At 33.8% G+C, this 87,537-nt stretch carries 73 protein-coding genes and 3 pseudogenes (1 of these 76 cut by a window edge); 39 read left to right on the top strand and 37 right to left on the bottom strand.

Annotated features, from left to right (window positions below):
- On the top strand, positions 1–1,490 hold a 1,490-nt coding region (locus CLV33_RS14290), incomplete at its 5' end, for a T9SS type A sorting domain-containing protein (RefSeq protein WP_146109747.1).
- Between the two features lie 59 nt (positions 1,491–1,549).
- Here the strand turns inward: CLV33_RS14290 and CLV33_RS14285 are convergent.
- From CLV33_RS14285 to CLV33_RS14270, 4 genes are all read right to left on the bottom strand, one after another.
- Entirely contained in the window at positions 1,550–3,901 is a 2,352-nt protein-coding gene (locus CLV33_RS14285; RefSeq protein ID WP_105474478.1) for a TonB-dependent receptor plug domain-containing protein, read from the bottom strand.
- Positions 3,894–4,790, bottom strand: a complete 897-nt coding sequence (locus CLV33_RS14280) for a FecR family protein (protein ID WP_105474477.1) — start codon at positions 4,788–4,790, stop codon at positions 3,894–3,896. Before CLV33_RS14280 ends, CLV33_RS14285 begins: the two co-directional genes overlap by 8 nt.
- Positions 4,791–4,888: 98 nt before the next feature.
- A complete protein-coding gene (locus CLV33_RS14275) occupies positions 4,889–5,797 on the bottom strand; it encodes a DUF1963 domain-containing protein (protein WP_170064026.1) in 909 nt (302 codons plus the stop codon).
- 36 nt (positions 5,798–5,833) lie between these two features.
- A complete protein-coding gene (locus tag CLV33_RS14270) occupies positions 5,834–6,352 on the bottom strand; it encodes an RNA polymerase sigma factor (protein ID WP_105474482.1) in 519 nt (172 codons plus the stop codon).
- A gap of 159 nt (positions 6,353–6,511) precedes the next feature.
- Here CLV33_RS14270 and CLV33_RS14265 point away from each other — a divergent pair, with 159 nt between their 5' ends.
- The 3 genes from CLV33_RS14265 (at position 6,512) to folD (ending at position 11,230) form a co-directional block, all read left to right on the top strand.
- Positions 6,512–8,266, top strand: a complete 1,755-nt coding sequence (locus CLV33_RS14265; RefSeq protein WP_105474475.1) for a hypothetical protein — start codon at positions 6,512–6,514, stop codon at positions 8,264–8,266.
- A 651-nt stretch (positions 8,267–8,917) separates the two neighbouring features.
- Positions 8,918–10,246 carry a signal recognition particle protein gene (ffh, locus tag CLV33_RS14255; protein WP_045372707.1) on the top strand — a complete coding sequence of 443 codons (1,329 nt, stop codon included), beginning with the start codon at positions 8,918–8,920 and terminating at the stop codon, positions 10,244–10,246.
- A gap of 108 nt (positions 10,247–10,354) precedes the next feature.
- Positions 10,355–11,230 (top strand): bifunctional methylenetetrahydrofolate dehydrogenase/methenyltetrahydrofolate cyclohydrolase FolD, encoded by an 876-nt coding sequence (folD, locus tag CLV33_RS14250; protein ID WP_105474473.1) that lies wholly within the window; start codon positions 10,355–10,357, stop codon positions 11,228–11,230.
- A gap of 3 nt (positions 11,231–11,233) precedes the next feature.
- Here the strand turns inward: folD and CLV33_RS14245 are convergent, their stop codons facing one another.
- The 3 genes from CLV33_RS14245 to CLV33_RS14235 all read right to left on the bottom strand — a co-directional run bounded on the left by CLV33_RS14245 (position 11,234) and on the right by CLV33_RS14235 (position 15,912).
- The gene (locus CLV33_RS14245; protein ID WP_105474472.1) at positions 11,234–11,977 is read right to left on the bottom strand and encodes a LytR/AlgR family response regulator transcription factor; all 744 of its coding nucleotides are present in this window, start codon (positions 11,975–11,977) and stop codon (positions 11,234–11,236) included.
- Entirely contained in the window at positions 11,974–14,148 is a 2,175-nt protein-coding gene (locus tag CLV33_RS14240; RefSeq protein ID WP_105474471.1) for a tetratricopeptide repeat protein, read from the bottom strand. The genes CLV33_RS14245 and CLV33_RS14240 overlap by 4 nt, the downstream gene beginning before the upstream one ends.
- Before the next feature lie 126 nt (positions 14,149–14,274).
- Positions 14,275–15,912, bottom strand: coding sequence for a leucine-rich repeat domain-containing protein (locus tag CLV33_RS14235; protein ID WP_105474470.1), 1,638 nt, complete (start codon positions 15,910–15,912; stop codon positions 14,275–14,277).
- Between the two features lie 359 nt (positions 15,913–16,271).
- On the opposite strand from CLV33_RS14235, the pseudogene CLV33_RS17865 reads away from it, so the two are divergent.
- Positions 16,272–16,604 (top strand): annotated as a pseudogene (locus CLV33_RS17865) (TMEM164 family acyltransferase).
- A gap of 69 nt (positions 16,605–16,673) precedes the next feature.
- Here the strand turns inward: CLV33_RS17865 and CLV33_RS14230 are convergent.
- The 7 genes from CLV33_RS14230 to CLV33_RS14200 are packed head-to-tail and all read right to left on the bottom strand — an operon-like array spanning position 16,674 to position 22,238.
- On the bottom strand, positions 16,674–17,099 hold the full coding sequence (locus CLV33_RS14230; protein ID WP_105474469.1) for a VOC family protein: 426 nt from the start codon (positions 17,097–17,099) through the stop codon (positions 16,674–16,676).
- A gap of 1 nt (position 17,100) precedes the next feature.
- The gene (rluF, locus tag CLV33_RS14225) at positions 17,101–17,865 is read right to left on the bottom strand and encodes a 23S rRNA pseudouridine(2604) synthase RluF (RefSeq protein ID WP_042242752.1); all 765 of its coding nucleotides are present in this window, start codon (positions 17,863–17,865) and stop codon (positions 17,101–17,103) included.
- 15 nt (positions 17,866–17,880) lie between these two features.
- Positions 17,881–18,705, bottom strand: coding sequence for an alpha/beta hydrolase (locus tag CLV33_RS14220; RefSeq protein ID WP_105474468.1), 825 nt, complete (start codon positions 18,703–18,705; stop codon positions 17,881–17,883).
- Complete coding sequence (locus CLV33_RS14215; protein ID WP_105474467.1) at positions 18,706–19,074, bottom strand: cupin domain-containing protein; 369 nt, start codon at positions 19,072–19,074, stop codon at positions 18,706–18,708. It lies immediately after the preceding gene.
- Positions 19,075–19,101: 27 nt separating this feature from the next.
- Entirely contained in the window at positions 19,102–20,076 is a 975-nt protein-coding gene (locus CLV33_RS14210) for a YitT family protein (RefSeq protein WP_105474466.1), read from the bottom strand.
- Positions 20,077–20,086: 10 nt separating this feature from the next.
- On the bottom strand, positions 20,087–20,659 hold the full coding sequence (locus tag CLV33_RS14205) for a hypothetical protein (protein ID WP_244906439.1): 573 nt from the start codon (positions 20,657–20,659) through the stop codon (positions 20,087–20,089).
- Between the two features lie 37 nt (positions 20,660–20,696).
- On the bottom strand, positions 20,697–22,238 hold the full coding sequence (locus tag CLV33_RS14200; RefSeq protein ID WP_105474464.1) for a helicase HerA-like domain-containing protein: 1,542 nt from the start codon (positions 22,236–22,238) through the stop codon (positions 20,697–20,699).
- Positions 22,239–22,296: 58 nt separating this feature from the next.
- Between CLV33_RS14200 and CLV33_RS14195 the strand changes: the two genes are divergently transcribed.
- Complete coding sequence (locus CLV33_RS14195; RefSeq protein WP_105474463.1) at positions 22,297–22,755, top strand: RidA family protein; 459 nt, start codon at positions 22,297–22,299, stop codon at positions 22,753–22,755.
- A gap of 1 nt (position 22,756) precedes the next feature.
- On the opposite strand, the gene CLV33_RS14190 is transcribed toward CLV33_RS14195, so the two are convergent.
- Together CLV33_RS14190 and CLV33_RS14185 are read right to left on the bottom strand one after the other, a co-directional pair.
- Positions 22,757–23,533 (bottom strand): hypothetical protein, encoded by a 777-nt coding sequence (locus CLV33_RS14190; RefSeq protein WP_105474462.1) that lies wholly within the window; start codon positions 23,531–23,533, stop codon positions 22,757–22,759.
- A gap of 119 nt (positions 23,534–23,652) precedes the next feature.
- Positions 23,653–24,432, bottom strand: a complete 780-nt coding sequence (locus CLV33_RS14185) for a hypothetical protein (protein ID WP_105474461.1) — start codon at positions 24,430–24,432, stop codon at positions 23,653–23,655.
- 111 nt (positions 24,433–24,543) lie between these two features.
- Here CLV33_RS14185 and CLV33_RS14180 point away from each other — a divergent pair, with 111 nt between their 5' ends.
- Positions 24,544–25,173, top strand: coding sequence for a 7-carboxy-7-deazaguanine synthase QueE (locus CLV33_RS14180; protein WP_211297569.1), 630 nt, complete (start codon positions 24,544–24,546; stop codon positions 25,171–25,173).
- 96 nt (positions 25,174–25,269) lie between these two features.
- Here the strand turns inward: CLV33_RS14180 and CLV33_RS14175 are convergent, their stop codons facing one another.
- Positions 25,270–25,815, bottom strand: a complete 546-nt coding sequence (locus tag CLV33_RS14175) for a DUF2911 domain-containing protein (RefSeq protein ID WP_105474459.1) — start codon at positions 25,813–25,815, stop codon at positions 25,270–25,272.
- A 211-nt stretch (positions 25,816–26,026) separates the two neighbouring features.
- Between CLV33_RS14175 and CLV33_RS14170 the strand changes: the two genes are divergently transcribed.
- Positions 26,027–26,350, top strand: a complete 324-nt coding sequence (locus CLV33_RS14170) for a DUF202 domain-containing protein (protein ID WP_317045186.1) — start codon at positions 26,027–26,029, stop codon at positions 26,348–26,350.
- A 188-nt stretch (positions 26,351–26,538) separates the two neighbouring features.
- Here the strand turns inward: CLV33_RS14170 and CLV33_RS14165 are convergent, their stop codons facing one another.
- Together CLV33_RS14165 and htpG are read right to left on the bottom strand one after the other, a co-directional pair.
- Positions 26,539–27,693 (bottom strand): iron-containing alcohol dehydrogenase, encoded by a 1,155-nt coding sequence (locus CLV33_RS14165; RefSeq protein WP_105474458.1) that lies wholly within the window; start codon positions 27,691–27,693, stop codon positions 26,539–26,541.
- A gap of 299 nt (positions 27,694–27,992) precedes the next feature.
- Entirely contained in the window at positions 27,993–29,903 is a 1,911-nt protein-coding gene (gene htpG / locus CLV33_RS14160; protein WP_105474457.1) for a molecular chaperone HtpG, read from the bottom strand.
- A gap of 211 nt (positions 29,904–30,114) precedes the next feature.
- Here htpG and CLV33_RS14155 point away from each other — a divergent pair, with 211 nt between their 5' ends.
- Positions 30,115–31,119 (top strand): 3-oxoacyl-ACP synthase III family protein, encoded by a 1,005-nt coding sequence (locus CLV33_RS14155; protein WP_105474456.1) that lies wholly within the window; start codon positions 30,115–30,117, stop codon positions 31,117–31,119.
- Positions 31,120–31,846: 727 nt separating this feature from the next.
- Here CLV33_RS14155 and CLV33_RS14150 read toward each other — a convergent pair.
- Positions 31,847–34,330 carry a TonB-dependent receptor domain-containing protein gene (locus CLV33_RS14150; protein WP_105474455.1) on the bottom strand — a complete coding sequence of 828 codons (2,484 nt, stop codon included), beginning with the start codon at positions 34,328–34,330 and terminating at the stop codon, positions 31,847–31,849.
- Positions 34,331–34,434: 104 nt separating this feature from the next.
- Between CLV33_RS14150 and CLV33_RS14145 the strand changes: the two genes are divergently transcribed.
- Entirely contained in the window at positions 34,435–34,797 is a 363-nt protein-coding gene (locus CLV33_RS14145) for a CoA-binding protein (protein ID WP_042247842.1), read from the top strand.
- On the opposite strand, the gene CLV33_RS14140 is transcribed toward CLV33_RS14145, so the two are convergent.
- Positions 34,768–36,228: a sodium:solute symporter gene (locus CLV33_RS14140; protein WP_105474454.1), complete on the bottom strand. Its 1,461-nt coding sequence runs from the start codon at positions 36,226–36,228 to the stop codon at positions 34,768–34,770. The two genes, CLV33_RS14145 and CLV33_RS14140, sit on opposite strands and share 30 nt — an antisense overlap.
- A gap of 184 nt (positions 36,229–36,412) precedes the next feature.
- On the opposite strand from CLV33_RS14140, the gene recR reads away from it, so the two are divergent.
- The 11 genes from recR to ftsY all read left to right on the top strand — a co-directional run bounded on the left by recR (position 36,413) and on the right by ftsY (position 44,889).
- Positions 36,413–37,030, top strand: a complete 618-nt coding sequence (gene recR / locus CLV33_RS14135) for a recombination mediator RecR (protein ID WP_045372723.1) — start codon at positions 36,413–36,415, stop codon at positions 37,028–37,030.
- A gap of 8 nt (positions 37,031–37,038) precedes the next feature.
- Positions 37,039–38,133: a glycosyltransferase family 2 protein gene (locus tag CLV33_RS14130; RefSeq protein WP_105474453.1), complete on the top strand. Its 1,095-nt coding sequence runs from the start codon at positions 37,039–37,041 to the stop codon at positions 38,131–38,133.
- A gap of 89 nt (positions 38,134–38,222) precedes the next feature.
- Complete coding sequence (locus CLV33_RS14125; protein WP_105474452.1) at positions 38,223–39,563, top strand: dihydrolipoamide acetyltransferase family protein; 1,341 nt, start codon at positions 38,223–38,225, stop codon at positions 39,561–39,563.
- Between the two features lie 86 nt (positions 39,564–39,649).
- Entirely contained in the window at positions 39,650–40,423 is a 774-nt protein-coding gene (locus CLV33_RS14120; RefSeq protein WP_042242498.1) for a 3'-5' exonuclease, read from the top strand.
- A gap of 132 nt (positions 40,424–40,555) precedes the next feature.
- Complete coding sequence (locus CLV33_RS14115) at positions 40,556–41,167, top strand: fumarylacetoacetate hydrolase family protein (protein WP_105474451.1); 612 nt, start codon at positions 40,556–40,558, stop codon at positions 41,165–41,167.
- A 1-nt stretch (position 41,168) separates the two neighbouring features.
- Positions 41,169–41,510 carry an Hpt domain-containing protein gene (locus CLV33_RS14110; RefSeq protein WP_105474450.1) on the top strand — a complete coding sequence of 114 codons (342 nt, stop codon included), beginning with the start codon at positions 41,169–41,171 and terminating at the stop codon, positions 41,508–41,510.
- Positions 41,510–42,760 (top strand): competence/damage-inducible protein A, encoded by a 1,251-nt coding sequence (locus CLV33_RS14105; protein WP_105474449.1) that lies wholly within the window; start codon positions 41,510–41,512, stop codon positions 42,758–42,760. Before CLV33_RS14110 ends, CLV33_RS14105 begins: the two co-directional genes overlap by 1 nt.
- Before the next feature lie 82 nt (positions 42,761–42,842).
- The gene (gene rpmB, locus CLV33_RS14100; protein WP_042242507.1) at positions 42,843–43,079 is read left to right on the top strand and encodes a 50S ribosomal protein L28; all 237 of its coding nucleotides are present in this window, start codon (positions 42,843–42,845) and stop codon (positions 43,077–43,079) included.
- A 24-nt stretch (positions 43,080–43,103) separates the two neighbouring features.
- Positions 43,104–43,286 carry a 50S ribosomal protein L33 gene (gene rpmG / locus CLV33_RS14095; RefSeq protein WP_042242510.1) on the top strand — a complete coding sequence of 61 codons (183 nt, stop codon included), beginning with the start codon at positions 43,104–43,106 and terminating at the stop codon, positions 43,284–43,286.
- Between the two features lie 35 nt (positions 43,287–43,321).
- Positions 43,322–43,474, top strand: a complete 153-nt coding sequence (locus CLV33_RS14090) for a DUF4295 domain-containing protein (RefSeq protein ID WP_081956207.1) — start codon at positions 43,322–43,324, stop codon at positions 43,472–43,474.
- A 461-nt stretch (positions 43,475–43,935) separates the two neighbouring features.
- The gene (gene ftsY / locus CLV33_RS14085) at positions 43,936–44,889 is read left to right on the top strand and encodes a signal recognition particle-docking protein FtsY (protein ID WP_105474448.1); all 954 of its coding nucleotides are present in this window, start codon (positions 43,936–43,938) and stop codon (positions 44,887–44,889) included.
- A gap of 153 nt (positions 44,890–45,042) precedes the next feature.
- On the opposite strand, the gene CLV33_RS14080 is transcribed toward ftsY, so the two are convergent.
- Positions 45,043–45,729: an rRNA adenine N-6-methyltransferase family protein gene (locus CLV33_RS14080; RefSeq protein ID WP_105474447.1), complete on the bottom strand. Its 687-nt coding sequence runs from the start codon at positions 45,727–45,729 to the stop codon at positions 45,043–45,045.
- 203 nt (positions 45,730–45,932) lie between these two features.
- Between CLV33_RS14080 and CLV33_RS14075 the strand changes: the two genes are divergently transcribed.
- A complete protein-coding gene (locus tag CLV33_RS14075) occupies positions 45,933–47,591 on the top strand; it encodes an amidase family protein (protein ID WP_105474446.1) in 1,659 nt (552 codons plus the stop codon).
- Here CLV33_RS14075 and CLV33_RS14070 read toward each other — a convergent pair.
- Positions 47,588–48,661, bottom strand: a complete 1,074-nt coding sequence (locus CLV33_RS14070) for a serine hydrolase domain-containing protein (protein WP_105474445.1) — start codon at positions 48,659–48,661, stop codon at positions 47,588–47,590. The genes CLV33_RS14075 and CLV33_RS14070 overlap by 4 nt on opposite strands.
- Positions 48,662–48,868: 207 nt before the next feature.
- On the opposite strand from CLV33_RS14070, the gene rimO reads away from it, so the two are divergent.
- Positions 48,869–50,170 carry a 30S ribosomal protein S12 methylthiotransferase RimO gene (gene rimO, locus CLV33_RS14065; protein ID WP_042242528.1) on the top strand — a complete coding sequence of 434 codons (1,302 nt, stop codon included), beginning with the start codon at positions 48,869–48,871 and terminating at the stop codon, positions 50,168–50,170.
- Positions 50,171–50,251: 81 nt separating this feature from the next.
- Here rimO and CLV33_RS14060 read toward each other — a convergent pair whose 3' ends face one another.
- Positions 50,252–51,532 (bottom strand): carboxypeptidase-like regulatory domain-containing protein, encoded by a 1,281-nt coding sequence (locus tag CLV33_RS14060; RefSeq protein ID WP_105474444.1) that lies wholly within the window; start codon positions 51,530–51,532, stop codon positions 50,252–50,254.
- A 490-nt stretch (positions 51,533–52,022) separates the two neighbouring features.
- On the opposite strand from CLV33_RS14060, the gene CLV33_RS14055 reads away from it, so the two are divergent.
- The 14 genes and pseudogenes from CLV33_RS14055 to CLV33_RS13990 all read left to right on the top strand — a co-directional run bounded on the left by CLV33_RS14055 (position 52,023) and on the right by CLV33_RS13990 (position 72,502).
- Entirely contained in the window at positions 52,023–52,667 is a 645-nt protein-coding gene (locus tag CLV33_RS14055; protein ID WP_146109746.1) for a hypothetical protein, read from the top strand.
- 72 nt (positions 52,668–52,739) lie between these two features.
- A complete protein-coding gene (locus CLV33_RS14050; protein ID WP_105474442.1) occupies positions 52,740–53,273 on the top strand; it encodes a T9SS type A sorting domain-containing protein in 534 nt (177 codons plus the stop codon).
- Between the two features lie 23 nt (positions 53,274–53,296).
- Positions 53,297–55,528 (top strand): hypothetical protein, encoded by a 2,232-nt coding sequence (locus CLV33_RS14045; protein ID WP_105474441.1) that lies wholly within the window; start codon positions 53,297–53,299, stop codon positions 55,526–55,528.
- A 13-nt stretch (positions 55,529–55,541) separates the two neighbouring features.
- The gene (locus CLV33_RS14040) at positions 55,542–60,953 is read left to right on the top strand and encodes a T9SS type A sorting domain-containing protein (protein ID WP_105474440.1); all 5,412 of its coding nucleotides are present in this window, start codon (positions 55,542–55,544) and stop codon (positions 60,951–60,953) included.
- Positions 60,950–61,657, top strand: coding sequence for a hypothetical protein (locus tag CLV33_RS14035; RefSeq protein WP_105474439.1), 708 nt, complete (start codon positions 60,950–60,952; stop codon positions 61,655–61,657). The genes CLV33_RS14040 and CLV33_RS14035 overlap by 4 nt, the downstream gene beginning before the upstream one ends.
- A gap of 71 nt (positions 61,658–61,728) precedes the next feature.
- Positions 61,729–63,330 carry a bacillithiol biosynthesis cysteine-adding enzyme BshC gene (bshC, locus tag CLV33_RS14030; protein ID WP_105474438.1) on the top strand — a complete coding sequence of 534 codons (1,602 nt, stop codon included), beginning with the start codon at positions 61,729–61,731 and terminating at the stop codon, positions 63,328–63,330.
- Positions 63,331–63,525: 195 nt separating this feature from the next.
- A complete protein-coding gene (locus tag CLV33_RS14025) occupies positions 63,526–64,899 on the top strand; it encodes a pyridoxal phosphate-dependent decarboxylase family protein (RefSeq protein ID WP_105474437.1) in 1,374 nt (457 codons plus the stop codon).
- A gap of 100 nt (positions 64,900–64,999) precedes the next feature.
- The gene (gene guaA, locus CLV33_RS14020) at positions 65,000–66,535 is read left to right on the top strand and encodes a glutamine-hydrolyzing GMP synthase (protein ID WP_105474436.1); all 1,536 of its coding nucleotides are present in this window, start codon (positions 65,000–65,002) and stop codon (positions 66,533–66,535) included.
- Between the two features lie 283 nt (positions 66,536–66,818).
- Positions 66,819–68,753: a PBP1 and LysM peptidoglycan-binding domain-containing protein gene (locus CLV33_RS14015; protein ID WP_105474435.1), complete on the top strand. Its 1,935-nt coding sequence runs from the start codon at positions 66,819–66,821 to the stop codon at positions 68,751–68,753.
- A gap of 41 nt (positions 68,754–68,794) precedes the next feature.
- On the top strand, positions 68,795–69,337 hold the full coding sequence (locus CLV33_RS14010; RefSeq protein WP_105474434.1) for a DUF922 domain-containing protein: 543 nt from the start codon (positions 68,795–68,797) through the stop codon (positions 69,335–69,337).
- Positions 69,338–69,339: 2 nt separating this feature from the next.
- Complete coding sequence (locus tag CLV33_RS14005) at positions 69,340–69,567, top strand: DUF3820 family protein (protein ID WP_081956211.1); 228 nt, start codon at positions 69,340–69,342, stop codon at positions 69,565–69,567.
- A 325-nt stretch (positions 69,568–69,892) separates the two neighbouring features.
- Positions 69,893–70,168, top strand: a pseudogene (locus tag CLV33_RS17850) (DUF4331 family protein); the annotation flags it as partial.
- Between the two features lie 33 nt (positions 70,169–70,201).
- Positions 70,202–71,128 (top strand): annotated as a pseudogene (locus CLV33_RS17720) (DUF4331 family protein).
- Between the two features lie 78 nt (positions 71,129–71,206).
- Complete coding sequence (locus tag CLV33_RS13990; RefSeq protein ID WP_105474431.1) at positions 71,207–72,502, top strand: tetratricopeptide repeat protein; 1,296 nt, start codon at positions 71,207–71,209, stop codon at positions 72,500–72,502.
- A gap of 167 nt (positions 72,503–72,669) precedes the next feature.
- On the opposite strand, the gene CLV33_RS13985 is transcribed toward CLV33_RS13990, so the two are convergent.
- The 3 genes from CLV33_RS13985 to CLV33_RS13975 all read right to left on the bottom strand — a co-directional run bounded on the left by CLV33_RS13985 (position 72,670) and on the right by CLV33_RS13975 (position 74,749).
- The gene (locus CLV33_RS13985) at positions 72,670–73,473 is read right to left on the bottom strand and encodes an anti-sigma factor (protein WP_105474430.1); all 804 of its coding nucleotides are present in this window, start codon (positions 73,471–73,473) and stop codon (positions 72,670–72,672) included.
- A gap of 2 nt (positions 73,474–73,475) precedes the next feature.
- The gene (locus CLV33_RS13980; protein ID WP_105474429.1) at positions 73,476–74,006 is read right to left on the bottom strand and encodes an RNA polymerase sigma factor; all 531 of its coding nucleotides are present in this window, start codon (positions 74,004–74,006) and stop codon (positions 73,476–73,478) included.
- Between the two features lie 176 nt (positions 74,007–74,182).
- On the bottom strand, positions 74,183–74,749 hold the full coding sequence (locus tag CLV33_RS13975) for a superoxide dismutase family protein (protein ID WP_105474428.1): 567 nt from the start codon (positions 74,747–74,749) through the stop codon (positions 74,183–74,185).
- A 126-nt stretch (positions 74,750–74,875) separates the two neighbouring features.
- Between CLV33_RS13975 and hemN the strand changes: the two genes are divergently transcribed.
- Positions 74,876–76,240 (top strand): oxygen-independent coproporphyrinogen III oxidase, encoded by a 1,365-nt coding sequence (gene hemN, locus CLV33_RS13970; RefSeq protein WP_105474427.1) that lies wholly within the window; start codon positions 74,876–74,878, stop codon positions 76,238–76,240.
- 102 nt (positions 76,241–76,342) lie between these two features.
- Complete coding sequence (locus tag CLV33_RS13965) at positions 76,343–77,176, top strand: universal stress protein (RefSeq protein ID WP_042242558.1); 834 nt, start codon at positions 76,343–76,345, stop codon at positions 77,174–77,176.
- Here the strand turns inward: CLV33_RS13965 and CLV33_RS13960 are convergent, their stop codons facing one another.
- The 10 genes from CLV33_RS13960 to ccoN form a co-directional block, all read right to left on the bottom strand.
- On the bottom strand, positions 77,177–78,565 hold the full coding sequence (locus tag CLV33_RS13960; protein WP_105474426.1) for a TolC family protein: 1,389 nt from the start codon (positions 78,563–78,565) through the stop codon (positions 77,177–77,179).
- Positions 78,562–79,920 (bottom strand): HlyD family secretion protein, encoded by a 1,359-nt coding sequence (locus CLV33_RS13955; protein ID WP_105474425.1) that lies wholly within the window; start codon positions 79,918–79,920, stop codon positions 78,562–78,564. The genes CLV33_RS13960 and CLV33_RS13955 overlap by 4 nt, the downstream gene beginning before the upstream one ends.
- 11 nt (positions 79,921–79,931) lie before the next feature.
- Positions 79,932–81,590 carry a peptidase domain-containing ABC transporter gene (locus tag CLV33_RS13950; RefSeq protein WP_105474424.1) on the bottom strand — a complete coding sequence of 553 codons (1,659 nt, stop codon included), beginning with the start codon at positions 81,588–81,590 and terminating at the stop codon, positions 79,932–79,934.
- Positions 81,591–81,592: 2 nt separating this feature from the next.
- Positions 81,593–82,264, bottom strand: coding sequence for a TetR/AcrR family transcriptional regulator (locus tag CLV33_RS13945; RefSeq protein WP_105474423.1), 672 nt, complete (start codon positions 82,262–82,264; stop codon positions 81,593–81,595).
- Positions 82,265–82,458: 194 nt separating this feature from the next.
- Positions 82,459–83,160, bottom strand: a complete 702-nt coding sequence (locus CLV33_RS13940; protein ID WP_105474422.1) for a sulfite exporter TauE/SafE family protein — start codon at positions 83,158–83,160, stop codon at positions 82,459–82,461.
- A 1-nt stretch (position 83,161) separates the two neighbouring features.
- Positions 83,162–83,608 carry a FixH family protein gene (locus CLV33_RS13935; protein WP_105474421.1) on the bottom strand — a complete coding sequence of 149 codons (447 nt, stop codon included), beginning with the start codon at positions 83,606–83,608 and terminating at the stop codon, positions 83,162–83,164.
- A gap of 298 nt (positions 83,609–83,906) precedes the next feature.
- A complete protein-coding gene (ccoG, locus tag CLV33_RS13930; RefSeq protein ID WP_105474420.1) occupies positions 83,907–85,331 on the bottom strand; it encodes a cytochrome c oxidase accessory protein CcoG in 1,425 nt (474 codons plus the stop codon).
- Between the two features lie 115 nt (positions 85,332–85,446).
- Complete coding sequence (locus tag CLV33_RS13925; RefSeq protein ID WP_042242569.1) at positions 85,447–86,394, bottom strand: cbb3-type cytochrome c oxidase N-terminal domain-containing protein; 948 nt, start codon at positions 86,392–86,394, stop codon at positions 85,447–85,449.
- Entirely contained in the window at positions 86,391–86,576 is a 186-nt protein-coding gene (locus CLV33_RS13920; RefSeq protein WP_042242572.1) for a cytochrome c oxidase subunit IV, read from the bottom strand. Before CLV33_RS13920 ends, CLV33_RS13925 begins: the two co-directional genes overlap by 4 nt.
- An 18-nt stretch (positions 86,577–86,594) precedes the next feature.
- Positions 86,595–87,537: the 3' portion of a cytochrome-c oxidase, cbb3-type subunit I gene (ccoN, locus tag CLV33_RS13915; RefSeq protein ID WP_042242574.1), read on the bottom strand. The gene runs 1,247 nt beyond the window's last position; the window shows 943 of its 2,190 coding nt (coding positions 1,248–2,190); its start codon lies beyond the right edge, outside the window — the gene reads right to left on this strand; its stop codon occupies positions 86,595–86,597.

Raw genomic sequence — 87,537 nt, 5'->3', positions numbered from 1 at the left:
ATGCCGACACGGTAACCCTAACGGGCGACAGCGTAACGATCAGTGCCACGGCGGATGGTAACATCAACATTCCAGACGGCTACAGCAAGCTGTTTGTACTGACCTCGGGAGAAGGCCTGGTGATAGAGGCGGTAGGCGCAGAACCAAGCTTCGCGGTAGAAGCCGCAGGACGCTATACGATCCATACGTTGGTATACGACGGAAGGGCGGACAGTGCGAACTTCCTGGATCTAGGAGTAGTAGAGCTTGGAGCTACCACAGGGGTAGACGTACTGAACCTAGTAGCATCTGCAGGGATCTGTGCGTCCTTGGATGCAGCAGGCGCACCAATAATGGTAGAATCATGTACGGCCGATGCAGGCACGTTAACGGCGGATGCCGACACGGTAACCCTAACGGGCGACAGCGTAACGATCAGTGCCATGGCGGATGGTAACATCAACATTCCGGACGGCTACAGCAAGCTGTTTGTACTGACCTCGGGAGAGAACCTGGTGATAGAGCAAGTAGGCGCGGAACCAAGCTTCGCGGTAGAAGCCGCAGGACGCTATACGATCCATACGTTGGTATACGACGGAAGGACGGACAGTTCGAATTTCCTGGATTTAGGAGTAGTAGAGTTTGGAGCTACCACAGGGGTAGACGTACTGAACCTAGTAGCATCTGCAGGGATCTGTGCGTCCCTGGATGCAGCAGGCGCACCAATAATGGTAGAAGAGAATGAGGTAGTATGTGATGCTTCGTCAGGAAAGATGTATTCTCAAAAACCTGTACAATGTTTAAGCAGAGGGGAAGCAACTATTGCTGCTAAGTTCTACCAACAACCACATATTCCTGAAGGGTATCAGCAATTGTATGTTTTAACTGAGGCATATTCTCTAACAATATTGCAAGTTTCGGCTTCACCAGAATTTACAGTTAGCCATCAAGGTTTCTATCGTATTCATAGTTTAGTTTATAGCCCTGAAACACTAGATTTAAGTGTGGTTCAATTTGGAAAAACTACTGGATTTGATGTGTTGAATTTGATTGAAGCTAACAATATCTGTGCATCATTACACGTAAGAGGTGCTATAAATTTAGTAATAGGTTCTAAGTGGTTTTGTTACTTCTTTAATAAATATAGAGCACATCATTGGAATAAGAAAAGCGGAAAAGGACCAAACGATGATGATTTAGCCGGTTATATTGATGCTTACAGTAGTTATGATGAATTTGAAGCATCATTTATTAATCAAAATGACGAAGTGAGATTTTATCCAAATCCAGTTGTAGATAATTTGAATGTTGAAATTAGATTGTTTGACAATGAAGAAATGGATTATAATGTTATGGATGTGAGAGGAAGAATGATTATGAGTGGTTCTGCTGAAGCATTAAAATCTGGAAAGTTCACTTTAAATACAAACCAATTTGCAAAAGGAATGTATATAGTAAACTTCGTATCAGAGTTTAGAACAGTAACAAAAAAGATAATTATTGAAAAATAATTGTATGTCTGTTAATAGTTAACTAAAAGCCGCAATTTTACGTTGCGGCTTTTTTTATTTTAAAAAATCACCCTGAAACTTACATTTGGTGTTATTCCCAAAGATATGTTTTCAATTGGGGTAACGTTGTTTTCATCATTCAAAATATAATATCTATTAAGAATGTTTTTTTTGTTAAGGATATTCCAAAGTGAAGTTCCAATAACGGCTTTAGTACCTTCCGATAGGTTAAAATTATAAGTAGCAGAAACATCAGCGCGTATATAATCTTCTAAACGTGAAGTATTAGGACTTGAGTAAGTAATTCGCCTATTACCTTCATTTTGATTGAATATAGGTAAAGTAGTTGGTCTTCCAGAAAACCAGTTAAAACCAGCTGCTAGTTTGAAATCTCTGTAGGTATAAGTGCTAGCAAATGTAAGTGCATGACGAATATCAGCGTTGTTTGGAAAAGACTGTCCGTTGTTTAGTGTTGGAAAGGTATAATCATTAATACTATAAGAATACCCTAGCCATGTACTTACCACATCTTGAAATTGTTTATTTACAAGAACATCAATACCTTTGATTTTATAACTTCCAGTGGCATATGTAAACTGATATTGGTTTTGAAATCCCTGACTTCTGGTAGTAATACCATCTACTTTTTTGATAAATGCTTCAGCACTAATCAAAAATTTATTTTTATTAAAGTGAATTCCTGCCGAAGCTTGCTTGCTTTTTACTATAGGAACAGGAAATAGTGATTTTTCATTAATAACTTCTGTTTCGGTTCTTTCAGTTGCCAATACCCAACGCCGTTTTTCTATACCCAAAAAGTCATTTTGTAAATCGATAATTTGCGAAGCAGTTTGACTTTTCAATTCTCCTAAAAGTTCAAAACGAAACGCATTTAAAAATCGCTGACTAAAATTAAGTCGTGGCTCAATTAAAATATCATCAGATATATCTATATGATTGATACGAGCACCAATATTCAATCTGGTTTTGGCATTGGTTGATAAAAAAGCACTTTCAGCATAAACAGAATGACTTCTTACAACATCACGAACAAAACTTCTGAAATTAGGATTATTCACATCTTCTAAATTACTAATACCTATTTCAGAAAATTGATACCCTAAATTAAACTTGAAATTATGATTCGGGTTATAATCAAGATCTAATCTTCCAGATAATTCTAACACTTCATTTTCCTGAATTAAGCGCTGATTGTTTATAATATCAAAGTTTGTAGCATCCAAGTCATAGTTGGTGCCGTAAAATTGTGCTCTTGTTGAAAATGTATTACTCCAATCTCTACTATATGTCAATCCATAGGCGAAATTTTGTTGTGATAGGCTGCTGTTAAGTGCTTCGCTTCTATCGTTTATAGTGGAACGCTCTTCATAATTTAAAGCATTATTAATATTCATAAAATGAAGGCGGACTTTATCTTTTTTAGAAATATCGTATAAAAATTTTGCCGTAATATCATAAAATGAAAAATCTTCATTTTGAGAAATAATAGCATCACTTTTAGCATTATTTGATAAATCTGAATCTTGAAACACACGCTTAAAATACTGGTCATAAGTAGGAGTTACAATTAAATCAGTAATAGAACGTCGCGTTGATAATTGCAGTTCTGTATGATGCGTTAATGGAATTTTAGCATAGGCATGAGCATTAATTAGATTGAAGCCTGCACCCGCATTGAACTTGCCATCGACGTCATCGGATAATTGCATATCAATTACACTAGAAACACCATCACCAAATCTAGCGCGTGTACCGTTTTTAGACACATTTACTTTTTTTGTAGTATAAGGGTTAAAAGCAGAAATCAATCCGAAGAAATGTCCAGACTGATACATTTTTATACCATCCCAAAGTATGAGGTTTTGGTCGTGCGTGCCACCGCGAACGTTAATATTTGATACAGATTCTTCAACACTAAAAACACCAGGAAGCGCTTGAATGGTTTGTAATACATCAGGTTCAATAAGTCCTGGTAAAATACCAAATTGTTCAGGTTTCACAGTAAGCGAACCATCGTTTAGTTTTGTAATACCAGATGTTAAATAATTTTTCACTACAACTTCTTCAAGTTGCTCCCTAATAATAGTTTTATCGGTCGCTTTTCGTTTTATAATAGTGATAAATCTACTGTTAAGAATGCTGAACTTTAAGTTGGTAGACAATTCTAATTCATAAATAACATCGGCAAGTTCTAAATCTTCAGAAGGTAATGTGGCTTCAATATTTGTGATAGTTTCATCTACATAAGAAAAGCTAACGTTGTAACGTTCAGAAAGTGTCTTTAAAACTGCAATAAGCGGTTGTGTTTCTTGATTGGCTTGCGAGAAACCCTTTAAACCATTCAAAAAAAATAAGATACTTAAAAGAAAAAGCCCTCCTTTTCTATTCACGCTTTAAAATAATCGTATTGTTTTGTTTGCTATACGTTACTTGTAAAGGTAATGCAATAGATTTTAATGCTACATCAAGATTGTCGTGCGTAAATGAACCTGTAAACAGTTGTGTAGCATCTACGTTCATTAGTGTAACTTCAACATTATATTGTCTTTCAAACTCAGCAACAACTTGTTTAAACGGCACACTTTTAAAGTCACTTTCGTTATTTAACCACGAAGGTGTGGAGCGGTGTTCTTTTTCTTTAGCAATAATTTTCCCATCGATAACCAAAAAGCTGTCTCCAGGGGTTAATTTTGTTTCATTAGCGTTGTATGTTACCCCAACTAAACCTTCGTAGCAAATAACCTCAAAATAATTGTCCCGTTGTTTTACATTAAATTGAGTACCATAAACCGTAACGGTTCCTGATGTTGTTTTAACGTTGAATGAAGAGCCTTTGGCCACCTTAAAAAAGGCTTCACCTTGTAGGTTTACATCACGTTCTTTTTTCCAATCGTTTTTATTATAAGCTAACAACGATTTTGCGTTGAGGGAAACGGTAGATGCATCTGGCAACTCTACAGTGGTTTTTTGAGCCAACTGTGTAGTAACAGTTGTGTTTAGCGTAGTGGTGTAATAGTATACACTAAAACAAATAGCTAAAACTGCAGCAACTCGCAACAATGGTTTTAACCAATTGTTTTTTGGTGCGCCTGTACTTTTAATAGTAGATAACACGTTTTCTAATTCGGTAGAAGTATCGTAGTTATCTGCCTTAAAGTGTTGCAGATTGGTGTGTAACTTCACTAAATCGTCATAGTCTTCCAAAGCTTTAAACGCCTCGAATTCCTGATCGTTTAGATCGTTATTTAACCATTTTAATATGAGTGCTTCTCTATTCATCTTGTCGTTATTCAATTATATAACAGGTTACTTTTATTTTTTCCTACCCTTGATTAAAAAAATTTTAAAAAAAACAAAAACTAAATACCAAAAGTATTTTATGTTCCTTGAAAAGCCATAATAATACCATCAAAATTTTTGGTTTTCAGGTTGTTTGGTTCAATTCCAAAATAGATTACAGAATTTCCTCCAAACTTACTTAGATTAGAATTACTATCATTACAATCTAATTGAAGCAATATTTCATAATTCTTTTTGATTATTTCAATTTCTGTTTCTTTGGATTTGTAATCTTCAAGAGTTTTGATATTCAGTTGTTTAATTGCAAAATCAGAAACCACACTATTTTGTACTGACCTGTCTTCTCCCAAAATCTGATGAAAATTATCAGTCTCCTGATTACATATGTCATCTATAAATTTATAAGCGTCCTCATAAAAAAGGTGGAAATCCTTATATTTCTTTTGATATTTTTTAATCTTGAAATTAGTGTCATCTGGTAAAGTGAAATATTGGAAATAATCAATCTTGGCTGTAATGAAAACACTAGGTGTGAAATAATTTACTGGAAATTTAGTCCTTTCAACTTGACTTACATTCTCTATATAAATTACTTTAAAACTGTCTGGTTTATTTAAGAACCTTGGCCAATCTGGATCTAAATAAATAAAGATATAGATAATTCCTTTTTTCGGTAATTTGTTTTTCAAATCAAACCGATTAAGCTCACTAAGATTATACTGGGCACAGAATGATAATGGTTCATTTTTGTAAGTCGGCCAATTAAAATGTTTGGGTAAATCAGGTATGCCACCAATTTTTGAAGCTCCAAGAGGGATACTTTTTTCATTAGCTTTACTTGTTTTAATACCAATTGTAGGTTCCAACGAATTAATGACTTCCTTTAAATCCGATTTTTCAATGTTATATTCGGTTTCAAAAATCGAATTTTTGATAGCATTATATTTTCTTTGACCAAAATTTGTTAATGTAAATAAAAATGACATAAAGATTACACTTTCCTTAATTAGCCTATTCATTTTCTATAGCTCCTTAATCTCCTTCCTTAACTTCTCCAAAGCTCCATAAATACGTTTTTCAACAGCTTTGGTAGAAATATCTAATAACTCAGCTATTTCTTTAAAACGTTTGCCTTCCACACGGTTCATCATAAATGCCACCCGTTGCGCTTCGGTTAAATTTGCCAGCGCACGTTGCAGCTTATCATTATATTCAGATTCCTGCATTAAAAACTCAGGGCTCTCATTGGTGCTAAATTTAGGGTTAGAGGTTTGTTGATGTTTCAGTACCACTTTTTGGTGCGCCACTTCATTCAACATTAAATTATTGGCTGTAGTGAATACAAAACTCTTTGCTTTATCGGGAGACACCTTCGCACAATTTTGCCATAGCTTTACAAAAGCCTCCTGTACTTTATCTTTTGGGTTTAGTAATTCCCCAAACTTATAATAAAGAAAATCGTGTAAATTCTTGGAGTGTTTATTAAAAATAGATGAAAACAAGCGCTCTTCACAAATATTTTCATGTAATTTTTTTGCCATAAGTTTGGTTGTTGGTGCCCCTAAAATAAAGGTTTTTTGCAATTTCGATTTTGGAATTTAGAATTTATTTTTTGAAAATTTTAAAAAAAAGGGTAGGAATTTTTAAAGTTTGTTTGTTTTATAGTTGAAATAAGTTGTTTAACCCAAAAAACACATACCATGAAAACTAAACTTAAATTTCTAGTATTACTACCTTTTTTTGCCCTTTTAATGTTCACCTCATGTCAGGAGGAGACCGTTGATATTACTCCTCCAGATGAGGCGGAAGCACTAGTTGCAGATTCACAATTAACTAGCTTTTTAAGCGCCACGTCTAAAAACGATGGTTCTAAAGACAATATTATAGACCGTGCTAGTTGTATTTCAATTAAACTACCTGTTATTGTAAAAGTAAGAGGCATTGAAATTAAAATTAGTTCAGAGGCTGATTACGAATTAATTGAGAAACTATACGACCAGTTTGATGATGACGATGACCGTTGCGATATTATTTTTCCTATTACAATTATAAACGCAGAGCATGATGAGATTGTTATAAATAATGCCGATGAATTAGAAAGTTTTATTGAAGTATGTTCTGGTGAGAATGAAGAAGATGACGATATAGAATGTATAGATTTTCAATACCCAATTTCTTTTTCGGTGTACAATACAACTTTTGAAATAATAGACACTGTAACTATTGAAAACGATAGGCAATTACACAAATTTATAAAACGCGTTAAAAACGCCGAAGTATTTGCTAGCCTTAACTTTCCTGTAACTATGGTGTTAGCCGATGGAACTACCCTAGAGGCAAATAACAACGAAGAACTACAAAATATTATTGCAGATGCTAGAGACACCTGTGATGAAGATGATGATAACGACTATAACGACGACGATTTTACTAAAGAGCGCTTAGATGAGTACCTAAAAAAATGTCCTTGGGTGGTTTATGAATATAAACGATACAACCAAGATAACACACAACAATATGGCCAATACGCTATTAACTTTCAAGAAGAAGGTGTAGTAACCATGAAAGCCAGAAGTGGAGATGTGTTAACAGGAAGCTGGAGTACTACTGTTACTAACAGAGGTGCTTTGTTAAAAATGGAATTTGAATCGTTAGCAGACTTTACCTTAGAATGGTTTGTATACGATTTTGAAGACGGAAAAATTAAAATATACCAAGAAGGCGGTAATAGAATTGTTCTTAAGCGTAGCTGTAATGTAGTTGTAGATATTACAAAAGAACGTGTAGAAAACTTTTTAAAAGAATGTTTGTGGAGAGTTGCGGAATTAGAGGTAAACGATACCGATAAAGAAGAAGAGTACATAGGTACACCGCTTAAATTTTATGCTAATAACATAGTTAAAATTAGGGTTAACGGAGAGTTGGTTGAAGGTACTTATGAAGTTTTGGTTAGAAATACTGGAATTGGTTTAGAAATAAACCTAGAGGGAAGACCAGACTTAAAACTGCAATGGTTAATTACATTTTTAAGTGAGGATGAGATTGAGCTTAAAAACGCAGATAATGAAATGGAATTAAAAAGACATTGTCCTGATAATGATGGCGACTTAAACTTTATATTAGACGCCCTTGTAAGTAGTGAGTGGGAAGTTGCATCTTATATAGATGAGGGCGAGGACGAAACCCCAAATTACAAAGACTATGTAATTGGTTTTAACCAAAGTGGTATGCTGTTCGCCGAAGGTAACGGTAACGATTACCGAGGGTCTTGGTTAGCGTATAGGTACGATGGCTTAAATCTAGCATTAAACTTTAAAACCCAAGAAGCGCCATTTAACGAGCTAAGATACCGTTGGAAAATCAAGGAAATTACCATGGAAAGAATAGAGCTTAAAGATTACAGCGATAATGGCGAAATAGAACGCATATTGGTATTAGAAAGACGAGTTATATAAAATTGCTTTTGGTTTAATAAAGAGACATTTTATAAACACGGTTTGTAGGTTGGTTAACCCATAAAATGTCCTTTATAAAGGCTGCTAAATTAAATTTGGCAGCCTTTTTTTAGTGTAACCCGAACTTGAGAAGTTTTGTAAAAGCGTACTCAAGTTTGTTGGTTTAACTCTTGCCTGCTGGCAAGCAGGAATCCCGCTTATTAGCGGGATTTTTTTCATTTATTTTAATAATTTGGGCGCTACCCAAGGGTCGGGCTTTCGGCAGTCGCTTCCCGCAAAAGGCGGGAGAGCTTCAACAAATGCCTCAATCCCTAGCGCGTGTATTAGCTAATTTATGTTTTAATTCCAAAAGGTATTTTGTTTTTGAAAGGGTTCGTTTAACTCTAGCCGATATGCGTTGTTTTAATGACTTATATCCGTCGTTAAACGAAGTTATAATTTTTTTCTCACAAAATCAAATACCATCATCTTGAAATACTAACAATATCTTTAAGTGTTTAAAGTATTAAAAACATATAGTTTTTGTGGCAAAACTAAGTTTAAGTAAAAGCCTAATTCAAATCAGTAAAACCAAAATATTTCATTATTTTTGCACCTTAAATCCAATAAAACAGGCAGGTTTTTAAAATGCCAAAAGAATACTAAAAAATTATGTTTAATAATTTAAGTGATAAATTAGATAAAGCCTTACATGTATTAAAAGGGCACGGAAGCATTACCGAAGTAAATGTTGCAGAAACCTTAAAAGAGGTAAGACGTGCATTGTTGGATGCCGATGTTAACTTTAAAATAGCCAAGGAATTTACCAATCGAGTAAAGGAAAAAGCTCTAGGCCAAAACGTATTAACTACATTGCAGCCAGGGCAATTAATGGTTAAAATTGTTAAGGACGAACTTACCGAATTAATGGGTGGCGATGCCGAAGGTATAAACCTTTCTGGTACACCAAGTGTTATTTTAATGTCTGGTTTACAGGGTTCTGGTAAAACAACATTTTCAGGAAAGCTTGCCAATTATTTAAAAAATAAAAAAACTAAAAAACCTTTATTGGTTGCCTGTGATGTTTACCGTCCTGCAGCAATAGACCAATTACATATTGTTGGAGATCAAATAAATGTTGAGGTTTTTAGTGATAAGGGCAATAATAACCCTGTTGCAATTGCACAAGCAGGTATTGCACATGCAAAAGCAAACGGACATAACGTGGTAATTATAGATACCGCAGGTCGTTTAGCTGTAGATGAGGCGATGATGACCGAAATCTCGAACATTCACAAAGCTATTCAACCTCAGGAAACGTTGTTTGTAGTAGATTCCATGACGGGTCAGGATGCTGTAAATACAGCAAAGGCGTTCAATGATATTTTAAATTTTGATGGTGTTATCCTTACCAAATTAGATGGTGATACACGTGGTGGTGCAGCAATATCCATAAAATCGGTTGTTAATAAGCCAATAAAATTTATTGGTACTGGCGAGAAGATGGAAGCTATAGATGTGTTCTACCCATCGCGTATGGCAGATCGTATTTTGGGAATGGGTGATGTGGTATCGCTTGTAGAACGCGCCCAAGAGCAATTTGATGAGGAAGAAGCACGTAAATTGCAAAAGAAAATTGCGAAAAATCAGTTTGGTTTTGATGATTTCTTAAAGCAAATACAGCAAATCAAGAAAATGGGGAATATGAAAGACCTTGTTGGAATGATTCCAGGTGCAGGAAAGATGATGAAAGATATAGATATTGATGATGATGCCTTTAAGGGAATAGAAGCCATTATCCATTCCATGACGCCAAAAGAACGTTCAAACCCTTCAGTATTAAATGCCAGCAGAAAGAAGCGTGTTGCTAAAGGTTCAGGTACGTCTGTTCAAGAGGTAAATCAGTTATTAAAGCAATTTAACCAAATGAGCAAAATGATGAAGATGATGCAAGGTGGCGGGGGCAAAAAAATGATGCAGATGATGAAGAATATGCGTTAATCTAGTTAGAAGTTAGAAGTTAGAAGTGTCATGCTGAACTTGTTTCAGCATCTAAGAAAAATATAGATTTAAACTTGGCGTCTCTGCGCCTTTGCGAGAAATATAAATATGACAATTTTAGACGGTAAAAAAGTAAGTAACGACATAAAAAACGAAATTGCGGAGCATGTACAATCCATGATTTCTAAAGGAGAAAAAGTACCACACTTAGCTGCAATTTTGGTGGGGTCGGATGGTGCAAGCATGACTTACGTTGGCGCTAAAGTAAAAGCTTGCGAGCGTATTGGTTTTAAGTCTACACTTATTGAATTGCCAGAGTATACTACAGAAGAAGAACTGCTTGAAAAAATTCATCAGCTAAACACAGATGATGCTATAGATGGTTTTATTGTGCAGTTACCGTTACCAGAGCAAATTGATGAGCAAAAAGTACTGATGGCGATAGATCCAGACAAAGATGTAGATGGATTTCATCCTACAAACGTAGGTAGAATGGCGTTAGATTTACCAACGTTTTTACCAGCCACACCATATGGCATTATGGAACTTTTAGAACGTTACCAAATAGAAACTTCAGGAAAAAATGTAGTAGTTATGGGTAGAAGCCACATTGTTGGCCGCCCTATGAGTATTTTAATGAGCCAAAAACGACCCGCAGGCGATGCCACGGTTACAGTGGTTCATAGCCGTTCTAAAAATTTAAAGGAAATTACTAAAGGCGCTGATATAATTATAGCTGCTATTGGTATTTCAGAATTTTTAACGGGCGATATGGTAAAAGAAGATGTTGTAATTATAGATGTTGGTATCACACGCGTACCAGATGCTACGAAAAAGAACGGATATAGGCTTGCTGGTGATGTACATTTTGAAAGTGTAAGTAAAAAGGCAAGTTATATTACCCCGGTACCAGGTGGTGTTGGCCCTATGACGATTGCTATGTTGTTAAAAAACACCTTACTTGCTAGAGAACGCCACGCATAGGGTTTAAATTTTAGAATTATTCCAATTTAAAAGGGCACTTAAAAAGTGTTCTTTTTTTCTAGAAGATACAGGTATTTTCTTCCCATTTTTTAAATAAATCACACCAGATTTATCGTATTTATCTATAAATTTTAAATTCACAATAAACGACTGATGAGGACGTGTAAAGTTAGTTTGCGTAAGCCGTTCTTCAAACTCTTTTAGGGTTTTTGAAACTACATATTTTTTATTATCACTACAGTAAAATGTGGTATAACCTTTGTCTGATTCACAAAAAAGTAATTCATCTAAATCTATTATTTGAAAACTATCATGAAGCGATAATATAAGCTTAGAATCGTTGGGTTTCCAAACGTTTTTAGTAGCTTCTATACGTTGTTTTTGCTCTTCTACTGTAATATTTTCAACTTTCTGAATTGCACTTGTTAGTTCCTCAATATCCAATGGTTTTAGGATATAATCTATCGCTCCAGATTTTAAGGCTTTAAGCGCATATTCTTCGTAGGCTGTTATAAAAATGACTTTAAAACTTAGATGTTCGGTTTGCTCTAAAAAGTCAAAACCAGTACCATCCGTAAGGTTAATGTCCAAAAAAATTAATTCAGGCTTGCAGGCATTTGCAACAGTAACAGCATCTTTAACATTGCTACATTCACCCAAAACATCTATTTCTGCATCTATAAGTTGCAGTAGGCTAAGAAGCCCTTTTCTTATATATGCTTTATCTTCTACAATAAGTGCTTTCATTGCGCTTCAACTAATTTATACGGAATTACCAAAGTTACCAAGGTGCCTTGGGCTTCGTATTTTTGTCTATCTTCAATAGTTACCCAACCTTTTACGTTTAAGTCCTTAGATATTATTTTTAATCTTTCTGAAGTTATAGCCGTAGACAAAGATATTTTATTTCCATTTTTAACACCTTTTTGGGTATCTATGCCAATACCGTTATCAGTAATGGTGCAAATTAGGTTTTCGTTAGAATAATTTAAATTAATAGCGATACTTTTAGTCTCTTGTTGGTTCTTAAATGCGTGCTCTATCGCATTTTCAACAAAAGGTTGAATAAGCATGGGCGGCACTAGAAATGTATTACTATCAATACTATCATTAACTGTAATATTATATTGATAGGTTTCATTTTCCAAATTCTGAAGGGATAAATAATGTTCTACTGCAAATAGCTCATGAGATAGCAAAACTAGTTTATCTCTTGAGTTTTCTAAAGTAATTCGCATTAATTTCGAAAATTTTGATAAATAACTAACGGATTTCTTTTCTTCTTTATTCAAAATCATACCTTGTAGTACTGATAATGAATTAAAGATGAAGTGAGGTGTCATCTGAGAGCGTAGTAGTTTTTGTTCTGTAATTATACGTTGCGTTTTGGACTTGGCATGATTCAATTTTTGATAAAAAATAACCGAACCTAATACCATAGAAATTAAAAGTACCCCAATAACAGCCCATAAGTAATTGCGCTGTGTTTTTACCAAATTTTTATTGGTTTCACTTACGGTGTTCGTTAACTCTAGTTCTCTGATATTTGCAGAGTCTAGTGCTTGTTTGTATTTATAATCAGCCTCTAATTGGGCTAATTTTTCGATATTTTTTTTATTGAAAAGGCTGTCATTTAATATTTTGTATTGTTGATAACTTTCAAGGGCTTTTTTGTGTAATCCTTTTTTTTCATAAATTTTTGAAAGCAATTGTTGTCCATTTTTTTGTACGTCCACAAGTTCAAGTTTCTTCGAAAGATCTCTACTCTTTAAAGCATAACTAAGAGCTTTATCATACTTTTTTTTCAAAAAATAAACCTGGGCTATACCTAAAAATGAATCACATAAACCTCTTTGGTTTTCAACGCTTAAACATATTTGTTTTGCTTTTTCAAATTTTTGCAATGCAGTATCATATTCTTTTTCTGCTAAATAAACGTTTGCGATATTATTTAGACAGATACCCACATTTCCTTTCGTGGAAAATTTAGTTAAAGCTTCATTAAAAAGCGTATGGGCTTTTTTATAATTTTTCTTACTCATATAGATCTCGCCCAAATTATTTAGAATACTTGCAGTATTTTTATCATTGTTATTCTTTGAAATCTTTAAAGCTTCACTATGCAATTCTATTGCTTTATTAAAATTTTCAAGTCTTATATGAACATTGCCAATAGACATTAATGCATCACTTATACTTATATCATCTTTTTCTTTTTTTGCAATTGCCAGCGCTCTATTATGATACTCAAGCGCAAGAGGATAGTTTCCTTGATGGCTATAAACATTGCCTAAAGCTGTAAGACATTTGGAAGCTTGTTTTAAATTGTTATTGTCTTCACTTGCTTTAAGTCCTTTTTTAAAATTTTCAACAGCACCATGATAATCTCCCTTTTCACCATAAGCTAAACCGATATAAAATAAAGCTTTAATATAACCATTAGTTAATCCAATCTCCTCACGGAGCTTAGCTGCTTTCGAGTAATATTCAATTGCAAGGTTATAATCTCCATTATTAAAGTAGGCAATACCCAAATTATTATAACACAATGCTGAACCACGCTTGTAATTCAAAGTTTTATACAACTCAGCTGCTTTAAGATAATATGGTAAACCTTCGTTAAGACTTAAGTGTCTAGCTATAGCAATTCCTTTAATATGAAAACTTCGGGCTTTTTCTTTTAGTGCTCCTAATGAATCTGAAAGAATTATTGACTGTTCTGCATAATTTAGGGTGCTATTTAAATTTTTTTTAACGTGTAAATCAGCTAAGTTGATCAATAGTTTTAAATACGTAGTATCTTTTTCTTTACGATTCTGTAATTCTGCTTTTAGACTATCTATTTGAATATTTTGTGATAAACCAACCTTAGTACATATAAAAAAGAGAAAGATGATAGTTGTGTGAATGATTTTCATATTAGGCGAAATGAACAAAACGCTAATTAACAATATATTTAACAACTAACCGTAAGCCATTAGGTAAAATGCTTACGGTTAGTAAAAAAACAGATAACCCTAAAAAGGTTAAGAGTTCATACCCGTCTACTTTGTAAACTTTTTTACAACTCTACCTTCGTTAAATTTTAATTCTAAAATATAAATACCATTTGAAAGTGTAGCTGTTTCAATTGTGCTTTTATTCCCTTGCATAACTTTTGCACCAGTCATACTGTAGATAGCGAAGTTTTCTAGCGTTAAGTTGTTAGAATACTTTACTTGAATTTGATTAGACCTTGAAATGATTTTGATATCGTTTTCTATTTCAAAATTAGAAGTACTTAAAGTACTGCTCTCTACAACCGAATTAAAACCTGTCCATAAAGCTCCTGGATCTGTAGCATAGGCACCAACTGTACCATCAGGGACAATAAGAGTTATGTTGCCACGAAATGATACTGTACTTCCTTGCGTTGAGTTAATATGGTTGCCAAAGGTTTCATTAAATCCGCTACCAATAGTGGGTGGTGTCGTTGCTAAAGAATTTATGGTTTGTAGCGACGGATTATTAGAGAATGCCCATTCATCTATACTTTGAAGCCCAGTTCCTAATTCTAGGTCGGTCAATCCACAATCGGTGAAAGCTAAAGAACCTATATTAGTAACACTATTAGGAATAACTAGACTTCCAAGATTACTAGATCTAAAGGCAAATTCTCCAATAGTTTCTAGGTTGTTGCCCAGTGTAAGACTAGTCATTATTAAGTTATTGGCAAAAGCACCATTAGCAATGGTAACAACACTATCTGGAATTATAAGAGTTTCTATACTGTTATTAGGAAATGCAAAAGTCCCAATACTTGTTACAGTATTTGGTATTGTAAGTGCGGTAATATTGTTAGCAGTATTGACGGTATTTCCAATCGACACATTGTTTCCTATTTCTGTAACAGTATATGTTATCAAACCATTTGGTATGGTTGCGGGAATATTAAGTACTGATCCACCTGAGAAATTATAACCTATAACTTTAACAGTACTGTTTGCAACGGAAATCACTTCATAAGTAATAAAATTGTAAACATAAGTATCGCCAGTATTTAAATTTTCTGTAACGCTATTAAAACCTGTCCATAACGCTCCAGGATCTGTTGTATAGGCAGCGCTTGTTCCCGCGGGGATTATTAGATCTATATCGCCACGGTTTTGAGTTGCGGTATCATAAAAAGTATCATTTAGATTGTTTGCAGTTGTAATGGTAGGTGGTACGGTTGCTAGCACTGTAACGGAGGTTAAACCATTATTGTCCCTAAATGCTCCACTACCAATACTGGTAACATTACTAGGTATTGTAAGCCCTGTTAATTGGTTGCTACCAAAGGCAAAATCACCAATAGTTTGTAAGTTGCTAGGTAAAACTACAGAGGTTAAATTTGCATTGTTAAAAGCCCCTTGTTCAATACTTGTTACTGTATTTGGTATACTAACATTAGCTGTAGCCGTACCGCTAAGGGCGTTACTACCAAGACTGGTAACGCTATATGTTGTTCCACCATTTGTAACAGATGCATGTATTGCAACACTTGTATTATTAATTGTACTTCCTGTAATAAGAGATACCGTATTGCTTGATGTTACACTATACCTTAACATATTGCCATTTGTGTCCTGAACAAAAAACGTTTGAGAATACCCTATGACTGAAATAAATAGAGTAGTTAAAATAAGTAGTTGTTTTTTCATTTTTAATGTGTTTTTGGGTTAATAAAACGCCAAAATAGAAGTACTATTTAATTCATGGTATAGAGAATGTTTTTTCGGTGTGTTTGAAACAATATACGGTTGTAATGACTTTATATTTGATTAGGATGGGATTGAGTAAGGCATTAAAAAAGCAAAGATGTAAATGCAATATGCTTTTGAAGCAAAGGCGAAACTCTAAAAAGATAAAAGTAAATTTAATTAAATTGCAACAAGAGCCTTTTTGTTTTTAATACAACATTTTTAAAGGGTACTGTAACTATTGTTAATGCATCTCACGTACTTACAATTATGGTTGCGTTAATGTTTTCTGTGACTTTAATTAGGTGTTCTAAGTTTAAATTATCTGTAAATCAGCAATCATTGCAGCTATTGCAAAAGGTGTAATAACACCAGGTCTAGCCAAGGCATATTTAGGTTTTGAATTCCTAAGATATTGGATAATACATTTAGGCTTACTTCTTGTTATCTTTTATGTAGCAATTGTACTTAATATGCGGCCAAATTTTAAAAATGTGTTCAAATAGTTTTTGCCTTACAAGTTTACATTGTTTTTAGTAATAATTGTAAACTATATTCTAGATGCTAATTATTGCCATTTGAACGAAAAATCTAAATCCACATCTCTATTGGATTATTTTGGAGAAAGGCCATGGTATATTATAATTTGTTAAATCATAATAATCCATTATTTTTTATTGATTTATCTGCCTTTTTATCTTTCAGAGAAAAAACAAAAACAACTAATTAGCAAACAGTTGCGACATATCTTTAAAAGCCTTAAACTCTAAAGCATTTCCGGAAGGGTCATAAAAAAACATAGTAGCTTGTTCGCCAACCAAACCTTCAAATCTTACGTAAGGTTCAATAACAAATTCTATAGTCTTGCTTTTTAATTGCTCAGCAAAATTGTGAAATGTTTCCCAAGGTAAAACTACCCCAAAATGCGGTACAGGAACATCTTTTCCATCAACAGCATTAGTATGCAAGTTTTTAGTTTCTTCTTTTGGTTTATAATGAATTACTAATTGATGCCCGAAGAAATTAAAATCTACCCAATGGTCGCTACTTCGGCCTTCTTCACAACCTAAAATATCTCTGTAAAAGGCCCTACATTCAATAAGGTTATGAACGGGAATAGCTAAGTGAAAAGGTTGAATAGGTTTCATTTTAAAATGGTTTACGGTTACTTTTTTTAGGGATGTAAGTTTTTGTTGAATTACTTATAAGTTTGTTTAATTCCGCAAATTCATCTTTGGTTAACTCTCTATATTCACCAACGGGCATATCTAGTTTAATATTCATAATTCTAACTCGTTTTAAGGTTTGTACTTCGTAGTTTAAATAACTACACATACGACGAATTTGCCTGTTTAATCCTTGGGTTAAAATAATTTTGAATTTGTAAGTGCTTAATTTTTCAACCTTACATTTTTTTGTGGTTTTGTTTAAATCTGAAAGATAAATACCTCCAGACATACGGTTTACAAAAGTTTGCGAAATAGGTTTATCTACTGTAACCATATATTCTTTTTCGTGATTATTACTGGCCCGCAGAATTTTATTTACAATATCGCCATCATCGGTTAGCAGAATTAAGCCTTCACTAGGCTTGTCTAGTCTTCCAATAGGAAAAATACGTTTAGGGTACTTTATAAAATCGATAATATTGTCTTTTTCAACCGAAGTGTCTGTAGTACAAACAATGCCAACAGGTTTGTTAAAAGCTAAATAAACAAAGGTATCTTTACTGTTTTTTATTGTTTTACCATCTACAGCAACCACATCGTTTGGGGCAATTTTGGTACCCATTTCAGGTACAACACCATTTATGGTTACCCTGCCAGCATCAATTAATTTGTCTGCCTCCCTGCGGGAGCAATACCCAACTTCGCTTAAAAATTTGTTAATACGTTTTAACGGTGCTTCTGCCATACCCCAAAAATACAACTATGCATTTAAAAAGTTTAAAATATGATTGTAAACTTCTTTAGATTTTAATCCGTGGCCATACCCTTTAGTTTCTATAAGTTTGGCTTTTTTAAACTTATTGTGAATCTTTACTGCGTCATTAAAAGGTATAATTCTATCTTTTTTGTCATGGATAATAAGTCCTTCAATATTTAAATTTGAAGTAAAGTTTGAAGTTGAAAAATGTTCGGGCTGATGTTTGAATTTTTTAACGATAAGGTTTTTAATAGCGTTTGAAGTTCTTTTGCTGTATCCCATCATATTTTCGTAGTTAGTAAATATAGAGATAAAAGCATCGGGAGCACCAAGTAATATTATGCGTTCTACATTAATTGTAAAGCTGTTTAAAGCAAAGACTGTAGACATGCCGCCAACAGAATGCCCAATGATTACATTTGGTTTAAAATAGTTTGCAACCATATTAATACACTCTGAATAGAGTACGGCATTAAATTCTTTATTTCCAGAAGCACCGTGGGCAGGAGCATCTAAAGCTATTATGTTATAGTCTTTGGTACTTAATAATTCTATTAAATTCTTCCATCTAAACGCATTGCTTTCCCAACCATGTGCTAACAAAATGGTAGATCTTGTGCCGCTCCATTTGTATGTTTTTATAGTAAAGCCCGTATACTGAAAATCTTTGTGTTGCGCAGTTTTTAAAAAAACAGCTTCAGAGGCTTTAAGCTTTCCTTTTCTTGGAGTGGAAAACAGTTGTAAAGCCAATTTTGCAGCATATTTTGGGGAAAATAAGGCGATAAAATTTATAAAAGCGCCTATAATTTTAGGAATATTTTTTTCCATTTAATCTTCTCTGTTTACCAAATCCATAGAAAAAGCAGGAGTGCAAATAGCAATGTATTCGCAAACTTCGGTAAAGGGATTGGAGTATTGTACTCTTGTGTTTCTTTCAATTTTTATAGATTGACCAGCTTCTAAAATTACTGTTTCGTCTTCAATAATAAATTGTTTTTTTCCTTTAATGATAAAGGTATATTCATCAAATTCTGGGGTTTGAAAGGGTTCGCTCCAACCTGCAGGTGCAACCATATGTGCAATACTTATTTCTGAATTTTTATTGGTAGCATTACCAAAATGTTCTTTTATTACTTTTCCATCGGTAGTTGGAACTACAAAAGAGCTATTTTGAACGGTATATTTTTTTTTACTCATTTTTTTATTATTCAGACTTAAAAAACTTTAATCCTTAAAAGGTTTGCGTTTTATCATGCCGCCTTTTATATCCTTTACTATACCCATAATTAAAAATGCTCTTCGGTCTATTTTATCAATTTCAGTTTTTAGTTTAGGTAGTTCCAAGCGAGTTACTACGGTATAGATAATGTCTTTTTCAGCACTTTCTCCTTGATTTCCGTAGCCACCTTTACCTACGTAAACGGTACAGGCACGACCTAGTTTTTTGGTAAGCATGGATTTAATTTCATCATGTTTTTCAGAAATAATGGTAAGGCCTACGTATTCTTCCACACCATCAACTACAAAATCTACAGTTTTTGCAGCGGCTAAATATGTTAAAATGGCATATAATGCGGTTTCTATGGAAAGGATGTAAGCTCCAAAAGAAAAAATTATAATATTTATAATTAAAAGCACATCCCCAACAGTAACAGATAGTTTTCTGCTTAAATAAATGGCTAATACCTCGGTGCCATCAATAACACTTCTGCCTCTCATAGACATGCCAATACCTAGCCCTAAAAAGAAACCTCCAAAAATAGCAATAAGTAGTTTGTCTTCTGTAATTATAGGATATTCAACATAGTGTACTACAAAAGCTAAAAAGGCAATAGCAGCCACACTTCTAAGGGCAAATTTTACACTTACCGTTTTTGAGGCTAAAATGATAAATGGAATATTTACTAAAATTAAAAGAAAGCCTAGTTCTATTGAAGTAATGTTTTCTAGTAAAAGAGAAATACCAGTAGCGCCACCATCTATAAATTTGTTTGGAAGAAGAAAACCTTTTAGCCCAAAACCAGCTGAAAACACACCAATTATAATAAAAATATATTCGCTTACGGCGTGTGTTAACTCTACATATAATCGCCTTACAAGAGGAACAACTTCTTTTTTGCTTACGGGTGTATCAGTATGTTTTTTTTGTAGTCTTTTGCGAGCTACATCAATTAATATTTTAGATAGGAATGGATTCAAGTATTAAATTTTAGTGCCAGTTAATAAAAAAGTACTTAATTTTTGCGTTATCGGGTATGTGTGTAGCTTCAATTTGTAAATCCATGTCTAGGCGCAGGTTAGAGGGTAGTTCTTTTTTGTCTATCGTAAAACTTGCATTGAGACTTTTTACAGTTACTACAATGGAATTGATTAAATTATCAATTCGCGAAATTTTGTAATTATTATCAATATCCTTAAAGGTACTCAATTTTGAGATATTCTTATCGGTTTTGTAACGTTCATCTATAATTTGAACAGATTGTATTACCGAAGTAGAGTCTAAAGCTTCCGAAGGTTCTAGAACCAACAGTTTTTTTCCAGATTTATCTAGAATTTCAATATTATTTTTGTTTCCTGTAAACTCATCACCCCCAATATGTCTTACAATAGAATCGTTGCTAAAAATTAGTTTTAAATCTTTAACTTGGGTAGAATCGGTTAACAAGCCAACATGTTGTTTTGAAATTTCGAACGGATCTTGTGGTTTGCTGCAAGCCACACAAAAACATAACGTAGTTACTAACGAATATATAATAGTTTTATTCATGATTGTTTTACTCATGGTAATTATAATTAAGTTTGGGTATAAGTTTAAATTGTTATTTACGCATAACTTTGGTTAGAATGCCAAAAACACTTCTAATAAATGTAGCACTGGTTAGTACTTTTACCACAGGATGCATGCGTGTACTTTTGCGTCGTGTAGTTGTAGTTTTTCTTTTAGATTCTGCTTTTTTAAGCGCTTCCTTTTCTTGTCTTGCTTTTTCCTTAGCCTCTTCGGCCTCAGCTTTTTTAATTTTTTCGTTTAATAACTCATAAGCACTTTCCCTATCTATGGTTTCGTTGTACTTTTTAGCTAATTTAGATTTAGAAAGTAATGCTGCAAGTTCAATATCGGTTAATACATCCATTCTACTCATGGGTGCACGCATCATGGTTGCTGCCAAAGGTGTTGGGCGACCTTTTTCGTCTAGAGCAGAAACTAGGGCTTCCCCGATACCTAAGGAAGTTAAAACTTCTGTGGTGTCATAATATTCAGAATCTGGATAGTTCTGCGCAGTTAATTTAATAGCTTTTCTGTCTTTAGCAGTAAATACTCTTAAGGCGTGTTGTACTTTTAAGCCTAATTGCCCTAAAACTTCTTCGGGGACATCGGTTGGGTTTTGTGTAACAAAATACAAGCCTACACCTTTACTTCTTATGAGTTTAACAATACTTTCTATTTGATTTAAAAGTGCTTTTGATGCTTCGTTAAATATTAAATGTGCTTCATCTATAAACATTACCAATTCTGGTCTGCCACTATCGCCTTGTTCTGGAAATGTAGAATATATTTCAGCTAACAAACTCAACATAAAAGTTGAAAATAATTTTGGTTTATCTTGTATGTCGGTAAGCCTAATTATATTAATGTAGCCTCTGCCATTGTCATCAACACGTAATAAATCATCAACTTCAAAAGAGGTTTCTCCAAAAAATAAATCGGCACCTTGCTGTTCTAATTCTATTATTTTTCTAAGTATAGCACCAGTAGAAGCTGTTGAGATACGCCCGTAAGATTCTGTAAATTCATCTTTTCCTTCTTGGGTAGCGTATTGTAATATTTTTTTAAAATCTTTTAAATCTAGTAATGGTAATTTATTGTCATCGCAGTATTTAAAAATTACAGCAACGATACCAGATTGCGTTTCGGTTAAATCTAGAATTCTAGAAAGTAATACTGGTCCAAACTCGCTAACTGTTGCCCTTAGCCTAACACCATTTTGCTCAGACAATGTTAAAACTTCAACAGGAAATGAAGATGCATTAAAGGGTAAGCCAATTTTTTCATGTCGCTCATCAATCTTTGGGTGTCCAGGACTAGGTTGAGCTAACCCGCTTAAGTCTCCTTTTATGTCCATTAACAAAACAGGAATGCCTTTTTCGCTTAAATTTTCGGCCAATACTTGTAAAGACTTGGTTTTGCCTGTTCCCGTTGCTCCAGCAATTAAACCGTGGCGGTTCATGGTTTTTAAAGGAATTTTTACATGTGCTCCTGTAATAGTTTTGCCATCTAGCATAGCGGCACCTAGTGTTATGGCATCTCCTTTAAATGTATTACTCTCCGTTATAATTTTAGAAAAGTCTTCAGTTCTACTCATCATCAAAGTTTTGATAAAAATAGTGTAATTTTAATCAACTAGAAAATTGAATATTGATATGAAAAGCACAATATTATTCGCAATTATTATAACACTTTTATGCTCGTCTTGCGAAGAACATAAAAATACAGTTATATTTCATAAGTCTCATGAACCACAAAGGCAGAATATACCCTTTAGCGAGGTTGTTGAAACAAATAATTTACTCTTTTTATCAGGGCAGATTGGTAAAAATCATAATACTGGAATTTTAGTGGAGGGTGGTATTAAAGCAGAGACAAAACAAACAATTGAAAATATCCAGGCAATATTACAACATCATGATTCTGGGTTGGAAAACGTTGTGAAATGTACAGTTATATTAAATGATATAAATGAATTTGAGTCTTTTAATGAAGTTTATACTCAATACTTTACAAAAAAACCTGCAAGAACAACATTTGCAGCCGAAAAGTTAGCTGCGAATGCGAGTGTAGAAATCGATGTAATTGCTGTTAAGGGCACAGTTGCAAATTAAATTATCTATGCGCTTCAAAAATAACCACAATATTTTCTGTTCGGTTGGTTACATTTATAGTAAAGCCATCGGTATTAAAACTAGTTACTTCAGCAGCCGTTAACCCCAAATTGTCTCCATTTTGATTAGAATACCTAATACCTATAGCCCTAGCACTAGAGGCATATCTAGAAATGTCGTTAATAGAGTTACCGCTACCGCCTATATAAATAACTTGTTGATGTATGGTACCACCATAATTAGTGGCATACCCTTGCATAGAGCCAAAAGCGTTTTGAAATGTGTTGTTATTATTACCAACACCGTTGTCGGCATTTATATTGTAAGTTTCCACATTAGCATGTGCAGAAAATTTTATGGATGATGGTTGAAAAGGTAGTCCAGAGATGGTTTGACTACCTGTACCTGTAATAATAAATTTACCAATGTAGGTTGTAGATGCTAAAAATGCACCATTGTCTGTTCCAGAACTAATAATGTTATTAGCATCAGTACTTACGGTAGGATTATCGTTTATAGAATTCCATACAGGTGTGGTAGGATTATTCGAATTAAATTCAAACTGTTGGGTAGTAGTATTAAAAATAAGTAAACTAGTTGCGGGATTAACAATAGCATTTCGTTGTGCTGTGGTTAACCTAGGCACAAGAACACCTTTGTTTGTAGATTCCACATCTAGAATAGAAGAGTCATCTGGATTAGTTGTGCCAATACCAACTTGACAATAACAATTTATACTAATAAAAAACACCAACAGTGAGTAGGTTATTTTTTTCATTTTGAGAGGTTTGAGAGACGTTTATTAGTTTTGATTTATCGCAAACATATATAAAAATCGATGAAATACCAAAAAAATAGACGAAATACATAATATAAAAACTTATAAATGTATAGATATTATCTATGCGCTTCAAAAACTACCACAATATTTTCTGTTCGGTTGGTTACATTTATAGTAAAGCCATCGGCATTAAAACTAGTTACTTCAGCAGCTGTTAACCCTAAATTGTCTCCATTTTGGTTCGCATACCTAATACCAATGGCCCTAGCACTAGAGGCATATCTAGAAATATCGTTAATAGAATTACCATTACCGCCTATATAAATAACTTGTTGATGTATGGTACCGCCATAATTAGTGGCATACCCTTGCATAGAGCCAAAAGCATTTTGAAACGAACTATTGTTGTTTCCAACACCGTTGTCTGCATTTATATTGTAAGTTTCCACATTAGCATGTGCAGAAAATTTTATGGATGATGGTTGAAAAGGTAGTCCAGAGATGGTTTGGCTACCCGTACCAGTAATAATAAATTTACCAATATAGGTTGTAGGTGCTAAAAATGCACCATTGTCTGTTCCAGAGCTAATAATGTTATTAGCATCAGTGCTTACAGTAGCATTAGTATTTAAGGGCGTCCATAGTGGGGCAGCAGGTGTGTTGGAATTAAATTCAAATTGTTGGGTACTAGTGTTAAAAATAAGTAAACTAGTTGCGGGATCAACAATAGCATTTCGTTGTGCTGTGGTTAATCTAGGCACAAGAACACCTTTGTTTGTAGATTCCACATCTAGAATAGAAGAGTCGTCAGGATTAGTTGTACCAATGCCAACCTGTGCGTATAACAAAATGTTACTACCCAATAAAAGTAATAACACTAAGACGTTTTTTTTCATTTACAAGCAAGACTTGAGGAGGCTTACTTCAAGTACAGGGTTGCACAAAGCTAATAAATAATAGTATGAAACACAAAGTTAAAAAACCTAAATATGTATCTTTGCATGCTTATGAAAAAAGAGATACAGCAATTAGTTGATGCGGGTTTAATGTTGCCGCTTATGGAAGAATTTTACACGATACAGGGTGAAGGCTACCATAAGGGTACAGCTGCATATTTTGTACGAATAGGTGGGTGCGATGTAGGTTGCCATTGGTGTGATGTAAAAGAAAGTTGGAATGCCAATTTACACCCACCAACTGAAATCGCCAAAATTGTTGAAAATGCCAAAAAATACAGTGATACTATTGTTATTACTGGAGGGGAACCTTTAACTTGGGATATGACGGCGTTAACATCGCAACTTAAGGCCGAAGGCTTGCAAATACATATAGAAACTTCTGGGGCTTATAAATTAACGGGCATATGGGATTGGGTATGTTTATCTCCAAAAAAAATGAAACTGCCTACTAAAGAAGTTTACGATAAAGCTGATGAGCTAAAGGTTATTGTTTACAATAAAGACGATTTTCGTTTTGCAGAAGAACAAGCTTCTAAGGTTAACAAAAACTGTATTCTGTATTTACAACCAGAATGGAGTAAGCGCGATAAGGTAATCCCAGAGATTGTAGATTATGTGATGAAGCATCCTAAATGGAAAGTGTCTTTACAAACACATAAATATTTGAATATTCCTTAGTAGTAAGGTCTTTAAGATTAGAGGTGATTTAAAACTCTAAAAAGGCTGAATTATTTGCTTTTTAACTTAGAATTCAGCCTCTAGTTTTTCTTTTGTTTACTTTTTAAAAGGAACAGCAATTCTTGTGTTTCCCCATCCTAAGTGCATATGTACGCCACTTTCTGCTTCGCTAAATGTAATAGAAAACGCTTCTAAAAACTCTTCTCCAGATGTTACGGGAACAGATAAACGTGCCACATCATTTTGTTCATTGTAAAAATAAGATCCCCAAACATTTATATCGCTACTAACAATTGCAGTCCATTCTTTTTCTCCAGGAATTACGTAAAAGGTATAAGTACCAGGTTTAATATCGGTTTCGCCTAATTTCATATCGGTATAAAGCGTTAATTCTGCTGCCTCATTAGCGCCAGTTCTCCACACTTTACCGTTGGGGGCTAGTTTAGATAGTTCCCTGCCTTTTAGCATAGGTCTGCTGTATACTATTTTTATTAATTTATCAGAAACCTTATAGTCTCTTGGAAATGCTGCAGCATCCATGGGGCTTTTGTCTAATTCTGAAAATTTTTGAGCGTTCATGTTCATGCTTAGTAGCATTATTAAAGCAAGGGCAATAGTTGAATAGATTGATGATTTTTTCATAATTATTTTTTTATTTCGGTTAAAATTAAGGTAGAATATTCTTAAAGTTTTGGTAAAAGTCGTTTTTCTTTGTTAAAGTTTACAAATATTCAACACTTTTTAATAGATTTTTGGTTGTAACAAGTCAGTTTGTGTTTTTATATCTAAATTTATGTGCTGTATTGTTTTATACAAATGATGAGGTTGTTTAATGGGAATTATTAGGTAAGGTATGAAAAAACTGAAATTATTAAAATTTGGAAGGGACTTTAAACCAGATGATAAGGTTATTTTAAGGGATTATTTGGCTATAGAGCGTACACGTTTGGCAAACGAACGAACACTTTTATCATACATAAGATCCTCCTTATATTTGCTTCTAGGTAGTATCGCATTTTTTCAACTAAAAGACGTTCCTAATTTTCAATATTTAGCATTTGCTGCATTGCTATTTAGCGTTATATTTTTCTTAATAGGTATTTATCGATTTACGGTACTTAAGCGAAGTTTAAAACGGTTGTATTACATGTCTGAAGATATTGAAAATAGCCATTAAAACAGATTATTTTTATTGTAAAGCTGTTTTATTTTCATGTAGAATTTTATTGTTATTTCTAAGCCTGAAGCTAAATTAAACCATATCGTTTTTTTGAATTAAAAAACCACCTTGCTTTCACAAAGTGGTTTTTAAAAGTGCTATTAACATTCTTATTAAACCCAGTCTCAAATTGGTTTATAAGTGCGTTACATGGCGGCTTTATAAATTGCAATGGTGTCTTCTAGTGTAACTTCTCTTGGGTTTCCATCAGTACAAACATCTGCTAAAGCATTTTTTGCCATTTCTTCAAAATCTTCTTCTTTTACTCCAAGTTCTCTTAAACCTGAAGGAATGCCAACCGATTTGGATAGTGCTTTTATAGCTTCAATTGCAGCATTGGCACCTTGAGTATCGCTCATTTCTAAAACTCCAACTCCCATGGCTCTAGCCACTTTTTTAAGTTTGTGCGCACAAGCAGGAATATTAAATTGTTCAACATGAGGTAGTAAAATGGCGTTGGCCACACCGTGTGGTAGATCGTACATGCCTCCTAGTTGATGCGCCATAGAATGTACATAGCCCAAGCCAGCATTAGAGAATGCTTGTCCTGCTATAAATTGTCCCCAAGCCATTTTACTTCTGGCTTCTAGGTCTTGACCATCTACAACTGCCTTTTCTAAACTTTGCGAAATTAGCTTAATGGCTTCTAAAGCTAAAGCATCAGACCATCCAAAGGCGCCCTTTGTAACATAGGTTTCTATGGCATGCGTTAAGGCATCCATTCCTGTTGCAGCAGTAAGCGCGGGAGGCTTACCCAACATTAGTTTTGGATCGTTTACTGCAATTTGTACTAAACAGTTTTTGTCTACCATTACCATTTTTATGTGGCGTTCTTCATCTGTTATAACATAGTTAATGGTAACCTCACTAGCTGTTCCTGCTGTAGTATTTATGGCAATAATTGGTAATGAAGCATGTTTTGATAGATGGATGCCTTCGTAGTCTCCAATATCACCACCATTAGTAGCTAGAATACCTATGGCTTTTCCACAATCTTGTGGTGAACCGCCGCCAAGGGTTATAATAAAATCGCAATTATTTTCTTTTAATAATTCTAAACCATCGTTAACATTTTTAACCGTAGGGTTTGGGTGTACATCATCAAACACTACAGCTTCTATATTAGCAGATTTTATAACATCTAATACGGTTTGGGCAACGCCTATTTGCACTAAAACTTTATCTGTAACAAATAGTGCTTTTTTATAAGGGAGAGTTTTAAGTTCTTCTCCTAAATCATCTAATGCGCCTGGACCTATTAAGCTTAAAGGTGGTAAGTATATTCTTCTGTTTTGTAACATTTTGCAAGTATTAAAAGGTGGTTTAATATTTAATTTATATATGTACAAAACACTAAAAATTTTCCTTCTTTTTTTATGATTTTTATCACTTTACATAAAGTGCTACCCCTTTATAATTTTTAGAATGTGTAGAATATTTTTTTTAATGCGATGTTTTTTAAATTAATAGCGGGTTATTATTGGTAAGGGTGTGATAATTTTAAGTAATATGTTAAAAAAATGATATAATAAAAAAACCACCTTGTTTTCACAAAGTGGTTTTATATATAATAAATTGCTGAAACATAACAGCGTGTCAACTATTTTATCATATCATAGCTACGTTTAATAAAGTTTGTGAGTTCTTCGCCTTTAAGTAAACCTTGAGACAAACGGGCCAAATCTAAACTTTGGTTAATTAAGCGCTCTTGTTTCTTCTTGGTTTTTGTGTTTAAAATTTCACTTACTAAATCAGAATTGGTATTAACAACCAAGTTGTACATTTCTGGCATATTACCCATGCCAAACATACCGCCACCGCCAGTTTGCTGCATTTCTTTCATACGGCGCATAAACTCTGGTTGCGTGATAATAAACGGATTTGCGTTACTATCCATAGCTTCTAGTTGTACCATGAATTTTTCAGAAGGAATTACCTCTTTCAACAATTCATCTAAGGCTTTCTTTTGGTCGTCGTCTAACTTAGAAATTTTAGTGTCGTCTTTCTTAATTAAATTGTCAATATGATCACCATCTACACGAGCAAATGAAATATTTTCCTTAGTGGTTTCTAACTTCTGTATTAGGTGCGATACAATAGGAGAATCTAATAACAACACTTCGTAATCTTTAGCTTTTGCAGCTTCAATATAACTGTGTTGCGCATCCTTATCAGACGCATAAAGAATTACTAATTTATCATCTTTATCCGTTTGATTCGCTTTTATTTTATCGTATAGTTCTTGGTAGGTATAATACTTGCCGTCAACTGTTGGATATAAAGCAAAGGCATCAGCTTTTTCAAAGAATTTTTCTTCTGAAAGCATACCATATTCAATTACAATTTTAATGTCGTTCCATTTAGATTCAAAATCCTCACGGTTATTGTTAAATAAAGATTTTAGTTTATCGGCAACTTTTCTAGTAATATAAGATGAAATCTTTTTAACTGCACCATCGGCTTGTAAATACGAACGCGATACATTTAATGGAATGTCTGGTGAATCAATTACACCACGAAGCATTGTTAAAAACTCTGGAACAATACCTTCAACATTATCGGTTACAAAAACTTGGTTTTGATACAGTTGAATTTTGTCTTTCTGAATTTGCATATCGTTCGACATCTTAGGGAAATATAAAATCCCTGTTAAGTTGAACGGATAATCTACATTTAAGTGAATGTGGAATAATGGTTCTTCAAACTGCATTGGGTACAGTTCTCTGTAAAAATTACTGTAATCTTCATCCTTTAAATCTGTTGGTTGTTTGGTCCAAGCCGGATTTGGATTATTGATAATATCGTCTACGGTAATTTTACGATGAGGTTCTGTAGTTTCCTTACCGTCTTTATCTTTTGTGGTTTTTGGCTCGTGCTCTGGGTCGTTTATTTCCTTAGTTCCAAACTTAATTGGAATGGGCATAAACTTATTGTATTTAGTTAGTAGTTCTCGTATTCTAGCTTCTTCTAAAAACTCTTCTTCACCTTCGGAGATGTGTAGAATAATTTCTGTACCTCGTTCTTGCTTATCTGCTTTTTCTAGAGTGAACTCAGGCGAACCATCGCATATCCAATGTGCTGCAGGTTCATCTTTATAAGATTTGGTGATAATTTCAACTTTATCAGCTACCATAAATGCCGAATAGAAACCTAGACCAAAATGCCCAATAATACCAGCGTCTTTGGCGGAATCTTTATACTTATCTAAAAATTCCTCAGCACCAGAAAAAGCTACTTGGTTAATGTATTTTTCAACCTCTTCGGCTGTCATCCCTAAACCTTGGTCTATGATATGAAGTTTTTTGCCATCCTTGTCAATTTTAACTTCAATTAGAGGGTTGCCATACTCAACTTTTGCTTCGCCAACATTAGTTAAGTGTTTTAGCTTTAGTGTAGCATCAGTAGCATTACTAATTAGCTCGCGTAAAAAGATTTCGTGGTCGCTGTATAAGAATTTTTTAATTAACGGAAAGATATTTTCTACCGATACATTAATATTTCCTTTTGTCATGATATATCTGTTTTATTCAATGTATTATTTCGTTTCTGCATAAGACAAAAAAAGTACCAAGTGTTGAAATATGACAAACTGGCATTAAAGATTTGCAATTTTAGATTAACGATTCTCAATTTTTGAAATTGGTTTTTTGGAATTTAGTATTTTGGAATTTGATGTTTGATACTATTATTTTGTATTTTGGTTTACACAAAAACAAGTTTATATGTATAATTCTAGAATAATAGGTCTTGGAAAATACCTGCCAGATAACGTGGTAACGAACGACGACCTATCTAAAATGATGGATACCAATGATGAATGGATTCAAGAACGCACGGGTATAAAAGAACGCCGGTGGATTAAGGAAGGCTCTGAAGATACATCGGCAATTATGGGAGCAAAAGCTGCAAGAATTGCCATAGAGCGTTCTGGGTTAACAAAAGACGATATTGATTTTATTGTCTTTGCTACCTTAAGTCCAGATTATTATTTTCCTGGTTGTGGTGTGCAAATTCAAGATATGCTAGATATGCCAACTGTAGGTGCGCTAGATGTAAGAAACCAGTGTTCTGGCTTTGTATATGCAATTGCTGTTGCAGACCAATTTATAAAAACTGGGATGTATAAAAATATTTTGGTTATAGGCGCAGAATACCATAGTAACGGGCTAGATAAAACCACTAGAGGAAGAGGTGTTACTGTTATTTTTGGAGATGGTGCGGGTGCATGCGTACTATCTAGAGCGGAAGATAACTCTAAAGGAATTTTGTCTACACATTTACATAGTGAAGGTAAATATGCCGACAAATTAATTGTAAAAGGGCCAAGTATAGCACATTGGGTTCCAGAAATTTTGGCCTCTAAGGAAGAGGATCTATCATACTTTCCATATATGGATGGTACATTTGTTTTTAAGCATGCCGTGGTGCGTTTTAGTGAAGTTATTATGGAAGGATTGATGAAAAATGGCTTGCAGAAAGAGAATATAGATATGCTAATTCCGCATCAAGCTAATTTACGAATTGCCCAATTTATACAAAATAAGTTTGGGTTAAGAGACGACCAAGTGTTTAATAACATACAAAAATACGGCAATACCACTGCGGCTTCTGTAATTATAGCGTTAACAGAAGCATGGGAAGAAGATAAAATAAAGGAGGGCGATACCGTTGTGTTGGCTGCTTTTGGAAGTGGTTTTACATGGGGTAGCGTTATTATGAAATGGTAACTTATGCCTCTATTACTCGTTAATAGTTTTTAATGAGGTTTTCTGAAATTTGAGTAGATTTTGACGTTGAAACGGGTAATGCCTAAAATTAGAGAGCACTTATAAGCTATACCCAAAAGCAAATAGGAATTTAGTCTTTTCGTTTGTTTTCTATACGCTTTTTTTGAAAATTAATCGAACTTACTGTTGTTTTCTCTTATTAAAAAAGCATACAACAGGCTATAATTTTATAAAACATAAGTTTGAGAAATTCTTCCATGTAAAGGGTTTGAAAACAAAAATCCGAAACCAGTATTTAAATACAGTTTCGGATTTTTTTAATGCTATTAATCAACTAGTTTCAATTAACACAAATTTTGAAAAGAGAAGCTCTTATTACTCAGTTAGATGATAATAGCAAAATACATATGTTTAATTTCGGTATTTTCATCCAGTTCATACGAAAATAAAACTCGAAACTTTTTAATTCCGAGTTTTAATGTGCCTAGGCACATTAACCGTTTTAATCTATTGTTTTAAAAGCGACTAACTCAAATAATTGCTAAATACGGTTTTTGGTTATCACATAACGTTTTAGATGAAATTTTAGTATAATTAATTTCTAATTTTAACATTTTTAACAAATTAGCCAAAAAAGCAAACCCCAAAAGTTTAAGCTTTTGGGGTTCTATTTAATAATCTAAATATAACACTAACCATCAACTATTATCAGATTATTAAAATGGTTTTAAAAGAAGCCTCCGCTTCCTTCTTTAGTATTATCGTCTCTTTGTTTTCGTCTAAGCGCTCTATATTTTCCTCCGCCAAATCGGTATGATAATGCAATATTCCATGTGTTGCTTTCCCAGTTAAATTGTCCTACACTAGGAAAAGGTGTATCGCCTTCAAACTCAAATTGCATGGTGTTAAGTATGTCGCTGTAGTTAAAACTAAATGTTGCGCGTTGCTCTTCTAAAAACGAATAACGCATCCCAGTATTTAGCATAAACATTGGTTTTCTAATAAACTGAACCCCTTTTTCTTCACCACGATACATTGCAAATAACGAAAAACTTAATTTTTTAGTGGCTTTAAAATTGTTAAATAATCTTAAATTCCAAACTAGGTTGTCTACTTTAACAGTTTGTGCTATAATATCGTCTTCGGTAGCATTTGCTAAGTCGTTTGTTTCAATTGTTTCTGTAACGCCTTGTTGTTCTTGTGAATATAAATCAAAGCTACCATTTAGGCTCCACCATTTAGTGGGGCTGTAATTGCTGGATAGCTCAATGCCGTATGCAGTAGTATTATCAAAATTGTCGTATGTTAAAATGGTGTTTCCTGCAGGAATATTTGTTCTGTCTATACGTACAAATCTATTAATATTGTCTTCAATTAGCCTAAAGAATACTCCGCCAGTTATACTTCCCTTTTTTAATTTACGAGTATAATTTAGCTCTACCGAATTTGTAAATTGTGGCAATAGTTGAGGGTTTCCAAAGGAGGACACTCTTGGGGTGCTCCATTCCCTAATTGGGTTTACTTGCTGTAAACCTGGTCTGTCTACACGACGACTTGCACTAAATTGGTAGGTGTTTTTTTCTGTAGATTTATAGCTGATAAAAACAGAGGGGTATACTTGAAAATAATCGTTTTCAAACGGTATAAACTCTGAGGTGCCATTGGCAAAAAACTGTGTGGCATCGGCGTTTTCACTTACCTGTTCTAAACGTGCCCCAATTTGGTAGCTCCATTTTTCTAATGTTTTCCCTAAAGTAGCATAGGCTGAGTAAATATCTCTACTATATGTAAAATCTGTACTTGGTGTTGGTATTATGTTGCCTTGAGCATCAAAAGTTTGTCCGCTAGACGTGTAATCGATATCTGAATTAAACAAACGTGCCTCTATACCAACTTCAAGTTTTGTTTTTTCGTTAATGGGTTTTACATAATCTGCATTAACCGTGGTTTGGTCTCTTTGCGTGTTTACATTATCTACGTAGTTGGGTGGAAAGCTAAAGTTTACAAAATCAAAATTTGCAACCTCGTCATTTTTAAAATCATTAAAATCAAATTCTACATCTAATGTTTCGTCTTCATCTTCATTAAAAATATGTTTGTAGGCTATGTTATATTGGCTGGAAAGATTATCGGATATATTTTGGAACAGCTGGCTTTGGTTAAAGCCTGGAAACGTAATAAATGTATCGCCAAAACCTTTGCCGCTAAATGTATTTTGGTTTGTAAATGCTGAAATGGTGTTTTTATCATTTAAATAAAAATCTACACCAAATTTGTATAAATGCGAGTTGTTATTGTTGTTAAAAATAAAATCTTGACGCGAATCGTCATCTAGTCTATCTATATATCCAAAGTTGTCGTATTTTCCAATATTGTTACCATAATTGCCATAAAAATTCAATTTTCCGTTACGGTAATTCATGTCAACCGAACTATTAAATTTTGCAAAAATCTCTTTGGTAAGCCCAACGTTTAGATTACCATTAAACCCAAGCTTTGTGTTTTTGTGTAATTTAATATTAATAATACCACTCATGCCTTCGGGATTATATTTAGCCGAAGGATTGGTAATAAGCTCAATAGATTTTATGGCAGTAGATGGAATTTGTCTTAACAATTGCGCTACAGGTACGTTGCTTAATTTGCCATCTACCATTACACGCACATTTTCGTTGCCCCTTAAGCTAATATTGCCTGTTTGTTGGTCTACATTTACCGAGGGTAAATTATTCATAATATCGCTGGCAGTAGCGCCAGCTGTGGTAAGGTCTTTGCCTATGGTAATTACTTTTCTATCTACTTTTTGCTGTATTGTAGATACTTCGGCAACAACGGTAACAGCCTCTAAACTTTCGGCTTCTTCTTCTAGATAAATGTTACCTATATTTACGTTGTAATTGCCTTTTTTAAGCACTATAGTTTTGTTAAATGTTTTGTAGCCTATATATTGTATACTTACGGTAACACTGCCTTCTTCAATTTTTTCAATTTTAAAACTACCGTCGTCTAAGGTAATTCCGCCAGTTAGCGTTTTTCCTTTAGTATCTTTAATAATAACATTTACATAAGGTAAGGGTTGTTTAAGTTTAGCGTCTAAAACTTTTCCAAATACGGTGCCTTTTTTGGCATTGTTTGGTTCGGGCGTGTTGGCATAAGCAGAAAGCGAAAAAAAAGCAAACAAAAGAATGCTTAATGAAATAAAATGTTTCATTTGGATTGATTAGTTTTGATTGATGATTGTTTATAGTTATCATAGAGACGCCGCTTTCTAAATTATGTTACTGTTTTTAACAAAATTTTAATTTTTTTAACATTATGAATAAAAAAACTCTGGTGTTTGGTGCATCTTTAAAACCTAATAGATATTCTAACTACGCTATTAAACGTTTGGTAACAAGCCGTGTAGAAACAGTGGCTTTTGGATTAAAACAGGGTGAAGTTTCAGGTGTTTCTATCGATACTGAATTGATAGATTATAAAGCGATACATACTGTTACCCTATACCTTAACCCTAACCGACAAAAAGCGTATTATAACTACATCGTTTCATTACAACCCAAACGTGTTATTTTTAATCCAGGAACTGAAAATCCTGAATTTTATAATATTTTAAAGGAAAATAATATTGCTTTTGAAGCAGCCTGTACTTTAGTGCTGCTTTCTACGAATCAGTACTAAGCCCAAAAATGTAATTAGCCCATTTAAGGGGAGAATTTCCCAATGGAACTGATATTTTCCAATAACACTCTCGGGAAGTGAAGTAATGGCAAAACTTATAATTATAGAAAGTAGTGCCACTATCCACGCATAGTTGTCTTTAATTTGGTATTTTGTTAAAATACCAAAAGCGAACAACCCTAGTAATGGGCCGTAGGTAAAGGTTGCGAATTTAAAAAGATTGCTTACCACATTGCCTTCTAAGTAATTAAAAATAATAACCACAATTATAAGCAGTAGCGATACGCCTACGTGTACTTTTTTGCGCAAAGGTTTTTGGGCTTCCTTTGGTTTGTTGTGAATATTTAAAAAATCTACTGAAAACGATGTGGTTAGCGATGTTAAGGCGCTATCTGCGCTAGAATATGCCGCTGCAATTAGTCCAATTATAAATGTAATAGCCAGAGCATTACCAAACCCTTGGTTCATGGCAATTTCAGGGAATAATAAATCTGTTCTGGTTCTTCCATCTACAACAGGAATATCTAAACCAAATTTGTCGGCGTAAATAAATAGTAAAGCTCCAAGCGATAGAAAAATAAAGTTAACCACAACCAAAAGGCTGGCCATGGCAAACATGTTTTTTTGTGATTCTCTATTATTTTTACATGTTAAGTTTTTTTGCATCATATCTTGGTCCAGACCAGTCATGGCAATAGCAATAAAAATACCTCCAATAAAATACTTCCAAAAATAGGTGGCAGCATAAGGGTCATCAAAAAAGAAGATTTTACTTTTCTGTGAAAATGCTTCAGACTTTATAGCTTCAATAAAAGACCAATTTAATCTTTCGTTTATTAAGTAAATACCCACCAATACAGCGGTTAACATTGCTAAGGTTTGCAGAGTATCTGTCCAAATAATAGTTTTTATACCGCCTCGGTTGGTGTACAGCCATATAAGTAAAATAGAAATAACCACGGTTGTCCAAAACGGTACTCCAATGCGTTCAAAAACAATATATTGCATTGCTAGGGCAACCAAAAATAATCTAAACGAAGCGCCTGTAACTCTAGATAATAAAAAGAAAAACGCCCCTGTTTTATAGCTTACGGTACCAAAGCGCTGTTCTAAGTATTCATAAATAGAAGTTACATTCAATCTATAATACAATGGCAGTAAAATTGTTAAAATAAATATGTAGCCTACAAAAAAACCAAATACTCCTTGCATATAGGCAAATTGCTGCCCGCCAATCATTCCAGGGACCGAAATAAAAGTAACCCCAGAAAGTGATGCGCCTATCATTCCAAAAGCAACCAAATACCAAGGCGCCGATTTATTCGCTTTAAAAAAAGCTTCGTTAGAGTCTTCTTTTCCTGTGAAATAAGAAATTAAAATTAATATAACAAAGTAAGCTGCAACAAGCAGTAAGATTTGTGTGGCACTCATAAAAAGTTAAGTTTCAAGTTTTCAAAATACAACTATTAATTTAAAACAAGATTTTTTTGGTATCTCATAAGGTTGTTTTGCTTTGAAAATAGGTCCTCCAAAAAAAAACAAATGTAATACGCAGTTTTTTAATTGAGAAGTTTAAAATTAGTGAAATTGATGTGTAAATAGTATTTTCGCAGTTATGGAGTTTTCTTCGAAATTGTTAGAGAATGCAGTAAGCGAAATGTCGCAGTTGCCAGGAATTGGTAAACGCACAGCGTTGCGCTTGGTGTTGCATATGTTAAGGCAGCCAAAGGAGCAAACCAATACGTTGTCTCAAGCTTTAGTGCAAATGAGAACAAATATTAAATTTTGCAAATCTTGCAATAATATTAGCGATGTAGATATTTGCGAAATATGTGCGAACCCCAACAGGGATAAATCTATAATTTGTGTTGTAGAAGATGTAAGAGATGTTATGGCTATAGAAAACACAAGTTTTTTTAAAGGGCACTACCATGTTTTAGGTGGTAAAATATCGCCCATAGATGGCATAGGCCCCCACGACTTAAATATTAATAGCCTGGTAGAAAAAGTGAAATCTGGCGATGTGTCAGAAATCATATTTGCTTTAAGTTCTACTATGGAGGGCGATACTACAAATTTTTATATTTTTAAACAGATTCAAGACTATAATATTACAACATCTACTATAGCTCGGGGTATTTCAATTGGTGATGAACTCGAATACACAGATGAGGTTACTTTAGGCAGGAGCATAGTTAATCGTGTTCCGTTTGAATCTTCTCTCAAGCTCTAATTAATTATTTGAAACTCTCTATAGTCATACTAAATTATAATGTGCGTTACTTTTTAGAACTCTGTTTAAAAAGTGTACTTGCTGCTATTGAAGCTATTGAAGCCGAAATAATTGTTGTAGACAATAATTCTGAAGACGATAGCTGTAGTATGGTTAAACAGTTGTTTCCAGATGTAAAACTGATTGAAAACAAAGATAATTTTGGGTTTTCAAAAGGTAATAATATTGGTGTGGCTCATGCTAAAGGCGAGTACTTGTGCATCTTAAACCCAGATACCGTTGTAGCAGAAGATACATTTGCAAAACTTTTGGCTTTTTGTGAAGGTAAAAAAGGCATGGGAGCTGTTGGTTGTAAGCTTATTAATGGCATGGGGGAGTTTTTGCCCGAAAGCAAGCGAAATATACCTTATATAAAAGCAGCTTTTAAAAAGCTTTTTGGCGATCCATCACAATATTATTCGAATTTGCATGAGGATAATACTGGTGAAATAGATGTATTGGTTGGAGCCTTTATGTTTTTAAAAAAAGATGTCTACAACGCTGTGGGTGGGCTTGATGAAGATTATTTTATGTATGGTGAAGATATAGATTTATCATATAAAATTTTAAAAGCAGGTTATAAAAATTATTATTGTGGCGATGTGGTAGCAATTCATTACAAAGGTGAAAGCACGCTAAGGGATAAGCACTATGCACGCCGTTTTTACGGCGCAATGCAGATTTTTTATAAAAAGCATTTTAAAAGGAATTTGTTGTTTGATATGTTTGTTAGCTTTGGGATTAGAACAGTCTATTTCTTTAGAAAAGTACAACGAGAAAAAAAGAAATCTGTTTTTCAGTATGTGTTGATATCTAACGCGCATTATGAAAACTTAGATAAAGTATTGCCAAAAATACTGGTACAAAAGAATAAAATAGATAATTTTGAGGTAGAAACCGAGGTAATTTTAGATGCTAATTTTTTAAATCACAAAGAAATTATTAGTATCATGCATAAATACTCGGGCTCAAAAAAATGGACTTATAAAATATTACCAAAAAACGCTAACTTTATTTTAGGGAGCGATAACGCTATAAGTAGAGGTGAAGTGATGCGTTTTTAAGTTCTTTTGTTATTAATAATTTAACAAAACTGCATATTTTTAATTAATTTTGCAATTGAAATAAAAAATAAAGGCTTTAATTTAAAGAAATGGCAAAGTTTGAATTAACATTACCGAAAATGGGGGAGAGTGTTGCAGAAGCAACCATAACGTCTTGGTTAAAGGAAGTTGGAGATACTATTGAGTTAGATGAGGCAGTTCTGGAAATTGCTACTGATAAAGTAGATAGCGAAGTGCCAAGTGAGGTTGAGGGTGTTTTAGTGGAACGACGATTTGAAGTAGACGATGTGGTACAAGTAGGACAGGTATTGGCAGTTATTGAAACTGAAGGCGATGATATACCAGCTTCTGATACAACTGAAGCGCTTGTTGACGATGCCCCTGAAGAAGAAGTCGTTAACGAACTTACACAGCGTGTTGAAAAGGCACAAACTGAAGTTAGTGCAACTGCGCCAACCCTATCTAGCAACGAACGTTTTTATTCACCTTTGGTTAAAAATATAGCCAAACAGGAAGGGATTTCCCAACAGGAATTAGATGCTATTTCAGGAACAGGAAAAGAAGGAAGGGTAACCAAGAACGATATTTTAGCTTACATAGAAAATAAGGAAAAAGCTCAGGCTAAAGGGGCAGCGCCTAAAAAAGAAGTAGTGGCGCCTGTAGCAGCCAAAACAACTCCTAATACACCAAAAGTAGAACAAAAACCTGTTGTTACTAGTGGTGAGGATGAAATTATAGAGATGACTCGTATGGGGAAACTTATTTCCCAGCACATGATGGATTCTTTACAAACCTCTGCACATGTACAAAGTTTTATAGAGGCCGATGTTACAAAAATTTGGAATTGGCGTAAAAAAGTAAAAGATACTTTTGAAAAACGTGAAGGCGAAAAGCTAACATTTACGCCTATTTTTATGGAAGCTATCGCAAAGGCCTTACGCGATTACCCAATGTTAAATATTTCTGCTGATGGTGATAAAATCATTAAAAAGAAACATATAAATCTTGGTATGGCCACTGCATTACCTGATGGTAATTTAATAGTTCCAGTAATAAAAAATGCCGACCAATTAAATTTAGTAGGTATTACAAAGCAGGTAAATAATTTAGCAAATCGTGCCAGAACCAACCAATTAAAACCAGATGACATTAAAGACGGTACATACACAGTAACCAATGTAGGGTCTTTTGGAAGCATCATGGGGACGCCAATTATAAACCAGCCACAAGTTGGTATTTTAGCTTTGGGAGCCATACGTAAAGTACCAGCTGTTATAGAAACTGCAGAAGGCGATTTTATAGGTATTCGTTACCGTATGTTTTTGTCGCATTCTTACGATCATAGGGTTGTAAATGGTGCTCTTGGTGGCTTGTTTGTTAAGGCTGTTAAAGACTACCTAGAGGCTTGGGATAGTAATAGAGAAATATAAAAAAGATTAAAATAAATTGAAGCCCGACCTAAAACGGTTGGGTTTTTTTATTTTTGTAAAACAGAAAAAGAAATCAATCAAAAAAAATGCAATTAAATCTAACAAAACCAATTTGCTTCTTCGATTTAGAAACAACAGGCGTTAATATTACACACGATCGTATTGTCGAAATATCCATCCTAAAGGTATTTCCTAATGGTAGCGAAGAGCGCAAAACTTGGTTGGTTAATCCAGAAATGCCAATTCCAAAAGAAGTAACAGCCATTCATGGTATAGACGATGCTAAAGTAGCAAATGCGCCAACATTCAAGGAGCTGGCCAAAGAGATATACAACATAATTAAAGATTCAGATTTGGGCGGTTTTAATTCTAATAGGTTCGATATTCCACTTTTAGCAGAAGAAATGCTACGCGCAGAAGTTGATTTTGATATGAAAAATCGTCAGGCTATTGATGTGCAAACCATTTTCCATAAAATGGAACAGCGCACCTTAAGCGCTGCTTATAAGTTTTACTGCGATAAAAATTTAGATGATGCGCATAGTGCAGAGGCAGATACAAATGCCACTTTTGAAGTTCTTAAAGCACAAATAAAAAAGTACGACGAACTGGAAAATGACACCAAATTTTTAGCCGAATTTAGCTCTAGAAAAAAGTTTGCAGATTTTGCAGGATTTATAGTGTATAATAAAAAAGGAGAAGAATGTTTTTCCTTCGGAAAGCATAAGGGCAAATTGGTTACAGAAGTTCTAGAAAAGGAACCTGGATATTTTGGTTGGTTGTTAAACGCCGATTTTCCTTTGTATACCAAAAAGGTACTAACCGCAATAAAATTAAGAAGTTTTAATAATAAGCTTTAGCTGGGAGTTAGGAGCATGAAGCATGAGGCATGAAGTTAGAAGTTAGAAGTTATAAAGTAGAAATTTGTAAGTTGAAAATATTAACCACAAGAGTAAAATTTCCCCTCCTTAGTAGGGGCTAGGGCAGGACTTATGAAACTTATTTGTATAGGTAGAAATTATACCGAACATATTGAAGAGCTAGAGAATGAAAAACCGACTGATCCAGTTGTATTTTTAAAACCAGATACAGCCATTTTGTTAAAGAAACAGCCGTTTTTTATCCCAGATTTTTCAGATGAGGTACATCACGAAGTAGAGGTTTTGGTAAAAATTAACCGTGTAGGCAAGTATATAGACAAAAAATTTGCCCACAAATACTATGATGAAATTGGCTTAGGCATCGACTTCACAGCTCGCGATTTACAAAGTAAATTAAAAGCAAAAGGGCTACCTTGGGAAAAAGCAAAAGCTTTTGACGGAGCTGCCGTTGTGGGGCAATGGTTGCCTAAAAACGAGTTTAAAGATGTAAATACTATTGAGTTTTCCTTAAAAAAGAATGGTAATATTGTACAAAAAGGAAATACAAGCCATATGCTTTGGAAAATTGATGAATTGATAGAATATGTCTCTAAATATTTTACTTTAAAGATTGGAGATATTATATTTACAGGCACACCTGCTGGAGTAGGTAAAGTTGTTGCCAACGATAAATTAAAAGGATATATAGGCGATAAAGAATTATTTTCTATAATAGTAAAATAACATGGAACAGCATTATAAATTATTTAGAGTACGAGAACTAGCTGACAATGATGAAGATTTTGTTATGGCTTTGGCTGCAACTTTTTTAGAAGAAGTGCCTGAGGACGCAGAACGCTTAAAGAAGGCGGTTGCAGAAAAAGACTATCAAACCGCCTATCAAGCGGCACATAAAATGAAACCAACCATAGATTTGTTTGAGCTAGGTGTACTGCAAGATTTAATTGAAGTGCAAGATTGGGGTAAGTTTACTAAAACAGATATAGATATTACCGACAAATTAGAAATAGTAATCACAGCAGTTGAAAATACAGTTGCTGAGATTAAGGAAGACTTTGGAATATAATGCTTGCGGAAATAATAACCATTGGCGACGAACTTCTTATAGGTCAGGTTGTTGATACTAATTCTGCGTTTATAGCGCAAACCTTAAATAATATTGGAGTTTCCATATACCAAATTACTTCGGTACAAGACGATAAAGCACATATTCTTCAAGCTTTTAAAGATGCTGAGAGTCGTGTAGACATCATTATTATTACAGGAGGTTTAGGACCAACTAAAGACGATGTTACTAAAAAAACTATTGCAGAGTATTTTAATGATACTCTGGTTCGTGATGCCTCAGTTACCAAAAATATCGAGGATATCTGGAAAAAATATGTACGCCAAACCTTACTTCAGGTAAATAAAGATCAAGCACTAGTACCTTCTAAAGCAAAGGTGTTAATGAATGAATTGGGAACCGCACCGGGTATGTGGTTAGATAAAGGGCCAAAAACATTTGTTTCATTGCCAGGTGTTCCCTTTGAAATGAAAAAGTTATTGGTAAATAAAGTAGTTCCTAAACTTAAGGAAAAATATAAATTTCCCTTTATTCTACATAAAACTTTATTAACTTATGGATTAGGTGAAAGTACCTTGGCAAATCGTATCGAGGCTTGGGAAGAAGCATTGCCAAAAACTGTAAGGTTAGCTTATTTACCTAGATTGGGTAGTGTGCGCTTGCGTTTGTCTTCTAAAGGATTTAACGAAATTGAAGTACGAGAACGAATTGATACCGAAATAAAAAAAGTATTACCATTAATAGAAGATGCTTTTGTTGGTTTTGAAGATGAAGCCAAATCCTTAGAAGCCATAATAGCTAAACGATTAACAAACTCTGGAAAAACCCTAGCCGTTGCCGAGAGTTGTACGGGAGGTAACGTTGCAGAACAATTCACCCAAAACGCTGGTGCATCTGCTTATTTTAATGGCGGTGTTGTAACCTATGCTACCGAGTCTAAAATTAAAGTTCTGGGTGTGCCAAAAGCACTTATAAACGAACATTCTGTTGTTAGTGCCGCTGTTGCAGAGGCTATGGCCAAAAATGTACGCGACTTATTTAATGCAGATTATGGTGTGGCAACTACAGGAAATGCTGGCCCTTCAAAAGGCGACTCTGATGCCGATGTTGGTACCGTGTTTATTGCTATAGCTACAAAAAATAGGGTAGTTTCAGAGCGTTTTATGCTTGGTTTGGCTCGTAAACGTGTTATAAAAAAAGCAGTAAATAAAGCCCTTGAAATGCTAGAAAAAGAAATTTTAAAAAATTGATTTAATTTTAATTGTCATAATTTAAAGTTTTAGTATATTTGCACCTCGTTTTTAAGCAACAACAAATTTAAAGTTAAAAATAATGTCAAGAGTTTGTGAACTTACAGGAAAGAAGGCAATGGTTGGTAACAACGTGTCTCATGCAATGAATAAAACTAAACGCAGATTTAATGCGAATTTGGTTAAGAAACGTTTTTACATTCCAGAAGAAGACAAATGGGTAACTTTAAAGGTATCTACTTCTGCATTAAAAACTATCAACAAAATAGGGATTTCAGCTGCTTTAAAAGAAGCTAAGTCTAAAGGATTTTTAAAATAATTAGTCATAGTTAAGTAGCAAGAGATGGCAAAGAAAGGTAACAGAATACAGGTAATTTTAGAATGTACGGAGCATAAAGAGTCTGGAAAACCAGGAACTTCAAGGTACATTACAACCAAAAACAAAAAGAACACGCCAGATAGAATGGAGTTAAAGAAATTTAACCCAATACTAAAGCGTATGACAGTTCATAAAGAAATTAAGTAATAAGCTTTACATTGTAGAGTTAAAAAGTTTAAGCCATGGCAAAAAAAGCAGTAGCATCGTTACAAACAGGATCTAAAAGATTAACCAAAGCTATAAAAATGGTTAAGTCTCCCAAAACAGGAGCCTACATGTTTGTAGAATCAGTAATGAGCCCAGATTTAGTAAACGATTTCTTAGATAAGAAATAAATTTTACTAACACCATATACAAAGCTGCTTTCCGTAAAGAAAGCAGCTTTTTTAATGAGATAGCATCTTTCAAATTTATATTAAAGTTGTGTAATCGAATAAATCCCGCCAAAAAAGCGGGATTTCTTTTTTAGTACTATTAAAATTTTATCTGCTTTAAGTATCTTTACTGCAGAGATTTAATGACAATGTTTCATGTTTCAATTAAGGGCAGGAAAATTGTTATTGGGTAATTGGTTGCTTAACAGGTTATGGTTGGCAGGTAGTTTTTCCCTACGAGGTAGAGCTTTTGGTAGTCGCTCTCTCTTGCGTTGAGGAACTCGAATTCCGAAAGTGCAACACCTAACCCTAATGCAAAGCCTAATTTGTCTATAAATAGTATAGCTTAGGTTTTTATTAAAATATTAGCAAGAGTATGAACAGTTAAATGTTTAAACTCATAAACGAATAAATAATAACACATGAGTTTTTTTAAAAAAATATTCTCTTCAGAAAAAAAAGAAACCTTAGACAAAGGATTGGAAAAAACTAAAACTAGTTTTTTTGGAAAATTAAGTAAGGCAGTAGCAGGAAAATCTAAAGTAGATGATGAGGTTCTTGATAATCTAGAAGAAATTTTAGTAAGTAGTGATGTAGGCGTAAATACTACCCTAAAAGTAATAGAACGTATAGAAGCTCGTGTGGCTAAAGATAAATATTTGGGAACCGACGAGCTCAACCAAATTCTGCGCGAAGAAATAGCAGGCTTACTATCAGAAACCAATACAGGCGAAGATACAGAATTCACTATTCCAGAAGGTAAAAAACCATATGTAATGATGGTAGTTGGGGTTAACGGCGTTGGAAAAACTACAACCATTGGCAAATTAGCTAGCCAGTTTAAAAAGCAAGGACTCAATGTTGTTTTAGGTGCTGCAGATACTTTTAGAGCAGCAGCTATAGACCAATTACAGGTTTGGGCAGATAGAGTAGATGTGCCTATTGTAAAACAATCTATGGGCAGCGATCCAGCATCCGTAGCTTTTGATACTTTGAAAAGTGCTGTAAATCAAAATGCCGATGTTGTTGTAATTGATACCGCAGGACGATTACATAATAAAGTAAATTTAATGAACGAGCTCACTAAAGTAAAACGTGTAATGCAAAAAGTGGTAGACGACGCTCCCCATGATGTATTATTGGTTTTAGATGGTTCCACAGGGCAAAATGCCTTTGAGCAAGCTAAACAATTTACAGCAGCAACCGAGGTAACATCTTTAGCGGTTACCAAGCTAGATGGCACTGCCAAAGGTGGTGTGGTAATTGGTATATCAGATCAGTTTAAAATACCAGTTAAATACATTGGCGTAGGCGAAGGGGTAGACGATTTGCAAGTGTTTAATAAGTATGAGTTTGTGGATTCGTTTTTTAAGTAATCAATCTTCTAGCATTAAAATTCTCATGAGAAAAATTATTGTTATAATACTATTTGTTTTAATAGGATTGACAAATCTTGAAGCTGGGTACAGCTTAAACTTTTACTAAACGGTTTAGGCGAAGAGCATTAGTTATCTCTTTAGATATAAAAATTAAGAAAGGCTTTTTAAGTCTAAGCTGTTTTTATAAACATATACATCCCAATAGCTAAATATCTTTTTAAAATTACCAGACTTTAAAATTTCATTTTCATGATTGGGTACATAATAAATTATAGTGATTTCTCGAGGATACTTTTTATTGCTATCTTCAATATTGCCGATAACATCTGCCATAACATTTCCAGGAAAAGGATTGAAAAAGTAGAAGTAATTATAAAGATCAAGCTCCTTAAAATCACTAGCATCGCAGTTATAAATTTTAGATTTTTTAACACCTAATTTATGCAAGTTATTAGCTGCAATTTGAGATAAAGCATTAGTTATTTCAACACCATCAACCTGTTTAAAGGCGTATTTAGACATTATATAGAGCATTTTCCCTTTTCCGCAACCAAAATCTAAAATGGTATCGGTAGCTTTAATGTTGAGTTTGTTAAGAACATGTTTTACCCTGCCACTGCTTCCAGCCATATAAGAGTTTGAAGTAGTTTTAGATAAGCCAAGACTTTCTAAACTTTCTTGTTTTGTGAAGTCTAGCCCTTTAAATTGTTCATTAATTATAGATAGGTTTAGTTTTAAATCTAAATAATATTTATAAACAAATTTTGCAGGCTTTAATAAGAGTTGCAAATTATTACTCTTATCAATTTTAACGATTACATCAACAAACTTGCTCATTTATCTAAAAATTAAGGCGTATAATTGGTAGATTATGAGGGCGTTAGGATGATAATTTTAAACAAAATACAAAAAAAATATTTACAATATGTTTACCAAAAGTGATTTTTTAATTTTATTTTTCTGAAAATCAATACGTCATCTTTACAATGCATTGTTTTAATTTTCTAAATTGCCAGTGTATTTTATAAAAAATTCTAACTATGAGATTTTTTACTTTCCTTTTATTTCTTTCGCTATTCTTCAATTGTAAAAACGCACAATCAGAACAATTGGTGGCCGATGATACCTCAGATGTAAGTGCAATTTCAACCAAAGATTTTAGGGAGTTTAAAGTTTTAGACTCGAAGTATATTGATAATGAAGCCATGTGGCAACCTTTTGAAAAAGATCTAAAAAACTTTACAGAAGAAGTTTATAACAACCTTAAACCATTTATTTTAGAACAGGATATTCCCACTATTCAACAGCATATTTTAAATCAAAAATTATCTTATGAAGATTTAGTAAAGTTTTATTTATATAGAATTAGAAAGTATGACAGGGAAAATGAGTTGTCTTTAAATTCGGTTATTTCTTTAAATCCGAATGTTATCAAAGAAGCAAAAGGGTTTGATAAAGTGAAAAACATTTATGCTCAGTCAAATTCAAAAGAAAAATTTATGCGTTCATTATATGGCATGCCAATTCTTCTAAAAGATAATGTTAATGCAAAGGGAATGCCAACTACAGCAGGAGCGGTAGCATTGCAACACAATGCTACCGATGATGCTTTTATTGTAGAACGTTTAAAAGAAAAGGGTGCAATAATTTTAGGAAAGGCTAATTTAAGCGAATGGGCGTATTATTTTTGTGGCGATTGCCCAAGTGGTTATAGCGCTATTGGTGGCCAAACATTAAACCCATATGGCAGACGCATTATGGATACCGGTGGCTCCAGTTCTGGAAGTGGCGTAGCAGTAGCAGCTAATTTTGCGGTTGCAGCTATTGGTAGCGAAACTTCTGGTTCTATATTATCGCCTGCTAGTCAGAATTCTGTGGTAGGCTTAAAACCAACTATTGGTTTGGTAAGTAGAAGTGGTATTGTGCCTATTTCTTCAACTTTAGATACTGCTGGCCCTATGGCAAAAAATGTTACAGATACTGCTATATTATTGGATGCTATTTTTGGATACGATAAAACCGATTCAAAATCTATAAACCCTAAGCAGGATAGCTATTATTTTGCTAACAATTTGGGGGCTAGTACTTTAAAGGGAAAACGCTTTGGAGCTGTAAAACGTTTGTTAGAAGACTCGTTATATGTAAAGGCTATTGCAGATTTAAAGTCTAAAGGCGCCATAATTGTAGATATTGATGAAGAAAATGTTGAGTTACCAGATTTTTTAAGGTTATTAAATTTAGATATGAAGACTGATTTACCAAACTATTTAACAAGTTATGCAGGAAATGATGTGACTGTAAAAACGGTTGAAGATGTTATTAATTTTAATTTAAAAGATTCTTTGAACAGGATGCCTTACGGACAAAAATTATTTTACGGTATTGTGGCAGATATTGCTACAGATGATGAATTTTTAATTATAAAAAACACCCTAAAAACCAATGGGCGCCAGTATTTTAATGTACCATTTGCTAAATATAATTTAGATGCCTTTTTATCTATAAATAATTATCATGCAGGTTTTGCCGCGGTTGCCGAATATCCAGCTCTTACAGTACCAATGGGATATACTGTAGAAGGTAAACCTAAAGGCTTAACCTTTATTGGCAAACCTCTTATGGAAAAACAACTGCTAGACTGGGCTTATAATTACGAACAAGCATTTAAACGACGCAAAACACCTATAAATTACGATTAATTTATTAAGGCGTTAATTTTGCCCCATAATTCATTATCAAAATCAGAACGTGCAAAATTAACGTCGCTAGCTGAATCACCCATTCTTACAATAACTAACTTTTTACTAGGAACAACATATATTTTTTGATCATTTTTTCCTAAAGCAGCGTACATGTCGTTAGGTGCATTAGGTATTAAATTTCCATTAAATTCTAATTGGCTACTAGGTAAATAATAGCTTTCCTTACCATTAAGCCACCACAAATAGCCGTAAGATTTATTAATGTTTTGAGAAGTATTTACAGCTTCAGTTAAAAAACGTTCTGGAACAATTTGGGTGGTTTCCCACTTGCCCTTTGCATAAACCATAAGTCCAAAACGCGCCATACTTCTAGAATTGCTCCAGTACACATTAAAATCGCTGCTTAGCAGCCAAGTACCAGTCATTCCAATTTTATTTTTCAATTTGGTGTTAAAATAATTATTCCATGGCGTATTACTGGCTTTAGAAACCACATCTTGCATCTTTTTATAAACATTATGGTATGCCCAACGCGTTCCAGCATCAGCCTTATATTGTAAATTTTCTTTTGAAACGTTATCACCTAAGCTATCGTCTAAACCAGAATCCATAGATAATAAATTTTTACAGGTTATTAGGTTTTCCTTTTCTAAAGGAGCACTGGTCCACCCTTCACCTAAATAGTCAGACACTTTATTATTGATGTTAATAATACCTTCCTCTTGTGCAATTCCAGAAATGGCTGTAGTTAATGTTTTGCCTGCACTTGCCCAGTACCATAGTTTAGTTTCGTCGTGTCCGTTCATGTATGCTTCTAAAACAATTTTTCCATTGTGAAGTACTATGAAGCTTTTTGTATTTTTCTCTTCAAGAAAGTCTAAAAGTGGTTGCACTTCATTTTCATTCCAATTTAAATCTGAGATAGGTATTGTTTGCCATTCGTTTGAGTTTAACGGAGGAAAATAAATAGAATCATTAATAGTATCGGGGGCTGTAATTTCATCTTCAGAAGCACATCCAAAACAAATAAACAAAGCAAGTAATAGGCAGAAGGGTGTAGTTTTCATAACAATAGGTTTTCAATTTAGGACTTCCAAATATATAAAAGGTTTAATTGAAACGAAAAGTCTCGATGTAACGTATTGGGGTTTCGGTTGAAATTGTCGTTCCCATGAAAACGTAAATCTAATTTGTTTTAAAAAGAGATATCATTTTAAATTAGTGAGTAAAATCATAAATCATTCCTTAACTTTGCGCCCTGATTTACAAATACTATGCGCACAAAATCGCTTAAAAAAAATAGAATTAATGTAGTTACACTTGGATGCAGTAAAAATGTATATGATAGTGAAGTGCTAATGGGGCAACTTAAAGCTAGCGGAAAGGATGTAGTGCATGAGCAAGACGGTAACATTGTGGTTATTAACACCTGCGGATTTATTAATAATGCCAAAGAAGAAAGTGTAAATACTATTTTAGAATTTATGCAAAAAAAAGAGGATGGTGATGTGGATAAAGTGTTTGTAACCGGTTGTTTAAGTGAACGTTACAAGCCAGATTTGCAAAAAGAAATTCCAAATGTAGATGAGTATTTTGGCACAACAGAACTGCCAAGTTTATTAAAAGCGTTAGGTGCAGATTATAAGCATGAATTAATTGGGGAGCGCTTAACTACAACGCCAAAAAACTATGCTTATTTAAAAATAGCCGAAGGTTGTGATAGACCATGCTCCTTTTGTGCCATACCGTTAATGCGTGGTAAGCACAAATCTACGCCTATAGAAGATTTGGTTGTTGAAGCTAAGAAACTGGCAGCAAATGGTGTTAAGGAACTAATATTAATTGCTCAAGATTTAACCTATTACGGTTTAGATTTATATAAGAAAAGAAATTTAGCTGAATTGCTTGAAGCTTTGGTTAAAGTAGAAGGAATAGAATGGATTCGCTTACATTACGCCTTTCCTACTGGTTTTCCTATGGATGTTTTGGATGTTATGAAACGAGAGCCTAAAGTTTGTAACTATTTAGACATTCCGCTACAACACATTTCAGATTCAATTTTGAAAAGCATGCGACGTGGTACTACAAAGGCTAAAACTACAAAACTGTTAGAAGATTTTAGAACGAAAGTTCCAGAAATGACAATTAGAACCACATTAATTGTAGGATACCCTGGAGAGACCGAAGAAGATTTTGAAACTTTAAAACAATGGGTTAAAGCTATGCGTTTTGAGCGTTTAGGATGTTTTACCTATTCTCATGAAGAGAACACACATGCTTATAATTTAGAGGATGATGTGCCCGAAGCGGTTAAAATGGAAAGAGCAAACCAAATTATGGAAATACAATCCCAAATTTCTTGGGAATTGAACCAGCAAAAAATAGGACAGGAGTTTAAAGTAGTTATTGATAGAAAGGAGGGCAATTATTTTGTAGGACGTACTGAATATGATTCTCCCGATGTGGATAATGAAGTGCTGATAGACGCCACTAAAACCTATTTGAAAACAGGAGAATTTACTACTGTAAAAATTACAGAAGCAGAAGATTTTGATTTGTATGGTGAGGTTGTTTAAATAATAATTTAAAAAATTACAACTAAAAAAAGCCGATAAATTTTTAATGTTTATCGGCTTTAGTGTCTTAAGGAACTAACCTTAGGATTCATTCTTTTCAGAGCGTCTATCTAATTGTCTTTTTATTTTTTTAATAGCATTTTCAATAGATTTTTCTGGCTCAATAATATTGTAAGCACCCCAAAATTCAGGATCTGAAAATCCAGAAGTCTGTTCGGTTAATATAGAAGTAGGGCGTAGCATTTTACTTCTAGTTTTAGCAATTTTAGTATCAGGAATCTCCCAATCGGTAACAGCCATTTCGCTATTTAAAGTGTAAACACTATTAAATAATTTTCCTTCCCAGTTTACTTTAAATGTTAATCCTATGTTGCTGTATGCATAGTGCCATTTTCCGTTTTGTGTTCTATATTTAACTTTATACAGGGCTTCTGTAGGGTATACATCTACTCTTCTGGGTTTTTTTCTAACAAACATACGGCTAGATAATTCTTTGTTGCGAACATTTAAGCTGTATTCTGCACTAGTTAGAGCAAGGGTGTTGGCATCAATATAAAGCTTGCCGTAATACATAGGTGTGTCAATTCTAGGTTTTTGTTTAAAATTCACAACATATACTAGGTTTTTATTAATGTTTGTAGAGTTTTCGTAATTAAAATCGTAAAGTTCAATATCTTCTTCGGTAAATATAAATTCAGGGTATTTTACCAAATCTGTATATAAATTACTAAAAGGACCGCCTTGTAACTTTAAAGCTAAAGTGTCTAATCTACTGTAATCTGTGTTTTTTCTAGACTTAATTAATTCTATATGGTCGTTGCGAAGGCTACTGTAGGGTTGTTTATGAATTTTAACAACAGCCTCGGAAAGAGATGCATTTCTTCGTCTTTTTTTTATGGTTTCTCTGTAAAATGCAGTCATTAAAGCATTTTTATCGTTGTAAGCAGAACTTTTATTAGCCAATGTTTTTACAACCAAAGTTCTAGCATCGTATTGAGGGACAGCTATGTTTACAGTAGTTAGTTCTGTAACACTTGGTTTTAAAAGTATTTTTTCATCGGTACCTAAGTCTATAATGTTTAGTATTTTTCTTTCATATCCCAAATGCGTAATAATTAATTTTTCATCAAGGTATTTGTAAGGGATCTTTAAAAGAAATTCGCCGTCAGAATTGGTTACTGTACTTATATTGGTGCCATCTACAACAATATCTGTAAATATCAATTCATCTTTGTTATCTTCATCAATAACTTTTCCGCTTATTTCTTTAATGGCCTGTGTGTCTTGTGCGGTTAAAGTAAGTGAAACGCACATGAGCAATAGAATGCACAGTTTGATAGGTGTTAAGGCTGTAGTTTTCATTTTTCTGTTTTTACTTTCTAAGATACTAAAAAAAGAGTTTTTTATCTCTTGCTTACATAGTTTTTAACATAAAAATTAACTTTTTAATGCGCTGTTCTTGTGTTTGTTAAGGTTTTTGTTCGGGCCAATATGTTGGCCTTAACATTACTAGTGTTATTACATAATTAATACTTGTTATAAAACCTTTGTTTTTTGTTTATAGCTGTTTGTCCTCATTAAAAAAAATAATTTTAAATGGACAAAAGGTGGACAAATGCAGTTTTATTTTTTTTATCCTGTCTATATATCTACATTGGAATAGCCTAACTTAAAAATATGAAACCCCTTGATGGTATTGCTTTTGGTGCATGTTGATTGGATTTTAATTTTTATCTACGGTCTAGTCTTATCACTTTTAAGTATGGACAAGACAACTATAAAAATTACTAGCTGTAATTTTCTTTCGTATTGGTATAGCGCTCTTTCACAATTACAATTTTAAAAGTTAAATATGAAAAAGTTAATATTTACTCTACTTCTTTTTTATTCAACAGGCTCCATAAATAGTCAACAACTTTATATGGATTACGGACAAACCATTTCAGCATTTGACTATGAAAATTCTCAAGGACAGCGCTTAAACAATTTATTGTCACAGTCCAAATCTTATTTTGGTATGGGATACCGCCATACTTTAAATAAAGCAAACACCATATTTCTAAGAGGAGGGCTAACTTTTAATAATTACGGTGCCATAGGAAGCGAAAATAGTGTAGATAATTATTTTGAGTGGGATGTGAGTTATTTGGGTATAAAAGCAGGTACGGATATAAAACTATTTCAATGGAACGATTTAATGTTTTTTGCAAATGGGTCTATAGCTTCAGAATTTTTAATTAGAGGTACTCAAACCATAAACAATGATGTGTTTAATTTGGTTGGTGAAGAAGAGTTTAATAACAATATTTTGTTCTTAAGGGCAGGGGTGAGTATGCAATACCCTATTTCTACACGTGCTGCAATAGTTGCAGGCTATAACTACGGAAGTTCAATATTGATAAATAGTGGGATTAGCGCTGAAAAATTAACGTTGAATGCACACCAATTTGGTATTGGTTTCATCATTAATTTACCAACGTGCTATTGCGATTTTTAAGGTGGACAAACAATGGACATCCTAGTATATAAAGATTAATTAATCTAGTTTAGAGTAAACTTTGTTTGAAAAATGAAAGGAAAATTGATAAAAAATATCGGGCTTTTACTTTTGGCGATTTGGGTAATACCAACACTGCATGGGCAATCTGCGACAAAAAACAAAGGATATAAAATTATTCGCTCTAATGTTGGTGTAGGAGGTTCTTCCAAAACGTTTCAAACCACTAAAGGTACTTACACAGTAAGCCAAAGTATTGGACAATCTAGCGTTATAGGTACATCTGTTAATAATGGTTATTATTTACGCCAAGGGTTTCAGCAACCACACAAACCTATTACAGTTACTAAAAGTGCTTTCAGTAGTTTAAAGGCCATAGTATATCCTAATCCTTTCGATTATGATATTCAAATTTCATTTAGCGAAAGTGTTTCAAAAGATATAAAAATTGAAGTCTATGATGTTTTAGGAAAGCTAGTCTATGTTAAGAAATTTTCACCTTCAAAAAAACTACGAATAGACCTTACAAAATTATCCACGGGCGCATATACCTTAAAAGCCATTTCAAACGGAAAGTTGTTTAATTCAAAACTTATAAAAATATAGCACCTATTTAAAACCAAAATGTTATGAAACGCATAATTACCCTAATTTTATTTTTATTTATTTCTAATGGTGTCTTTGCACAAACTGATGGGATCTCTTATCAAGCTATTATTATAGGTCCTGATGCTTTAGAATTACCTGGTGTAGATTCTCAAGACAATTATTTGCCCACTACAGATATTGCAATTAAACTTTCGATTATAGCTCCTGGTAGTGGTGTTGTAGAATTTACAGAAATACAAAATACAACCACCGATGAGTTTGGTAGAATAAACTTAATTATAGGTGCTGAAAATCATGATGATTTTGAAAAGATTGATTGGAACGGCGACCCAAAATCCTTAAAAGTTGAAGTTGACTTTAAAAACGGTGATGGTTTTGTAGATATGAGTGTAGAAAAGTTAACCTATGTACCTTATGTGGCTCATAGGGATATTACAGCAACTGGTACTTTGGAGGTAGATGACGATACGTTTTTAAATAGAGAATTAACCGTTAATGGCCCAACAACCATTAATAGTACACTTAATATAGAGGATGGAAATCCTGCAAATTTTTCAGGAAATTTAAATGTGGATGGTGAAACGAATTTAAATAACACTTTAAATGTTACCGGGCAGAGTGCCACAAATTTATCTGGCGCTTTAAATGTAGGAGACCCATTGGTTGGGCCTCCAAACGGTGATGCTAATGCGCCAACGGTATTAAATGGCTCGTTAACTGTAGTTGGAGAATCAACCTTTACAAGTTTAGTTGCTGATAATTTGACGATTAATGAGTCAACAAATTTAAGTGGTAGTATTAGTATGACTCCAACATCACAAATTACGATAACATCAACTTTAGATGACGATGATGATACAGACATTAATAGTTATCCAGTAAAAATTGAGGGAAGCAAGCAAGGTTTAGCCATAGTGATTAATGAAGGTAGAACCAACGACAATAATTTTATATCCTTTTGGGACGAAACGGCTTCATCAAGTCCTGCAAACTCAGGAGCTAATGTTACTACTACAAACCCTACCATGTGGGGACGTATTGAAGGGGAAACACCAGGTGAATTTGGCAATAATGCAGATCATGTTTTTACTCAATTTCAATTAGCCTACGACACTGCTTCTTCTACATTCGATCTTTTTACGGCATTTAGTAGCTCAACCGTAGCTATTTCTAATAATGTAGCTGCTGCTACTTCTACCACAGCAGTTATTGGCCCTGTACCTGGGGTTACATTACCTATTCCATCTCTAAACGCAGGTGCCAAAGTGGAGTTAGTGTCTTCTATCGCAGAAAAAATAGCAGCAACCGTAGTTGAAATTGCCTCAATTGCAAATATTGTATGGTACAATGCAAATAAGAGCAAATTTCAAGGTGTAACCTACGCATCTGGTGCTGGCGATTATGCTGAATACTTATTGAGAAAAGATAATAATGAAGCTATGACCTATGGTGATATAGTTGGGGTTAATGGCGGAAAAATATCGAAGAATATTAGTAATGCAGAGCGTATATTGGTAATATCATATAAGCCTATTGTTTTAGGAAATATGCCACAGCCTGATCGTGAGGCTCAATACGAAAAAGTTGCTTTTATGGGGCAAGTGCCTACCAAAGTATTTGGAAGAGTTAATATTGGCGATTATATATTGCCTAGTGGCAAAAATGATGGTATTGGTATCGCTGTGGCTCCAAATAAAATAAAAATATCTCAAATTAAGGATATTGTAGGTACTGCATGGTCTGTAAATCTTTCTGGTTTTGGTTATGTAAACGTTGCAGTGGGTTTAAATAGAAACGATAGTAGTGCGCTTTTAGAGGAACTGGACAAAAAAGTTAATATTCAAGCAGAAGAAATTGGTTATTTAAAAAAACAAATAGACACTATTTTAGAGCGCATAACTAATATCCAAGAAGGGAATTTAACTGTTAATCAGCAAGCTCAAATTAATAATACTTCAAAAACACCTATAGCGCCAAAATATGAAGCTACAAATATATCTGATATAAAAAAGAAGGCACTAGAAGATATCAGTAAATTAGAAATTACCGAACAAGATGTTGAAGATGCTATGTTGCAAGCAGAAGCTATGCTTAAAAGGTTAGGGAAAAATGATATGGCAAAAGAGTTTTTTGATAAAGTACGAAGTGATAGTGCTTACAAGAAAACCTTTATGAGTAAAATCTACGAAGAAGCAAAAACCGAATTGCAATATCAAAAAGACTTACTCCTATCTGCTGAAAAAAAGAAATAGAATATTCTAATACATGAAAAAAAAGTATTTAATTTTTTTATTACTGACACCTTTTTGCGGTTATATTCTATATGCTCAAAAAACAGCTATACCTGATGCTAATTTTGAACATTATTTAGAAACCCATGATATTAATGGCAATGAAGTAGCTGTTGGCGACGATGCTAGTTTAGGTGATGGTGTAGATGCTAATGCATTGGTTTTTACAGATAGAGTTAACATTGTAGTTTCTCTTACAGTTAGTAGTCTTGGTATTAATACTTTATCTGGGATAGAAGATTTTAATAGCCTGGAAACGCTTATTTGTAACGGCAATAATTTATCTACACTTGATGTTTCTAATAATATTAATTTAAGAACCTTATTATGTGCATCTAATAAATTGACCGGTTTAAACATATCTTCTAATGCAAATTTAGAAGATATAGATTGTTCTAACAATCAAATCTCTATACTTAATGTTTCAAATAATCCGTTATTAATAGATTTAAGATGTGCTAATAACAGAATTTTAGATATTGATATTAGCCAAAATACTAATTTAACTTCCGCATCTATTTCAAATAATAGAATAAGTAGTTTAGATATTGGAAATAACACTAAGTTAGAAAGTCTGTTTTGCGCTTCAAACCAAATTACAGTTTTAGATACATCTGCAAATACGAATCTAAAAACATTAGATGCTTCAAATAATTCAATTTCTAACCTAGATTTAAGTACTATTAATACAGTTGCTTGTCCAGATCCACAAACCGATCCTGTAACGCTATGCCAAGGGCCATCTTCAATTAATGTATCAAACAATCAATTAACGTCTTTATATCTTTCCAATGGATTTAATGACTTGGTAACTTTATTCACCTCAGAAGGTAATCCAAATCTATTTTGTATTCAAGTTGATACGGGTTTTACACCAAATGCTGCTTGGATAAAAGACGATTGGACGTATTACACAGAAACCATGTGCGATGATATTTATACTTACGTTCCTGACGATAACTTTGAGCAAGCTTTAATTAATCAGGGCTTAGATGATGTATTAGATAACTTAGTGTTAACTGCAAATATTAATACAATTACAACATTAAATGTGTCAAATGCAAATATTAATAGTTTGATTGGTATCGAAGATTTCGTGGCGCTACAAACTTTCAACTTTAATATGAATACTGTTGAAAGTGTAGATGTTTCAAACCTTTTAGCGTTAACCAATCTTGATGCTTCAAACAATAACTTGAAACGTATAGATTTAAGTACAAATACAAATCTTGTTAACCTAAATATATCTTTTAATAATTTAAATGAATTGGATTTAAGCACTAACTTTTCTCTCGCAGGTTTAAACTGTTCAAACAATACTATTAAAACCTTAAATATAAGTAACAATACAGCTCTTATAAATTTAGATTGTACGGCTAATGCCTTAGAGGTTTTAAATTTGAAGAACGGACAGAATGGAAATCTTACCAATTTAAGTGCTACAAACAATCCAGCTTTATCTTGTATTGAAACTGATGCAGGTGTTGTTCCAGTTGGAGTAACTTGGGCTATAGATGCAATGGCTACTTATGCTATAAATTGCGGAACTTATGTGCCAGATGATGGTTTTGAGCAAGCTATTATTAATGCTGGTTTTGATGTAGGACTGCTTGATAATTATGTGCCAACGGGAAATATTACAGGGGAAACTATCCTTAACGTAAGCGGTTATAATATTACAGACTTAACGGGTATTCAAGATTTTCTAGCTTTAGAAACTTTTAATTGTTCTAACAATAGTATAGTTCATTTAGATTTAACTGCAAATGCAGCATTAACCAGCATTATTTGTAATAACAATGTACTAGAGTTTGTGGATATTAGAAATGGAAATAATACCAATACTACCAACTTTAACGCCACAAATAACCCCAATTTGTTTTGTATTAATGTTGATGTCGCTGTAATAGGAAATATTCCAGTAGGGTGGACTAAAGATGCAATAGCCAATTACAATACTAATTGTGAAAACAACAGATTTACATCTATTCCCGATGATAATTTTGAGCAAGCATTAATAGATTTAGGTATAGATACTGGAGTTCCAGACAATCAAGTGCTAACGGCTAATATCGAATATGTTACCTCCTTAAATGTTAGTGGTAAAAACATTGAAAGTTTAGAAGGTATCCAAGCATTTTTATCGTTAACCGAATTAGATTGCAGCAATAACTATCTAAATGATTTGGATGTGAGCGGAATGGTGAATTTAGAAGCACTATACTGTGGTTCAAATTATTTCTTAACCAACAATCCAGCTAATGTAAGCGGTGTTTTAAACACTATAGGAACACCAAGTTTAATAAAATTGTTCTGTGCAAACAATAGTTTAGCCGATTTAGATATATCCATTAATGCAAATTTAGAAGTATTAAATTGTTCTAATAATAGTTTGCTTACCTTAGATATAAGTAGTAACGCTAACTTAATTGAGGTTAACTGTGATAATAATCAAATTTCAAATTTCGTGAGTTATGCGGTTAATAATTCAACTCTAAATACGCTAAATTGTAATAACAATGCACTTTCTACTTTAGAAGTTAGCCAATGTTTGGCACTAACAACTTTAAACTGTAGAAGCAACGGTTTAAGTTTACTTGATATTAGTGCAAACGCTGCTTTAGAAGTTTTAGACTTTTCGGATAATGAGTTGGTTGATGTGAATTTATCTGCCAATACAAATTTAATTGCACTTTCTGGATCTCAAAATCAATTAACAGAAATAGACGATTTGGCATCTACGGTTCTAGAAAGTTTAATTTTAAATAACAACCAAATAAATCAACTCAATTCGGTATTAAACAATTTAGCCTCTGTTAAATATGTGTCAGTGAGTAGTAATGCACTCACAGCTATAAATGTTGGTGCCAATACTAATTTAATTGAATTGAATATTAGTAATAATGCTATTACAAGTTTGCAACTATCTAATAACCTAAATCAACTTAAAACATTTAACTGTAGTAATAATGAACTTACGGGAGCTTTAGATTTATCAAGTATTGGGTTGGGAGCATGCCCAACTCAAAATACCAATAACCCATTAGATTTTTGTCCAGATTCAATCACAATAAATGTGAGTGGTAATCAATTAGGCTTCATTAATATTCAAAATGGAATTAATACTGAAATATCTAGTTTTAGTGCAACTGAAAACCCAAATTTAACCTGTATTCAAGTTGATGATGTAAACAATATTGGAGCCAATTGGATAAAGGATGCAACTACAGCATACAGTTTAGATTGTAGATTTGGAGAAACCTATGTACCCGATGATAATTTTGAACAGGCCTTAATTAATTTAGGTTATGATGTAGGTGCTTTAGACGATTACGTACCAACGGCAAATATAGAAGTAGTAACAATTTTAGATGTTAGCGGAAATACTATTTCAGATTTAACAGGTATTGAAGATTTTACTGCTTTAGAAAATTTAAATTGTTCAAATAATGCGTTAAGTGAATTAAATATCACTAACAATGTAAACTTAACTGTAATTAATTGTTCTAATAACGTACTCGCAAATTTAGATGTAACTAAAACCCCAAATATTATTAGCCTAAATGTTGCCAATAATCAGTTTACTGAGTTTAATGCCAGTTTAATTCCAGCGCTTCAAAGTTTTAATTGTGATGGTAATGGTATTTTGGAATTAGATGTTACTACAAATACTGCACTCACAAATTTAAGTTGTGCTGTAAACGCTTTAGAAGTTTTAAACTTACAAAATGGGCAAAACCCTAACCTTTCAAATTTAAATGCGCAAAATAATCCAGATTTAACTTGTATACAAACCGATGCTGGTACAAGTCCTGCTGGTGTTACATGGTTAAAAGATACATCTACGCAATATGCTATAAATTGTCATTTTGGAGAAACTTATGTGCCCGATGATAATTTTGAGCAAGCATTAATTGATTTGGGCTATGATCTTGGGCCTTTAGATGATTATGTACCAACTGCAAGTATTGAAAACCTGTTTTCTCTTAGCGTTCCAGAAAAAGAAATTACTGATGCAACCGGTATTGAAGGTTTTGTATCTCTTACAAGTTTAAATATTAATGGTAATCTATTGTCAACAATTAATTTAAGTGAAAACATACTACTAAATAATTTAAATGCATCAAACAATCAACTCACAGCCATTGATATTTCTAATCTAATAGAATTACGTGTTATAGATCTCTCAAATAATAGCTTATTAGAAATAAATACAAGCTCAAATTTAAACCTTACAGTACTCAATATTTCAGAGAACCTATTTACAACGTTAGATGTAAGCTTACTGTTAGATTTACAAAGGCTTAATTGTTCTTCCAATCAAATAGAAGCTTTAGATGTTACGGTTAATAATAAATTAATAGAATTATTTTGTTCCTCCAATGCATTTACACAAGATAGGCTAAACATACAAAACGGCGCCAATGCCATGTTAGAGGTCTTTAATGCTTCAAATAATCCAGATTTAACATGCATTCTGGTTGACGACCCTATTGCAGTAATATCAAATGTTGATGGCACTTATGATGATTGGTTTAAAGATATCACAGCAAGCTATCAAACTGTTTGTGACGATGCAGATAATGATGGTGTTGCAAATGAAGACGATTTGTGCCCTGGCACACCATTTGGTGAGGCCGTAGATTTATTTGGGTGTCGTTTCTCTATACTGCCAGAAGATAATTTTACAATTTTGATTACAGATGAAACCTGTTTGAATAATAACGATGGAAAGATAACCATAACTACTAAAGAACTTTATGAATACAAAGCGCATTTGGTTGGTGATGATTTTGATAGAAATTACACGTTTACTAACGAAATAGATATTCTTAACCTGCTTGCAGGAACTTACAGATTGTGTATAACTTCAGAAGAATTACCAAATTTTGAACGTTGTTTTGATGTAGTAATCAACCACCCAGCAAATTTAGATGTTATTACAGCTAAACACAAAAACGGAAAAGAAGTTACGGTAAATATGTATGGGAGTTCTAGTTATTATGTAGACTTTAACGGCTTAAAGTTTACAACCAGAAAATCTCAATTAACGTTGCAACTGGAAAATGGAAAAAATACCATAAAAATTTCTACTGATTTACCTTGCCAGGGCGAGCATGAAGAACACATTTTGCTGTTAAACACTGTGCTTGTTCATCCTAACCCATTTCAAAACGAACTCAATATATATTTAGGTGAAATGGACAGCGATAATGTTAAGGTAAGTATATATTCTACCATAGGACAGATGGTATTTTTAAAAGAATTTGATGTAAAAGGTAGAGGAAGTATCAGTATAAATACAGCTTTTTTTAACACCGGTTTGTATACGGTATTTATACAGTCTAATAATTCTGTTTCTAACTTTAAAATTGTTAAGAAATGAAAAGAGTAATTTATATATTTAGTCTAAACCTTTTGTTGTTAGCTTGTAGCAGCCCTTCTACCATAGATCCAGACCCAGATACTCTAGATCCGGAAGCACCTAGCCAAATAGAAAGACTAACAGTAAATTTACAGTTTCCACACAAGGACGGTTTGTGTAATATAGGGGCAGATATAACACCAACACAGAGTACTGTGATTTTTGAATGGGAAGCAAGTGAGATAGCAGAATCTTACACAGTTTTTGTAACTAATTTAGTGGATGGTTCCTCCATTCAACAAGATTCAAACGAAGATAAAATTGGTATAGTACTCGACAGGGCAACACCTTATGCTTGGTATGTGGTTTCTAAACGTGGCACCGTAACTGCCGAAAGTGAAACCTGGAAATTCTACAACTCTGGTCCTGGAGTAGAAACCTATGCGCCATTTCCTGCTACAATTAATGCGCCAGCAATGGCAGCATCTGTAAACTCGGGTAATGTTACTTTAAGGTGGACGGGAAGTGATGTTGATAACGATATAGCTAGTTATGATGTTTATCTTGGTACTAATAACAATCCAGATATTCATGCAACCGATGTTACAGCTAGCGCTTTAAATGTATCTGTTACTAGTGGGGCAATTTATTACTGGAAAATCGTTACTAAAGACGCTGTAGGCAATACTTCAATGTCTGGTATTTTTCAGTTTAGGGTACTCTAGTTAAGTCTTAACTTAAATTTTAGATTTTAGAAAATGGAATAACTGTATATTTACATGTTTTTAATTGAAATATGCAGCAAGACTATCTTCCATTTAGAGAAACAGGTTATTTTTCGTCTTTAATTTGTGATTATTTAGACCAAAATTCAGAGCTACGTCCGTTTTACAATCGGTTTCCCGCACTAGAGCATTTTAAATCCCAAATTGAAGAAAAACAGGCATCCTTTTCAGCAGAGTCTAGAGCTGTTTTGGCAGATGTTTTAACACATCAATATCAAAACATTAAAGCCTCAGAAGCAACACTTCAAAATATCGAAGCTTTAACTTCTAAAAAAACGTTTACCATTACAACAGGGCATCAACTTAACTTATTTACGGGGCCACTGTATTTCTTATACAAAATAGTTTCAACAATTAATCTGTCGGTTACACTTAAAAAAACATATCCTAACTATAATTTTGTGCCTGTATATTGGATGGCAACGGAGGATCATGATTTTGATGAGATTAACTATTTTAATTTTAAAGGCAAGAAATTTCAATGGAACCGTAAAGCCAGTGGTGCTGTAGGAGAGCTGTCTACTAAAGGTTTAGATGAGGTTTTAGAACTGTTTTCTCAAGATTTAGGCGAAAGCACTAACGCCAAAACACTAAAAAAAATTTTTGAGGAAGCATATGTAAAACACGATAACCTTGCTAATGCAACACGTTTTTTAGCTAACAAATTATTTAAAGATTATGGGCTTGTTATCATAGATGCAAACAACGCAGACGTAAAACGTTTGTTTGTACCTTATATGGAAGAGGAACTTGTACACCAAACCTCATTTAAAGCGGTTACAAAAACTAATATGGCATTGGCTAATGTTACTAACGATTATTCTATTCAAGTAAATCCAAGAGAAATTAATCTGTTTTATGTCACCGAAAATTTACGGGAACGCATTGTTTTTGAAGATGAGGTTTACAAAGTTTTAAACACAAACATAATTTGGAACAAGAGCGAAATACTGAAACACTTGCACGAGGTGCCAGAGCGGTTCTCGCCAAATGTTATTATGCGTCCGTTATACCAAGAAGTAATTCTGCCAAATTTATGTTACATAGGCGGTGGAGGCGAATTGGCATATTGGTTGCAGTTAAAACACTACTTCAATACTGCAAATGTTACGTTTCCCATACTGCTGTTAAGAAATTCGGTATTAATTAAAACTGAAAAGCAAGCAGAAAAACTTCAAAGGTTAACTATTTCAAATCAAGATATTTTTTTAAAAAGAGATGCTTTAATTAACCGAAAAGTACGACAAATTTCAAATATTGATATAGATTTTTCTAAACAAGAAGCGGCTTTAACACAGCAATTTAAAGATTTGTATGTTTTAGCAGAACAAACCGATAAATCGTTTTTAGGAGCAGTAAAAGCTCAAGAAGTAAAGCAATTAAAAGGGTTGAAGACTTTAGAAAAACGATTGCTAAAAGCGCAAAAACGTAAATTATCTGATGAGGTCTCTCGCATGACCGAGATTAAAAATGAGTTATTTCCAAATGGAAATTTACAAGAACGTAACACCAATTTTTCTGAGTTTTACTTAGAATATGGAGACCAGCTTATTCCTAGCTTAATTGAAAGATTGCACCCTTTAAAAAACGAATTTTCTGTTTTAACACTTTAAATCTTAGAATTAACAACTAAATCTTGCCTTTAATACCTTCTGGTGAAATGTTATGGTTTTTATTTATGTAAGCGTTAATTAACTTAAAAGTAAAGATGGGTTCTTGTAATAAAAGTAAGGTTTAATATCACAACACAAATATGAAGTGTTCCTTAAGTTAGTTGTAAATTTGAATTTCAAAAAATAGAATACATAATGCACAAAATAGATATGGATTTGGTGGAGATGACTATGGATGTTATGAAATATGCCATCGATAGGTTGTCATCAACACAAAATAAAATAGGAAAACCACTAAAAGAAGAAGAGTTAAAGGCACTGGTAGGCGATACCATTACAAAAGATGGTATTGGTGGCGAAAAAGCATTTAACCTTTGGAAAAAACACTTAACAAAATCTAACGTACCAATAGACCATCCAAGGCATTTGGCTTTTGTGCCAGCATCGCCTACCAGAGCAGCGGTAATGTTCGATTTGGTAACGTCGGCATCTAGCATTCATGGAGCCTACTGGATGGAAGGCGCAGGTGGTATATTTTGTGAAAACGAAGCCATGCGTTGGATGGTATCTTTAACAGGATTACCAAAAGGTGCTTTTGGGGTATTTACCAGCGGCGGTACAGCGGCAAATCTTTCAGCTATTGTAACCGCTAGAGAATACTGGAGGAGTTTAAACGAACAAAACAAGTTTGAAAAAGGTTTAATTATAACATCAATTGGTGCGCACTCATCTGTAAAAGCCATGGCCAAAGTTGCAGATATTGATGTGCTTTTAGTAGATACTGAAGACAGGTTACAAGCAAGCGCACTTAAGGATAAAATAAGAGGTTTAACACCGCACCAACGCGAAAGGTTATTTGCGGTTGTAGCTACTGGAGGCACTACAAATGCGGGAATTATAGACGATCTAGAAGGTATAGCCAATTTGTGTGAGGCAGAACATTTATGGTTTCATGTAGATGCTGCTTATGGTGGTGGCGCGCTATTGGCAGATTCTGTACGGCATGAGTTTAAGGGCATTGAAAAGGCCGATAGCATTACTATAGATCCGCACAAATGGATGTTTTCGCCTTACGATTGTGGCGCGGTAATTTACAAAAACCCAGAATTAGCAAAACAAGCGCATGCGCAAGAAGGTTCTTATCTAGAAATTTTTAAGGATGAAGGTGCTCATGGTTTTAATCCAACAGACTACCAAATACAGTTAACGCGTCGTGTTAGAGGTTTACCTTTATGGTTTTCATTAGCAACCCATGGCACCGATAGGTATAAGGAAGCTATAGAGCGTGGTATAGAATTGGCACAAATTGCAGGGAGAATGATTGATGAAAAACCACATGTGGAGTTAGTAAGGGCACCTAGCTTATCCTGTGTGCTATACAGGCGTAAGGGGTGGCATGCCGAGGATTATAGGCATTGGACTTACGAAAATCATGAAAAAGGTTTTGCTTTAGTTACCCCAACAAAATGGAAAACAGGTGACACTTTTGAAACGGTTTCGCGTTTTTGTTTTATTAATCCCGATACCACAGAAGAAGATATTGAAGCTATTTTAGATTCAATGGTTTAAAATTATAACTGCGCTTGTCTAATTAATAAGTCGTTAATAACCTATTCAAAAAAAAGTAGAAACCTAAATAGTAATTCTAAAATCATTATTATTTTTGCGCATGCAACATGATAAGGTACTAATTTTAGACTTCGGTTCCCAATACACACAACTTATTGGGCGTAGAGTTAGGGAACTCAACATTTATTCCGAAATACATCCATTTAATAAAATTCCAAAAAATATAGACGACTACAAGGCGGTTATACTGTCTGGTAGTCCAAACTCGGTTAGGGGCGAATTAGCCTTACACCCCGATTTGTCTCAAATTAGAGGAAAAAAACCAATGCTAGCGGTGTGTTACGGTGCGCAATATTTGGCACACTTTTCTGGTGGAGAAGTGGCGCCCTCTAATACTAGGGAGTATGGTCGTGCTAATTTATCATTTATAAAAAGTAACGAACCTTTTTTTGCGCATATCCACACCGGAAGTCAAGTTTGGATGAGCCACAGCGATACCATAAAAGTGTTGCCAACTAATGCTGTTTTAATAGCTAGTACGCATGATGTAGAAAATGCAGCTTATAGAATAGATGGTGAAGAAACTTACGCCATACAATTTCACCCAGAGGTATATCATACAACAGATGGAAAACAGGTGTTAGAAAACTTTTTGGTAAGCATTGCAGGGTTACATCAAGATTGGACTCCACAATCTTTTGTAGAAGAAACAGTAGAGGCAATACAAGAAAAAGTTGGTAACGATAAGGTTGTTCTTGGGTTGTCTGGAGGTGTAGATTCAACCGTAGCAGCGGTTTTACTAAATAAAGCAATTGGTAAAAATTTATACTGCATTTTTGTAAATAATGGTTTGTTGCGTAAAAATGAATTTAAAAACGTACTAAACCAATATGAAGGCATGGGCCTAAATGTAAAAGGCGTTGATGCTTCCGATAGATTTTTAGAGGCCTTAAAAGGTATTGAAGATCCTGAGAAAAAGCGTAAAGCAATTGGTAATGCATTTATTGAGGTTTTTGATGACGAAGCGCATAAACTGGAAGACGTAAAATGGTTGGCCCAAGGTACAATTTATCCTGATGTTATAGAGAGTGTTTCTGCCACTGGCGGCCCTTCGGCTACTATAAAAAGTCACCACAATGTTGGTGGATTACCCGATTTTATGAAACTTAAAATAGTAGAGCCTTTACGTGCTATTTTTAAAGATGAAGTAAGGCGCGTAGGTGCAACGCTAGGAATAGACCCAGAATTATTAGGGCGACACCCGTTTCCCGGTCCTGGTTTAGGGATTAGAATTTTAGGCGATATTACTGCTGAAAAAGTACGTATGCTGCAAGAAGTAGATTATATTTTTATTAATGGATTAAAAGAATGGGGGCTTTACGATAAAGTTTGGCAAGCTGGCGCTATGTTGTTGCCAGTAAATAGCGTAGGTGTTATGGGCGACGAGCGTACTTACGAAAAATGTGTAGCCTTAAGAGCTGTAGAAAGTACAGATGGAATGACGGCCGATTGGGTTAACTTACCTTATGCTTTTCTTCAAAAAACATCAAACGAAATTATTAACAAAGTAAAAGGTGTTAATAGAGTGGTGTACGATATAAGTTCTAAACCACCAGCTACGATTGAATGGGAATAGTTTAATTAGTGACTTACCGCAGCAGGAAACCATTTTGTAAGACTAAGCACTGAAAATTGCAGGCTGGATTGCGTTAGGGATTGCAGAGGAAAGCCCACAGCCCGACGAAGGAGGTGCGAGGACTTGTAACGGAAAGCCCGACCCCGCAACAAGCGGAGGTAACGCCCAAATAAAATTTTGGCATGTTATATGTAATATTAATTCTAAACATTTTTAGTCTTTTTACACAATAAACACCGTATATAAACTATTTAGTATAAGTTAGCTATTAAACATTAACACTATGAATAGACTTTTTTTTCTTTTAATTATCTCGCTTCTTTTAGGGGTAATGACCGTAAACGCACAGAATTATAGCACACATCAGGTTAAAAAAGGCGAAACTATCGAGGAAATTGCAAAACGTTACTACGTAACACCTTTTGATATTTATGGTCTTAATCCAGATGCAAAAAAAGGACTAAAGCCAAATACTATCCTAATTATTCCAATTTCAAAAGCAAAAAAACCAAAGGTTACAGAGGTAAAGGAGTTACAAGGATTTAAAACACATAAGGCCAAACGTAAAGAAACGCTTTACAGTATATCTAAAAAATATGATGTTGAGATAGAAGATATAAAAAAGTACAATACCTTTTTGTATGCTAATAACTTGAGAAAAGGCGATAAACTAGAAATTCCGGTATTTAAAATAACTAAAGTAGAGGAAGAGGTTGAAACAAATAAAACCTACATTGTGCAGCCAAAAGAAGGTAAATGGCGTATTGCCTATAAGTTTGGAATTACGGTAGCAGAATTGGAAGCATTAAACCCTAAAATGGGAGATGTATTACAAGAAGGACAGCAAATTTATGTGCCTAATATTGCCGCTGAAGAAGAAAAGGAGATTGATGAAAAATATAGTTACTATAAAGTATTGCCAAAAGAAGGGTTTTACAGACTTAAAGTAAAACTTAATTTAGAGAAAGAAGAACTTGAGAAACTTAATCCTGGTTTAGATGAAAGCGGTTTAAAGGCAGGTATGATTCTTAAAATACCATTTTCTGAAGCAGCAGCTATTACTTCTGAAAATTTTGAGGCAACAAATCTTATAAGTAGAATTAATGATTATAGTACAAAGCATATAGCTTTAATGTTGCCTTTTCGGTTAAACCGCGTGGAGTTTGATTCTATTTCTGAAACTAAAAAAAGCATTGCAAATGACCCTTATTTAGATGCCTCTTTAGATTTTTATTCGGGTGTATTAGTAGCTGTAGATTCTTTAAAAAAATTAGGATTATCTATTAAATTAGATGTTTACGATACCAAATATCAGCCAAATACAGTTGCTAGGATTTTAACCGATAACGATTTTGAAAACGTAGATGCTGTAATAGGGCCTTTAACTACTAAGAATTTTAATGTTGTAGCAAACGAACTTAGAAAATACAACGTACCAGTAGTTTCGCCTATAGGAACAAGAATAAAGTTGCACGATAATGTTTTTCAAACCAGGCCATCAGATGATTTATTAAAAAGTAGAATTATTGATTTTGTAAAGAATGATACGCTGCCAAAAAATATAGTAATTTTGGCAGATACAAAAAATATGGCCATTGCAAACGAGTTAAAAAGAGAATTTAACGTTTCCACTATTGTGTTTTCACGAAAAAACAAGGAAGGTAAAGATGAATATTTTGTAACAAAAGAAGATATTGAAACTGCTTTAAAACCAGGTAGAAATATTGTATTCTTAGAAACGCAGAACGAAAGTTTTATTTCTGGTGCAACAAGTATTTTAGCAGCTTTAAATTTAAAAGAAAATCCTGAAGATCCAGAAATGGAAAAGGTTGAAGTGTTACTAACCACTACAAGATTTAATGGCGCTTTTGAAGGTGATGAGGTAGATAATACACATCTTTCAAAGTTACAATTTACTTTTGCTAGTTCTTCTAAGAGTTATAGTGAAGAAGATAACAACATGTTTGTAAAGCATTACCAAAAAGTTTACAACATTACGCCTAGTAGGAGAGCCGTAAAAGGATTTGATTTAACGATGGATGTGGTACTTCGTATGGCAACTTCCGAAGATTTATATATGTCGGTTAATAGTACACCGCTAACAGCTTATGTAGAAAATAAGTTTGCTTATAAGAAGCAATTGTTTGGTGGTTATTACAACGATGCCATTTATCTTGTAAAGTACGACGACTTAAATCTTGTTGAGGTTAAGCAATAAAAATATGCTATATGGCGTTTTGCTTAAAACTTTTTTAAAGGGTGTATAAAACCATATTAGTATTAGTTTTGTTGTTGTTTGTACAAAACAGCAATGAGCCAGTAATATCATGGAAAGATAACTACCGTTTAACTTGGAGCGATTTTAAAGCTAAACCAAAACACAGCGTAAGTTCCGTGGCCACAACAGCTTCGGGCATAACTTTTGGATTTTCTATAAGGGAAAGCGATAAACGTGTTATAAGTTTTAAAACAGAAGTACACGCGCATTTTTATCCAAAACAATCTTGGTACAAAACCAAACAAGCCAATAATTATGTTCTAGGACACGAGCAATTGCATTTTGATATTACCGAATTATTTGTGCGTAAATTTAGAAAGCGTATTTCCTTATTAAAAACTAACAATAATATTGCTAATGAATTGCGAGACTTACACAAACGTATTAATAAAGAACTTGCAGATTTTCAAAACCAATACGATACTGATACAGATTTTTCCAGAAATGTTAAGGCACAACTAACATGGGAGGCACTTATTGAAATAGAACTTAACAAGTTACATCACTTTAAATCTAAAAATTAAACGTGTTACCCGATAAACAATTTTTAATAGAGTTAGCACATGCTAAAATGCCTTATGGCAAATATAAAGATCGTTATTTAATTGATTTACCAGAATACTATGTGGTTTGGTATCACTCCAAAGGGTTTCCTAAAGGTAAACTAGGAGATATGTTAACACAAGTGTACGAACTAAAAGTAAATGGTTTGGAGGATTTAATACGCAATATTAAAAAGCAGTATCCTAAATAAGTTTTTTTTTCTTAGTTATAATAAACCATAGTGTTAGCTTTATTTTATAGAGATAAAAACACTATTGTATATATAAAGTTGAAGCATTTTAAATAGTTACTTTCGTTCAATTTTATCAATCTCTATAGGTGTCTTAGTCTATTGTTGTTTTTAAAACATATTACATTTCGTTAATATGTTGTCCTTTCATTTTTAAAACTAATAGACGTTCTACATAAGTGCAGCAAAACTCCATTTAACAAAATATTAACAAAACCGCTGTTTTCATTTTTCCGTAGGTATGTGTGAGAGTCAAAAAAAATAATAAAAACTAAAAAATCTCAACATGATGAAAAATTTAAAAACAATTTTAGGAGTTGGAGTTGTAGCGCTAGCTAGTTGCTTCATAATTGCAGCAGACCATATTGATGCGCCTGCTGTACAAGGTGGTACAAGTGATATCACCGATTTTTACGCTTTTCAAGGCGAAGACACCAATAATTTGGTATTTGTAGCAAACGTACAAGGTTTAATAAGTCCTGCAAATACTGAAAGTGCAACATTTGATGAAAATGTATTGATTGAGTTCAATATAGATAATACAGGTGATAATATTGAGGATTTAATAATTCAAGCCATTCCAAGAGACGGTAAAATGTACTTTTTTGGTCCTGTAACGCCATCCCAAACAGGCTTAAATAGTGTTATTGAAACCAATGCAACAGCTAATGGTGTTGTAGCAATTTCAAAATATGGAGATGCTCCTGTAATTGGTACAAATGCTGGTATGAGCTTTTTTGCTGGACCAAGAGACGATCCGTTTTTTATGGATTTTGCACAGTATTCTGCCATTATAGGAGGAACAGCTACAGGTTTCAACAACCCTGGAACCGATACTTTTGCAGGTTCAAATGTAATGTCTATTGTAGTTGAAGTACCAAAAGCTATGATTGGTGGATCTGGTACTATTAACACATGGGTAGAAAGTAAAACCAAGTAATAATTAACCAATTTAAAAATTTAAAAGATGAAAACTATAAAAATATTAACAGCAGTAATTACAGTTTCTTTAATTGTATTTAATTGCTCAAACAACGATGACAACTTAACAATAGCGCCCGGACCAGATTTTACTGGAACTTATGCACAAGCAGATCAAATGGGGAGACCAGCAGTAAATACTGTATTTGTGTCTTCTGCATCTAAAGATATGTTTAATGTTACAATTCCTTCACAACAAAATGCGGCATTTCAAAGTATGTTTCAAACTAATTTAACAAGCTTAAGTCCTGCATACGCAAATCCTGAAGATACAAATGCACTAGGATTGGATGCTGCTACATTTACAGGTTTATTAGCAACAGATGTTTTAAATGTTTCTTTAGATGGAAAAACTACATTTTTCGATGGCACCAATGTTTTAACAGGTCGTGCATTGGCAGATGATGTTATTACTGTTGAGCTTCTATTAATTTTTGGTGGTGAAGACTTTTCTGAAAATCCAACTCTATCAAACGATAATGTTGATGCTAACGATAAAGACTTCTTAACCTCATTTCCTTACTTAGCCTCTCCATGGTAATAGCCATAGTATTCGAGTGTGTTTACTAATACTAGCATACTCGAATTTTAAATATAATTCTAACAAAAACAAAATATTATGAAACCTATTCACCTTTTAGTTTGTAGCATTTTACTGTTTGTAGGATGTAAAAAAACATCCAATATTCCAGATTTAGTTACAAATTCAGAAGATTACAACCGTTATTTAAATATAGAAAAAAATGAGGTAGTAGATGCTGCAAAACAAGATTATAAGTTTTGGGAAGAAAAGCTAGAAAAAGAGCCAAACCAGTTTCCATATTTGGTAAAAGCCGCAGCATCTCAATCTCAGTTGTTTGCTCAAACAGGATCCATAGCGCACTTAAAATATTCAGAAAAAGGGTTAGTTGCAGCCAACAAAGCTACTCATTATAAAAACTCAGGTTATTTACGGGCTCTAGCTAGAAACTACGTATCGCAGCATAAGTTTAAATCAGCTTTGGAATTACTAAAAAAAGCAGAAATAAATGGCGATAAATTAAAATCTACCCAAAAAATGTTGTTTGATGTACATTTGGAATTGGGAGATGACGAAGCTGCAAAACAATACTTAAGTAGAATTGAAAACTATAAAGACTTTGATTTTTTAATAAGACTATCAAAATGGAACGATTATAAGGGTAATCTTGAGGATGCTATTCTGTATTTAAAAAAAGCAACTGAAATTGTTGAAACATCTAAAAATAAAGGTTTAATGCAATGGTCTTACACTAATTTAGCCGATTATTATGGGCATGCGGGTAAAATACAAACCGCTTACAAGTACTATTTAAAAGCTTTGGAGTTAGATCCTAATGATGCTTATGCAAAAAAAGGAATAGCTTGGATAGTGTATTCCCATGAAAAAAATCCAGATGAAGCTTTACGAATCTTAAATGCCATTACAGAAACTTACAACGCTCCAGATTATTATTTGTTAAAAGCAGAAATAGCTGATTTTAAGGGTGATATAAAACAAAAGGAGGTGCAGTTAAAACTATATAAAACTGCTGTAGCTAATGCAATGTATGGAGATATGTATAACCAATATAACATATTACTCTTTGCAGAAAGTGAAAAACAAACGGCTAAAGCTTTAGAAATAGCTCATAAGGAAACAGAAAATAGGCCAACAGCACAATCTTACAATTTGTTAGCATGGACTCATTACAAGCAAGGGGCTGTAAAAAAGGCATTAGAGATTATGGAAAATTATGTAGTAGGAAAAACTTTTGAGCCTGAGGCGTTATACCATTTAGCTAAAGTTTATAAAGCTAATGGTAAAACAGAGGCAGCAAAAAAATTAAAAAAGCAACTTTTAGAAAGCAGCTTTGAATTAGGCCCATTAATGACTGAAAGTATTAAAAGCATATAAGGGTCAGCAAATAATTTTGAGGGAATTTGTTTGTTGCTTAAAAACCTAATAATGGTTATGGGTTTTTAGGTTTTTGTTTGATGAAAGTCTTCCAGTGGTAGTATTACCATTGGAGACTTTTGTTTTTAAAGGCTTTTAGAGGAGCTTGTCTATAATTTTAAAGAAAATTACCCCGTAGTTACAACACCCAAAGTATACAAATATTCCATAGTTGGTGTTGCACTTCCACCTGCTGGTTCTAAGGTAATACCAAATGCTTCGCTATTATTAGTATTTTTAATTTCGAAAATTTTATTGGTGTCTGCTGTAAAATTATCGATAGTACCAAGGCTCGTTGGAGTAAGTGGGCTTAATTTTAGAGACCATACTTGGTACACTTTTCCTTCTGGCGGATTAGGTAGGCCTTGTGCATCTAAAAAAATACGTTGTTGCTCTTTATCCCAATATACTTTAGCATATGTGTTTACAAAATTACCCTGTCCTGCTAGTGGTATTCTAGAAATATTATCGTCGCGTAAAACAGTAATAAGTGTATTGGCCTCTGCAAGGCTTTTTTTAGAGTTTTCAATTTGTGTTTCTAGTAACGATTGTTGTGTTTCTGCAACTTTAATGTTAGATTGTAATTGTTTGTTTTGGTTTACAGTCCATAATAATCCAAATGCAAGTACCACAGAGGCAGCCCAACCAGTGTAGGTAATCCAGTTATACTTTGGTTTAACAAGAGACACAACATTGGTTGTATTAGTTTTAAAACCAAGTTCTTTTTTTACCTGTTTTAAAATATGAGCATTGTTACGTTGCGAAGTAGATGCGGTAAGTTTTACTACTGCTGCTTCAATTTCCAATACTTCCTGTAAAATTTCGGGGTGTTTTTGCATAAGCGCATACACCTCTTCATTTTCTTTTTCAGAAAGTGCACCAGCTACATATAGCTCTAAAATTCCAGATGTTATGTATGCGTTTATATCCATTTTTAGTTTAAAACTATATTTCTAAGTTCTTTAATACAATTTCTATTTCTTGTTTTAATAGTCCCTATTGGCATATCAAGAGCTTCAGATGCTTCGCTTTGGGTATAGCCTTTAAAGTATAAAAGCTCTATAACCTCTTTACATTTTTGTTTTAGCTTACTTACAAACTTTTTTACACCTATAGCATCTGTTTTGTGGTCTAAGTTATCATTGCTTTCAATAATATCTACGAAAAAATCAGAATTCAGGTTTTGTTTGGTTTTTTTAAATGCTTTAGAGCGTATTTTATCAATAGCAGCATTACGGGCAATGTTTAAAACCCATGTAAAAAAACGCCCTTTTTTAGAGGAATAACTATCGGATTTATGCCATATTTTCACAAAAACATCTTGCATAACTTCTTCAGCAATATCGTGGTCTCTTACAATATTATAAATAACACCAAGCATACTTTTACTATACATGTTGTATAATGTTTCAAAAGCTTTTTCGTCTTTTGCTTTAAATTTTTCAATAAGCGTATCTAATTCCATTCATGGCGTTTCAGTAGTCCGAAAATAGTAAATATAAAGTAAAGAGACTGCCTGAAAAAGTTTTTAATATCATCTAAAGCGATTGGGAAGAACCTTAAAACAAAGGTTCTTTATGCTCATATAGAATGATACTTTTCAGATAGTCTCTTAAAAACTAAATTTTAGTGATAGCTATTTTACTCAATAATTCCAGCACAACTTACTCTAGCGCCGGCGGCTCCAGAAGGTTGTGAGGTAAAATCGTCTGCTCCTGCATGTACAATTATACTCTTACCTAATATATCTTTAGTTTCGTCGCCACAGCCAATGCACCACTCGTCGGTAGTTATAGAAATGGTGCCATTTCCGTTTTCATCGGCTATAAAATTGCCAATATCTCCTTTGTGGAATCCTGTCTCATTGCCCCATTTACCGTGAGGTTGCCCCGTTGGGTTCCAGTGCCCGCCAGCCGACGTGCCGTCAGCAGATGAACAATCAGACTTTTCGTGAATGTGTATAGCATGCTCCCCTGGTTCTAATCCACTTATAATAGCAGTCATTGTTACGGTGCCATCTTCCTCCTTAAAAACAACATTGCCACTGGTATTGGTGTCGCTTTTTGCATTAAGGGCAATTTTTACCTTTTTAACTTTAGCAACTTCGGTGGTAACAGTTTCCTCTTCGACTTTTACCTCTTCCTTTTTCTTTTTACACGCACTAAGCGACAAGGTTAAGGCTAGTAATAGTATTGAAATTTTTTTCATGGTTCTTAGTATTTTATTATGAACTCGAAGTTAACGTTTAATTGCAAAAAATACAAGAAATAGATATGACTTATATCATATTATTTATAACTCATACAGTTTAATTTTGAATCACAATTTTCAGGTATGTCAAAATCATTAGTTAATAAGTATAACATAGCAGGACCCCGTTATACAAGTTATCCAACTGTTCCCTATTGGGATAGTAGTACATTTTCATTAGAAAAATGGAAAACCTCCTTACAGCGCTCGTTTAAGGAAAGTAATAAAAAAGAAGGTGTAAGTTTATACATTCATTTACCTTTTTGCGAAAGTTTGTGTACGTTTTGTGGTTGTAACAAACGTATTACAAAACAGCATAGTGTGGAGTTGCCCTATATAAATGCTGTATTAAAAGAATGGCGTTTGTATTTAGAGTTATTTAATGAAAAACCTCTAATAAAAGAGTTGCATCTTGGTGGTGGTACACCAACTTTTTTTAGTCCCGAAAATTTAAAGTATTTAATTTCTGAAATATTAGAATCATCAGCATTAGCTTTAAATTATGAATTTAGTTTTGAAGGGCATCCCAACAATACAACCCTCGAACATTTACAAGCACTATATGATGTTGGTTTTAGGCGTGTAAGTTATGGTGTGCAAGATTATAATGAGACAGTACAAAAAGCAATACACCGCATACAACCTTTTGAAAATGTAAAAAATGCTACAGAAATGGCTCGCGATATTGGGTATACATCTGTAGGACACGATATTATTTTCGGATTGCCTTTTCAAACTCTAGCACATGTAAAGGAAACCATCTTAAAAACAAAATCTCTTTTTCCAGATCGTTTAGCTTTTTATAGCTATGCACATGTGCCATGGATTAAAGGTAATGGACAACGCGGATTTAAAGATACCGATTTACCCAGTGCGCCTTTAAAGCGAGCACAATACGAAATGGGTAAACAGTTGTTAGCCGAAGTAGGTTACGAAGAAATAGGTATGGACCATTTTGCATTAAAAACAGATACGTTGTACCAATCTATGGAAAATGGAAAACTGCATAGAAATTTTATGGGTTATACAGCTTCTAAAACAAAGGCAATGATTGGTTTGGGTGTATCTTCTATAAGCGATAGTTGGTATGGTTTTGCCCAAAATGTTAAGGACGTAAAATCGTATTACGAACTGCTTAAGAAAAATACCATTCCAGTATATCGTGGTCATATTTTAAATAAGGAAGACCTTATAGTACGACAACATATTTTGAATTTAATGTGTCGTTTTAAAACCGCTTGGGATAAAGAAGATCTTTATTTTGAGGAATTACCAGATGCTTTAATTCAACTTAAAGAAATGGAAAGTGATGGTTTAATAAAAATAGGCACAAATAGTATTACCATTACCGAGAAAGGCAAACCTTTTGTACGAAATGTATGTATGGCTTTTGATGTGTTGTTAAAGCGAAAACAGCCTAATAACCAATTGTTTTCGATGACAGTTTAACGAATATCTCCCAAATTTGCCATTGTTTTTTAGTAGTTTAACTAAATTTAAACTATAACCTAAATTTAGTTTTTAAGAATTAATGACTTTAAAATTAGTATGATGAAAAAAATTATAGTACCCATAGATTTCTCTAACCACTCAGAATATGCTCTTAAAACAGCTGCTAAATTGGCTAAAAAATACAATGGTGAAGTATTGGCGTTACATATGTTAGAAATGTCCGATATTATGCTTTCTGCCTCTGATGGCCTACAAAACGAAAAGGCTGTTTACTTTTTTAAATTGGCAGAACAAAAGTTTGAGGAGTTTTTAAAGAAAAACTTTTTGGAAGATGTAAAAGTAACTCCTCTAGTAAAGCATTTTAAAGTATTTAGTGAGGTTAATGATGTTGCTCTAGAACACGATGCAGACCTAATAGTAATGGGCTCTCATGGTACCGCAGGTATTAAACAATATTTCGTAGGCTCTAATACCGAACGTGTAGTACGGCACGCAGAAGTACCTGTTTTGGTGGTTAAAAAGGAATTGCCCGATATTCGTTTTGATGTGGTTGCCTTTGCTTGCGATTTTTCAGAAGAGTGTATTGCGCCTTACCTTAAGGCAAGACAAATGTTCGATAAAATGGGGGCTAAGATGTACTTAGTTCATGTAAACCTTCCTAACGATCGTTTTAAAAGTACTTTAGAAACAGAGCGTAATGTGGTAAATTTCTTCACTAAAGCAGATAGAAATTTAGATAAAATGGAAGACGTTTGTTATGTAGCCGATTATACCGTTGAAGATGGTTTGTTAAATTGTGCTAATAAAATAGGGGCAGACCTTATTGCAATGCCTACTCATGGTAGAAAAGGGTTGTCTCATTTCTTTGAAGGTAGCATTGGCGAGGATGTAGCTAATCATGCTACGCTTCCTGTAATGACATTTAAAATTTAATTACTCTAAAGCCAGCACATTAAACAAGTTGGCTTTAGTTTTTAAAAAGTCGTTTTCTATTTCTATAGCTTTTAACTTAGCATCAATTAGTTTAGATTCTCTAGAATTTACAAGAAATAACGAGCTTTCGCCTAAGAAAAACTTGCGTTCTTCAGCAGATAGCATGGTGGCATAGTCGTTAACGATTACTTCGGTAAAATCGCTTTGAACGATGTATGAATCTAATTCCTGACTAATCGCATCAATTTTGTTTCTAAGGCTAACCCGAGTGTCTTGAACTTCAAACCTGGTATCCTGTAACTTTAATTTTGCCAGTTTTAAATCGCCACGTTCTTTTCTTAAGAATAATGGAAAATAAATATTTACGCCACTTTTGTATGCCGATGTACTGAAAGATCTTGCTACATCTGGTGTTTCAGACAAAAAATTATATTGCAAATCTATTTGCGGTAACAAATTGTTTGCTTTCAGCCGTTTTTCAATATCTAAACTTTTTATTTTGTAGTCTAACGATTGTAGTTTAGGGTGGTTTTCAAAATTAAAACTTTCTATATCTAGCCCAGAGGTGTTTAAAGTTTCATCAATAGATAGAAAAGTATCAACATCTGGAATTACATTATCCTTTAGTTCTACAGGCGTATTATCGTTCAACCACAAGAAGTTAGAGAGTTCTAACGATGCTTTTATAAACTTAATTCTAGATTTTTCTAAGTTTAACCTCCTATTATTTAATGTAATTCTAGCCTCTAGCGTATCAATTGCTGGCATATCACCAACTTCGTAGCTTTTTTTAATACCATTAAAACGTATTTCGGCATTGGTTAAAAAATCTTCGTAAACTCGTTTTTCGTTATAACGCCTTAACCAATTAAAATAGGTTATGGTAGCTTCGTACAAAATATTGTTTACCAATAACTGTCGGTCTGCTTGTGCTTGTTTTACATATAAGCGCGATTGCCTTAACATAGCCATGCGTTTATTGGTTAATAAACCACGGGCAACAGGTACGGAAACGCCAGCACTGTAGAGGCCATCTTCTGGGACAAAGGCTTGCGGATTTAAAAAATCTCCTGTGTTTTCTTCAAAGTTGCCCTTAAATTCAACACCAAACCAGGTTGGAATTTTAAATGTGGCGTTTAACCTATCAAAATATTCGGTGTTTTTAAACTTTTTTCTATCGTAATCTACTTCTAACTTAGGATCGAAAGCACCACGAGCCTTCATTAATTTGGCTTCACTTTCGTTAATAACCAAATTGGCTTGCTTTACAATAGGGTGGTACGATTTAACATATCCTAAATATTCTGCTAAGGAAATTACCGAAGTAGAGTCTTGGGCAGAAGCTAAACCGCTAAAGCATAAAATTATACATATGAGGGTTACTCTCATTTTTTATCTGTTTTTGAAGCTGATGTTTTAGATTGAGGCTGATAGTAATTGGGTGGGAAACTGTTTATTTGGCGCCATAATTCAAACCAAATAGGTACGTCTTCCAATAAGGCTATTGTTCTAGCACCCGAACCAACACGAATTGCTTCTGGCCACTGGTGATCGCTCTCATCTGGTGCAAGTAAAACTCTGTATTTTCCGTTGTCGCTAATAAAGTTTTCTATGGCTACAACTTTTGCACCATAGGTACCATACGATACATTTGGCCAACCGCTAAATACTATTGCAGGCCAACCATCGAACTGAACGCGTACTTTTTCGCCAATATGCATTAAAGGGAGATCTATAGGCCTTACAAAAGTTTCTACGGCCAAGTCGTATTGCGCGGGCATAATACCTACCAGTTTTTCCCCTTCTTTAAAGGTAACACCTATACCGCCTGTTAAAGCCTTATTAATATAACCGTTTTGGGGTGCCGTAACATATAAAAGGCTATTACGGCGTTCGTAATTTGTTTTGGCATTTTCTAGCTTGGTAACTTGTGCCTTAGTATCGAACTGGCTAGATTGGGCTGTGAACATATCACTCTGTGCCTTAGATATTTTATCGGCGTAGGATGCCATAATTCTAGATAACTCTAGTTGGGCATTAATTACCTCATTTTGGCTTGCTAGATACTTGTTTTCTTGCGATATGTATTTTGCTTGCGTTTCCTGAAGTTTTAAGCGTTTTTCTTCTACATCCTTAACCGCTTTTAAACCTTCTTCCTGTAGTGTTTTTATACGATTAAACTGTGTTTCTGCAATTTTTAAGTTTGTAGTGGCAGCTTCTAAATCTATACTGTCGCTTTTTACTTTTAATTTAGATTGTAGCAGTTTATTTCTGGTTTGTTCCATCTTTAATTTTTGCTCGTTTTTTAAAGCAGAAATTTGCCTGTTTAGCGCCTCTACTTTTCCACCATAAGCAGTAACTGATGATGATTTTGCCATAATTTGATCATTGGTACGCTCTACCAATCTATCGTCAAAATAGTCACTTTTAATTTCAGAAATTCTTAAGATGGTATCACCTTTTTCTACATAATCGCCTTCTTGTACAAACCATTCTTCTATTCGCCCTGGTATTTGAGATTGAATGGTTTGTGGACGATGGTTTGGTTTTAAGGTGGTAACCAGCCCATTGCCAGAAATATTCTGTGTCCATGGTAAGAACAGCACAATAAGAATAATTATGGCTGCCGTTAATAAAAACCTATTAAAGTACTTGTAATATCTTTTATGCATTACGTTCTTTCCAGATTTATAGCTACTTAAGTCTATTATTTTATTTAAGCGGTTATGTGTTATATTAAGCATAACTTATAGGTTTAGTTTTTTAGTTTTCCTTTTTCTAGCGTAATTATTTCATCGCATTTGTTTAACCAAGCATCGCTACTACTAACTACAATTAACGTCCATGGTCTGTCAGGGTGTGTTAAAAATTCAATAATAGCATCTGTTTCTACTTGGTTAAACCTATCTAAGGCATCTTCTAATATTAAAACTTTAGGCTGTTTAAGGATGGCGCGAGCCAAAACAATTTTTTTAGCTAATGTAAAAGACATTTGTTTACCATCAGGATAAAGTATGGTATTTAAACCATCAGGTTGTTCTTTTATAAACTTTTTAAGGCCAACTTTTTCTAGTATATCATAAATTTGTTCGTCCGTAATATCAGGATTGGTAAATGTTAAATTGTCTTTTATTGTACCTTCAAAGGGCGTTTCGTCTGAAAGTGATAGCCCTAACTGAGATCTGTAAAAGTTTAGGTGTAAGCTATTAATAGACATATCGTTTATGTACAAGTGCCCACCTGTTGGCTCAATTACTCCAGATATTAAACGTAGTAAAGTAGATTTTCCTGCACCACTTTCGCCCTTAACCAAAACATTGCTTTTGGGCTTTATTTTTAGCGAAATATCTCTTAAAATATGCCTGTCTCTATTGCCAACTTCATAAGTTATTTTGTCTAACTCTATAGTGATGCCTTTGCTAAATTGTGGGCGGTCTCCATCTTGACTTTCTAACTCCTTATCAACAATTTGTCCCAACTTTTCTAATGATGTTAAAGTATCATAAAACGACTCTAAACCTAAAATGAGTTTTTCTACTGAAGCAATAACTAATAAAATAATAATTTCTGCCGCAACAAATTGGCCTATATTCATTTCTTGGTTTAGTACCAAAGCACCACCTATTAACAATAAACTAGCGGTAACTATTACTTTAAAGCTTATCATTTGTATAAATTGTAGCATTAAAACTTTAAAGTGGTTTTCTCTAGCAAGTAAGTAACCGTTTACTAAATCGTCATTCTTTTTAAGTCCTAAACTTGTACCGCCAGATAGTTTAAAACTTATAACAGAGCGTGCAATTTCTTGTATCCAATGTGCCACCCTGTATTTTTTCTTAGACTCTACTAGGCTTGTTTCTAGTCCTTTAATTGCAGTAAATTTAAAAACCACAAATATTAAAACGAGTAGTAAAAGTCCAAAAATGATAAAAAATGGATGGTAGAATGATAATAGAATTAAGGCAAATAAAATTTGAAGTACTGCCGTAGGAACATCAATTAATATTTTTGATAAACTTTTCTGGATTGTTAATGTATCAAAGAATCTGTTAGCTAATTCTGGTGGATAATAATCACGTAGCTCCGACATTTTTATTTTAGGAAAACGATATGTTAGCTCGAAAGAAGAACGCGTAAATATACGTTGCTGTATGGTTTCTATAATTCTTAATTGCATTAATTGTAGAAGTCCCGAAAAGGCTACGCCCAAGGTAACCAAAATAACAAGCACTATCCAAGAGGTAGATATTTGTGCACCTTGAATAAGGTTAATAATTGCTTGTATTCCTAGAGGGAGCGATAAAGCTACAACACCTGCAAAAATAGCATAATAAAATATTTGTAAGATGTCCCTTTTTTCTAATTGAAGCAAGCCTAATAAACGTTGCCAAGGGGTCATTTTTGGTTGTTCCATAGTTAAGATTTCAAGGTGTTAAGTACTAAATCTTTATAAAATTGAGTAGGGGTTACATTCAAGTTACAATCCGTTATAGATTTAAAATGATTTTTTAAAAAATGTTGGTGCAAACTACCATCTATAATAGTACTTGCTAAACTAGATGGGTATTTATAATGTGGGGCCATTGCAATTACCATGTCGCGCAACCTATGCACAATGCGCTTATAAATTACAAAATACCCTTCTTTATTTTCTTGGTCTACTTCTTTTGTTAAAAAGGATTTAGAGTTTTCATTCACCATAATACGGTTTAAAATAACTTCGTTAATATGGGAGAAATTAGAATCTTCCTTAATGGATCTAGACACTACTTCAACGGCTTTTTGTAACTTATCGGAAGGGTTTAAATTATGGGTTTCCATTACAAGTTGATATTCAATCCATGCCCAATACCAAGATGATAAATACAGCAATAATTTATGTTTACTTTCAAAATAACGATAAACAGAACTCTCGTTGGAGCCTATTATTGCACCTAGTTTTTTAAAGGTAAAACTATCAAAACCAATCTCATCTATTAAAATAATACTATGTTCTACAATACGCTTTCCTAATGCGGAAGACTCTGGGTCTTTTACATATATTTTCTCTGGAACAGCAATCTTTAAATTTGAAAGTAAAGAATCCATATTTAGTAAGTTTGATTGCAAATATAATAGCGTTACTATTATAATAGAAAATATAACTATTGTTTTTATAAATAATACATATAAATAAATCTTATGGAAGTAAAGATTGCTAAGTTAACTGTTTAAAAATGAAATACCATAGACTTTACAACGGTATAAACTTTAGATAAACTAAATAAAACTAGTTTTTGTAATTAATGACAATCTATACTGTTAGAAACTAGGTCGTAAACAGGGGCGGGAGATAAATAAGGAATGCCCAAACCTAAACCACGAAGAATAAAAAGTGCACCAATAACTATTACAAAAACGGGAATTGCTTTTTGTATACGTTGTCTTGTTTTACCTTTTAAGAAGTGGCTAAAATAAATAGCAGTTGTCATTAAAGGAATAGTACCCAAGCCAAAAACAGCCATATACAAACTACCGTTAGCGGCATTACCTCCGGCTATGGCAGCAAATAAAGCCATATATACCAAGCCGCAGGGTAAGAAGCCGTTTAAAAAACCAATAGTTAAAAACGTATCCATGGTTTTTTTCTTGAGAGCTGCACCCAGAGCAGATTTTACTTTAGAAATGGTTCGGTAAATAGGTTTTGAAAAGTTGTACTTGTTAAACGTTTTCTGTGGAATTACAACCACCAAAATCATTAAAATACCTATAAGAATAGATAACTGTTGTTGAAAACCAAAAATATACAGGCTTTTACCAATAAGTCCGAAAACTAAGCCTATAAGGCTATAAGACAGTAACCTACCAAAATGGTAAATAGCAATCTGAGATACTTTTTTTATAGAGTTTGTACGGTCTACAGGCAACATAAAAGCAATTGGGCCACACATACCAACGCAGTGAAAGCTACCTAATAAGCCTAGTATGAATGCCGATGCCAACATGTTAATATACTATAGATTTTTTAAATAAATAAGATTTTCCTTTATATTGCCAATCTATTTTAATGTTCCAACGACCATCTACCAAACGTTTGTCAGGTATGAGCAAATAAGGATTAGACAATGAAATAGCAGTTTCAAAGTCTAGTTGTTTGTTAGATGGTCTATATAGGAACATTTTTCCTGTAATTTCTTTATAATCAATATCCTGTGGGAAGTTTATTTTAAGTCCCTCAACAGTTCTTTCGTAACTAATATTTGTAGTTAATGCGTTAGCGTTTTTAAGCTTATCAATATCTGCTTGGTATTTTAATTCATCACCATAATAATCATCACTCACCAAATCGTGGTCGTACTTATCGTTTACATTCATAGAAATAATAAAGTACATTATAAAAGCAATAAAACTTATAAACGCCAATGCAATACCGGTTCCCCAATTAATTTTCATATCTCAACTTCCAGCAAAGGCAGGAATCTTTTTTTATTATAGTTTGTCATTCTGAACTTGTTTCAGAATCTCATTTCAATTTTTAATTTAGATCTACAAGGTTTTAAAACCTTACAGAAAACTATTTAGTACAACTGTACGCACTAAACTAATTATTATGGCATTTCACCTGTCGCTGTATGGCTTTCGGCAGTTGCTCCCTCCTGTGCTGGGGAGCTTCAATCCATAATATATTGTCGGCCAAAATTATTCACTTCTCGAAAATAAGTACTATCTAACCGTTATTACGACGAAAACCTTATCTATAACTCCTAGGACCTAAAAAATTAGCTGTTGTGGTTTCAATTAACTCATCACCTTTATATACGCCAATTCTAATTTTATTTCTATCACCAGAGAGTGCCGCATTGTTTATCTCAATAAATAACGTGCCTTCTGCAATGCCTTGGCTAGGTACTGTAAATTCATCACTAGTAGATACCAATCTTAGCTCGCCTTTATGCGACATTAATTTTAGGCTTACATCTTCAATATCATTAGATGTTTTATTTACTAACTTATAAGTGAACACGTTGCTAATAATGTTGTTTTCTTTATGTTCGTATAGTTGCCCTGGTAGTCTCAACACGTTTGCTTCTACGTCATTTCTTAAAAATAGCATACCAATTAACAACCCAATCATAATAGAAAGTACAGCAATATAGCCTTTCATTCTAGCGGTAAGCTTAAAAGGTGCTTTCTTTTCTATGTTTTCTTCACTAGCGTATCTAATTAATCCTTTAGGGAGGTTAATGCTTTCCATGATATGGTCGCATTCATCAATACAAGCGGTACAGTTTACACATTCTAACTGCGTACCGTTTCTAATATCTATACCTGTAGGGCATACATGTACACATTGTAAGCAGTCTATACAATCGCCGTGGCCTAAAGCTTCACGATCTTCGTTTTTTCTAAATTTCTTTCTACCATTTTCGCCTTCACCACGTTTATGGTCGTAAGCCACAACAATAGACTTTGTATCTAACAATACACCTTGAAGCCTTCCGTAGGGACAAGCGATAATGCATACCTGTTCTCTAAACCAAGCAAAAACAAAATAAAAAACACCAGTAAAAATTAGTAATGGTACTAATGTACCAAGATGCTCAAATGGGCCATCTGTAATGTATCGTATTAGTTTATCGCTTCCAATTAAATAAGCTAAAAATACATTAGCAATTAAAAATGATATAAAAAGGAAAATAATAAGTTTAAGCCCTTTTTTTCTTATTTTTTCTGCATCCCATTTTTGTCTTGCTAATTTGCGTTGCTTGTTTCTATCGCCTTCTATCCAATATTCAATGCGACGGAATACCATCTCCATGAATATGGTTTGCGGACAAATCCATCCACAGAAAATACGTCCGAACGCCACTGTAAAGAGTGTGATAAACACCACACCAATTAACATAGAAATTACAAAAAGATGAAAATCTTGTGGCCAAAACGGAAAACCAAAAATATTAAAGCGACGCTCCAGTATGTTAAACATTAAAAACTGATTTCCGTTGACTTTAATAAAAGGCGACAAAAATAAAAATGCAAGCAAAAAGTAGCTTACATATTTTCTGTATTCGTAAAACCTACCACTAGGTTTTTTTGGAAAAACCCATGCGCGTTTACCCTCTTCTGTTATAGTAGATATAGAGTCTCTAAATATTTCGTTCTCTGGGGTTTCCATTTTTTTTTGATTTAGACCTGTTAGATTTAAAATAAATCTAACAGGTCTTGATTCAAGTATTTAGTTTAGTTCACTAGTTTTTTTATTCTTAAACAGAATAAAGGTGTTTGCTTATTTAGTTTACAACGTTAATAACAGAGTCTGTTTTTATTTCCATAGCCTCGGTAGGTATGTCTTCAGCAGGTGCATTTTCGTCTACCCAAATATCGCCTTCGGGAGCTTTAGGGTTTGCAGGTGTAGTACCTTCAAAGGTTAATACATAACTTGCTACTTTTGCTATTTGAGAAGGTTTTAACTGTGCTTTCCAAGGAATCATTCCTTTTCCAGAACGCCCACCTTCTGAGATGGTTCTAAAAACATTTTTAATACCACCACCAAGAATCCAATGTTTATCGGTTAAGTTTGGTCCAATACCACCACCACCGTCTGCCATATGGCACGCTACACAGTTGGTTTCGAAAATGGATTGCCCTGTTTTTAAGTCATCAGGATTTGTTAATACTACTACAGTGTTTTCATCTACTAAATCAACAGCTGTTTTCTTGTATTCTTCAATTTCTATTTTAGCTTGGGCTAATTCTGTTTGTAGCTCATCTATTTGTGTTGGCCCTTCAAAAATATGATATCTTACTAAGTAAACTGCGGCAAAAACAATTGAAGCATAAAAAGCATACAGCCACCAAGGTGGTAAGTTATTGTCTAGCTCTTTAATACCATCGTAGTTATGGTCTAGAATTATTTCTCCTTCTTCTTCAATTGGCTTTTGGCCTAAAAGTTTGTTGTAGGTTTCTTTTAACCATGTAAACTCAAAAGTTTTTTCTTTTTCAGCTAAAAAACGTGCTTTTGCCTCTTCGTCTAGCTTATGTAGCATTACATTTTCTAATGCGCCAATAATAGCTTCTATGGCAATTAAAATTAACAATACTAATAAGAGAAATAATAGTACTGCCGGATATTCAATAAATGCAGGTTTTTCACCAGAATCTATAAAGAATTCTACAGCTCCGAAAATAATAAAGAATACTACAGGAACGCGAATCCAAGATGGAACTAAATTTCTCATAATGTGTCGTTATTTTGGTTGTCTAAAGGTATGTTACTTACTGTTTTTATATAATCTTTCTTAGCGGTTGCAACCCACCAAAAAAGCGCTACAAAAAAGATAAAAAAGATGAGTAGGGAAATTATAGGATATATTTCAACCCCCGTAATACTCTCCATATGGTTTTTTACAAATTTTAGCATAATACTTTATTTACTGGGTTATTTTTGAGCTGTTTCTACTTTAATGTCTGTACCTAAACGTTGTAGGTATGCTATTAAAGCTACAATTTCTCTGTTTTTCATTTCTACAAAATCTTCACCATTTTCGGCAGCATATTTTTTGTCTGCTTCGTAGTTGTTTGCAAAATCTGGATCGCTGTAAAGGTTTTGTTCTATTTGTGCTCCCTGTTCTGCCATACTTTGTTGTGCAGCAGCTATTTCTTCATCTGAATACGGAACACCAAGAGAAACCATGGTTCTCATTTTCATCTCTGTTTGAGATTTATCTAACTCATTTTTAGTTAACCATTGGTAACGGGGCATAATAGAACCAGATGAGGTACTTTGCGGATCGTACATGTGGTTAAAGTGCCAGTTATCTGAATATTTTCCGCCAACGCGGTGTAAATCTGGACCAGTACGTTTACTTCCCCAAAGGAATGGGTGGTCGTACACATACTCACCAGCTTTAGAGTATTCGCCATAGCGCTCAACTTCACTTCTAAACGGGCGAATCATTTGTGAGTGGCATCCCACACAGCCTTCTCGAATGTAGATGTCTCTACCTTCTAACTCCAAAGGGGTGTATGGTTTAACACTAGCAATTGTTGGGATATTAGATTCTACCATAATGGTTGGTACAATTTGTACAATACCACCAATTAAAATAGCAATGGTTGCTAAAATGGTTAGTTGTATAGGTCTGCGCTCAATCCATGTGTGCCACCCTTCGTTAGCAGTGCGTCTTTTAGTAACTCGTTCTAAAGCAGGAGCTTCAGCTAGCTCGTCTTCTACTTTACTACCTTGTTTTATGGTTACAATAATGTTATATACTAAAATTAGCATACCTGTTATGTATAAAGTACCGCCAATGGCACGCATCCAGTACATAGGAATAATTTCTGTTACGGTTTCAAGAAAGTTTCCGTAAACTAAAGTTCCG

The sequence above is a fragment of the Jejuia pallidilutea genome, assembly GCF_002973595.1.
Taxonomy (GTDB): Bacteria; Bacteroidota; Bacteroidia; order Flavobacteriales; family Flavobacteriaceae; genus Jejuia; species Jejuia pallidilutea.
Note: the sequence above shows the minus strand (reverse complement) of the source record. Positions and strands in the feature narration are given on the sequence as shown.

Excerpts from the sequence above, each read along its gene's own strand:
- CLV33_RS13975 (WP_105474428.1), bottom strand. The coding sequence starts at position 74,749 with ATGAAAAAAATTTCAATACTATTACTAGCCTTAACCTTGTCGCTTAGT.
- CLV33_RS14080 (WP_105474447.1), bottom strand. The coding sequence starts at position 45,729 with ATGAGCAAGTTTGTTGATGTAATCGTTAAAATTGATAAGAGTAATAAT.
- CLV33_RS13935 (WP_105474421.1), bottom strand. The coding sequence starts at position 83,608 with ATGAAAATTAATTGGGGAACCGGTATTGCATTGGCGTTTATAAGTTTT.
- CLV33_RS14245 (WP_105474472.1), bottom strand. The coding sequence starts at position 11,977 with ATGAAAGCACTTATTGTAGAAGATAAAGCATATATAAGAAAAGGGCTT.
- CLV33_RS13950 (WP_105474424.1), bottom strand. The coding sequence starts at position 81,590 with ATGGAACAACCAAAAATGACCCCTTGGCAACGTTTATTAGGCTTGCTT.
- CLV33_RS14115 (WP_105474451.1), top strand. The coding sequence starts at position 40,556 with ATGAAACTTATTTGTATAGGTAGAAATTATACCGAACATATTGAAGAG.
- CLV33_RS14265 (WP_105474475.1), top strand. The coding sequence starts at position 6,512 with ATGAAAACTAAACTTAAATTTCTAGTATTACTACCTTTTTTTGCCCTT.
- CLV33_RS14055 (WP_146109746.1), top strand. The coding sequence starts at position 52,023 with ATGAAAAAGTTAATATTTACTCTACTTCTTTTTTATTCAACAGGCTCC.
- CLV33_RS13980 (WP_105474429.1), bottom strand. The coding sequence starts at position 74,006 with ATGGAATTAGATACGCTTATTGAAAAATTTAAAGCAAAAGACGAAAAA.
- CLV33_RS14140 (WP_105474454.1), bottom strand. The coding sequence starts at position 36,228 with ATGAGTGCCACACAAATCTTACTGCTTGTTGCAGCTTACTTTGTTATA.
- recR (WP_045372723.1), top strand. The coding sequence starts at position 36,413 with ATGGAGTTTTCTTCGAAATTGTTAGAGAATGCAGTAAGCGAAATGTCG.
- CLV33_RS14110 (WP_105474450.1), top strand. The coding sequence starts at position 41,169 with ATGGAACAGCATTATAAATTATTTAGAGTACGAGAACTAGCTGACAAT.
- CLV33_RS13925 (WP_042242569.1), bottom strand. The coding sequence starts at position 86,394 with ATGAGAAATTTAGTTCCATCTTGGATTCGCGTTCCTGTAGTATTCTTT.
- rpmG (WP_042242510.1), top strand. The coding sequence starts at position 43,104 with ATGGCAAAGAAAGGTAACAGAATACAGGTAATTTTAGAATGTACGGAG.
- CLV33_RS13960 (WP_105474426.1), bottom strand. The coding sequence starts at position 78,565 with ATGAGAGTAACCCTCATATGTATAATTTTATGCTTTAGCGGTTTAGCT.
- CLV33_RS14155 (WP_105474456.1), top strand. The coding sequence starts at position 30,115 with ATGTATAATTCTAGAATAATAGGTCTTGGAAAATACCTGCCAGATAAC.
- CLV33_RS13955 (WP_105474425.1), bottom strand. The coding sequence starts at position 79,920 with ATGCTTAATATAACACATAACCGCTTAAATAAAATAATAGACTTAAGT.
- CLV33_RS14185 (WP_105474461.1), bottom strand. The coding sequence starts at position 24,432 with ATGAAAAAAAACGTCTTAGTGTTATTACTTTTATTGGGTAGTAACATT.
- CLV33_RS14215 (WP_105474467.1), bottom strand. The coding sequence starts at position 19,074 with ATGAGTAAAAAAAAATATACCGTTCAAAATAGCTCTTTTGTAGTTCCA.
- CLV33_RS14165 (WP_105474458.1), bottom strand. The coding sequence starts at position 27,693 with ATGTTACAAAACAGAAGAATATACTTACCACCTTTAAGCTTAATAGGT.
- CLV33_RS14235 (WP_105474470.1), bottom strand. The coding sequence starts at position 15,912 with ATGAAAAAACAACTACTTATTTTAACTACTCTATTTATTTCAGTCATA.
- CLV33_RS14200 (WP_105474464.1), bottom strand. The coding sequence starts at position 22,238 with ATGAGTAGAACTGAAGACTTTTCTAAAATTATAACGGAGAGTAATACA.
- CLV33_RS14170 (WP_317045186.1), top strand. The coding sequence starts at position 26,027 with ATGAAAAAACTGAAATTATTAAAATTTGGAAGGGACTTTAAACCAGAT.
- folD (WP_105474473.1), top strand. The coding sequence starts at position 10,355 with ATGACAATTTTAGACGGTAAAAAAGTAAGTAACGACATAAAAAACGAA.
- CLV33_RS14280 (WP_105474477.1), bottom strand. The coding sequence starts at position 4,790 with ATGAATAGAGAAGCACTCATATTAAAATGGTTAAATAACGATCTAAAC.
- ffh (WP_045372707.1), top strand. The coding sequence starts at position 8,918 with ATGTTTAATAATTTAAGTGATAAATTAGATAAAGCCTTACATGTATTA.
- CLV33_RS13940 (WP_105474422.1), bottom strand. The coding sequence starts at position 83,160 with ATGTTGGCATCGGCATTCATACTAGGCTTATTAGGTAGCTTTCACTGC.
- CLV33_RS14230 (WP_105474469.1), bottom strand. The coding sequence starts at position 17,099 with ATGAAACCTATTCAACCTTTTCACTTAGCTATTCCCGTTCATAACCTT.
- CLV33_RS14220 (WP_105474468.1), bottom strand. The coding sequence starts at position 18,705 with ATGGAAAAAAATATTCCTAAAATTATAGGCGCTTTTATAAATTTTATC.
- CLV33_RS14275 (WP_170064026.1), bottom strand. The coding sequence starts at position 5,797 with ATGTCATTTTTATTTACATTAACAAATTTTGGTCAAAGAAAATATAAT.
- CLV33_RS13920 (WP_042242572.1), bottom strand. The coding sequence starts at position 86,576 with ATGCTAAAATTTGTAAAAAACCATATGGAGAGTATTACGGGGGTTGAA.
- bshC (WP_105474438.1), top strand. The coding sequence starts at position 61,729 with ATGCAGCAAGACTATCTTCCATTTAGAGAAACAGGTTATTTTTCGTCT.
- CLV33_RS14070 (WP_105474445.1), bottom strand. The coding sequence starts at position 48,661 with ATGAAAACTACACCCTTCTGCCTATTACTTGCTTTGTTTATTTGTTTT.
- CLV33_RS14105 (WP_105474449.1), top strand. The coding sequence starts at position 41,510 with ATGCTTGCGGAAATAATAACCATTGGCGACGAACTTCTTATAGGTCAG.
- rimO (WP_042242528.1), top strand. The coding sequence starts at position 48,869 with ATGCGCACAAAATCGCTTAAAAAAAATAGAATTAATGTAGTTACACTT.
- CLV33_RS14050 (WP_105474442.1), top strand. The coding sequence starts at position 52,740 with ATGAAAGGAAAATTGATAAAAAATATCGGGCTTTTACTTTTGGCGATT.
- CLV33_RS14195 (WP_105474463.1), top strand. The coding sequence starts at position 22,297 with ATGAAAAGCACAATATTATTCGCAATTATTATAACACTTTTATGCTCG.
- CLV33_RS14175 (WP_105474459.1), bottom strand. The coding sequence starts at position 25,815 with ATGAAAAAATCATCAATCTATTCAACTATTGCCCTTGCTTTAATAATG.
- rpmB (WP_042242507.1), top strand. The coding sequence starts at position 42,843 with ATGTCAAGAGTTTGTGAACTTACAGGAAAGAAGGCAATGGTTGGTAAC.
- CLV33_RS14075 (WP_105474446.1), top strand. The coding sequence starts at position 45,933 with ATGAGATTTTTTACTTTCCTTTTATTTCTTTCGCTATTCTTCAATTGT.
- CLV33_RS14205 (WP_244906439.1), bottom strand. The coding sequence starts at position 20,659 with ATGAGTAAAACAATCATGAATAAAACTATTATATATTCGTTAGTAACT.
- CLV33_RS14060 (WP_105474444.1), bottom strand. The coding sequence starts at position 51,532 with ATGAAAACTACAGCCTTAACACCTATCAAACTGTGCATTCTATTGCTC.
- CLV33_RS13985 (WP_105474430.1), bottom strand. The coding sequence starts at position 73,473 with ATGGATATAAACGCATACATAACATCTGGAATTTTAGAGCTATATGTA.
- CLV33_RS14090 (WP_081956207.1), top strand. The coding sequence starts at position 43,322 with ATGGCAAAAAAAGCAGTAGCATCGTTACAAACAGGATCTAAAAGATTA.
- CLV33_RS14045 (WP_105474441.1), top strand. The coding sequence starts at position 53,297 with ATGAAACGCATAATTACCCTAATTTTATTTTTATTTATTTCTAATGGT.
- CLV33_RS14025 (WP_105474437.1), top strand. The coding sequence starts at position 63,526 with ATGCACAAAATAGATATGGATTTGGTGGAGATGACTATGGATGTTATG.
- ccoG (WP_105474420.1), bottom strand. The coding sequence starts at position 85,331 with ATGGAAACCCCAGAGAACGAAATATTTAGAGACTCTATATCTACTATA.
- CLV33_RS14040 (WP_105474440.1), top strand. The coding sequence starts at position 55,542 with ATGAAAAAAAAGTATTTAATTTTTTTATTACTGACACCTTTTTGCGGT.
- CLV33_RS13945 (WP_105474423.1), bottom strand. The coding sequence starts at position 82,264 with ATGGATTCTTTACTTTCAAATTTAAAGATTGCTGTTCCAGAGAAAATA.
- CLV33_RS14240 (WP_105474471.1), bottom strand. The coding sequence starts at position 14,148 with ATGAAAATCATTCACACAACTATCATCTTTCTCTTTTTTATATGTACT.
- CLV33_RS14180 (WP_211297569.1), top strand. The coding sequence starts at position 24,544 with ATGAAAAAAGAGATACAGCAATTAGTTGATGCGGGTTTAATGTTGCCG.
- CLV33_RS13990 (WP_105474431.1), top strand. The coding sequence starts at position 71,207 with ATGAAACCTATTCACCTTTTAGTTTGTAGCATTTTACTGTTTGTAGGA.
- ftsY (WP_105474448.1), top strand. The coding sequence starts at position 43,936 with ATGAGTTTTTTTAAAAAAATATTCTCTTCAGAAAAAAAAGAAACCTTA.
- CLV33_RS13965 (WP_042242558.1), top strand. The coding sequence starts at position 76,343 with ATGAAAAAAATTATAGTACCCATAGATTTCTCTAACCACTCAGAATAT.
- CLV33_RS14270 (WP_105474482.1), bottom strand. The coding sequence starts at position 6,352 with ATGGCAAAAAAATTACATGAAAATATTTGTGAAGAGCGCTTGTTTTCA.
- CLV33_RS14150 (WP_105474455.1), bottom strand. The coding sequence starts at position 34,330 with ATGAAACATTTTATTTCATTAAGCATTCTTTTGTTTGCTTTTTTTTCG.
- hemN (WP_105474427.1), top strand. The coding sequence starts at position 74,876 with ATGTCAAAATCATTAGTTAATAAGTATAACATAGCAGGACCCCGTTAT.
- CLV33_RS14190 (WP_105474462.1), bottom strand. The coding sequence starts at position 23,533 with ATGAAAAAAATAACCTACTCACTGTTGGTGTTTTTTATTAGTATAAAT.
- htpG (WP_105474457.1), bottom strand. The coding sequence starts at position 29,903 with ATGACAAAAGGAAATATTAATGTATCGGTAGAAAATATCTTTCCGTTA.
- CLV33_RS14145 (WP_042247842.1), top strand. The coding sequence starts at position 34,435 with ATGAATAAAAAAACTCTGGTGTTTGGTGCATCTTTAAAACCTAATAGA.
- CLV33_RS14015 (WP_105474435.1), top strand. The coding sequence starts at position 66,819 with ATGAATAGACTTTTTTTTCTTTTAATTATCTCGCTTCTTTTAGGGGTA.
- rluF (WP_042242752.1), bottom strand. The coding sequence starts at position 17,865 with ATGGCAGAAGCACCGTTAAAACGTATTAACAAATTTTTAAGCGAAGTT.
- CLV33_RS14120 (WP_042242498.1), top strand. The coding sequence starts at position 39,650 with ATGCAATTAAATCTAACAAAACCAATTTGCTTCTTCGATTTAGAAACA.
- CLV33_RS14035 (WP_105474439.1), top strand. The coding sequence starts at position 60,950 with ATGAAAAGAGTAATTTATATATTTAGTCTAAACCTTTTGTTGTTAGCT.
- guaA (WP_105474436.1), top strand. The coding sequence starts at position 65,000 with ATGCAACATGATAAGGTACTAATTTTAGACTTCGGTTCCCAATACACA.
- CLV33_RS14125 (WP_105474452.1), top strand. The coding sequence starts at position 38,223 with ATGGCAAAGTTTGAATTAACATTACCGAAAATGGGGGAGAGTGTTGCA.